Genomic DNA, 115343 nt, shown 5'->3' with positions numbered 1-115343 from the left:
TAACTAGGAAAAGGAGCGGGTGACAACGATGCATGACCTTTCTTGGAAAGTCGGGGGACAGCAAGGAGAGAAGCTGGAAAGCACGGAACTTATTTTCGCGGGCGGTCTATGCCGGCTCGGCTATTATTTATACGGCTATCGCGTATTTTCGTCACGAATTATGGGGGGGCATACGAACAACCAAATTCGTATCAGCACCAAACCGCTGCGTGCTATTGCGGACCATGTGGACATCCTGGTCGCCTTCGATCAAGAGACGATTGATTTAAATGCGCACGAGCTGCGCCCCGGAGGCGTCATTATTGCAGACGCCAAGCTGCGGCCGGTATTGCCTGACGGCTTATCCTGTACGCTGATTCCGGTTCCTTTCACCTCGATCGCGGAGGAACTCGGCAGCGCGTTTATGAAAAATATGGTCGCCGTCGGCGCTTCGGCAGCATTGCTCGGACTGCCGATCGAGACATTTCACGAAGTGGCGGAAAAAGAATGGCTGCGCAAAGGCATCGAGATCGTAGAGAAAAACAAACTGGCGCTGTCCCGCGGAGCGCAGTATATATACGAGCGCTTTGGCGCGCCGAACGAGGAGCTCCGGCTGCACCCGGCCGACGGAGGGCAAAAATGGTTCATGATCGGCAATGATGCGATCGGGCTTGGGGCGATCGCCGCAGGTTGTCGGTTTATGGCAGCTTATCCGATAACGCCCGCCTCGGAAATTATGGAATATTTGATACCGCGGTTGCCTCAGCTCGGCGGCACGGTCATCCAGACCGAAGATGAGATTGCGGCGCTGATGATGGCGATCGGGGCCAATTACGGCGGCGTACGAGCGTTCACCGCTTCTTCGGGGCCTGGATTATCGCTCATGATGGAAGGCATCGGTCTGGCCGGGATGACGGAAACGCCGGTTGTCATCGTCGATACGCAGCGGGGAGGTCCGAGTACGGGACTTCCGACCAAGCACGAGCAGAGCGATTTGAATGCCGTCCTGTATGGGACTCACGGGGAGACGCAGAAGATCGTACTTTGTCCGAGTACGGTGGAGGAATGTTTTTACGATATGGTGCTTGCGTTCAACCTGGCCGAGCAATTTCAATGCCCTGTTATTATATTGACCGACTTGCAGCTGTCTCTTGGGAAGCAGTCGGCCGAACCGCTCCGGTACAGCGAAATCGTCATCGACCGCGGAGCGCTGCAATTCGGCGTACAGCCTTCAGCGAAAGAGGCCATGCCATTTAAACGCTACGCCATTACGGACGACGGGGTATCTCCAAGAGTGCTGCCCGGCACGAAGAACGGCATGCATTCGGTTACCGGCGTAGAGCATAATGAATCGGGATGGGCATCGGAAGACCCGCACAACCGGCAAGCCATGATGGACAAACGGTTGAGAAAGCTGGACCGTTTGAAGATCAACGATCCGTTTCATGCCGCAACGGCCGATCCCGATACCAGTATTGTCCTTATGGGGATGGGCTCGACCGGAGGGGCGATCGCGGAGGTGCGGGAGCTGCTGGCCCGGGAAGGCATCGCAGTCAATCAATTAACGATCCGGTTAATCCAACCGCTGCCCATGGATGTATTAGCTCCTTATCTGGACGGAGCGGGCAAAATCATCGTCTTCGAGCATAACGCAACCGGCCAGCTCGCATCGCTTCTGCAACTGCATTACGGAAAGACGGATCGAATTGTCAGCGAATTGAAATTTGACGGAAGCCCGTTCCGGCCATCCGAAATTTATGAGAGATGCAAAGCCGTGCTTGCGCGCTGAACGGCAAGTCCTCTGCGTATCGATGCTCCCTTGGTTGTGGAAGATTTTGCAAATAACGAAACGGGAGATCCCCGAGCAGATTATGTTGCCTTATGGACCCGCTTGTTTCTTGTTTTTTCGGGGCGCTAGACTTACAGATTCGGCGATTGCCAGCAAAAATACCGTTCTGGAGTCGTTCCTCGCTCGTCTCGACGAGGTGATCAAGACATGAAGCATCATGCCGATACGGAAGAGCGTGAACTCGGAATGCGGCTGCTGGCCGAGCATTACCCGCAGCTTGCCGTCGACAAAGCGGAAGTCATCCAGACCGGAGGCATCAAGTCCGTTTGGAAGGTGCATATGTCCCAAGGAACATGGTGCCTGAAGCGAATTCGCAAATCGACGGCGGTACAAGTTTATCTTCATGGGAAAGGAGCGCTTGTGGCGGATATTGTTCGGACCAAGGATGACCGTCTTTATTTCGTTCACGACGGGTACGCGCTCGTTCTCTATATGTGGATCGAAGGTAGCGATCTGTTCATGGATGAAGCGCCGGATCTTTATACCGGGCTGAAAGGGCTCGCGCAATTCCATAACGCTTCTGTCGGGTTCATGCCTCCCGCTGACGGTCAGATGTATGATCGTATGGGAGAATGGCTCCGCCATTATCGCAAAATGCGTGACGAGCTCACGCAGTGGAGAAACGAGTCGAAGCGGGAGACAAGCGCCTTTCACCGGTCGTATTGGAACACGGCGGGCGGCATGATCTCGATGGCCGACCAGGCCATTCAATGGCTGGAGCAGTCTTGTTATTCCCAGTGGGTCCAGTCCATTGGCCAATACGGTCCCTTATGTCATCAAGATTACGGCAAAGGCAATGCGCTGCTGACGAAGCAGGGCGTATATATACTGGACCTCGACAATCTGGCTTACGACATACCGGTACGTGATGCGCGCAAATTAATCACGAAACGGATGGAACGGTTGGGCCGGTGGGATCAAAGACGAGTTCTTTATATCGATTTGCTTTTTCCGCATCCTATTACGGAGATGTCAAACGGTTTTTCAAGAAAGAAAAGCCCGACGAAGGGAGTCGGTTGATCAAGATCGCCGCAATAGAAATGGAAAAGCGGCATGTGCTTTACGCATTGTTAAATCGTAAATAAATTACGATTGCTAAAACTGAATTCAACAATAGGACCATACCTTATAGTAAGAATTTTCTTGCGAAAGGATGATACTCTTGTGGAGTTCGCCTCATTTGATTACGCGAAAGCTCATACCTGAAAACCAGGAGTTCCCGATGTTATCGTTATCCAGTCGAATTACCCCGGACCATCTGTTTTATATCCGAAATCATTTTCCATATCCGGGTGTGGATGTGCGGACTTGGGAGTTGCAAATAGAAGGTTTGGTGGATAGACCGATTTATTTGCGCTATCAGGATCTTAATCGAATGCATCAGGTTTCGATCCCGGTAACGCTTGAATGCGCGGGAGACAAGCGGGCCTTTTTTCATCCGAAAGTGCGCGGCGAGCAGTGGGAATCAGGTGCGAGCAGCCACGCTATTTGGACAGGAGTACGTCTTGTTGATGTGCTGTCCTTTGCCGGCGTTCAAATGAATGCGATGGAAGTAACTTTTGAAGGGATGGATAAGGGAACAAGAACCGATATGCCCGGGGAGTTTGCCTATATCCGAAGTTTACCGATAAAAGAAGCTTTACATCCTAATATTCTCATCGCTCTTTACATGAATGGCAAGCCGCTGCCCGATCAGCACGGTTTTCCAGCCAGACTCATTGTACCAGGCTGGTACGGGATGGCTTCCGTCAAATGGCTGCACCGTATTAAGGTGATTGACCAGCCGTTCCATGGCCCTTTTCAGACCATAGATTATGTATATGAGCGCAATCACTCGCTTGCCCCGTTTACGGAGCCGGTAACGACAATTCGTCTTAACTCGACGATGGCACGGCCCACTGACCAGGAAGTGTTAGCTAAAGGTGAGCATTGGCTGGTCGGTACGGCAATCTCGGGAACATATCCGGTTGTTCTTGTTGAGATCAGCACGGATCACGGGGTGACATGGCAGCCTGCATCTTGGTTAGACCCTCATGAGCCTTATTCTTGGAGACGTTGGTGCTTAAAATGGACGGTAACGAAATCCGGAACTTACGAGATCCGTGTTCGAGCTGTAGATGCTGCAGGGTATGCACAACCGGAAACGGCCGATTGGAACAAAAAAGGGTACGGTTACAATGCGGTTCAAAAAATACAAGTATATGTGGATTGAAATATCGCGATACCTCCCATTTCACATGGATTGTGGAGTGGGGGGTTTTATTGTTTTTAACCAAGGGGTAAAACCATGCGCGAGTCAAGCAGCAAAACTTTATATTTATATAGGAAGAAAGTGGATTGACGCAAAAATGGCGATCGATTAAGATAGAAATAAGCATAAAATGAAAGTCATAATCAGTTTTCTGATTGAAAAAGTCATAATGACAACGACAATGACAGCGATAGTATGGAAGGTGATGCCTAATCGTAATCTGGTAAATAACGATCCAATGCAAGTGCCGACAAATCAGTCTCGGTGAATTGTTCGATGGGCTATTTCGGATGAAGTGTGACAAACGGGGAAATCAGCCGGCACTATGGGGACCGCGTCGGATTGTTACTAAGTGAGCGCGCTACAGGAAGAATACCATTCCGACGGGGTAATCGTAAGATTCCGGCAATGAACATGCATGCAGCCGTCATATACGGCAACATAATTCAGCTGTAAACATGGAGGGTCAAGATGGGGAAAATTGCGATAATCTCTGTAAGCTGTATGCTTTTGCCGGTGCTTTTAGCAGGATGCGGGAATGATGCAGGGCCTGGCGAAAATGTGAAAGTCCAGCAAAAGCCGCTGGAGCCGGTCACTTTGAAGTTTTACCAGAGCGGGAACTATTTGAGCGATCAAGATTTTAAAGATTTGCTCGCAGACCCCGTGAAGAAGAAGTATCCTCATATCACCGTGGAAAATGTAATCACCAAGAACGATTTGCCGCAGCTCGTTGCGGCCGGAGAGCCCGCAGACTTCTTTATCACCTGGAACGGAGGCTTGTCTTTTTATAAAGATTTGAACGCTTTTGTGGATTTGACGCCGCTTGCGAAGCAGAGTAACTTCGATTTAAACCGTTTCGACGAGGGGGCGCTCAATGCCATCAAGGCCGTCTCCGATAAAGGCGAGCTTTACGCGCTGCCTTATGCGATTAATTTGAATGCGCTTTATTACAACAAGGATATTTTCGATAAATTCGGCGTTCCCTACCCGAAAGACGGGATGACTTGGGAGAATGCGATCGAATTGGCCAAGCTCGTATCGCGCACGGACGGCGGCACGAAGTACCGTGGACTTGAAATCGACAGCTGGCAGCGTATTGCGTTTCCGTTGTCGCTCGTTCCGGTCGACGCCAAGACCAACAAAGCGACGGTCAACAACGATCAATTTAAACGCGCATTCGAAACGGCCAAGCAAATCTTTTCCGTGCCGGGCAACGAATACGTGAACAGCGGGACTGCAGCGTGGAACCGATTTGTTAAAGACAAAAACGTCGCGATGGCTCCGACCGTCAATTTATTTTTGCGGTTTAAAGAGTCACCCGATTTGAATTGGGATGTCGCCCAGTTTCCAAGCTTCAGCGACAAACCGAACATGTACGGCATGTACGATCTGCATGTGATGATTCCGCTCAAATCGAGCAAGTCGCGGGACGATCAGATGCGGGTGATGGAGGTATTGTTCTCCGATGAGGTCCAATCGGTCATGGCCCGGAAAACCGCCAGAGTATCGACGATGAAGGATCCGAAATACACGAAAGACTTTGGAGCGGATGTTCCCGAGCTGAAAGGGAAAAATTTGGCCGGCATCTTCAAAAGCAAACCGGCGCCGGCACCCGAGTTTTCTATTCATTATTCGAAAGCTGCGGGTCTCGTAACACCGGAATATGAAAAATATATTAAGAACGGTCAAGATATAAATACCGCCTTGAGAGTTGCGGAAGAAAAAATTAATCAATACATCGCATCACAGAAATAAACGACCGAGTGTTGCGCTAAGCCTGAGCCATCAGGCTTTTTTATTTTGACTTGTAACGCTTGCGCATTTATGCATTACGCGAAACGCTCAGCATCCGTTAAGCTAATTTTTATCGTCCCTTAAGTTACATTTCATATGGATTTCATCATGACACCCTATCATTGGAGTTGCGGCCAGGCAAGCTTCACGATGGCTGCAGCATTTTCATTTTAGAAGAAGGGTTGATCATCCGATGTCTTATGGAAAATGGTTAGGCGTTGGCGCGTTGATCGCGGTATTGTTGAGCGGATGCGGAACGAATTCGCAAGGGCAGCCGGGGACGGCCAGCGCGAACGCCGCCTCTCCCGCGGCGGCGAACACGCAGGGGCAGACACAGAGCAATGCAACGGAAGGCAAGGCCCCGATGCAAATGAATGAGCAGGAGCGTCAAATGATGATGACGTTCCAGACACTGGTTCGCATGGACAAAGCGAACGGGCTGGCCATCACGAAAGAACAGGCGCAGGCGATGCTCCCGGTCGTTCAAGACAGCATCACGAAGAAAGAACTGTCTTCGGACGCGAAAACCAAGCTGCTCGAGAAGCTGACAGCAGACCAGAAGAAGTTTGTCGACGACGCCGCAGCGAACATGCAGAATCGGCCGGACCGCAGTCAAATGACGGAGGAGCAGAAGAAAAAGATGAGCGAAGCCGGTCAAGGCGCTCAGGCAGGGAACAAGGACGGCCAGGCGGATCAGGGCAATCAAGCCGACCGGGTGGCGCGTCAAGCAAACAAGGGGAATGCGGCGGATCAAGGCAATAAGGGCGAGCAAAAGGGGCAAGGAGGGAATTCAGATCGTCCGGGACGGAACGGCGGCGGTGCGAACATCGGAAAGCAACTGGTGGAGCTGCTGCAATCCAAGATGAAATAATGTTTTAGCGATCTACATAAGGTATTAGGCAGAGGCTCAACCGTGTGAAGGAAAGCGGTAGGGCCTTTTTGCTTACCCTATGATGTTGACATATATTTCAAAACACTCTAGTATGTATAATTATTCATTATATATTATAATTATACAATCGAGGTGACTCCATTGCATTTGTTACATTTGCGCGGACTTTCCAGCGAGCAGCTGCATGCATTGATTTTGAAAGGAATCGAGATGAAGCGGAACCCGCATCATTATTATCATGCTTGCGAGCGAAAAGGCATGCTTCTGCTCTTTCAGAAAAAGTCGACGCGCACGAACGTTTCGTTTCAGTCGGGAATGAAGCAAATGGGCGGCTACACCGTCGTTATGGATTGGGAATCAAGCAACTTCGGCTTGTCTCCGCTTCAGTACGAGGCCCGCTATGTATCCACCGGCAGCGATCTGATTATGGCGAGATTAAAAAAACATGAGGATGTGCTGAGCCTGGCAAACTACTCGTCTGTGCCGGTCATCAACGGCTGCTGCGACAAATACCATCCGTGCCAGGCGCTGGCCGATCTGATGACGGTGTACGAATGTTCGGGGACGTTTGACGGCATCACGTTGACGTATATCGGCATCCATAACAATGTAGCGAATTCACTAATCGAGGCGTGCATGAAGCTGGGTGTCAAGCTGCTGCTCGTTACGCCGATCATAAATGAAGCGTCTTGGGATGAAGAACTGATGCATGCTGCTATGACAAGCGGAGCGATAGAGAAGTTGAGCAGCGCCACGGAAGCCATTTCCCGATCCGACTACGCATATACCGATACGTGGATCGACATGGAATTTTATAACGATCCCGGTTATCAGGAGGAGAAACGGCGTAGAATCGAAGCCATGATGCCGTTCCAATTAAACAAATCGACCCTCAACGGAGCTTCGCCGTACATTATGCACGATATGCCCATCCACCCCGGCTTTGAAATTGCCGAGGAACTGATCGAATCCGAACGTTCCGTCATTTACCGGCAGGCGGAAAACCGGATGCACATCCAAAAGGCGTTAATCCTGCACTTGCTTGGCAAGGAGGCGGCATCATGATTCGAATCGAAAGAGCTGCTGTACCCGATTCCGTGAACATCACCCGATTGTTCGAAGCGTTGATCGCGGAAATCACGGAACGAACGGGAGCGCCGACCCCGTTGTTTTCGCTTTCCGGGACAGCCGAGAAGTGCAAATCGTATTTGGAGACCGGCATTTATACAGTATGGATGGCGACGGATAGGCTGAGCGGCAGGGCGGTCGGCTTTTTGTCCCTATGCGAGAGTCACGCTTTGTACGCCGACGGCGCGTTTGGCATCATTCAAGAATTTTACGTAGAGCCGGAATACCGCTCGCGAGGCGTCGGCGCCCGGCTGCTGGCAGCGGCTCAAGCATACGGAAAGACGTGCGGCTGGAAGCGGCTGGAGGTAGTTACGCCGCCGCTGCCTTTTTTCCAAAGAACGGTTTTGTTTTATGAGCGGAATGGATTCGAAAAAACGGGAGGCGCCAAGCTAAAAGCTGTTTTATTGTAAATGTTTTAGTAGTTTCGCTCAAATCGATAGGACAGGCTCATCCGCTATAGGCGGTGAGCTTTTTTTTACCTTCCTTTTATCCGAGATTAAGGCTCATTTAAGGATAGGAGTCCACAATAGAGTCATTAGCATAAGTTGTTCTATTATATGATTCTACGAAACGATTCTAGAAAACGGAGGACGATGATGATGACTAACGATAATAGAGATCAATGGCTGGAACAGCAGGAACCATCGGATTCTTCTGAAATTGTGGAAATAGAGCCCGTTTCCAAAAAGAAAACATCCAAGCCGAGACAGGCTTCCCGATTCAAGAGCGTGTTCGCCGCTTTCCTCGCCGGAACGCTGGTGACCGGGGGGTTGATGTTCGCTTCGGACAAAATGAACTTGTTCACGGCCTATCAAAGTGTCGCTGCCGGCGGGTCGGGAGGCAGTTCTAGTACGAAGGGCACTACGCTTGGGGACGTCAAAACCGCATCGGTCAATTTGGGCGCGTCGGGCAGCATTTCGCAAATCGTAGAGCAAGCGAGCCCGGCGGTCGTTAAGATCGAAACGAAAGTCAAAGCGAATTCCGGAAGCAGGGCTCAGGCGATGGACCCGTTTTTCCGCCAATTTTTTGGTGATGGCGGCAGCAGCGGTAATTCCGATCGATTGCAGGACGGCGGGATGGGAACGGGGTTCCTGTTCGAGAAATCCGGCTATATATTGACCAATGAACACGTCATCGACGGCGCCGAAGAAATTTGGGTTACGGTGCAAGGGTACGACAAGCCGATTAAAGCGACGTTGCTCGGCAACAGCTACGATCTCGACTTGGCCGTCTTGAAAATCGAAGGCGACAAAGACTTCCCGTATTTGCCGCTCGGCAACCCGGATACGGTAAAACAGGGAGATTGGGTCGTGGCGATCGGCAACCCGTACGACTTCGATCAGACGGTAACCGTCGGTGTCTTAAGCGCGAAGGAACGCCCGATCTCCATTCCAGATGCGCAGGGAACAAGGGAATATAAGCATTTGCTGCAAACCGACGCATCCATTAACCCGGGCAACTCCGGCGGCCCGCTGCTTAACTTGAACGGCGAGGTGATCGGGATCAACACCGCAGTCAACGCCGATGCGCAAGGGATCGGCTTCGCGATTCCGACGACGACGATCTCGTCCGTTCTTGAGAACTTGAAAAATAACGTTGCCATTCCGAAAGAGCCTGTGCCTTATATCGGCGTCGGCCTGGAAGATATCGACGACGGCTGGCGCAGCGATCTCAAGCTCGGCAGCGCCAACGGCGCCGTCGTATCCCAGATTGAACCGGGCAGCCCTGCCTTTGCGGCTGGGATCAGAACGTACGACGTCATATCCGCGGTTAACGGAGAACAGGTCAACAACGCGGGAGAATTGACGACGAAAGTCAAGGCGCTCAAATCCGGCGACAAAGCGGTGATGACCGTTATCCGAAACGGTCAGAAGAGCGATATTACGGTAACCATCGGGGATAAAAAAGCCCAACAGCAAAAATAAACATTTCATTATCGTTCGCGCCGGACGGTAATCCGAAAGACGGCTTCTAAGGGATCGTTCCCAAAGGAGCCGTTTTTTGCGTCATTGTGGCGTATGTTTCCCAGTCGAAACACATCTTATCCAATGGGCCTCGATTGAATCGTGAATTGCACATCCGGCAAACGTCTGTCATATTTTGCATTCAGGAAACTTTCAGCTGTTCGTAATGTTCATTTCAGGTTTAAATGTCATACTGATTAGGCAAGCAAACAACAAGGGAGGGGTTACTTTGTTGAAATTGACCGTTTTTTCTTGGCCATTTTTTTCACTGGCTATTACCACCTTGCTCATTGTTACTTACAATCAAATCGCATAAAGTCCAACTACCGCGATGAGCAAGAAACATCATGTAGGACATGAATATAGCAATCCGATTTGGAACTCTGTCGTATAGCAATCATGGGCGCGCCTCTGACCGCAAATAGCCGACCAGCACCACCGTGTTGGCCGGGTTTGCCTCAGGCAGGTGTTTTTTTGTGTTTTCCGGAAGGTTGGCACGGTTCGATCGCGAATCATTTAGGCAGAGGAAGATTTTGGATTTTATAAAGCATTTGGCGAAAATCGTTGTTCTTGTTAAGCGAGGCTGCGGTTTCGGCATCTATATACATAGGCGTACCGGAAGGGAGGTGCTCAATGGAAACCGATCACGTTAGGAAGGGAGAACCGGGGATCGAACGACAAATGGCGGAAAGGGCGCAGGCGGGAGATACGGAAGCATTCGGCGAACTTCTTCGCAGACATAGGCAGCGGGCGCTCGGGTGGGCGCAGGCGATGGCCGGGAATGAGTCGATGGCGGAAGATATTGTGCAAGAAGCGTACTTGAAAGCGTTTTTGCATGTGGGGAAGCTGATGGACCCGAATCGGTTTGCCGGCTGGCTTAAACAAATCGTGAGGAATGAAGCGAATATGAAACTGCGCCGCGGCGGACCGTATCGGAACGAAAAGCCGCTTTCTTTTTTCGCCGATATGACGGATGCCGATGGTAGCCCGGCCATGAACGAAAACATGCTAGAGCGGTTAACGCTGCGGATACAGCTTGAGGAGGACAAAGCTCGTGACGGGTACGAACCGCTATGGCATTTGATCAAGAAAGAAGCGGCTCAGCTGATCCGTTCCTTGCTGCACTGCTTGAATCAAAGGGAGCGGTCGATATTCGAGGCCTATTTTTTCATGCACTATTCCGCCGCCGAAATTGCCAGACAGTACAAGACGACGTCCGGAAGCGTTCACACGTATTTGAACCGGGCCAAGAAAAAAATCCAGGAAGCGGCGCGCCGGGAGCGGCTCGATTTGCAAAGCGCGATCGCTTGCTGCAAGCCTCGCCAATGCTCGTTATCCATGCCGACGGGCATTCCGGATATACGGGATACGTTCATCGACCGGATCGGCAAGCTGCTGCGGGCTCGCGGCGAAGAAGCGACGGCCACCGAATTGATGGGGAGAAGCGGGCACGCCTTTCGGCTGAAGCTTTCTCAACATACGACGTATGCCGCGGGCGTGTTTGTGTTCGATTGGCAGCAGGAGATGAAAGCGCTGGTCCGGGATTTCGGGTATGACCCGGTGTTCATGACCGGTCAATTGGAAGGTACTCCGGTTCCGCTGCATGCGGGAGCGATGTTATTCCCGGTCGTGCCGATGGAGATCGAGCCGGTCGCTGCGTTTATCCGAACGTTTATTGACAGAGGAAGTCCTGTTCTTTACTTCGACACCTACGTCGATCGGCCGTTTGTGCACGAGTGGAATTTGATTTTTGCGTACGACGATGCGGAGCAGACCGTACAACTGACCGACGTATCGCCGCCGTACCGCAAGACGCTCCGTTACTCCGAGCTGGCCGCCTCGCCGCTCCGTTTTCTGTGCGGCTTGCACAAAACAACCCGGCCGACGAAAGGGTGGGACCCCGCCCGTTCGGTGAAAGCCGCGCTGCAGCATGCGCAAGAAGGGGACGGGTACCGCAATAAATCCGTCTACATGTCGTTTATATCCGGTATACGGGCATATGACATGTGGATCCGACATCTGGAGGCGGGGCCGCGGCTTGCGAACGCCTACGGACACCGCTACATGGCTTACGCCTATTCGAGCGCCAGATCTTTTGCCGGGCCCTACCTGCGCTCCTTAAGCGTGGATAGGTACGCGGAAGGTTTGCTGGCGGAAGCGGCGCTGCTGTACGATCAGGCGGCAGGCAAGCTCCAGGAGATAAGCGAGCTTAGTTCTTTGCTGCTGGAGACTCCCTGGACTACCGATGTGCTGAAGATGTCGATCGAGTTGCTGAAAAAGGTAAAACAATGCGAAGAGCAAGCAATAGCGGTATTAAACGAAACCGTTCATATGATGCATATGAAAAATAATCAGTGGGAGGATGTCTATGAATAACAAAGTGCTTACGCTCATTACGCAATCCAATGGAAAAGGGCTCGAGGCGCTTTTGAAAAAGGTGGAATCGTTTGAAGCCCGAATGCCCAACGTGGAAGTCCGTATCGACCAAGCCAACGGCAACTTCGAAGTGCTTACCAAGATGAAGCGGGGCGAACCGGGAGATTTGATCCATCTGTCGGAAAGCGTGTTTGGGCCGTACCTCCGCCAAGGGCTTATTATCGATTTGATGCCGTTTCTTTCGCAAGATCCCGAGTTGTCTGCGGACGATTTTTATAAAGGCGCATTGGAAGGCCCGACCGATCAAGGGAAACTGGCGGCGCTTCCGATTGATATCGCCGTGCCTCTCGTGTATTACCGCAAAAAGGCGTTCGAGGAGGCGGGTTTGCCGGAACCGGTCAGCGGCTGGACGTTCGAACAGTTTCAGGACACGGCGCTTCGTTTGACCAAAGACAAGCAATACGGCATTCGCCTCGGTGTCGACATCGAATGGTTCGAGCCGTTCGTGAAACGAAGCGGGGGCGCATATATGTCGGCGGATGGCAGCACGGCCAGAGGATATATCGACAGCGCGGCTACCGCTATGGCGCTTCAGCGGATCGTAGACTGGTACCGGGTTCACCGGATTGCACCGTATCCCGGCGAGGGCGGAGACCAAGCGTTCACAAGCGAATACGCGATGGTGTACGATTTCTCCTGGTGGCTGCCTCACGTGATGAATAACCACAATGAGGAGTATGGCGTTGTCGGTTTGCCCGGGGCTGCGACAGGCGACGATACGAATATGGTGTATATGGGCGGATACGGCATTTCCTCCAACTGCACCGATCCCGAGCTGGCATGGCAGCTGTTGAAGGAGCTTTCCGCTCCGCAGACGGGCAGTCCGCTCAGTTTGCTGCCGGCTACGAAATCGGCAGCCCGCAGGCTTGGCAAGGCGGATCATCCTTACTGGAGCTGCGCCCTGGCGGAGCTGGACAAAGCGTCGAAGAGCGCTTTCTACGTAAGCCAGAAATGGAATGCCAACCGGAGCATCATCAAGCAGGATTTAATGCAATGGATTCAAGAGGGCAAGGACATCAAGGCATCGATCGACCGGTGGGCCGAAATGATCGGTTGACGATCGCCATAAGGCTGACCTCGCTGCGAGGCAGCCGGTCGTTCCATTTCAGGTTGGCGGGGAGGGAACTCCCCGCCTTTTTGATTGTCGTAATGCGATCTGCTCAGCGAAGGAGCTTTCCTTATAGGTAGCGATTGATTCGATAAGTTAGTTTGATCATCGGCTTGCGTCCGAACCTCAAGTCAACTATTACCCCATGAGTGTATGTATACCGCTAATTCCATCCCAATCATACGATTTCAACAGCGGTTGGAACCCCATACCCATCCCTCCCCCGCTCAAAGTATGGATCTGCACAAATGATTTTAAAGGTTCCGTCATTGCTTACCTTCGTGTTGATCCTGTTTTAGCCAGAGTATTTTCTGACGAACTCCCTAGCACACAGGCAAATTATGGTATGATGAAGAGGAATATTAGGAATCGGGGGACGACAAATGGAGAACCGAAACGTAAGCTTGCTGTGGCCGTCCGAGGCATCGAAAGAGAAGTACATGGATGAAATCAGGCTTTCCGAGCGCTGCAAAACGGATTTAGGCGTTGATAAAATCGTGCAGAGCCTGTGCATCAAGCAAAAATATGCGGACGGCATCGAACGGCTGCTGCTTCAGCTGTGCGACGATACGGACGTCATTTCTTACCGGCTCGATATACTGGAGAACTTCATCGGTCTCCCCGACATGACCGGCGATTTGGAGGACATGCTGCCGTTCATTCAGAAGCTGGAAAGCCATAACAGCGTTAAGCACGTGTCAGGGGAAGAACCGTTACGTAAAATCGCGTGGCAGCTGGAGATTTTAAGCCTGTACACCGAATGTGTGTTGAAATTACATGCCGTGCTCGTGCAATACAAATCAAGATTAAGCGCAGAAGGACTGCTCCGGCTGCTTCAATATACGGAGGAGCTTACCGCAAGCGATCATTTTCAAGCGATGGCCGCCGAGCTTCCCGAATTCAGGAAAAAGCTGCAGAGCATGTCCAGCGTGACGATCGGAATTAATTTGGATAATGAGCTGAAGCCGACGGAGGCCGTGTTTTTGTCCATCGAGCCGAAGCCGTTCAAAGAACATAAACGATCGCTCGTCTCGAGCATTTTGGGATTAAAATCCGTCGACCAATCGTATCAAGGCATATCCCTATTTCATTCGATATTGCAAAACGGCGGCTCTGCTCTTGAAAGCGCTTTGTTTAAAGATTTGGAAAGCTTGTTCCAGGCGGCGATACTGCCGATAGGGTCCGCGCTCGGGAAATATATTCACGTCAATATACCTGCGATTACGATGCTTGAGCTAGAAATCGGCTTTTTTGCCGGTGCCGCCAAATTCATTCGCAAGCTGAGCGAGCTGGAACTTCCCATGTGCAAACCGCAAGCTGCGCCTCCATCCGAACGCACGTGCCAGATCGACAATATGACGGACTACATTTTATCGTACAGCTTATATCGGAAACACCAGGAAATCAATCTTGGCCGTTCCGTCGTGCCGAACGATATCGCATTTGGCCCGCAGGGACGCGTATTTATTTTGACAGGTCCGAATCAAGGGGGCAAAACGACGTATACCCGCGCGATCGGGGTGGCGCAAATATTATTTCAAGCCGGGTTGTACGTCCCCGGTACGGCGGCACGTATCAGTCCAGTCGATTGGATATTTACCCACTTTTCCGAGGAAGAGAAGCCGAATGTGAACAATGGAAGGCTGGGCGAGGAATCGAAACGGCTGTCGGAAATATTCGCCAAAGCGACCGGTTCCAGTTTGATATTATTGAACGAATCGTTGTCCAGCACAAGTCCGGCGGATAGTTTGTACTTGGCACGGGATGTCGTCAAGGGGATCAAGGTGATCGGATGCCGGGCTGTTTTTGCGACTCACCTGCTGGAACTTGCGGCCGGTGTCGATTCGATTAACGACGAGGTTCCCGGGGACAGCCGGCTTGTCAGTATGGTAGCCGGTATCGAAGGCAACAACGCCGATGCTCGCCGTGCGGATGCGATGACCAAACGGACATATAAAATTACTCCCGGCTCTCCGATGGGGATGAGTCTGGGCAAAGATATCGCTCAGCTGTACGGCATCAGTTTTGAGCAAATTATGGATACGCTGCACAAACGAAGTTTGACCGGTGATGAATGACAAAGCTTGGTTCAATACGATAATCAAAGAAAATGAGGTGTGTCCGTGAGTGAGGAAAACAAGCCGAGTCCGGCCGTGACAGCCAGAGAAATCCGCGATGAGGAGATCGAGCAGGGACTTCGGATCCGCAATGCGATCTTTCCGCCGATTACAAGGCAAGATTGGGAGCGGGGAGCGCCAACCACGGGCTCTATCGCTTATATCGGCGATGAGCCGGCCGGATTTATTCCGCTGTTTTTGCGCCGCATTCGGATCGCTCCGGGAGTTGTCGTTACAGCCGCTTTCGAGAACTCCGTAGGAACAAGAGGCGATGTGCGGGGGCTGGGCATCGGCTCGGCCATGATGGAGGCAGCCTGCGGCTTTTTGAAAGGCAAAGCGGACGTGCTTATGGTATACCGGGGGCATGAGCGGAGTCAGGGCTATCATTTTTATACGAAAACGGGTCATGTCGACTTGTGCTACATGCGCGAATATACGGGCTCGCTTGAACATGCGGCCATGCACCGGGATGTCGTCGTATCGGAAGGTACGGACGGCATAATTGCCGGGAGCAGTCGTCTGCTGGAGCTGTTCGAGGATACATACGGAGCATACGGGGGATTTCCCGACCGCCATCCGGGTTATTGGGCGCAATCGTTTCGTTCGCCGTATTATGCCGCGCGGCCGCAGCGGTTTTTCTGGTTTCAGCTGCGCGAGCAAGGGAAGCTTACCGGATACTTGATTGCCGGCAAAGAAGTGAGCGCAGACGGAAGAGAAACGCCGCTGCGCATTCTCGAAACGGCAGCGGCGGGTGCGGACATCGAACGGACCGGAGCGCTGTTGGAGTCCGCAATGGCTTACGCCGTTCAGAACAACCTGGGCGCGCTCACTTATGTGATCGGCGATGACGACCCGCACCGCGAACTGCTGGACCGCATGGGCTTGAAGTCCGGTCTGAGAAGCTTGCATACGATGGCGCTCGCCTTCGATGCCGAAGCGCTGTTCGCTACATGCTGGCAAGGGCGGCTGAACAGGATCGGCGCTCCAATCAGCGTACGCACGCCGACGCAAGACATCGAATTGATTCCCGCGCAGAGCCCTGGGGAAGACAAGATAACGCTGGAAATGAAAGACGACACATTGACGCGTTGGCTTATGGGAAGAATCGATTTCCGCACGCGCGTGAAAGAAGGAACCATTACGATCCATAACGGGAACAAGTCGTTTGTCGAAGAGCTTCAGCGCGCCGTTCCGTTCGTCCCGTGGGTATATCATCCGCTTGATTACTGTTAAGACGCGGCTGCGACTAAGGATCGAGATTCGATGAACGATTTATTGAAGTTGGTTTTGTCCCTGCCCTTGATCCATATTCTGCGACTGGCCGTGACTTTGACTCTGACCTTGGTCTTGTCCCTGCCCCTGCCCTTGATTTTGACCTTGACCTTGGCTTGAGACGTAGTCTACGGTCCAGTCGATCATGCCGTTCATCATATGTAAAACGAGATTAATAACGTCTTCCTGGGTTAAGGAATTGCTGCCGGATTGTCCCGATTGCTGCGAGACGTAGTCTTTCATCTTTGATTCGATGCTGGAGCTCATATCTTTAAGGATCATAAAGTCGTTGGCTATATTGGAAATGTCCGAGTTCGAATTCGAATGGTTTTGGCTGCCGCTCTGACCGCCCCCACGATTGCCGGAATGGTTCTGACGATTTTGCTGTTGTTGGTTTTTTTGATTATTTTGCTGTTGGCTTTGTTGTTGAAGCAAATCTTTGATCTGCTGAAGCTCTTGGGTTAACGACTGGTTTTGTTCGTTTAACTGCTCGATCTCGTCTTTCAGTTCGCGGTTGCTGATCATTCGTGCTGTGCTCCTTCATCGGATAATGGGTACAGTTTATGTTTTCCTGAATAGTGATTATTTATATCATTCGAACCGATACGAATAAAAATACGGATTTGTATGCAACTTAACCCTATAAATGAATAGGGGAGATATCAAATGAACTTATTCGGTAAGGCGAATCCGGAGACGCCAATGGAAGTAGACTCCGATGTCAATGAGGACCCCGGCAGGGAACGGCAGCTCGATGCTTCTTTTGAAGATTGGTCTCAGAGCGCAGAGTTCGGAGTAGGTGCGAGCGGGAACGCGCGAAAAACGGAGAACGGCTCGTCCAAATCGGCAGCCGGTTCCGCCATGCATACGGAGAAACGTTCGAATGAACAGTGAAAAAGCTGCGGAAGCGCAGCTTTTTAGCGTTGTCCATTTGATTTGAACAGGACATGATATATGGGAAACCCGCTTGTACATGGAAGCGAACGGCTTATACGATTTCGGGAATAAAAAGACGTTTATTCTTCTTCATGCTCCATGGCGTAATAGTTCAACATGACCGAAGTAATAGCCAGCAGCATATAAGCTGCGGTCAAAATAAAGTCCAGCGAGTAGACAATCGGAAACATAATAAACCAAACACTGCAAATGAGGGAGATCCAATGGAATATGGAGCCCCAACCCGACTTGCCGTACGATAGAGCGGACGAAAAAGCCAGAATCAAGCCACCGACTAAGCTGCTTCGCACCGCGGACGGCCCGGGCATTTCGATCCAAAAGGAAGATAAAAGGAACAATACACCAATCAACGCGCTGAGAATTGGAAACGATGTCAGTTTTGACATGAGCACACCTCCAACGCTTTTTATATAGTATATGCAAGCGCTTTCGATTTGCGCACGGCGGATGGAATATATTGTCCGATTCATTTTAATTTCCGCATCGGATCATTAGGGCGCAGCGATGATTTTGTATATAATAGAGACGAGAGGTTTGGAAAGGGAGGATACGATTGTTTACGATTACGGAGTACAGTGTGGAATTGATTAAAGACCCGTTCGGTATTTTGGCAGGAACGCGCTACGAGTTTTTGCTTGATCTGGACGTACCGGAGGATGACGAGCTACATACCGAAAGCGGGGTATATTTAAGGGTCGTGTACAGCGTGGAGGATAACCGGGAACGCATTGTGAAGTACGAGTTTTTGGACAGGCAGACGAATCAATATCTCGATTTTGAGATGGATGAAGAAGAGGAGAAGCAGATCGAAGCTTTTTGCAAAGAGCACGTGCAGGAAGCTGTTCGATAAAGATTGCATATTGGATTCGCAGCTGCTGCCGCGCCAGAGGAATCGATGAACCGTAGCGCAGCGTGCTAAAGAAACAACGGCGGCTGTTCCCCTATCCGGATAGTAGGATGTCAGCCGCTGCATACTCAAGCTTTTTTTCTTCATTTATGAGCCGGAAACTACCGTTTTCCGGTTTCTTTCTTATTTCGCCCATTCTTACGCCAAGTCGTTTTTTTCTTTTTCTCGGATAACGGCAGCGCAGCTACGTACAGCCGAGTTGTATCGGGCGCCAGTTTGCCGCCCTCTTCGGCAAGGTCTGCGATCGGAGCAGCCGAATGCGGCTCAATCTCAATCGGTTTAACGGCGGCTTTACGCTCCGTTTTCATTCCTTCCGCGACCGCCGACTTCATGATGGCAGGCAACGTTTCCAAGAGCTGCTGTATGCGTAACACCCGCTCGTTGAGGTCCTGCACGATGCGAGTCAAATCCGGTATGACCGCTTCCGGAGTAGAGGGCGCCTGTGAGATTTGAGGAGACGCTTCTTTCAACTGCTGTCGGATCGTCTCAACGGTGTCGCCGTTGTCGCACATCTTCTTGATCTTTTGCAACAACTCGATATCGCGGAAAGTGTAGTAACGGACATTGTTCGGTGTTCTTGGGATGTTCAGCATAAAATCTTGTTCCCATTGTCTTACCGTTCCGGGCGGCACCTCCAGCTGTTTGGATACGCTCCCGATGCTGAGAACCCGCGTAATATTTTGATCTTCCGGCATATTCACACCCATTTCCGTATTTGAATGAACAATAGCAGTACTCCTTGCTTTATTGTGTAATATATGATGTACTGGGCAAAATGCCACTTTCCCGAATATATTTACAAAAAAAATATATGAATTACCAGTAATATTTATTATGGCCATTACAGGGATTACTAGTTAATGCAGCAGTTGTGAGCTCAGCGAAATCACGTTAATCTTAATATAGTTACATATCACGAATATGTTATGATTGAATCCCCGAAAAAAAGTAACTTATACTTTACATGTAGCACAATATTTATCGTCATATTATATAAGTAAGGGGTTGTAATATGAAAAAGCTGAACACAGGTGTTGCCGTCGTCTTGTTAGGTTCCCTTATCGCAGGCTGCTCCCAGAAAGATCCCGGCGCCGGTTCGCCCGACGCGAAACCGCAACAGGAGAAGTTTGAGCCCGTAACGCTCAAGATGTACCAGACGCAAGGTTATTGGACCGAAGAAGACTTCAAAGCGTTGATTCTGGACCCGGTGCAAAAAAAATATCCGCACATCACGATCGAATTTTTGCCGAAAGTATCGGTTGGGCAAGCGATTGCGGCAGGTGAAGACATCGACCTCATATCGGTATGGAACGGTCTCATGCCGGAGACGGCCGACCTCGGCTTATTCGAAGATATTGCACCTTTGCTTCAAAAGATGAAGTTCGACCTGTCGCGATTCGATCCGGGAGCGATAGACAGCGTCAAACAGTCAACGAAGACCGGCCTTTTGTACGGGCTGCCCAACTGGGTGCAGCTTTACGCGCTGTATTACAATAAGGACATATTCGATCGTTTCGGAGTGCCTTATCCGAAAGACGGAATGACTTGGGACGAAACGATCGAGCTATCCAAGAAAGTGACGCGACTCGATAACGGTACGCAGTATATCGGACTCGATCCCGATTATTTGACGCGAATGTTGACACCGCTTTCACTGGGGATCGTCGACGGTCGAAACGATAAAACGGATGTGAACAGCGAGCCGTATAAGATGGTTTTCGAAACGGGCAAAAAAATATACGATATCCAGGGCAACACGCCGAAGGAAGGAATCATGTCGGGGAGCGTGACGGATCGGTTCGTAAAAAACAAAAACGTCGCCATGCTGACGACGGTCAATCTGTTCGATAAGCTCATTGTCGACCCGAACCTCAACTGGGACGTCGCCCAGTATCCGAGCTATCCGAGCAAACCGAACTTATACGGAGCCTACGATATTGTTATTACGAATATAGCCAAAACAAGTAAGCACAAAGAAGATGCGGCACGGGTGCTGGAAGTGATGTTCTCCGACGAGGTGCAACTGATGGAGGCGAGGGCCGGCAAGCTTTCGGTATTGAAGGACCCGAAATTCCAGAATGAGTTTTTGAAGGGCAACGACGCATTCAAGGACAAAAAGATTTCCAGCATATTCAAAAGTAAACCGGCTCCTGCGGCCCCACCGTATTCGGCGTATTATACGAAATCGCGCGGTACGCTCGTGAGCAAGTTTAAAGAGTATGCGCAAGGCAAGAAGGACGTCAACACGGCGTTAAGGGAAGCGGAAGAAGCGATCAACCAATATATCAAGAGTGAAAAACCTTAATGGATTCAATATCTTTTAACTAAAAAATACCCGGCGACTCTTACCATCATAAGAGCAGCCGGGTATTTTAATAAAGTAATGAAAAATGCCGTTCAAGCGTTCGGCTCGCAAGAAAAAGTTTCTGCCAAGGCACAAATAATTTCAGCGAAAGCGTATCGATCTGCAGATTCTTCTTAATTGAGTTTTTGCTTCGCCAGCTCGGCCGGCGACAATTGATCCGCGCTGAAAGGCCGGAGCCGAATGGCGTATCGGAACGGTTCCGTCTTGAGCAAATAATGCGGAAGCACGCCCGGGCCGCAGCTCGCGCTGCCGATGCCATTCATTGCGAAGTCGAGATGAACGGTAACGCTGCTGCGTTCTTTCAAGTCGTACGTATGCTTGGCGTTCTCCAAATCTTCGGGCAGGAAACGCAGCGCCTTGAAGTTGATCTCCAATTCGCTTACGGCAAGCAGTCCCGATCCCCGTTCGTCGGTTAAAGCAACCCAGCGGACGTCGGTACGGTTCCCGTTTTCCTGAGGGAACACATAGTTCGTGAACAGCTCGCGCACCGCTGCGCTGTAGACCCCGTAACGTCCGGCCAGCTTCGTATCTGGATACGATTCGCCCGGACCGCGTCCGTACCACTGCACCCGGCCATAGCGTTCCGGCATGTCGAGCTGCAGCCCGATGCGAGGCAGCGTATTCGGATATTTCCCTTGCGGCACGCCCTCGATGTTGACGGCCACATCGCCGCTTGCGTGAATCGTGTACGTATACGTCGCATCAATACCCCAGCTTAACAGCGGAGGGGCGATGCGAACCTCGCATACGACCGTAGCGCTTAGACCGTCCGCTGCGCTTTCCCATGAAAGTCGCTTCAGACGATGCTGCAGCCAGTGCAGGCCCGATTGCTTCCAAATCACCGTCGCGCGGTTTTCCGGATGAATGGAATGGCGCCAATCTCCGAGAGCCCGATTGTCGTTGTCGGTAGGCGCGCGCCACAAATCCAGTCGAGGTCCTTGGCCTTCTTCGATCACCGGCTGTCCGGCGAACGTCCAGGACGTGATCCGTCCGTAGGCGCGGTCGAACACGACTTCAAAGTCCGCTCCGCTGACATATAGATGCAAGGACGATTCCTTGATCGTTAACGGCGTACCCGTCCGATCGCCTGCCGATGGGGAACTGCTGCTCTCCCAAGGAAGCAGGAACTGCGACCAGGCAATTTCATGCCCGGCGGAGGCCCAATCCGTATCTTCCGCCAGCAGGCAGCCCACGTTCAGCCAATAGTCCGTATTCGGCGCGAGCCGGGAAGGCTGTACGAACGGGATGGACAGCGCGCCGCTTTCTCCGGCGGGAATGATCGGAGCCGGCACGGTTCCGGATTGAATGACCCGACCGTCGGCCGTCACATTCCAAACGAACTGGAGATGCGACAAATCGGAGAAGTCGTACCGGTTCGTGATTTGCAGCTTTCCTGTCGCAAGATCGACAGCGCCCGCAACGACCGGTTCGATCACCTTTTTCAATTCGAGCAAGCCCGGGCTTGGTGTTCGGTCAGGGAAGATGAGCCCGTCGATGACGAAATTGCTGTCGTTCGGGTGGTCTCCGAAATCGCCGCCGTAGGCGAAATATTCCCGGCCGTCTTCCGTTTGCGTCCGCAGACCGTGGTCGATCCATTCCCAGACAAAGCCGCCCTGCAGCCTTTTGTAGCGGTAGAACGTGTCCCAGTATTCTTTCAGCCCGCCAGGGCCATTACCCATCGCATGGGCATATTCGCACAAAATATGAGGTTTGCCGAGGTCGTCCCGCTTCCCGAGCTCTTCCATCTTCTCGACGGACGAATACATGGTGCTGAATACGTCGGCGGAAGCCGCTTCCCGGTCGCTTTCATAGTGAACGAGCCTTGTCGGATCAAAGGCCTTGGTCCATTCATACATAGCCGCATGGTTTGAGCCGTAGAACGACTCGTTGCCGAGCGACCACAAGACGATCGAAGGATGATTTTTATCGCGCTCCACCATGCGCTCCATCCGGTCCAAATAAGCGCTGCGCCATTCCGGACTATCGCTGATCCAGTTGACGTTGTCCGTATGTTTGAAGCCATGGCATTCCAGATCGGCTTCGTCGATGACATACAGCCCATATTGATCACATAAATCGTAAAATCTCGGGTCGTTCGGGTAGTGCGAAGTCCGGACGGCATTAATATTGTGCCGTTTCATTAATACAATGTCTTCCACCATTGTTGACAGCGGGACGGCCCGCCCAAAGTCGGGATGGTGATCGTGACGGTTGACCCCTTTGAACATAATAGGGACTCCGTTCACGAGCAGATTGCCTCCGGCCAGCTCCACCTTGCGGAAGCCGACCCGCTGTGCATGAACTTGAAGCAGGCTGCCTTGCTCGTCATAAAGACGGATGACCAGATGATACAGATTCGGACTTTCCGCCGTCCATTTGTCCGGATTCGCCACGGGAAACTCCCATTCGTACGGTTCCCTGCTTCCAGCCGGAACAGCGATATCGCCGGCGAGCGCCGCGTGCTCCACCTTGCGTCCGAAGCGATCCGTCAGTTCCAGCTCCAGCCGGCCTTTAGCCGCTTCCGTACGCGCGTTCCATAATACGGTGCGAACCTTCAGTACGGCATCGCGGTACTGTTCGTCAAGCTCCGTCCGGACGAAATAGTCGTACAGGTTCAGTTCGGGTATCGAGGTTATGTATACGTCCCGGAATATGCCGCTGAGATACCACATGTCCTGGTCTTCCATATAAGAGCCGTCCGACCATTGATATACCTGTACCGCCAGCAAATTTTCGCCCGGCTGAACGTAGTCGGTCACATCAAATTGGGACGGATTGCGGCTGCCCTTGCTGTAGCCGAGCTCCTTGCCGTTCACCCATACATGGAATGCGCTGTCGACGCCTTCGAAATGAAGGATGATTCGCGTGCCGCTCCACGATTCGGGCACTTGAAATGTTCGCCGGTAGCAGCCGGTCGGATTTTCCGTCGGCACATGCGGCGGGTCGATCGGAAACGGATAGACGACGTTGGCGTAGTGCGGCTTACCGTAGCCGTTCAATTGCCAGTGCGACGGCACGGCAAGTTCATCCCAGCCGCTTGGATCATAGTCCGGCGCGTAGAAGCGCTCCGGCACATGCAGGGGCGAGGCGGCGTAATAAAACTGCCATTGGCCGTTCAACAGCCGGAATGCGGAGGAACGGCCTCTTTCGTATGTCAATGCGGACGCTTCGGCTGGATGCGGGATCGAATATGCTCGGGACGGAAGCCGGTTTCGGTGCAGCAGCTCCGGTTGTTCCCAATCGTTCTGTATCGTTTTCATGTTGCTCCTCCAATTCGCATGGTTTCTTTCGTTTTACATCATTTTGCCGGGAATCGGAATCATGACTCGCCGCCGTTCCCGGAAGGTGGCCAGCTCGCGAACGCCGAGGCTGCGCAGCGTGTCGACCGCAGTATCCCAATCGTGCAGCAGTTGGCCGGGGGAATGCGCATCCGACCCGAACGTGAACGTAACGCCTCGCGCGGCCAGCCGTTCGATCAGATCCACCGACGGGAACCACGCTTTGCACGGCTTGAACAGCCCTGAAGTGTTGATTTCAACGGTGACGCCCGATCGGGCGATCCTATCGACCGTTTCGTCCCACAAGCTTGTCAGCGATACGGTCGGCGGTACGTTTAGCCCCTTCATTGCGTCGATATGGCCCAAAATATCGAAGACGCCGCACAACGCCGCTTCCTGAACATGGCGAATATAGTTAATGTACGTTTCGTCGACGTCGACCGTCTCCTGCTGCCAGCGGTTGCGGCTGAATACGTGGAAGCCGTCCGTGTAGTGAACCGAACCGATGACGTAGTCGAGCGGGTACGCTGCATAAATCTCCCTGTAGGCATCGGGCCAATCACGGATATAATCGGACTCCACGCCAAGTCTTACGTCGATGCGGCCTTTGTATTCCTCGCGAAGTGCGATCATCTCGGCGACATAATTCGGAAATTCCGACTTGGCCATCGTCATGCCGGGTACCGGATGATCCTCTTCCCTGAAGTAGAGAGGACTATGGTCCGACAGCCCGATCTGATCCAGCCCGGCTTCGACCGCCGCTTCGATCATTTCTCTTAACGTGCCTTGAGCATGACCGCACCGGTTATGATGCGTATGGTAATCGATTCGCATAGCGTACTCCTTTGCGCCAAATTTCATATTTCATCGGGACAATAGTCATCATAAAAGTATATAGGTCGATTTATGTCAAATCAATCAAAGCATTTTCGGCGTAATATAACTATATTAAGATTAAAAGTGGAAGAACTACGTTGTGTTTTCGGAGAAAAATGCAAACCCGGTTGTCTATTATAACGGTCGCTATAGATCGAATAGCTGTTTTTTGAACTGCGTCGGCGTTTGTCCGGTTTCCGCTTTGAAATGACGGCAAAAATAGTGCAGACTCGTATACCCCGCTTTGCGGGCGGCTTTCTCGACCGTGTCCTCTTCCAGCAGCAGCTTTTTGGCCCGTCTCATGCGGCCTGCGATAATGAACGATTTGGGCGAGGTGCCCGTGGCCGCTTTGAACACCCCGGTAAAATAGTTCGTATTATACCCGCACAGCTCCGCCAAAGCAGCGGTCGACCAGTCCGTTTCGGGCTGCTTCTCGATGGCTTTGAGCGCCGGGGCGATTTTTCTGGCCAGCTCGCCGTGCGACGTATTACCAAGCTGCAGCCGGATCAGGGCGGCCAGCAGACGGCCCAGCAGTCCGCGCAGCACGAAGTCGTAGCCCGGCTCCTTTGCCTCGTATTCCCTCAGCATTTGCAGCAGCATCGGTTCGGCTCCGGGGAAGGCGAAGAAATGCGGGATGTCGACCGCGCCGTACCCGGGAACGCGGACGCTGTAGCTCGTCGCAGGGCCGTTGAGCTCGCTGCCCGTAGTGTAGCGGATGCCCGACAGCAGCTGCGGAAGTGACATGGGCGTCGGTGACGGCGTATTCCATTCGAAATGAAGACTGTAGTATGTAACGGGGTCTTCTTCCGTAGAAACGATTTGCGTCACGCTGTCTACCCCGTAAAAAGCGCAGTGCCCCGGCTGTACAAGCCGTTCTTCCGCACCGATGGTCAGTTTGGCGAGTCCGGATACGACATAGACGAGATGGCAGTCGGGAATGGCGCGCGGGCCCCATATCCGGTTCGGCCGGCCCCGGGTCAAACAGATGTAATGAACCGTAGGCTGAAGCAAAGACAGTTCTCCGAGATCAAAGTGCTGACTGTACAAAGGGAACACCTCTTTTGATGTTAAGGGGATATGAAGAATATATGAGAAAAGTGCAAATACCACTGAGATCCATGTAACGACAAGCTGTGTTTAGGCGATTTATACTGTATTTAAAATGTAAATTAAAGTGCAATAACTTTGCAATCAAAATTTCACGGAAAGGAGGGGATCACGCTTTTCGGAAGTTTCAGATCAGCGTTCTTGGAAAACGGTTTCATTTTATTCAAACGCTTTCATTTTTGAGTACGGAATGACGTGAAAGAAGCATGGAGGGGGCCGTATTTTTTCAAAAAAGATCGCTAAAAAAGCGCATGATCTCATAATTCGGCATGAATACCAAAATTAGCTACGACATCGGCGATTGCAGAAGGAATCGAAACCATCAAGGAGGAATAAGAATGAAAAGACTTTCGATATCGATTTTGGCTACTGTGCTCCTGGGCTCTTTTATTGCCGGTTGCGGCCAGCAAGCCGCTCCCAAGGAGGGAGGTGCCGCCCCTGCCGGGGAAGCGCCGACGCCGATCACGACCGAGCCGATTACGCTTAAAGTGCTGTGGTCCGGCAGACAGGACGAATTCAACGACCGAGTCAACAACGAAATCGTCCGGAAGAAATTACCCAACGTCAACTTCGAGTTTCACAGCCTCAGCGAAAACATGGAGAAATTGATCGTGTCCGGTGTCAAGCTCGACGTCATGAATATTACGACGAAAGTGTACTATGATGCACTCAGGCTGAATCTGAACTACGACATGACCGGATTGCTTGCCAAGCAGCAATTTGACATGAAACGATTCGTTCCGGAGCATGTGGAAGCCATCAAAAAACTGAGCAAAGACGGCAAAATGTATGCGGTTCCCGATAAGGCTAATTTCCCTTATGCCTTGCATGCGCTTGTATACAACAAAGACATTTTCGATCGGCTTGCCGTGCCGTACCCGAAAGACAACATGACCTGGGACGAAGTGCTGGAGCTGGCCAAGCGCGTAAACCGGTCGGATAACGGAACGCAGTATTACGGTTTGAATCTCGGTACGACGCAATACTTGTATGAAGCCAACGAATTGAGCTATACGGACGCTAGCGGCAAGGTAGATCTGTCGAACCCGCTGTTCGAAAAAATATTGCGCGTTTACCAGGAATCGTTCAAAATCTCCGGTAAAGAACTCGGAAACGTCGATCCTTTCATGAAAGAGAAAAACGTCGCTATGTTCGCCGGCAATGTTGACGTGCTTATTACGGAAGCGGAGAGACAGAAAGATACGCTGCCGAACTGGGATATTGTCACGTTCCCGCGCTTTAGCGATAAGCCCATGAAAGTACCGCCGGTCAACGGCGTATACATGGTCGCATCGACGAGTGAGCACAAGGTGGAAGCGCTGGCATTGATCGATGCGCTTTTAAGTCCGGAAAACTCGAAGAAGCAGGAGCAGATATATATGAATCCGGAGTTCGTCAAAAAGAACGTCAACGGCGTCAAAGCGCCGAAACAATCGCTTTATGTGCCCGGTGAATTCGACGCAACCGGCAACGCGGCATTCAACAATATCGTCAGAGCCATGAATAAGAACAACGCGGACATCAATACTTCGCTTCGGGATTTTAAGGAAGTGCTGCAGAAGCAGATCGATGAGAAAAAGCAATAAGTAATGTAGGGATGCGTAGGGTACCGGCGAATCTGGCATGCCTAACGCATCCCTTCACCATTTCATATATTTTGGACAACCGGAAGGAGGAAGTTGTAATGACAGTAACAGGTTCCAGTACCCGCTCGTATAAGGTGGCCGAGGGTTGGGGGCAAATTCCCGGGCATGTTACGCTTGGCCATACGCATGGCGTTGTCGTGGACCGGCAGGATCAAGTATATGTGTTCCATACCGGAACGCCGTCGATGCTCGTCTTCGATGAACACGGTCAATTTTTGCGCGCTTGGGGCGAATCGTTCCAGGGAGGGGCACACGGCTGCTATTTGCACCGCGAAGGCGACCGGGAATTTTTGTATTTGACGGATACGAAGCGGGGCTTGACCGTGAAGACGGATCTGCAAGGGGAAGTGCTGCTGACGATCGGCGTACCGGACTTGCCGCATATTTACGGTCCTGAGCAAAAGTTCAGCCCGACGGATGTCGCAGTCGCTCCGAACGGCGATATTTACGTTGCCGACGGATACGGGCAGTCGTGGATTCATCAATATGATAAGGAAGGACAGCTTATTCGTTCCTGGGGTGGGCGCGGAAGCGAGCCCGGACAATTGAATTGTCCTCATGGCATTTCCGTTAATTTCCGAGGCGGAGAGCCGGAGCTGTATGTGGCGGACCGCGGAAACTTCCGCATCCAAGTATTTACGATGGACGGCAGCCATAAGCGGTTCGTCGATAACGATATGGATATGCCATGCAGCTTTTATTTTGCCGGCGACGAAATGGTGTTCCCCGATCTGCACAGCCGGGTGACGATCTTTGACCGGAACGACCGTCTTATCGCTCACCTGGGCGAGGATCAGCAAGCCTACAAGCAGAAGGGCTGGCCGAATTTGCCGCAGGAGTATTTCCGTTCGGGACGGTTCAGCTCTCCGCATGGCGTATGCGTCGACTCAAAAGGCAGCGTATATGTCGGCGAGTGGATCGCCGTCGGAAGAATAACGAAGCTGCTGCGAACCGACTTGTAATTGTAACGACGATTGGAACATTGGAATGATAAACACAACATACGGATAGGAGTAATAAGTCAAATGAACGTAGAGAGAGCGATCGATTGGAAAGCATACTGGATTTGGGCTGATGGAGAGTCGAGCCCGCGCAACGAATGGCGCTGCTTCCGCAAAACGTTTGATGTGCCGCAAGAAGGATGGAGCGAAGCGAATGTATCGATTACCGCAGACTCCCGCTACGTTTTGTACGTCAACGGCGAGCGGGTCGGCCGGGGACCTGTGCGATGCTGGCCGCACGAGCAGGCATTCGATACATACGACGTACGTCACCTTTTGCGTCCAGGGCAGCCGAATACGATCGCAGTGCTTGTTATGCATTTCGGCGTCAACAATTTCTATTATATCCGCGGACGCGGCGGACTGCTGGCTCAGCTCGACTGGTCGATCGATAGCCGGGAAGAGCGGACCGACGGAACGATCGTGACCGATTCTACATGGCTGACGTCGCGTCATATCGGATACAACTCGCTTTCCCCGCGCATGACGTTTCAACAGACGTTCTCGGAATGGATTGATGCCCGGAAGTGGGATGAACGATGGACGTTGTCGCAATACGATGCGGCGGGGTGGGCGGCTGCGGTTGTGATCGGCGGCGTCGGCATGGAGCCGTGGGTCCGGCTGAAGCCTCGCGACATCCCCCTGCTTACGGAAGAGCGGGTTTATCCGTCCCGAATCGAAACGCTGTCCCGGGTGAAGCCGATCGCCTGGACGACTCATTTGGATGCGAAAACGATGATGGTGCCGGAAAGCTCGAACCATGGCAATGCCAACGTGTATGCCGGTTATATCGGCACGGTCATTCGAACGGCGGCTCCCGTCAAAGCGGTACTCGGGATTGCGTATGCCTCTGCGTATTGGCAGGCGGTTTGCCTGAACGGCGTTCGTTACCCGAAATCGGCATGGAGGGGAGTCGAGCAGGACCGATATTTGGACATCGAGCTGCAAGCCGGAGACAATGTGCTGTTGTTCGAATTGGCCGGGAACGATCACGGCCGCGGTCTCTTTATCGGGATCGACTGCGAGGATCCGTTTGAGGTTGTTTCTCCTTTCGATACGGCCGGCTACAAAGGTGCAGGCGCCGCAGAAGTCGCGGCAGCCTTAGCAGGAGCTCCAGAAGCCCAGAGGGCTTTAAATCCCTCTGGCGAGGAGCGTAGTCCTTTCATCGTGATCGGGCCGTTCGTCAATCATGAATATATCGATCACCAGGTTACGGAAGAACAGAAAGCCAACGATCGGATCATTGCAGCTTGCAGTACCGGCAAGCAGGAGGTCATCGATCGGTTGACACCGGACGGGCTGAAAGCCTACGAAGCGTACTGCCGCATAAGAGAAGCGGCTACAACCGAGCAGCTCGCTGCGCTGGGAGATGCGGTGCGTCCGGCCGATCCGAAGCTCGTCAGCCCCGAGTCGGTCTATGTGCAGACGCTTTGGAAGAAGAGCTCCTCGGCCAAGCCGGTGCCTGCCGATCTGCAGAAAGCGATCATGCCTCATGCCGTGCCGGGAATCGTGCCGCTCTACGACGAGAGCGACACGGAACTCGTCATCGATTTCGGTAACGAATGGTCGGGCTTCCTGTCCTTCGAGGTCGATGCCGGAGAAGGGACCGAGATAGACTTCTTCGGGGTTGAATATATGCTCGATGGCAAAATCCATTACACGCATTATTTGGACAATTCGCTACGTTACGTTTGCCGTAAAGGCCGGCAAAGCTATACTTCGAACGTGCGGCGCGGCTTCCGCTATTTGATCGTTACCGTCCGCAAGGCGCAGCGGCCTGTGAAGCTGTATAGCGTATCCGTCCTGCAAAGCAACTATCCGGTGGCCGAAGTCGGCCGATTCCATTCGTCCGACGCTTTGCTAAACGACATTTGGGAAATGAGCCGACATACGACGAGACTGTGCATGGAAGATACGTATGTCGACTGCCCGGCCTATGAGCAGACGTTCTGGGTCGGCGACAGCCGCAACGAAGCGCTCATTAGTTACTACGTTTACGGCGCGGAACCGCTCGTCAAGCGCTGTCTTGATCTGGTGCCGGGCTCGGCGCATCAGACGCCGCTATACGTCGACCAGGTGCCGAGCGGTTGGAACAGTGTCATTCCGAACTGGACCTTCTTCTGGGCGATCGCCTGCAACGAATACGTACAGCGAACCGGCGATCGCGATTATGCCCGAACGATGTGGCCGCACGTCAAATTTACGCTGGAGCATTACTGGCAGCTGGTGAATGAAGACGGATTGCTTGAAATGGATGCGTGGAATTTCCTCGACTGGGCGCCGATCGATCAACCGCGGCACGGCGTCGTATCGCATCAAAACATGTTTTTGGTGAAGGCGCTGCGCCATGCCTCCGAGCTGTCGGCCGCAGCGGGACTTGCCAGCGAAGGAAGGACATTTGCCGAGCGAGCCGATGCGTTGAAGCAAGCGATCGAAACGCATCTATGGTCGGCGGAGCGTGAAGCTTATCTCGATTGCATTCACACAGGCGGACGCAAGTCGACGATTTTCAGCATGCAGACACAGGTCGTAGCGTACTTATGCGATATTGCCGAAGGCGGGCGCAAGGTGAAGCTGGAGCAATATTTGGACGAGCCGCCGGTGTCATTCGTACAGATCGGCAGTCCGTTTATGTCGTTCTTCTATTACGAGGCACTGGTGAAGATGGGCCATACGCAACGGCTGATCGACGACATCCGCAAACAGTATGGCGAGATGCTCCGCTATGGCGCTACGACATGCTGGGAAATGTATCCGAAGCCGCAAGTGGACCCGGTTCGTCCGCATCCGGGCCATCTGACGCGCAGCCATTGCCACGCGTGGTCGGCCGCGCCGGGATATTTCCTCGGCACAAGCGTGCTTGGCATCAATCCGACCGCTCCGGGCTGGAGCGAAGTCGTGATCGCGCCGCAGCCGTGCGGCCTCGATTGGGCTCGCGGCAGCGTGCCGCTCCCGGAGGAAGGGCGCATCGACGTGTCCTGGCGCATTCGCGAGGACGGCACGATACACATTCAAGCTTGGGTGCCGTCTGGCGTCAAAGCGGAGATTCGCATGCCGGAAGGCTTCCAGGGCGAGGCGGAGCTGCGTACGGTGGGAGAGTAGCTGGTTGCTGTTCTATAATTAAGAAATGAGTTTATGCGAAAGGTGATGGGAAAGTAGCGGACTACTACCGCTTTTCTCCAACGCGTGCGAATCTCAAGCTCGCGTTGTGGCGCGACATGGCTGCCAGTCGAATCCTATTATCTCGCGAATACAGAAGAGAGCAGGCGCTGCGGCAGCCTGCTCTTGTTCGTTGCTCCGATCTCGGTACGGCAGCCGATTAACATAGAATCTGTGCGACCATGCGTCGTATGTCTTTAGGGGGCAAAACCACACGGGCAGGATTATAAGATACGAACTAGCAAAATAAGGCTAACCAACCACCAGACAGACGTATGGGAAAGCATATTGGTAGAAGTACGGGCAATCAAACTAATGGTAGGAGAAATCGATTAAATTTCTACGAGTTTCGGTAATTCGTTCCTTATATTAGCCCTAACCGAACAATTCAGAGGGCTATCGCTCTGAATAATGGGGATATCGCAATAAATCATGCCTTTTCTCAAACATTACCCGCAAAATAGTAGGTTTCAAGCAAGTAGTAGTAGGGGATAGCCGAACTAATGCAAATTCGTCCCATATTTCATATTGATTCCATCCATGTTTTTTGGTACTTTTACGCCATGGAACGATCTGGAATTCATACGAGGAGATGATGGTTATGCAAAGGCCGAATGTAGTCTTGATTATGACCGATCAACAGCGCTGGGATACGCTCGGATGTTATGGCAATGAAGTGATCCAAACGCCGAATCTGGATTGGCTGGCTTCCGAGGGTACCGTGTTTGACAGCGCATACTCGCCTTCGCCTTCGTGCATCCCTGCCCGCGCGTGCTTGTTGACCGGGATGGACCCGTGGAACACCGGCATACTCGGCATGGGCAGAGGCGGAGAAAGGCATATGGGTATCGGGTTCGAGCATACGCTTCCAGGCGAGCTGGCCAAGGCGGGATATCATACGCAGGGCGTCGGCAAAATGCATTTTTATCCTCAACGTTCGCTGAACGGCTTCCATCATACCGTGCTTGACGAATCCGGGAGGGAGGAAGACCCTCGTTTCACCTCGGACTACAAGCAGTGGTTTGAACGTAATAAAACAGGCGAGTACGGGATGACGGACCATGGCATCGGCTGGAACTCCTGGATGGCGAGGCCTTATCATGCACCCGAATTTTTGCATCCGACCAATTGGACCGTGAACGAATCACTCAAATTTTTGAAACAAAGAGACCCGAGCAAGCCTTTTTTCCTCAAAACATCGTTTGCAAGGCCCCATTCTCCGTATGACGCTCTTCCTTATTTTTTTGAATTGTATATGCAGAAAAATTTGCCCAAAGCGCAAGTCGGCGAATGGGCGGCCATGCATGATGTCCCGAAAGACGCATCCAGCACGGACGCCTGGCGAGGCGTTCGCAGCGATGAAGACATCAGGCAGGCGAGAGCCGGCTACTACGGGTCGATCAACCATATCGATCATCAAATCGGTCGACTGCTTTCGTATCTCAAAGGTTCCGGGCTGATGAACAATACGGTCGTCATTTTTACCTCCGATCATGGAGATATGCTGGGCGATCACCATCTATGGCGTAAAACGTATGCCTATGAAGGGTCGGCGCACATTCCGTTGATCGTCAAGCTGCCGAAGTCAATGGGCCGAACGGTGGAGCGGACGGACGCCCCGGTGCTGCTGCAGGATATTATGCCGACCGTTATGGAAGCGGTAGGTCTGGATATTCCGCAGACGGTGGATGGGAAAAGCGTCATCGGCGCAATGAAAGGACGATCGGCGGAAGCGCGCGATTTCATCCATGGGGAACACAGCACCTGCTATTCAGAGGAACAAGAAATGCAATACGTGACCGACGGCCGAGTGAAATACATATGGTTCCCGAGAATCGGAACGGAGCAGCTGTTCGATTTGTCGAGCGACCCGTACGAACTGACGGATCTAGCGCAGCGCCCGGAACACCGAGAGCAGCTCGCCGCTTGGCGGCAGCGCCTGATCTCCGTTCTGGAACCGAGGAGCGCAGGGATGACGGACGGCGATCGGCTCGTATCTCAAGCAGGCAAGCCCTTCGTCAAATCGCCGCACTATGCGGAACGATTGGCGCGGTTTCCGCTTCCTTTTTAGATTATAACCGAGAAATGACCGGTGCTTCGGAATAAAATGATTGAAAAAATCAAATTAATGATTTAATATTGCATTATATTGAATGAAAGGGGTTAATGAATTGAACAATTACGGGCAGTACACTTATCCGGAAATTTCCGCTCAGAGCGATGCTTTGAAAGCGGCTTGGGAACAGCTGGGACAACAGCAGTCCTGGATCGATCAATATTTGGCGAATCCGGCTTACGACGAGGTTATTTTCATCGGCTCGGGTTCTTCCTATTATCAGGCGCTTTCGATGGCCTCCACTTATCGCGTTTGGTTGAACCGACCGGCAACGGCTTATCCGTCATCGGAGCTGTTTTTGTTCCGAGAGCAAACGGCGCCGGCAGGCCGCAATTATTTGGTGATCGGGGTATCCCGTTCCGGCGAATCGACTGAGGTTGTGCTTGCGCTTAATTCGGTTAAAGAACTGCAGGGCTTCACCGTCGCGGGCATTACGTGCTATGAGAACAGCACGATGGCGCAAATCGCGCCGAGTCTCGTATCCCCGCTGGGCAAAGAAACGAGCACCGTCATGACGAAGTCGTTCAGCAGCATGACCTTCATGATGCAAGCGGCGATTGCCAAAGCGGCCGGATCAGCCGAGCTTGTAAGCGAAATGGAAGCGACGCTGCGCCTGGACGGCAATGTCGTGAAAACCGCGGACTCTTACATTGGGCAAGTCGTGAACGGCAATCAGTTCAATAAATTCGTTTACCTCGGCATGGGCTCGCTTTACGGCATTTCGCTCGAAGCGTGCCTGAAAATAAAAGAAATGTCCTATGTATGGACGGAAGCTTACGGCACGCTGGAATTCCGGCATGGCCCCAAATCGATCGTCGAGCCGGGGACGCTTGTATGTTTGCTTCTTTCGGAGAAAGCGCGCGGCTATGAGATTAAAGTTGCAGAAGAGATGAAACAATTCGGCGCATTTGTTATGATAATCACAGCGAAGAAGGGGACGGATCTCGATTTTGCGGACGCTGTCTTCGAAATCGGCGGAGAGAACGTATCGGACGAAGCGCGCGCGGCGCTCTACTTGCCGGCGCTGCAATACCTTGGCTACTACACGGCTTTAGGCCGGGGCGTAGACCCGGATTCTCCGCGCAACCTGACGCAAGTAGTCAAAATTTAACCGAGAAGGGAACGACTTGTATTTATGATGAGCGATCAAGGGATATCGAAAGGCGAACGCCGCCGGGCGGGCATCATGACGCTGCTGAAGCAGCAGGGAAAAGTGAGCATACCGGAAATTATCGAACGTTTCGAATGCTCGGAGGCTACCGCAAGACGAGACCTTGATCTGCTTGAAAAGCAGGGAAATATCATTCGCACGTTGGGCGGCGCGCAACTGGACACGACGCTGACCTCCGGCGAAACTTCCTTTAACGAAAAGCGCAATTTGCTGTGGCTGGAGAAAGAGGCGATTGCCGCCAAAGCGGCCTCCATGGTGGAAAAGGGGGATATCGTCGGTTTGACGGGCGGTACGACGACGTTCCTGATTGCGCGAGCGCTCAAATTTCACAACGATATTACCGTCGTAACGAATGCGGTCAACATCGCCATGGAGCTGGCGGACAGCGACGGCGTGCAGGTCGTGCTGACCGGCGGGGTGATGCGCAATAAGAGCTTTGAGCTGTGCGGTCCTTTGGCGGAAAGCATCGTAAACAACATTCATATCGGCAAAATGTTCATGGGCATCGACGGCATCAGCATCGATCCGGGCGTTACCACGTTTTCGGAGCTGGAGGCCCAGATCGCTCGTTTGATGCTGAGCCGCGCGTCCCAATGCTATGCCGTATTCGATCATACGAAAATCGATAAAATCTCTTTGTTCGCCATTGCGCCGCTCACTGAATTCAAGGGATTCGTAACGAACCGACTGGAAAGTCCGGCAATGCTGGATTATATCGAAAAGCACCGGATGGAGCTTCACCTGACGGAACCGGCAACCGAAGCGGAAAAAGCGCATTAATTCCGTCAGCGGGCTCCCGCGTGCAACGAAGGAAAGGCTGGAGAAGGAATCATGACATTAGTATCTTCTACCCCGTTATTGCAAGCGGCGAGAGCAAACGGCTATGCCGTTGGTGCTTTCAACGTTCATACTTTGGAAATGCTGCAGGCGGTCGTCGAGGCGGCGGAGGAGGCGCAAGCGCCGCTCATTTTGCAATCGACAGTCGGGACCGTAAAGCACTTGGGCGCCGAATACATCGTCAGCGCGGCGGAAACGGCGGCCAAACGGGCTTCCGTGCCGATCGCGCTGCATCTCGACCATTGCACCGATTTTGATCTGATCGTTCAATGCATTCGCGCCGGCTATACTTCGGTGATGATCGACGCTTCGATGTTTCCTTTCCAGGAGAACGCGGCGATGACGAAGCGTGTAGTCGAGATTGCGCGCGCGGCGGGCGTCAACGTGGAAGCGGAGCTTGGGAAAGTCGGAGGCGTCGAGGACGATATCGTCGTTGCCGAGAACGAGGCGCTGATGGCGGACCCGGACGAATGCAAGCTGTTCGTAGAGATGACCGGCGTACCTACGCTGGCCCCTGCGATCGGAACCGCTCATGGGATTTACAAAGGCGAACCGAAGATCGATTTTAACCGGATTCAAGCAATTGCCAGTCAAGTAGCCGTTCCGCTCGTGCTTCACGGGGGATCGGGCATTCCGGAGGAGCAGGTAAAACGCTGCGTTTCGCTTGGTATGGCCAAAATGAATATCGCGACGGAAATCCGGATCGTTTTCTCCGATGCAATCAAAGCCGTATTCGCGCAAAATCCGGACGAGAACGACCCGCGCAAATATATGGCGCCGGCGAAAAAAGCGGTGAAAGCAGCCGCGCTTGAGAAAATTGCTATGCTCGGCAGCGCCGGAAGAGCGCGTGATTTCCGATGAACATGATCACGACGGTCACACTGAATGCCGCGATTGACAAAACGTATTACCTGCCTCGGCTCGAAGTCGGGAAGCTCACAAGAGCGACCCGGCTTTATGCCGATCCGGGCGGTAAAGGCATCAATGTGGCCCGGGTTATTCAACAGCTCGGGTTGCCGGTTACGGCCACCGGCTTCGTAGCGGGAAGCAATGGCGACTATATTACGCGCCATCTCGGGAAACAAGGCATCGCTCATGATTTCGTAAGCGTAGACGGCGAATCCAGGCTTTGCCTGAACATGATCGATGAGACAACCGGGGAATCGACGGAACTGCTCGAACCCGGTCCTATCCTAACCGCGGAAGCGCTTGACCGTTTTAAGCAAAAACTGTTCGAATTGGCCAGGAAGTCGTACATCGTCTGCTTTAGCGGGAGTTTGCCGCAAGGCGTTCCGGCTGCGTATTACGCGGAGCTGATCGCACTGGTTAAGGCTGAAGGCGCGATCGCTTTTCTGGATACGAGCGGGGAACCGCTGCTGCAAGGGGTGCAGGCCGTTCCTTATTTTATTAAGCCGAACGAGCACGAAGTGTATCATTTGTTCAACGAGCGCCCGGCAACGGAAGGGGAGCTGCTGGACAAGCTTCGCCGCTTGCAGCAATCGGGGATTTCCCTCGTCAGCGTGTCGCTAGGAGACAAAGGCTCGCTAAGCTTGTATGACGGACAGCTGTACCGTACGGCTGCCCCGAAGGTGGAAGCGGTCAATACGGTCGGCTGCGGAGACGCTTTTGTCGCCGGGATGGCTGTCGGGCTGGCGCAGCAGCTGCCTGTGGAAGAGATGATGAAGCTGGCGATTGCATCGGGCACCGCCAATGCGCTGTCGGAAAGAGCAGGCAACGTCAGCTTGGAAGATGTCCAAAGGCTGCGCGGTCAAGTGACCGTGGAGAGGGAATAAGCTATATCAATACGTTTCTGTATGAAGGCATCGTTGGAAGTAGAAAAACCTTCTTTCCCGTCGGCACCTAGCCTGTGGAAAAGAAGGTTTTTCTCTTGAAAATACGTTTTGATCAGCAGACCGGAGTCAATGGGGATTGTTCATATCGATCGCTTATTGGTCTTCGTAAATCACGACGGATTGGGTCTCGTCTTCCCATTTTACAGCCGCTTTCAGCGCTTCGCTGACAAAGCGCACGGGAACTACTGTATTGCCCTCCACAATCGACGCCGGCACCTCAAGCGTTACTTCTTTGCCATCAACATAAGCAGTCGTGCTTCCGATCAAGAGTTTAACGGCAATGCCGTCTCTCGTTACGGTTACGGAACGCTCTTCCGCGTTCCAGCTTACCTCGGCTTTGAGTGCCTCGGAGATTGCTCGGAACGGAACCAGTGTACTGCCGTCACGGATGAAAGGAGCGACTTCGATGGAAGGCTCGTCGCCGTTAACATACAGCTTGATGCCGGTTTTTCCGACTTTTTCGTAGAGTTTACCCAGTTTCTTGTAGGAATCGATATTTTTTACGTTCGCCTTCACCGCTTCCTTTTGAACATAGACCGCATCCGTTACGCTGCCCTGCTGGTCCAACAGATCGGCTGCAGCCGAAAGAGCCGCATCCTTTTCGATTAAAGACTCCAGCTCGGCTCTAACTTCCGGTGTCAGCTTTGCATCGTATTTGGTTAAAAGAATGTCGGCCAGGATCGCTCCTGCCGGCTTGTCTTTCACATTTTCAATTGCTTTCAGCAAACCGTTGCTTCCATTCGAGCCGCTGCCGTAGGTGCTCGATGTAACCGTAGCCTGCGAATCTGAGTCCGACTTTACATTTCCCCCTTTTTCCTTCGTTTCGACGGTTGAAGTCAGAGCCGCTTCCGCCTTCTTTTCCGTACTGCTGCCATTATCCTGCTTTGCCATGGCCGTTCCAGCCATAAGACTGGTTGCTACGATACAGGACGCTGTAATCTTCCAGGTTTTGTTCATTTTCATTATCACGATATACCCCTTTGCTTGGCAAAATTTGATCTGGGAAAGTATTCCTCTAAGTAAGTTCGGGTGCTCACTATTTATTTGAGGGTGTCGGCTTCGTTAAAATATTTAAAATGAATTGCCCCCTCAAATGAATATCTATGACCGTATAACTTAGTATTCAGCTGCAGCTGATCCAAACTAAAGGTGGTATTCATGATGAGACGAAACATGAGAACTCGTTCGCAATTGCCCAAACGCCTTACCGGAGGCGCCTTGGCCATATTATTAGCTGTTGGGCTGGGCTCGAGCAGTGCTTATGCATACGAGAATGTAGCGGCGGCAGCACAAGACCAGACGGTCAAAGCTTCCACCCATGCGGAAGGGAATAAGGCAGGACTATTGCCTGGAGATTTGTTGTACTTTATTAAAACGATCTATGAACAGATCCGGCTTGCTTTGTCGTCCGATGATGTGAAGGAGGCCCAATTGCTTGCCGAATTCGCCCAAATCCGACTTTCCGAAGCCAATGCGCTGCTTGTAAAAGGAAAGGTAGCGGAAGCCAAGCAATCGATCCAGAAGTCATTGGAAACGCAGCAAAGCGCGGTCGAGAAAACGGAACAAGCGTCCGGCACCTTTACGGCGGACACCTACGTGACGCCAACTTCCGCATCAGAGAAAGCTTCCGTGGAGCCATCCCAATCTGCAGCGGGGAAGAGGACCTCAGAAAAAAAGGAAGTAACCAACAAGGAGAAAATACTCACAATAAAAACGGATTTGCAGCGTAATATTGCGGCTCTCGCTGATGTGCTGGAAAAGGTCGAAAATCCGAACGCCCAGATCGCAATAATGAAAAATATTGAAAAATCGTTCGCCCATCTGGAGGAGAAGCTGGAAAAGATCGAGCGCAAAAAAGAGACGGAGCCGGTACTTCAAACCGTAAAGCCGGCTTCTTCTCAGGTTGTGAACGTAGCGGAGGCTCCGTCCGACACCCGGGACGTGCAGGAGAACGCAGCTGAACCGGCAGCCAAAGATGGGGTTAAACCGGTCAAAGATAAATCGGCTCATGCGGAAGCACAACGTGAAAAGACGAAGAAGCTTGAAAAGACGGAGAACCGCGATAAGGAAGACAAAAAAGATAAGCAGGAGCGTCCGGCAATCGGACAACGAAATAACGATAATAAAGGGGAGAACGGGGGAGACAACAACAAAGGAAAAAATATCAGTAAACATAACGATAATAACGGGAACCGTAATAAATAAAGTCGTAACCCTATGACAATCGATTTTCTAGCTTCTCATAGGAAACGCAATGTCCTGGACGGCGACTTTATATTGAAAGCATTCCACAGCAACCAGCACCCGGCCGGATGAGTTCCGTGCTCACAATCATTGCCGTAAATGACAGATGCATGAAAGGGGCCGCCTTCCGTCACTTTCAATGACTTTGGGCAGCCCCTTCTTGCATTTTATAGAGTGATTAATTTTATCGTTTATTCGGCTGCAGGAGCCTGAAGTACGACCTTCCACGCTTTTCCGATCGGAGGCAAGCTTTTGGTCAGTACGCCGTTATAAAATCCGATCACTTTGGCGCCTTTGACAAGCGCGCTTTTCTCGATCGTCTCGCCTTCCTTATTGACGAGTGACGTTTTGTCCGTCAATTGCAGCACAACTTCAGACTGCGATTGCTCGGTCAGCCCAGTCCCCTTAATGACAATGCTTGTCATCCCGTCCTCGCTCACGCGTACGTCCTGGATCGTTCCCGACGTACCGATCAAGTCCACAGCATCCGGCCGGTAGGCTACGGAAATTTTGTAAGTCGGCGTTTGCGGCGGCAAGCTCATCGTCATGGCGAGGGAATGTTCCGCTTCGATTTCCGTGCCGATCGTAAGATCGGAGAATACCATGGCCGTGCCGTCAGTCGATTCAATAACTGTATCTTTCCCAACGTTCAGAACGAGTCCGTCCGGTCCCACGCCGTTGATTTGAACGGACTGATGCCCGTCGTTATCGCGTACAGCGGTGATGACGCCTTTGGTCGTTGCCGTTTTCCGCTGCTCCTCTTGCGTAATGGAAATGGTGCTGCCCTCGATCTTGACTGCGGCATGCAGTACTTCGCTTGCAAACGACGCAGGTACGAACAGTTTGCTGTCTACGAGTGCAGGAGCGGTACCGAGCGTTTTATACATTTTGTTGACGGCGTATCGGTCCTCGCCAGTGGTGACCGTCACCAGCAAATTGTCTTTGACCAAGTCCGTGGACATGTTCTCCGCGTTCCACGTTAAAGTGAAGCCGAGCGCTTCCGTTACGTCGCGCAAAGGCAGCATCGGCTCTTTCGCGTCGGCTTGCTTGAAACCGGCTGCCGTCAGGGCCGTACCGTTAACCGTAACTTGAAGCTGCTCAAGCGCGACCGGAGCGGAAATAACGGTTGCTTGAACCGGTTGCGGCGCGCTGTCAGCGGCGTAGGCTGACCCGCCTGTCAATGAAATGGAAAGTGCCACGAGAGCTGCAATGCGTTTGTTCATGCGATAGTTCATCATCAAAATCCCTTTCTGTTGGTAGTCTTGTTGAGCTTTACAAGTCTATTAACGGGCAAGGTTCCATTTATGTTGCAAATCGGTTGAAAATTGATGAAAATCATGGAGCATGGCATGGTCTGGTAGCTAACGCGGCAGGGATACGGCGTTTCATCGCAGATGAACGAGTCAAGAGCCGCTTCCAGACAGGCGTCCTGGGTTCGCTACGGTTGCAACTGAGCAATTATATTGAAGAAAAGCACAAGAATGCGTAAAGAATGCGCATTTTTTTTGTGTTACGGTTAGGGAGCGGGCCAACAGATGCTGACTTATGATACCGTTTTCTTGCTTGCCGGGCGAAACGGAAGCGGAGCGCAAAGCGGAACGATCAATCAAAGGAGACGATGCATACATGCCGAGATGGACGGTGGCAGCCGACGGAAGCGGCGATTATACGAGCATACAGGAAGCGATCGATTCGGTGAGGGTGCACTGGGAAGAGCGGACCGTCATCTTTATTAAAAAAGGCGTGTACCGGGAGCGGGTGACGATCCCGGACAACAAGCCGATGATTAGTCTCGTCGGTGAAAGTATGACCGAGACGATCATTACCTACAATCTCGACGCCAACCTGCGCCCGAATGGGAAGCCGATCGGCACGTTTGAAACGTCCGTGCTGACCGTACACGGGGATGACTTTACCGCCGAGCATTTGACCGTGCACAATACCGCCGGCGTCGGACCGGGCATCGGGCAGGCGCTGGCCGTCTATGTATCCGGCGACCGGGCCGTGTTTACGAACGTGCGGATGTTGAGCTATCAGGACACGTTATATACGAGCAAAGGAAGGCAGTACTTCAAAAGCTGCTTTATTGCCGGTCACGTCGATTATATATTCGGCGGCGCAACCGTGTTGTTCCACGAATGCGAAATCCACAGCCTGCGCGACGGCTACATTACGGCGGCTTCGACAACGGCGCAGACCGAATTCGGATTTGTCTTCCTCGACTGCAAGCTGACGAACGGACCTGAAGCCGACGCGGTTTATCTCGGCCGGCCATGGCGGCCGCATGCCCATGTGGCGTTCATCAACACATGGATGGGGCCGCATATTCGAACGGAAGGCTGGGATAACTGGCGCAATCCGGACAACGAGAAGACGGCCCGTTACATGGAAACGGGGAGTCACGGTCCTGGAGGAGCAACGGATGGGCGTGCTACATGGGCGAAAATGCTGGAGCCGGAGACGGCGGCCGGGTGGACGATTGAACGAGTTTTTGCGGGTGCGGATGGCTGGAACCCGGTCTCATAACGAACGAAGCCGAGCCATAGGAGGATCGCAGGGCAGTTAACGGCTTCAACAAGCTAACGGAGCCAGCTGCCCGTGCGGGCTTTGGTTGTACAGGATTGCTCTGAGGAGGAGCGCAAGCGGACCCATTTGAATAGGTGAGTTTCAGCGCCGGACCGGTATTGCCGTTTCGCACCGGATGTATATGTTGGCTGTTCGGCCAGGTGCCAACCAATTTGTAAGCGCTTGCTATATACTGGGTAAACCCGAGGAGGAATGGTTCATGAACTGGAACAGAACATCGTTAGCAGCTTCGTCTTCGCTGCTCGTCCTGCTTGCCGGATGCAGCGGCGGGGGGCCAGCCGAAAGCACGCCGGACGCGCCGCCAGCGAAAGCCGCCGATACGGCGCCGGTAATGTTAACCTTCTATATCGCAACGGGCATCGCGGATAAAGACGTGAAAAACTTGATTGTCGATCCGGTCAAAAAAAAATATCCGCATATTACGATCGAGCCGATCGTTCCGGGCCAAGGCACGAAGATTGAAGATTTGGTGACGGCGGGCAAGACGCCGGATTTCATCTATACGTGGAACGGCGATCTTGGGAGATTCGGTCAAATGGAGCTGCTCGACGATATAACGCCGCTGGCCAAAAAGCATAACTCCGATTTAGGCCGGTTTGAGCCGGTCGTGCTCGATTCGATCAAGAAGTTGGCACCCAAAGGCGAACTGTATGCGCTGCCGTTCTCACTCAATTTTAACGCGACCTATTACAATAAGGACATCTTCGACAAGTTCGGCATGTCGTATCCGAAAGACGGCATGACATGGGATGAAGCGATCGAGCTCGGCAAAAAAATGACCCGCATCGATAACGGTACGACGTACCGCGGACTCGACAGCGACCAGTTGGGGCGGCTGAGCACGCAGCTTTCTTTGACGATGGTAGACGGCAAGACGGATCGGGCGTCCGTGAACAACGAAGGGTGGAAGAAGCTGTTCGAAACCGCCAAGAAAGTGTGGTCCATCCCGAATAACGCACCGCCGAAAATGATGACCTTTAACGGGGCCAAATGGTTCATGGAAGACAAGAATGTGGCGATGCTGACGACCGCCAATATATTATCGAACCTGGAAAGTGCGGAGCAAAACGGACTGCATTGGGACGTCGTCAAGTTCCCCGTATACACGGAGAATCCGAACGTCTTCCGGTATGCGGAAGCCCATATGATCGCGATCACGAAGACAAGCAAATACCGCGATCAGGCGATGCAGGCGCTCGATGTGATAACGTCCGAACAGAACCAGCGGATCAGTGCACGAACGGCGGCCAAGCCGAGCCCGCTCAAAAATCCGGAGCTGAAAAAAGAGTTCGGGGCCGATATGCCATTCCTTAAAGGAAAAAATTTGCAGTCGGTCATCGGTGACACGCCGGCACCGGCGCCGCTCTTTTCACCATACGAGAATGAGTCCAGAGGCGTCTTTTGGAAAAGCTTCGAGGAGTATTTCAGCGACGCCAAAGACGTGAACACGGCGCTTAGGGAAGCGGAAGAAAAAATCAACCAGCAAATTCAGAGCAAGAAGAAATAAGATAGATGCTAGCGGACTTTTGCCGGGAAGGCAGAAGTCCATTTTTTTGGCAGACGTAGAATTTCCGAAGACGCTTGAACATACATAAAAGAGAGGGGACAAACGGCAGGACAAACCGCGCTCATCCGAACCGATGAAGGAGGGAAGCCCGGCCGGCAGATCCGGAAGGAGGAGGAAGGGCAGTGGAAGGCGAATTGCTCATCGGACTATTAAAGCTCATACTCATCAACATCGTATTAAGCGGAGACAATGCCGTAGTCATCGCGCTCGCTTGCCGAAATTTGCCTGCAGAACATCAGAAAAAGGCCGTTTTCTGGGGAAGCTTCGGCGCCATAGGTCTGCGGATCGGTTTGACCTTTATCGCCGTATGGCTCTTGCAGATCCCGTTTGTTCAGCTGGCTGGAGGACTTTTGCTAATATATATTGCGTTCAAATTGCTAAGGAACGACGGGCATGCAGAGCATGTTCAGGCGGGAGCGAGCCTTATGGAAGCGCTGCGCACGATTATTTTTGCCGATCTGATTATGAGTCTGGATAATGTGCTTGCGATGGCTGGGGCTGCGAACGGGAATTTGCTGCTGATCAGCTTCGGGCTTGTCATCAGCATTCCGTTAATCATCTGGGGCAGCCGGCTGCTGATGCGACTCATGAGCCGTTTCCCGGTGCTGGTACAGCTTGGGGCAGGATTGCTCGGCTATACGGCCGGGGAGATGGCGGTCGGCGACAAAGCGGTCGGAGCGTTTCTGGAGAAGTTATTTCCGCCCAGCCATTATATTGCGCCGATTGTTCTGGGCTTGTTTATTTTCTTGTTCGGCTTCATCGCGGACAAACGAAAACAAATGCAGCAGCAGCTTGCCGCTCAAGGCAAATAGCAGCGACATGACGATAGCAGGTCGGGGACAAGGTCCCCGGCCTTTTGATGTTACACGGAAATCTTTGTAAATGAACAAATATATAGAAAAAATGTGCAAAAAATTAGGCAGAAGAACCGCCATCGCTTATGTTAGTGTTATTACACGAAAGAAAATACCAGATCGGAGCGGGCGGTTATGTTCACGGCGGCATAAAAAGTAAGCGCATACAGTGGGTCCGGTAAACGAACAATAGCGTCCCGAACCGGCAATAAAGGGGAGGTCCAAATGAAAAGCACGCATTGGATTACGACACTATGCGTCATAGCGACAGCATCGCTGCTGACGGCTTGCGGCGGGCAGGGAGCAAGTCCGGGTGCTGTGGACAAGGATATGGAAAAGTCAAATAACGGACCGGTCGAGCTGACAGTGTACTCGGCAGGCGGGGAACCGGAGGAGTCCTGGAATGCGAATTTCGGGAACGCCATCAAGAAGAAATTTCCGAATTACAAGATCAATTACATTAATCCGCGCGGCAATGCCAATCTGAAAATCGACGCGCTGCTTACGTCCGGCACGACGGTAGATATTTACTATGAATCGATCGGCGGATTTTTCAGCAGCATGTCCACGTACCAACTGCAATACGATTTAACCGATTTGATCAAAAAGTACAAGGTCGATTTGAACCGTTTCGAGCCTTCGCTGATCGATGCGATGAAAAACAATGTGAAAGGGCAAATCTGGGGCTTGCCGGTTCAAAATATTAATATGGTGCTGTACTACAACAAAGATGTATTCGATAAATTCGGCATCGCCTATCCGAAGGACGGGATGACTTGGGACGAGGCTCTGACGCTCGCCAAAAAATTTAACCGGACCGAAGGCGGAAAACAGTACACGGGCCTCGTCGTTTCCCCGGCGCATATGATCAAGATGAATCCGTATTCCCTGCCGCTGGTCGATCCGGCGAGCGAACAAGCGACGATCAATAAAGACGCCAAATGGAAAGCGCTCTATCAAACGCTGTTTGCCGACGTGGCTTCCGACGAGACGTACCGGGCCAAAATCGCGTCGCTGAACAACAAGCTGCCGTATATCGATCAGTTTTATAAAAACTACGATTTGGCGATGTTCGCCGGGCTATCCAGCCTGTTTACGTCATTTGCCGAATTTGAGTCGCTGAACTGGGATATCGTATCGCTGCCGACGTTCAAAGACTTGCCGAAGACCGGCTCGCAGAGCTACCCGACCTACTTTTCGGTGACGAGCTCTAGCAAGTACAAGGAAGAGGCGTTTCAAGTCATCAATTACCTTACTTCCGACGAAGTGCAGCTGGACATTTCCAAGAAAGGCTTGATGTCCAGCCTCAAAGGGGAACAGTTCAAAAGCAATTACGCCAAGGACGCCAAATTTAAAAATAAAAATTTCCAAGCGTTATTTTACAACCAGCTGGCTCCGATTCCGGCCAAGACGGTGTACGATACGATTGCCGAAAAAGCGTACCAGAAGCAGCTTGTCGATCTGTCGCTCGGCAAAGTCGATATCAATACGATGTTCCGGGCCGCCGAGGAAGAGACGAATAAAGGCATTGCGTCGCAAAAAGGAAAATAGACGGTTTCGTTAAGAGGAGGGCACCATGCGGTATCACAATGTGGAACTGCATCATGTGGAAGATTTGCTTGCACCCGAATCGGGAGACGGAGTCATTGATGCGGTACATTCACGAATGGAGAAACGGCGGCTTATGAGAAGCTCGGCCGCATGTCGGCGCTTGATCGTCCTGATGATTTTGCTCGTATTAGTGGGATGTCAGGCTAACGGAGGGAAAAAGCCATTGAACGCAAGCAACGAAGCTGCTGCAATCGAACGGTTGAACGTCTATTTGGCGGGAGACTCCACCGTAGCGAACTATCTCCCGAAAGAAGCGCCCCGCGCCGGATGGGGTCAAATGATCGGCACAATGATGGATGATACCGTAACGGTTTATAACGGCGCCGCATCGGGAAGAAGCTCGAAAAGCTTTATCGACGAGGGGAAGCTTGTCCCGCTGCTCGAAAAGCTTGGGAAGGGGGATTATTTGCTCATTCAATTCGGGCATAACGACGAGAAGAAAGAGGACCCGGCCCGTTACACGGAGCCTGGTACGACGTACAAAAGCTACTTGAAGCAGTATATCGAGGGAGCCCGCCTCAAAGGCGCCGCTCCGATTCTGGTCACGCCGGTAGAACGGCTCGGGTTTGCCTCCGGGGGCAAAGCGAAAGATACGCACGGGCAATATCCGGCAGCGATGAAGGCGCTCGGCAAGGAGCGGGACGTACCGGTCATCGACCTGACGGCCCGAAGCAAAGCGCTGTACGAGCGGCTCGGCGAAGAGAAGACGAAGGCGTTGTTTTTATGGCTGAAGCCGGGGGAAAGCCCGAATTATCCGGACGGTTCGAAAGATAACACGCATTTTCAGGAATACGGCGCAACCCAAATCGCCGGATTGGTCGCCGCAGGGCTGAAGGAGCTCAACTTGTCCATAAGCAGCCATATCAAGGAACCGGTACATACGGACAAATAGGAGGGGAACATTGTGCTGAAGAAAGGAATGACGGCTTGGCTTGTCTTGCCGCTTGCAGCGATTTCGCTGGCGGGCTGCGGAAATATGCCAGAGACGAAGGAGCAGCCGGCCGGCGCGGTTCCGGCATCGGGCAATGCGCCTGCGGAGCTTGTCTTTTTCTCCAATAGCGCCGACTCGCAGGAAAGCTTTAACGAGCGGTTCGGCGACGCGATCCGCAACAAATTCTCGAACTACACGATCAAATACATCAAGAAGGAAAAAGGATCGCTGCTGCCCGATCTGATAGCGTCCGGACAGCCGATCGATATTTATTGGGAGTCGATCGGAGGGTTTGCCGACGGCTTGATCGGCTTTGACATGCAGTACGACATGACGGATTTAGCAAAAAAGTATAAAGTCAATCTCGAATCGTTCGAGCCGACGATCATGGATGCATTGAAGCAATTATCCGACGGAAAGCTGTACGGCTTGCCGGTGTTCAACAATTCGATGGTGCTGTACTACAACAAAGACATCTTCGATAAGTTCGGCGTTCCGTATCCGAAGGACGGAATGAATTGGGACGAGGCGCTGGAACTCGGTAAGAAGTTGACGCGAAGCGAAGGCGGCGTGCAATATTTTGGCCTTGGCGTCACGCAGCTGCATATCCTCCGAATGAACCCGTTCTCCCTGCCGCTTGTGGATCCGAAGACGGACAAGGCGACGATCGGCAATGATAACTGGAAGAAGCTGTACTCATCGGTCTTCATCAACCCTGCACAGGATCAAGGCTACAGGGCAAAGATCGAGGAGAACAAAAACAAGCTCCCGTCGGAAACGTACGATCCGTTCACGAAAACGAGAGTGATGGCGATGAGCGGCGCCATTACGAGTCTGCCTTCCATACGCGCGGAAGAACTGTCCGCTTTCCGCTGGGATATGGTGGCGATGCCGACCTTCAAAGAACTGCCTGGCGTCGGGCCGCAAGCATACCCGACCTACTTCTCTGTCACGAAGCAGAGCAAGTACAAGGAGCAGGCGATGGAAGTGATCCGCTTTTTGGCGTCAGAGGCGTACCAGACGGAAGCCGCCAAAAAAGGCGTCTTCATGCCCGTGCTGAAAAGCGATGCGGTCAAAAAAGCGTTCGGTCAGGAAAACGCCCAGTTCAAAGGGAAAAATATCGGCGCCTTGTTCTACAACAAATATGCCCCGATCCCCGAGAAATCGAAATATAACGGCGTCGCCCAGAGCATGTTCGAGAAAGTGATCGGGGACCTCGCGCTCGGCAAAACGGACATGAATACCGCCTTCCGGACCGTGGAGGAAGAAGTGAACAAGGCGGTCGAAGCGGAGAAGAAAAAATAAGCCGGACTAGTGGTTAGCCCGGAATGTATTTTATTCATAGGGAATTTCCCGGCCGATTTCAAGCTGTCTTTTGCGGTATTGAAGCGGGGAAATTCCCGTTATTTTTTTGAACGTCGTATTAAAGTGGGAAATATGGCGAAAGCCGACAAGCTCGGAGATCGACAATATTTTGTGCTGGCTTTCGCGCAGCATGCGCTGCGCTTCCCTCACCCGGATGACGAGAAGATACTCGCGGAAGTGAAAGCCGGTAATTTTTTTGAAGATTCTGCTCAGGTAGGACGGGCTAATATAAAATTGCTTGGACACTTGCTCCAGCGTGAGCTCGTCCTGATAATGGCTGTTCAAAAATGCGGCGATTTCGGAAATTTTCTCATGCATCGGATGCGCATAGTGAGGCGGCTCCTCATCTTCCCGCCGCAGCTGACGGTGAATCAGTACGAGCAGCTTCATAAGGGACGACCGGACATAGGCCTCGTAGCCCTCCCCCCGCTCCGTGCATTCCGCGAGCATGTCCCGAATCAAGCGGTCGACCGCCGGCTGTTCCTTTAACGGAAACCTGACCAGGCGCGAGCCCTGCGCGAACGGAAGCAGCTGCGGATCGCCCGGCCCAAGTCTTGCATGGATGAACTCGTGTTTGAAATTAATCAGGATTCGCTCGAATCCCGGCGCCTCCGAACTCGACGTTTGATGCAGATCGTGAGGATTGACGATCACCAGATCACCTGCCTGCGCCGTATAGACGGTATCGTTAATGAAATAAATGCGCTCGCCCTGCAGCAAATAAAAAATTTCGTAATACGGATGGAAGTGGCCGCTGGCCATCGAGTAATACCCTTTGCGGTGCATGTATTGAATGGAAAAAGAATGCTCCTCCAAACTATACGTTTCACCCAAAATATCCGTCATGGCGCATTCCCCTTCTTAGAGAACAAATAGATACATTTTTTGTGGCGGTAACGGTCAATTCATGATCATTTTATCAAATATTTGCGCAGCGAGGAACAAGGAGGACAAATAAACGAAATCTTCGAGAAAAATGGACATGAATGATAAACTTCTTCTTTTCGTATTACTCTACAATAAAGAAGAGTAAACATATGCTTCCCATGTGCAGCACTCATCATTGCATGCCGCTGCTCCATAACGCTTCGCATTGCAGCCGGTTCATACGAAAGGACAAGGTGAATACTGTTGGTTACGAATTTGAAACAGCCCTGGATTGCGGATCAGGGCGACGGCACGTTCAAAAACCCGATCCTATACGCGGATTATTCCGATCCGGACGTGATTCGCGTCGGATCGGACTTCTACATGACGGCATCGAGCTTCGCTCATTTGCCCGGTCTGCCGATTTTGCACTCCAAAGATTTGGTCAATTGGGAATTGATCGGCCATGCGGTAACCAGTCTCGATTCATTGCCGGGCTATGACAAGCCGCGCCACGGGGACGGCGTATGGGCTCCGTCGATCCGTTATCACGACGGGAAGTTTTGGATTTTTTTCAGCGCGCCGGACGAAGGAATCTTCATGACGACGGCTGACCATCCTGCAGGTCCGTGGGCACCGCTCCATTGCGTGAAGGAAGTGAAAGGCTGGATCGATCCGTGTCCGTTCTGGGACGAAGACGGTCAGGCTTACCTCGTGCACGCCTTTGCCCGCAGCCGCTGCGGCATCAAGCACAGGCTGCAGCTGCTGAGAATGTCGCCGGACGGCAAAGAACTGCTCGGCGAAGGGCATCTTCTGTATGACGGGGAGCAGCACCATCCGACGATGGAAGGACCGAAAGTGTACAAACGAAACGGTTACTATTACGTCTTCGCGCCTGCAGGCGGCGTCGCGACGGGTTGGCAGACGATTCTCCGCTCGAAGGACATTTACGGTCCTTACGAAGATCGGATCGTGCTGCACCAAGGCTCCACGGATGTGAACGGACCGCATCAAGGCGGTTGGGTCGAGCTGGAATCCGGAGAATCGTGGTTTATCCATTTCCAGGACAAGGACGCTTATGGACGCATCGTTCACCTGCAGCCGGTCCGTTGGGTGGACGATTGGCCGCTCATGGGCGTAAATCCGGATGAGAACGGCGTCGGCGAGCCGGTGCTGCGGATGAAAAAGCCCGACGTCGGCGGGGAGTACCCAGTAGCGGTACCTGCGACTTCCGATGATTTTGCGGAGCAGCGGCTAGGTTTGCAATGGCAGTGGCAGGCGAATCCGCAGCAAGCGTGGTATGCGCTCGGCGAGAAGGAAAGCCACCTGCGCTTATACGCCGTGCCGACGCAGGAAAGCGGGAACGGGAACGTGCCGACGCTGTATGCGGCACCGCAGCTGCTAATGCAGAAGCTGCCGGCGCCGGCATTTACGGCAACGGCGAAGCTCAGCTTCGAGCCCGATGCACCGGGCGATCGCTCCGGCCTGATCGTGTTCGGCCTGAAGTACGCGGGACTCGGATTGATCAAGGACGACGGCGGCAGTGTTAAGCTCGCTTACTGGACGGGCGACGAGCAGTCGGAAACCGTCGCATGGCAGGGCGAGGAACTGACCGGAACGGTCTTTTTACGGGTTACGGTGGCAGAGGGGGCACTGTGCTCCTTTAGCTTCAGCACGGACGGCGATCAATTCGAGCCGGTTGGCCAGCCATTCACGGCAAAAGAGGGCCGCTGGGTCGGCGCGAAGGTCGGCGTGTTCGCCGCTAACATGCAGCGAAGCGGCAGCAGGGGCTACGTCGATGTGGATTGGTTTGAAGTGAGCGAGTAACGGATTGGGGGAGATGCGTCACTGACGCGTCTCCCCCAATCGTCTTGTTTTAACCTGAATATGCTCGTTGCAACTTCTTAGCAAATCTGTATCTTTTTATGAAAAAACGGGATATTCAGCCCGCCGGGAAACGGATATAATGAGCACAGATTCATGTAAGCGCTTTATTATACACTTATTCCAGGGAGGTCTATCGAAATGAGAGGTGCTTTGCTGAAGAAGAAAAGAAGGGCAACGGCAATGATCGGTTTGCTTGCCCTATCTATTGTAAGCGCATGCAGCTCGGGGCCGGGAGCCGGCAAACCGGCGGCGGAACCGGGCAAGACTGCTGCACCGGATACGGCAGCCTCTTTGGGGCCGGCCGAACTGACGATCACGTCAAGCAGCGCCTTGAGCGAAGAAGCTTTCGAGAGCAACTTCGGGCAATATTTGAAGAAAAAATTTCCAAATTTCAAATTTACGTATATCAAGAAAGCGACCGGAACGCTCATTACCGACCTGATCACCGCAGGCACGCCGGTGGACCTTATTTTCGAATCGTCGGGCAATATTTATCCGGGATTGATTAACGCCGGACTAGCCATGGACATATCCGACACCTGGTCAAAAAGCACAACATTGACTTGAACCGTTTCGATCAAGGAAGCTTGGGGGTCATGAGGCAGCTGGCCGGCGGGGGACTGTACGGGTTGCCGGTCTACGATCTTGTGATGGTGACTTATTATAATAAGGACATATTCGACCGCTTCGGAGTTTCCTATCCGAAAGACGGCATCACGTGGGAAGAAACAATCGAACTGGCCAAGAAGCTGACCCGCAACGAAGACGGCAAGCAATATCTTGGTCTTGTCGTGTCACCGGCGCACTATATCCGGTTGAATCAGCTGTCCGTCGGGGCGATGGATCCGAAGACGGAGAAGGCTACACTTAACAACGAACAATGGAAAAAGCTTTTTGACAGCGTGTTCAAAGCGCAAGGGAACATGCCGGACTATATGAAATACGTCACCGACAACAAGAATAAAATGCCATATAAAGACGAGTTTCTGAAAACGAAGACGTTGGCGATGTTCGTTTATTTGTCCGACCTGCACACGGCCAATCAGGAAGTGATGGACCAGATGAATTGGAATATGGCGACAGCGCCGGTATTCAAGGACATGCCGAAGACGGGAACGCAGACGTACCCGTTCTTCTGGAATATCGCCTCGAACTCGAAAAACAAAGATGCATCCATGGAAGTGCTTAAATATTTGACATCCGACGAATATCAGCTGATCGTGTCCAAGCGGGGCGAGATGACTTCACTCAAAAATGCAGACATCCGGAAGGAAATGGGCAGAGACATGAATTTCAATAACATTAACTATAACGCGGTTTATGCCAATACACCTGCGGCGAGCGCGCCAAGGCACAAGTTCGAGCAAATCGCGCAGAAGCCGGTCGAGAACATCATCGCCGAGGTCGTCACCGACAAGGTCGACGTCAACTCCGCATTGCGCAGGGTGGACGACGATGCGAACAAAGCGCTCGACGCCGAGAAGAAAAAGTAAACGGTCTGGAGCATATAGATATAAATATCGCATCGTCAGGACAAGAAAACGTAAAGTTTCTTGTCCTCTTTTATGGTACTGTAAAGGCGACGACGAAAAAGGAACGAAGGAGCGGATAAACCATGCTAAAGCTCGATGATTGGGTAAAACAAATGACCCGCCAGACGGTGCAAAAACTGCCGTTTCAAGCCGAAAATGCGCAGCAGTGGGAAGAATGGCGCGATGCGCTGAAGTCGAAGCTCGCAGAACTCGCCGGCACGTTCGAGGAGCATCGTGTTGAGCTCGAACCGGAGACGGTTGAAACTAGCGATCTGGGTGATGTCATCCGCGAGCGTGTCGTGTTGACCACTTCACCTGGACTTCGGATGCCTGTTTACATATTGCGCCCCGCGCAAAAGCAAGGCCGACTTCCCGTAATCGCCGCCCTCCACGGTCATGGTTACGGCAGCAAGGAAATCGTCGGCCTGCACCCGGACGGTTCGGAGATGACGGGCGACCCGGGCATTCACCGCAGCTTTGCGCTGGAGCTGGCGCGACACGGGTATCTCGTGGTCGCGCCCGAGCTGATCGGCTTCGGCGAACGCAGGCTCGAGGAAGACGAGGGCAAGCCGCCGAAAGATAATTCGTGTTACCGGCTGACGGCGGCATTCATGATGGCCGGCGGAACGATCGGCGGCTTTCGCAGCTACGAAGCAAGGCGCGCGATCGATTACGCGCTGCAGCGCGGCGATGCGGACGCGTCTCGCGTCGGCTGCATGGGGCTCTCCGGCGGAGGCATGGTTTGCGCGCTGACGTCGGCGCTCGACGATCGGATCAAAACCGCGGTCATCAGCGGATACACGAACACGTTTGACGACAGCATCCTGGCCATGCGCCACTGCATCGATAACTACATCCCCGGTATTCTCGAGTGGGCGGAGATGCCGGATATGATCGGCCTGATCGCCCCGCGCCCGCTGATGATCGAAGCCGGGGAGAACGATCGGATCTTTCCGCTGCACGGCACGCGTAAAGCCGTATCGGTCCTGCAGAAGGTATATCGTACGGCCGGCGTGCCGGAACGGTTCGAAGCCGATATATTTGAAGGCGGCCACGAAATTCACGGAACCGTATCTTACGCGTGGTTTGATCGATGGCTTGGCGAGAGGGGAGGCGAATAGCGGCGATGTCGATGAGCATCTGGTTCAAGCAGCCGGCCGGCAAATGGGACGAAGCGCTGCCGATCGGCAACGGAAGGCTGGGCGGCATGGTGTTCGGGCACCCGTCAAGGGAGCGCATCCAGCTGAACGAAGATACGGTTTGGTACGGGGGACCGAGAGACCGGAACAATCCGGACGCGCTCGAGAACCTGCCCGAGATTCGGCGGCTGTTGTTTGACGGCAAGCTGAAGGAGGCGCACCGGCTCGCCGAGCTGGCGTTTTCCGGTACGCCAAACAGCCAGCGGCATTACATGACCGCAGGAGATTTGCTGCTGTTCATGGACGGACAGCGGGAGGCGGCCGATTACAGCCGGTCGCTCGATTTGGAGACAGCCGTCGTGTCCACGGCATACGAATGCGGTGGCGTCCGCTACAAGCGGGAAACGTTCGCAAGCTACCCGGACGGAATCATCGCGATGCGTATCGAGGCCGACCGGCCGGGGAACGTTTCGCTGCACGCGAGATTCGAGCGGCAAAAGGGCAAGTATATGGACGGCGCGTCCAAATGCGGCGACGATGCGATCGTGCTGCGCAACAGCTGTTACGGAACCGGGGGCGCCGAATACGTTATCATGGCTCGCGCGCTGCCCGAAGGGGGAGGCACGGTCCGGACGATCGGCGAGCATTTGGTCATCGAAGGCGCGGATGCCGTTACACTGCTTGTTGCCGCAGCCACCACGTTCCGGTACGACGACCCGGAGGAGGCTTGCAGCGAGCTGCTGGACCGCGCGGCGGACAAGACGTATGCGCAGCTCAGGGAAGCCCATATCGCCGATTACCGGTCGCTGTACGGCCGGGTAGCGCTGCGTCTGTCCGCAAGCGAACAGCCAGAAACGGCTTTGCTGTCCACGCCGGAACGGCTGGAACGGGTGAAGCAGGGGGAGGACGATCCCGGGCTCATCGCGCTGTACTTTCAGTTCGGCCGCTATCTGCTTGTCGCCAGCAGCCGCCCCGGCTCGCTTCCCGCGAACCTGCAGGGGATATGGAACGATCAAATGCTTCCTCCGTGGGACAGCAAGTATACGATCAACATCAATACCCAAATGAACTATTGGCCGGCGGAAGTATGCCAATTATCCGAATGTCACGAGCCGCTGTTCGAACTGCTGGAGCGGATGCGGGAGCCCGGCAGGCGTACGGCCGGAACGATGTACGGCTGCCGCGGTTTTGTCGCCCATCACAACACCGACATTTGGGCCGATACCGCGCCGCAGGACATTTATTTGCCGGCGACGTACTGGCCGCTCGGGGCGGCATGGCTAAGCTTGCATTTGTGGGAGCATTACCGGTTTACGCAAGACCGGACGTTTCTTGAGCGGGCTTACGGGACGATGAAGGAAGCGGCGCTGTTCTTCCTTGATTTTCTGACGGAAGCGCCAAACGGGGAGCTGGTCACATCGCCGTCCGTATCGCCGGAAAACACCTACGTGTTGCCAAGCGGCGAATCCGGAACGATCTGCTACGGACCTGCCATGGACAGCCAAATCTTGCGCGAGCTGTTCGGTGCATGTCTTGAGGCAAGCGCGCTTCTCGGCGCGGATGCGGGGCTCCGAACGCAATGGAAGCAGACGATGGAGCGGCTGCCCGCAACGAAAATCGGGAAATACGGCCAAATCCAGGAGTGGCCCCAGGATTATGAGGAAAAGGATCCCGGCCACCGCCACATTTCGCATTTGTTTGCTCTGCATCCCGGCACGGCTATCAGCCCCGACACTACGCCGGAGTTGGCGGCGGCGGCTCGCGTTACGCTCGAGCGGCGGCTCGCGAACGGCGGCGGCCACACCGGCTGGAGCCGGGCGTGGATCATTAACTTCTGGGCGCGGCTGAAGGACGGCGACAACGCCTATTACAACGTAAAAGAGCTGCTTCGCAAGTCGACGCTGCCGAATTTGTTCGACAACCATCCGCCGTTTCAGATCGACGGCAATTTTGGTGCTACCGCAGGCATTGCGGAAATGCTGCTGCAAAGCCATATGGATGAAATCTCCCTTCTGCCGGCGCTGCCGAAAGCTTGGCCTGACGGAAGCGTTACGGGACTGCAAGCCCGGGGAGGCTACGAAATCGCATTAGCTTGGGAAAACGGCGTTTTGCGGCAAGCGGATGTCGTATCCCGCGCAGGAGGCGTTTGCCGCATTCGAATACACGGGGGGATGAGCGTCCGCCTCGAAGACGCGGAAGGGAATGCGATCCAGCCTGCGTCGGCAGCGGAGTTGATCGAGTTGGAAACATCGCCCGGACAGAGGTTCCGGATCACTCTGGAATCGCCAAAACAATAATAATTAGACGTTTCAAAGAGAGTGCGCCTCAACAGGCAATTGCACTCTCTTTTTTCATACTGCGGTTAAAAATTTCAGCAAGTGAAACTTTTCTACCCTCAAACGCGTATTAGAAAGGAGTGCAATCACTAAAATATGGTAACATTGGAGTGTGATGGCGATGCGAAGACATCGGGGAATACGAAGAAGCAAACGGAAACTGTTCTTGTTTTCGATCTTATGTCTGAGCCTGATGCCGATGACGGCTTACGCCGATACTGCGACGACAAGCGTTGGCAGTACGAGCGTCAGCGGTTCGGCTGCAGCGGAACGCCCCGTCGAACGGGTGAGTTCCAGTCCGGCCAGCACGGTGAAAGAGACAGCGAAGCCTGAAGCGAAGATTACGAAGGAAGAAGCGGTGGCCGTTGCCAGAGCCTTGTTCCCGCAGCTCAATAAAGCCGAAGCGAGACAAGTGGAGCTCGGCAACAATCATTCTTTTCCGGCGCCTTATCAGAACGTGTGGAATATTAACTGGGAAATCAAGAACGGCAACAGCAGCTACGGATTCAACAGCCTTGTCGATTCCATTAGCGGTGAGCTGCTTCAAACACACATAAGCGGGCCGTACGATGACGGGGACCAAGCATATTATCCACCCAAAGTGACGGAAGAAGAAGCGTTCAAGCTGGCCAAAGCGTTCCTGTTCAAAGCTTCTCCGAGCTTGACGGAAGCCGACATCCGCACAGCCGAGCAGCCTAAATACGCTGAAGGCTCACTCTTTGGGCCGGTGCAATATTATTTTAGCTTTGCGACCTTGATCAACGGTCTTCCAAGCCCGAATGAGAACATCTCGATTACCGTCAACGGCAACGGAGAAGTGACCGGCTACAACAGAAATAAGACCGTGTCGGAGTATCCTTCCTCGACGCCTGCCGTGTCGCTCGAGGACGCTACAAGCAAATATATGTCGGCGTTCGATTTAAGATTGCAATACATGCCGGTCTATAAGCCATACGGACAAGAAAAAACGTGGTTTCTCGGCTGGGTCCCGTCTACGGTGGGAGATATGATCATCGATGCGCATACGGGCGACTTTCTGAATTTTTCGGGCGAAGTCGTTCGGCCGGGAGAGCTGCAGTACAAGAAGGTGGCCAAGGGAGATAAGTTGTTCGAGCCGGTAAAAGGGCAGGATACGAACGGCCTGTTGACCTCGGACCAGGCTTTCGAGCTTGCCGAAGCGTTATCGCCGGTCGTGCAGTCGCGTACGCGCGCTTCTACGTACCTGAATAACCACTGGTCCGACAGAAATAAGCAAGTCTGGAATTTGAACTGGTCGGAAAAGACGCCGACAGGACCGTACGGCGCACCGCAATCGAGCGCCATCGTCGACGCAACGACGGGGCAAATACTCGAGTTTCGGGAGAACAACTTTTTCCCGCCTTATATGCAGCAAGGGATGGCGAAGGAAGTCACCGGGCAGGAGGCAACCATTACCGAACGGGAGGCTGAAGCCAAAGCGCTCGACTGGGTGAACCGGCTGTACCCTAACGCGTCGGATGAATTGAAGCAAATGACGAGCGACCCGTTTGCATCGAAGCAGGATGGAAACAACAATTTTAGTTTCCGGTTTCAGCGGTATATCGGTGACATCCCGGTAAGCGGCGATTATACGACCATTACGATGGATAAGGGCGGCAAACTGCTTACCTACGGCAGCACGCGTTCCGCGCAGAGCGATACGGCAACCGCATCGCTGCAGGCGAAGGCGACAAAAGCGGAGGCCGAAGCGGCATACCGCGAGGCGTCCGAACTCAAGCTGCAGTATAAAAATTTCGGCGGCTACTATACGGAGAATAACGGATATATCGAACCGAAAGTCAAATTGACTTACGGGTACACGTTCAAGGACGAGAAAAAAGCCGGTTCCATGTTCGACGCTTCGACAGGCCAGTGGCGTTCCGTTATGAACGAGACGGGTCTGGCGCCGGACAAGGCCGCGCCGATGCCTGCCGATGTGAATGGACACCGGGCGCAAAAAGACCTCGAAACGATGGTCCGCTACGGCATTCTTAAGCCGAACGACAGCGGTGAGCTGCGACCGGACGACGCGATTTCCGTCGGCGATTGGCTGAACATGGTGGCGCTGGCCGTGAGCCCCTACTACAGCAGCGGCAAAAGCATCAGCGGGGGCGAAGCAAAGCCGAGCTTTGAAGATATCGACTCGGGAAGTCCGTATTACGCCGCCGCCGAGCTGTTCGTGCAAAGCAAGTGGCTGGACCCGAAAGTCTCGCCGAAGCTGGGAGCCGAGGAAACGCTGACGCGAGAAAAGCTCGCGGTGCTTCTCGTGAACATGGTCAAATACGGTAAGCTGGCGGGGCAGTTCAACGATCGGACGGAGCTGTCCTTTACGGACCGGGAGCAAATCAAGCAGCGGGGTGCGGTATGGATTGCCGTGCAGCTCGGATTTTTCGACGGGACGCAAAAGCAGTTCGAACCGGGGCGCACCGTAACGAAAGCGGAGGCGGCGACGGCGCTGATGCAAGTTGTAAGGCTGCAAGGCAAGTTGGACCAGAGCATAGCGAGATAAAGCAATCATACTCCATACCGGCCATTCCAAAACCTGCGAACGGAACATCCGTCGCAGGTTTTTATTCGGTGAACGCGCAATATTTTCTCATTCTGCAACAACTTAGTCCATTGCTAACTCGTTCTGACCGTTTTATGCTTATGGTACATTTATTGTTCGGGAGGGGAGCAGCGCATGCAGCAGCCTTTTCAGCTTGCATCGATGTTTACGGATCATATGGTTTTGCAGCAAGGGGAGCCGGTGCCGGTATGGGGCAGCGGGCCCGAAGGGGAGATCGTCACGGTTCAGTTTCGCGGAGAGATCGTGAAGGCGGTCGTTCAGGACGGATGCTGGCGGGTGCGGCTTCAGCCGAAGGATGCGGGCGGGCCGTTTGAACTCAATGCCCGGCTCGGCCATGAGGAAATCGTACGGAAAGATGTGCTGGTCGGGGAAGTGTGGCTGGCGGCGGGGCAATCCAACATGGAGCAGCCGCTGCTGTTTACCGAAGGCGGGGTGGCGGAAGCGGAAAGCGCTGCCGCGCCGCACCTCCGATTGTTTACGGCGCCGCGACGCCCATTCCATGATGCTCGGGTGCCGGGGTGGCATTTCAGCGGGACGATGTCCGATGATGCAGGGTGGCATACATGCACGCCGGAGAGCGCGCTTCATTTTTCGGCGATCGGCTACTACTTCGGCGCTTTGCTGCAAAGATCCCGCTCCGTGCCGGTCGGCATCATCAGCTGCAACTGGGGAGGAACGCCGATTCAAGCCTGGATGAGCGAGCGTTATTTGGCCCGTGACCCGGAAATGGGCGCTTCATTGGAGCAATACCGGAATCACGTCGCTGCGCAGGATTCGGAGCAGTATGAACGCGAATACGCCGAATACGTCCGGCAGATGCGGCGTATGATCGACGAGCGGGGCGATATCGAGCAACGGATTCGGTCACTTGGACTGGACGGATACCGCAGCTGGGTATCCGCCAATCCGCTTGCATGGCCGCCTCAGCCGCTCGGCCCGAAAGCGTACTTTCGCCCTTGCGGGCTATACCACACGATGCTCAGAACGGTTGCCCCATACCCGATCCGAGGCGTCCTGTGGTATCAAGGCGAAAGTAACGCCGTTCCCAAGGAAGCATTTCTTTACCGCAAATTGCTGGCTTCCCTCATCGAAAACTGGCGGGAGGACTGGGAGAAGCCGGACCTGCCGTTCCTGATCGTCCAGCTTTCCGCCTATGCTCCGCAGCGAGGGACGAACGGGACGGTATGGGCGACGCTGCGGGAATCCCAGGAAACCGTTGCAAGGACGGTCCCCCGCGCTTCCATGGTCGTTACGATCGATTGCGGGGAGCATGACATCCATCCGGTACGGAAGCGGCCTGTCGCCGAACGCCTATTGCTGGCCGCACAGTCAGACGTATACGGCGAAGAAGCGGACGCGCGAGGACCGCGTTACCGCTCGATGGAAGTGGAAGGGAATAAGGCGATCCTTTCGTTCGATCAACATATCCGCGCGTTGAATGGGACACAGGAAAGGCTGGCAGGGTTTACGATCTGCGGACCTGATCGGCAATTTGTTCCTGCGGAAGCCCGCATGGCCGGGGACCGGGTAGAAATATTTCAGCCGGAAATACAGACGCCGGTAGCGGTACGATACGCATGGCAAAATATGCCCGAATACAGCTTGTACGGCAGAAGCGGACTGCCGGCTGCGCCGTTCCGCACCGACGACTTCGCTCTTGAACAAGAGGGAAACGGCACGAAGTAAACATTCATGTATTTTAGGAAAGGGCTTCGATCAGAAGCTCTTCTTACTTATGTCGCCATTTCCAAAGGCTCATTCCTCGTCATTTTGCTGAACCGGGTGTTTGCCGGCTTGCTTCCGGTAGCGGAGCGGAGTAACGCCCGTTATTTTTTTGAACGTCGTATTGAAATGAGCCACGTGGCCGAACCCGGTTTTCTCCGCGATTGTCAGCACTTTTTCTTTCGTTTCTAGCAGAAGCCGCTGAGCTTCTTTCACCCGGACCACCTGAATGTATTCGCGGAAATGAAAACCCGTAATTTTTTTGAAAATGCGGCTCAAGTACGAAGGGCTGATGTAGAACTGCTCGGCGATTTGCTCCAGCCGAATATCCTCCATAAAATGATCGTTCAAATACGTTGCGATTTCCGTCATTTTTTCATGCATTGGGTGAGCGTATTGAGTCGGCTCCTGCTTTTTGCTTCGATTATGCCGGTATATGCGGATCAGCAGCTTGGCCAGCGTTGCCTGTACATAGGCGCTGTAGCCGCTTTCTTCGTTTTTGCATTCGGCTAGCATGTCTTTGATCAGTTTCTCGATATCCGGCTGCTCCTTCATCGGAAACCGGACCAGTCTCGAGCCGTGGGCAAAAGGGAGAAGCGAAATGTCCGTTCCGGCCAGCTCGGTTTTCACGAAATCGTGGCTGAAATTGATCAGTATTCTTTCGAATTCCGGCACGTTCGAGCTGGTCGTCCGATGTACGTCATGCGGATTAATAATGATCATGTCGCCCCGCTGGACGGTATATACTTGACCGTTTATAAAATAAATGCGCTCCCCCTGGAGCAAATAATAAATTTCGTAAAAAGCGTGAAAGTGCGGGTCCTTCATCGTCGAGAACCCTTTTCGCCGCATGTACTGAATGGAAAAGTCCAAGTCCCCGATCGTGTATTTGGGCCCGAAAATGTCGCGCACGCCGGTTCCTCCTCGCTAAAAGTGAAATCTAGTCCTGATTATACCTTTCTTTGCAACCGCATACATCTATTTTATCTCATTCGGAGTCGTTTTTGGACAAAAAAAGCAAACTTTCTCGCATTCAAGACACGTCGGTATGAAGAATACAGCGGTTTTATGCGCTACAATGAAAGCAATTGCAGCCATTACGATTTGGAGGAACGCAGCATATGAAGCCGATGGCGGATGCAAACACGGGCATCAACATTTTTATCGCCGGCGACTCGACCGCCGCAAATTACGCCGAGACCCGGTCGCCCATGGCAGGGTGGGGGCAAATGCTCGGATCTTTATTTGAACCGTCGGTTTCCGTCCGCAACGAAGCGCGCAACGGCAGAAGCTCGAAAAGCTTCATTGAGGAAGGCCATATTCGACGCATTGAAGAGGCGATCGGCGAGGGAGATTACTTGCTTGTCCAGTTCGGTCATAACGATCAGAAGCCGGATGAGGAGCGGCATACGGAGCCTGACTCCACGTATAAGGACTATCTTCGTCAATACATCGGCCTCGCCCGCAGCAAAGGAGCGCATCCCGTTCTGCTGACATCGGTCGAACGCCGGAAGTTTAACGGCGCGGGAGAGCTCGTTGCAACGCATGGTCGGTACCCGGATGCCGTAAGAGAACTTGCGGCGGAGCAGCACGTTCCGCTGCTTGATGCGCTGAACGGCACGCAGGAAGCATACCGTCGGATGGGACCGGAAGCTAGCAAATCGTGGTTCGTCTGGCTCGCGCCCGGCGAACATCCGAATTACCCGGAAGGCGTGCAGGACAATACGCATTTTAACAGGACCGGCGCCCTTGCGGCCGCCAAGCTCATCGCTGCGCTCATAAAACAGTCCGGCATTCCGCTCGCGGACAAACTTGCGTCCGTATCGGTATCAGAATAAAAAGGAGGCATGACCGATGGCTTCACGGGGAGAGTCCTTGCTGCAAGCGGTGCGCGAATATGCGGATAACGTGCTCCGGCACGGAAAGGACCGGTACGGCAGCGACGCTACGCCGCTATTCGCCGACGGCTTGAATGTGCGTACGGGAGAGCATGTCAGATGGAAGTCGGACGGGCAGGAGTGGATCTTGTCCAATCTGGCCAACCAGCAGCACTTGTTCCGGACGTTGTCCGGCTTAAGCCGGTTGACCGGAGAAGGGCGTTACCGGGAAGCGGCGGATCAAGCGCTGAGCTATGCTTTCCGGGAGCTGCGGTATGGCGGCTTACTATGCTGGGGCGGGCATATGGCTTTTGACCTGGCCGGGAAAAAGCAAGTCTATGCGTCAGATAAAGGGCCGCAGCACGAGCTGAAATGCCATTTTCCTTACTACGAATGGATGTACGAGGTCAATCCGGCAGCGACGCGGAGCTATATCGAAGCGCTGTGGGACAGTCACATTACCGACTGGTCCAATCTGGAGTTCAGCCGGCACGGAAAGCCGAAAACACCTCCGGAGGGCGGCGTATGGAGCCGGGAATATGCAGGCGGCGACGTGTTTTTCGAAGGCCAGGGTCTAACGTTCATTAACGCGGGCAGCGATCTTGTATACGCCGCTTCGCAATTGTACCGTTTTGGCGGGGATGACAAGCCGCTGCAGTGGGCCAAAAGACTGGCGCGCCGGTATGTGGAAACGCGAAATTCGAACACCGGGCTCGGCGGCTACCAGTTCAGCATCTCGATTCTTCCGGGCCCGCGAGGCAGAGGCGACCGGGCGATCGAGCAGTTCGGCGAGCAGCTTCGCCGGGAGCAACCCATCGAAGCCAAGCTCACTTCCGTAGGCCAATTGCGCACCATCCTCGGCCCAGCGGCCCTCTGCAAGCTCACGCTCGCCGAGACGTTAGGCGAAGCCGGGCGGGAATTCGGGCAGTGGGCTGCGGAAGATTTGATCGCGTACGCCGCTCATGCGTATGACATGCACGATAATACGTTCCATCCGATCTTGACAAGCGGTGTCCGTTTGACCGGCATAACGATGGAGAAGGACGGCTATTACGGCCGGCGAGGCGATGTATTCAAGCCGGTTCATGGCGATGCGCTGCTGTTCTGGTCATACGTGCGCGGTTTCCGCTTTACCGCACAACCGCTGCTGTGGAGCGTCGCGCGCAACATCGGCTTGCATCTCGGCCTTGGCGATATCGGCGCCGTGCCCGGAGCCGCACCGGCACTTGAAGCTGTTAGCGGATTGCTTGACCCGCATGCGATATTGGCATTGCTGGAGTTGTACCGGTGGAGCGGCACAGAGCCGTACCTGGATGCGGCGGAACGCTTCGGCATGAACTTGCTGCGCAGCAGCTTCCGGGACGGTTATTTCCACCGTTCTGCCGAGAGCGAAAACGTGAAGCTGGATTGCCCCGAAGCGCTAATCCTGCTGCAACTGGCAGCGGCGTTGTCCGGACGTGCAGAGGAGGTTCCCGCCTACGTTGGGGGACAAAGCTTCTTCGGTGCGGCTTATGACGGACACGGGCATCAAATCGACAACAGTTTGTTGTACCGTTAATTATATATTATAACGACGAACAGGAGTTTGCAGACATGATCAAAAGATATGCGGTTTGCGGGGTCAGCAACCGGGCGATCGGGATGTTCATTCAGCCCATCGCCAAAACATTCTCGGGCAGCGCGGAGGTCGTCGCGCTTCTTGATATCGATCCGAGGCGGCACGAAGTATGCAAAAGCAAGTGCCCGCAGGTGGCGCATGTGAACGAGTACGGGCCGGATGATTTCAACCGCATGGTATCGGAAACGAAGCCCGACGTCATTATCGTTACCGGCCGGGACGATACGCACGCACGTTATATTATTCAGGCATTGGAGCACGATCTGGACGTCATCACGGAGAAGCCGATGGCGACGACAGGCGCCGACTGCCGACGGATTATGGATGCGGAGGCAAGAAGCAAGGGCAGCGTGACGGTTTCGTTCAACTACCGTTACGCTCCGATTCATACCCGGATCAAAGAAATGGTGCTCGAGGGGAAAGTCGGGCGCATCACTTCCGTCGATCTGAATTGGTACATCGACACGTATCACGGCTCGAGCTATTTTCAGCGTTGGAACCGGGTTCGCGATATTTCCGGCGGGTTATCGATTCACAAAAGCTCGCACCACTTCGATCTGGTCAATTGGTGGATCGGGCAAACGCCTGTCGAAGCATTCGCTTACGGCGCACTGAACTATTACGGACCGGAAGGCGAGCTGAATCCGGAGAAGCGGGACGGGAGGTACTGCGGTACGTGCGACGTGCGGCAAAGCTGCGCATACCATATGCGCTGGAACAGTCGGAGCGCGAGCCTTACGGTGAAGGACGACCATCTGGGCACGTTGCAGACGGACAAACCGGCCTACACCAGCTACCGTCCGGATGCCTGTATTTACGATTCGGAGATCGACATTGAAGATACGTATACGGCAACGGTCAAATACGACGGCGGGGCGCTGCTCAGCTATTCCGTCAATTTCTCGCTCCCGTACGAAGGGTACCGTCTCGCGATAAACGGAACGAAAGGCCGCCTCGAGACGATGGAATTCCATGCCCCGAGCCGCGTCCCTTTCCCGACACCGGTGCAGACGATCGATTATTTCCCGCTGTTCGGGTCGAAGGAAACGATTCACGTAGTGATGCGGCAGGGCGGTCACGGCGGAGGCGATCCGGTGCTGCTCGAGGACCTGTTCCTTGGCCCGGACCCGAACCGTTCGTACAGCATCTTGTCCGGAAGCCGGGATGGGGCTTACTCGATCGGGACGGGGGAAGCGGTATGGAAATCGGTGAAGGAGAACCGGCCGGTCCGCATCGCGGAAGTGCTGCAGCATTAATATAAAGAAGGGGGACGGGTTTGCAGAGGCGTTGCTGCGAAGCCCGTCTCTATTTGTTTTGCGGAACGTTAAAAATAACTAGAGGGCGGCAGGCGCGTATGGTAGTATTATACATACAATTTAATAGAAGTTGGTGAAGAAATATGTTTAATTACACGATCGAGGGCTTACTGTTAAACGTATTTTTCGTCACATCCCCCCTTATTTTTTACCAATTTCTGCTGAATAAGAAGCTGGAAGAAAAGCCCGCCCTCAGCAATGCGCTGCATTACTCGTTGTTCGGCGTCTCGATAATGCTTTGCATGTTTTTTCCGATCACTATTCAGTCCGGTCTGCAGTTTGATTTTCGCATCCTTCCATTTATTATGGCTTCTTTTTATAGCAACAGAACCGTTTCCGTCGCGCTTGTCGCTACGCTGGTGGGCGTGCGGTTTGCGCTGGGCGGAGAGGGTGCATATCTGAATTTGATCTCCAGTTCCCTCGCTTTGCTTTGCATTGCAATTGCCGAAAAAAAGTACCGTACGCTCACGCTTGGCTATAAAATGGCCGTCTCAGCGGCGATATCGTTTTTTTGCAAGCTTGTGGGCATTGCCTGCAATTATTTGTTCGATCCGGAATATGTGTTCGTACATGCTATTATGTTCTATGTCGTGCAAGCAGTATTTATGGCGCTTATGGTCTATATTATCGAGTCGATACGCAAAAGCGTTCAACTGCGTGACGAATTGATCGAATCGGAGAAGATGAAAGTGGTGAGCGTCATCTCGGCCTCCGTTGCGCATGAAATTAGAAATCCGCTCACGACGGTGCGGGGCTTCATTCAACTGCTGACGCAAACCCAGGTCGACCAGGAAAAGAAGCGGCAGTATGGCAAGCTATGTCTGGACGAGCTTGATCGCGCCCAGCAGATCATTAACGACTATTTGTCGCTAGCCAAGCCACACCCCGAGCTGAACGAGAAACTGAACATCGGCGATGAAATTTATTATGTAAGCAAGGTGCTGACCTCTTACGCGAATTTGAGCGGCGTTGAAATCGTCGTGGAATTCGACGTCGATCTGTACGTCACGGGCGACCGATCCAAATTCAGGCAGAGCATCATCAACATCGCCAAAAACGGCATCGAAGCGATGGAAGCCAAAGGCGGAGTACTGACGATTACCGCCAAACGGAATAAACGGTTCGTCGTGCTGCGCATCAGCGATATCGGCAACGGAATGACGGATGCGCAGATCAATCGTCTGGGGTCTCCGTATTTCTCCAATAAGGAGAAAGGAACCGGACTCGGTACGATGGTTTCGTTCAATATCATTAAAGGAATGATGGGGCGAATTAACGTACAGAGCGAAGTCGGACGAGGGACAGTATTTCAAATTGTGTTTCCGGCCGTCTCATAGTATGTCTGACGGGAGGCTGTTGTCTAAAAGACCGATGCGCTGCCTATACTGGGTAGTAGTTATTGCAATAAAGAGGCAAGGCAAGGGGGTCAATGTATGCTTTCCGTCCATTGGAGACTTGCGGAGCTGTGGACGCTTCAGCAGCAAAGAGAATTGACGGATATCGAACGGTCCGAAATGTCGGCGTGCTTGCATTACAACGCAGAGTATGCCAGAAAGCTGGCTTCGCTGTACAATTGGTCGATGGTGGCTTCCATGACGGGGGATACCGAGTGGCAGCATGAAATATGCAGACAGATCGACAAGCTGGAGGAGCAGGGGAAATACATAGCGGAGTAATCGATGTAGACGGCTGGGCGGACAGCCGTTTTTTTATACGGTCTGGCTGCTCAGAAGGACTCCGATAGGAGTTTTTTTCTTATTATGCAGAGAACGCCAGTGCACGGAAAAATATTATATTTATTTATCGTAAACATATTGAAGAAGCTGGCAATTTATCGTATTATAATAATTAATCAAATTGATTTATTAACTTAATGTTAATGTTTCGCAACGCACCTACTTCAACTACGAATTTCTGCTCTTGAAAGGAAGAATCGCATTTATTTATGGAACTGTTATGGACCGTGCTTATCATCTTGGTACTCGCCGCGGCGGCCGTGCCGCTCACTTATTTTGTATGGATGCATACCGCCAGGCTGCAGCGCCGCGATGCGGATGCGCTAATCGTTCTCGGTTACCGGTGCGACAATGACCAGGTACATCCGATATTGAAAGAACGGCTCGACGCCGCCTTGCAGCTGTTTCGGGAGCGCCGTTACCGGTATGTCATTTTATCGGGAGGCGCCGTCCGTTCGAAGTTCACGGAAGCGGAAATTATGAGAGATTACATGATCGCTCAAGGGATGCCTCCGGAACGCATTATTATGGAGACGCGCTCGCGCAACACGGTGCATAATGTCGTCAATTGCAAACTTCTGATGGAGGAATTCGGGCTATCTTCCTGTCTTCTCGTATCAAATTCCTTCCATATTCGCCGAATGCATTATATTATGAAGAGGTTGGATATTCCTGCTTCCTTTTACGCCGCCCGCACTTTGTCGAGCATCGTAGGGCTGCAGAGAAAACTGACCTTCCAGGAAATCAAGGCTTACCGGTTGACGCTGCCCTGGATAGAAAAAGCGCTCAACATGCCCTCCCGTCAAATGATGGGGAAATGAGAAAGGTGCTGTTTGCCGTTGAAGTCTGAAAGAACAACCAGCAACAAACTGCTTAAATCGATCAATCAACAAAGAGTGCTGCGCCTGATTTATACGGACGGACCGATATCGCGGGTCGAGCTCGCCGATAAGACAGGTCTGACCCAGCAGACGATTACCAATATCGTCAACCGTTTTCTGGAAGAAGACTACGTTCTGGAAACCGAGCCGGTCTCCGGCAGCAGCGGGCGCAAACCGATCCCGCTTATCGTAAAGACGAACGAGATGTTCGCGATCGGGATCGAAATCGCGGTCAAATATGTCCGCGGTGCGCTCATAGATTTCCAGCATCGCGTGATCAAGGAAATCAAAATTGATGTACCTGTCTATGAGGGGAAGGACCACCCGCTCGAATTTATTCGCCAAACGATCAACGAGCTGCTGCTGCATGTGCCGAACGCAAGCCAATTGAAGGGAATCGGCTGCAGTATTCAAGGACTCGTCGACGCCCGACAAGGCTTGGTCATTTATTCTCCAGGCCTTCGCTGGCGCGGGTACCCTTTGCGCGAGAAGCTGGAAAGCTTGTACGATTTGCCGGTTTATTTGGAGAACGACGCCAACTTGCTTGCGCTGGTGGAAAATTTAAAAGGACGGCTTGCTGGTTCCGTCAACAATATTACGATCAAGTTTGACTACGGGATCGGCGGTGCGATTGTTCTTAATAACCAATTATGTACGGGAGCGACGCATGTTGCGGGCGAATTCGGCCATTACAAAGCTTTTAGCGGCGAGCATTTGCACAAATGCCACTGCGGCGCTGCCGGATGCTTGACTACCCTCGCTTCAGTAAGCGGTTTGAAGCGCAACGGGGGCTATGTGCTCGAGAACTTTAACCAACTGCTCGATACCGGAGATCCGGAAGCGGCGGCCTTATTCGCGGCCATCGAAGAAGCGGCGGGCCTGGCGATCAGCAATCTGGTTACCATCTTTAATCCGGATCATGTCCTGTTCACCGGGAAACTGGTCGATGTGCTCGGACACAGGCTGCTGCCGCTGCTTCGCAATCGCATTTTCGCAACGATACCTGACTCCTGCAAAGGGGTTGTGCTTGAGCATTTGCCGATAACCCCCGATGAATCGACGCTTGCCGGCGGCCTCGTCGTAAACCAATTTTTCGATGTGCCGATCGAAAGTTTCTCGATGTAAATAAATGTTACGACCCCTTGAGGGACGGAGGAGGATCTACTTCATGAAGCCGCAATATCGCTTATTGGCGCTCGACCTGGACGGGACGACGCTGACGGAAGAAAAACAGATCACAGAAGAAACAAGCACTTGGATCAAGCGCGCGGAAAACGCGGGCGTCACGGTCGTATTTGCGACAGGCCGCGGGACGCAGACGACCCAAGCCTACTGGGAGCAGCTCGCGCTCCAGTCCCCGATGGTGCTTGTGAACGGCGCGGAAATTTGGGAGCGGCCGAATGTGCTGAAGGAACGGCAGACGATCAGCCGCGAGCACATCCGTAGGCTGAAGGCATTGGCCGATGAGTGGGAGGCGCATTTCTGGGGCTACAGCGTCGAAAGCCTGACTAGCAAGCGTCATTGGACGGAGGAAATGTTCGAGCGGGATTGGATGAAGTTCGGCATACGCCACTACGATTTGCCTAAGATGGAGCGGATTCGCGAGATTGTTTCAGGGTGGGGCGAGCTGGAGATTACAAGATCGAATATCGCCAATATGGAAATTTCGCCGAAGGGCGTGACGAAAGAGAGCGGGATCCGTAAGGTATGCGAGCATCTCGGGATCGGGATGGATCAAGTCATGGCCGTAGGCGACAATTTGAACGATCTGCATCTGATTCGCGCGGCCGGCTTGGGCGTGGCGATGGGCAATGCGGATGACGAATTGAAGCTGGAAGCGGACGTTATGACCGACACGAACGAACGCGCCGGCGTAGCGAAAGCGATTCAGCGCTACGTGTTCGGGCTGGATGTCGAGATCCCGGCTGCCGCTGTGTAGATGCGCAGCGCGCAGGCCAAAGCGCTTCACCCGCGAATACATGACTCGGGCGAGGAGGTAGCAGATGTCACACAAATCGGTTGCAACCGAACGCGATAGCGATTGGAACATTGTCAAAGAGTGCGCTACGGACGTGGCGCCGGGCGTCCATTACGTCAGCCGTACGCTGGAACGGGACGGCTTGACGGAATCGGTTCACTTGATCGAGATCGATCCGTTGAACGGTTATGCTGCCCTGGAGCCCGTATCGTCGCTCGGTAAAGTGGTCCGGCTGGAAACGGTCGGCCGCCTGCTGCAAGAGACGGAAAGCCGCGGCAGACGCGTCGTGGCCGGGGTAAACGGCGACTTCTTCAGCTATATCGGCGTTCCGTCCGGGCTGCAGATCGTGGACGGCGAGATCATCACGTCGCCTGCGAAGACCAAAGTGCTTATGGCCGTCATGGCGGACGGTACGGTGCGTCTGGAAGAACAAGTGGCGATGCAAGCCAGATTGTACGATGCGGACGGCTACATCCTTAACGTCGACATGGTGAACCGGACGCGTACGCGGAACCATACGGATCACGCTTTCGCGTATACGTGGCGGTTCGGCGACTCGACCCGGACGCCGGATGGAGGCGTGGAAGCGGTGATCGCTTCCGCGCAGCCGGCGCAGGCGGTTAAGCTCGTCCCGGGGGAGCCTTGGGAGGGCGTTGTCGCCTCGGTCGCGGAAGGAGCGAACACGGCAATCGACGGCTCCTCTCTCGTCCTATCGGCGGTCGGCGCGAAGGCGGATGAGCTGAAGAAGCGGCTGGCGCCGGGAAAAGCCGTGCGGCTCGACATTGAGTACGATAAAGGCATTCATGCGGCGAAGCAAGTCATATCCGGCAGCTCGACTTTGGGATTCGTGCTGCTCCGGGCAGGCGAGGTGCCGGATGCCTTGTTCGACCGGGCCATTCGGCTGAACAGCGACCGCCATCCCCGGACGATGCTTGCGACGAGAGCCGGAAAGCTGTACATGCTGCTTGTCGACGGACGGCAGCCCGGATTCTCGAACGGAATGACGCTTGCGGAAGGCGCGCAGCTGCTGCAGCAGCTCGGCATGGAGCATGCGATCAATCTGGACGGGGGCGGTTCCACGACATGCTACGTTCGCCTGCCGGGAGAAGAGCGGGCGGGCCTCATGAATCGCCCTTCGGACGGGTACGAACGCGAGGTCGGCAATGCGCTGGCCATCGTTTCCACCGCGCCTTTATCGGAGCTGGAAGCGCTCGTGATTCGGCCGGGGATGCCTCAGCGGGTGCTGGCGGGAAGCAGCGTTTCGTTTACCGCGAAAGGACATGACCGGTATTACAATGCCGTTCCGATTACCTCGGGAGAGCTCGTGTGGTCGCTTATCGGCAAGATCGGAACGATCGGACCATCGGGCGAATTTATGGCCGGAGCCGAACCGGCGGAAGGAACGGTTACTGTGCGAAGCGGCGGCAGCGAGCAATCCAAAAAGATACAGGTCACAGACCGGATACATCATCTTTCAATAGAGCCTGCAACTGCCGTTGTGGAGCCGGGAGGCACCTTCGCTTTTCAAGCGAAAGCATACGATGAAGATGGAGAAGAAATCGCCTTGTCGCAGGACCGTCTTGCGTGGACGACAACGGCAGGCAGCTGCTCCGCAAACGGTGTGCTCCACGCGCTCTCCGAAGTAGCGCAAGGCGTTGTGACGGCCGCGTGGGGCGACGTTCGGGCGGAAGCCGCCGTCCATGTAGGCAAGCCGCATCTCATGATCGCCGATTTCGAATCGCTCGATACGCTCACCGTTTCTTTTGTGAACGCCGTTCCGCATTCCGTAACACTGGTTCGTGCGGCAAGACCGTCGCCGGTACGTTTCGGTACGTTTTCCGGGAAGTTGTCTTACGATTTCACGAATACGTCGGGCGGCTCCAGAGCTGTCGTAGAAATTTTGAACGCCCAAGGAGAACAAGGGCGCGAAATCGAGGGAGAGCCGTACCGTTTCGGCTTATGGGTGTACGGTGACGGAGCAGGCCACTGGCTGCGCGTAAGAATCAGGGATGCAACCGGGCATGAGCGGTATTTGAATTTTACCGAAGCGGGCGGACTTGACTGGATCGGTTGGAAGTACGTGCATGCCGATATTCCGAAAAATACGTTGTTTCCGATCCGCGTTCATCATATTTCGCTCTCGGAGCCTGACGACGCGAACAAATCTGCCGGAACCCTGTACCTGGACGATTTTCGTGCGGAATACGTGAATTTGAATGAAGACGTCGAAGGGCCCGTATTTTCCAGGATGAGGCCCGAGCCGGATTCGAACATTGGCGAACGCCTTCCGCTCATTTCCGTCGTCGTGCAAGATGCGGGCAGCGGCGTTGAACCGTCCACAATCCGGTTATGGATTGACGGCGAGGCCAAGCAACATCAATTTGATTATGTAACGGGGGTGATCGTCTACCAAGCGGAACACGATCTGGAAGAGGGGGAGCATCGGGTCGTCGTCGAGGCGGCGGACCGGCAAGGAAACTCGGCCGTACCGACGGCCGCATGGAGCTTTGCGGTAAAACATCAAACAACATCCTGAGGCTCCGTCACTGCAGTGGTTTCATGAAATCATTCATCATTAAACGTAAAGGGTGAGGAAAGGTATGAAAAGCAAGAAACGTTTAAGCGTCACGTTGGTATCCGCATTGGCCGTTGCAATGGCAGTGTCCGGATGCGGAAAGACGGAGCCCCCGAAGGCCGCCGATACCGGAACAAGCAAACCGGAAGATCTTGTTATAACCGAACCGGTCACGGTCAGGCTTTACTCCCACAATGCGGCGATCAATACGCCGGCTGACGTAGAAGCGCTGTTCGGCACCGTAAAGAAGAAGCACCCGAACATTACGATCGAGCTCATCAAAGGCACGACGCTCAACCAGATGATCGCAGCCGGCGAAGTGCCGGATTTGATCGCAACGACGCACTTTTATATGGGCGGCTTGCTTCCGCTAGAAGTCGGCAGCGATATGAATGATTTTGTGAAAAAGTACGGAGTCGACCTGAACCGATTCGAACCGCAGGCGATCAATGCATTGAAAACGTATGGAAAAAAAGGCGAGCTGTACGGTATTCCGTATACGCTTAACTACGGAGTACTTGTATACAACAAAGACATCTTTGACCGGTTCGGCGTTCCTTATCCGAAGGACGGCATGACGTGGGAACAAACGATCGATCTTGCGCAAAAGGTAACCCGTCTGGATAACGGCAATCAGTACATTGGACTGGACCCGGGTTCGGAACGAACCTTTGCCCGTGGTTACTCGCTGGGTACGATCGACAAGAACGGGAAGCCGGCTTTCGATTCGGACGGTTACCGCAAAGCATTCGGACTGCTGCAGAAGATGTATGCCATCCCGGGCTATATCAGCGCAGCCAACAAGTGGCAGTACGGCATCGATTACTTCCTTAAAGATCAGAAGCTTGCGATGATGCAAACGTGGCTCGCCGCTCTTACAAGCCGTCTGCCGCAGTTGAACGAACAGGGCAAAGGGTTTAACTGGGACGTTGCCGGCCACCCGGTGTTTGACGACAAGCCGGGCCTCGGCAGGGAAATCGAGTTCCAATCGTTCATGGTGCCGCCTACTTCCAAAAACAAAGAAGCCGCCTATCGCGTCATTTTGACGATGATCAGCGACGAGTCGCAAGCCGAGATGAACAAAGGCACTAATTTGACCATACTGAACAATGAGGAAATGAAGAAGCAGTTTGCATCCAAGACGGACATTTACAAAGGCAAAAATCTCGATGGCGTATTTAAAGTAAAGCCGGCGCAAGCGCCGATTCCATCGCCGGAATATGACAACGAGAATTATAAATATTTGCGGGAATCGCTGCTCGATATGATATTAAACAAGAAAGACGTGAACACCGTACTTCGCACGGCGCAGGAAAAAGCGGAGAAATATATTCAATCGGAACAGGCGAGGAATAAGTAATTCGTTGTTCGGTCATAATAGAGCACCCTCTCTTTGGGATTCAAGGAAGGGTGCTTTGTTTATTTGGTATCCGGATCTTATGGTGGAAAAGGGTTTACAATTCGCCCTTCTCCAATATCGCAATCAAAGTGGTTGTTATTGTAATATTGGCAGCAGAGAATACACGGTCTGAAGTCGGTGTGTTCTGAAAAAATCCATAATGTCGGACACCCTTATCATCATGAACTTGTTTGCTGACAACGAAACAGGGCTTCGAACATTGCTTTACCTTTCTTCTCCAGCCATATGTCGAAACTCATAAGACCAGGATGAAGCTTGCGCAATGTCGGAAAATCTACTTCGTAACCTTCTTCGTTTAACCATTCATACAGCTGGGCCAAGGTCTCGTTATTTTGACGCACGGTTTCTATAGGAATCTGGACGTAGTTAATCGGGTGATTAGTCGCATGAGTAATGGCTGCGGCAATGCTAGTCGGTGTCAGTGCATCACCGGCGATTTCGATCGTCTTATCCAGAAATATGTCGGGATGTTTAAAGGCAAGCATGACAAACATTCCGATGTCATCTACAGCTATGCATTTTACAGGTACGTCCGGTTTTGTGGCTTCTGCTAACGTTCCATTTTTAATACCATAAAACGGATTAACGTAACTTTCCATAAATCCAGACGGGCGCAATATCGTTGCCTGAAGACCAAGCGTCTTAATATATTGTTCAATCTCCCACTTGGCAAGGTAACGAAAGCGGGATTGTTTGTCTGCACCGCTAACCGATGAATAGACGATATGCTGAACCCCGGCATCTCTCGCTGCATCAGCCACGTTTTTACCCAATCGTATCTCTTCGGTGGTAGAGACATCGCTAGGATTCCATTCAGGGGGTTGAACGCTGAAGACCCCGTACACTCCTTGCATAGCAGTATCTAGCGATGTGCGATCCCCCATGTCCCCTGAGACAAGTTGTACGCCAGCCTGTTCAAGGGTCTGAGCTGTCTTACTTGAAGTATCACGGGTGAATGCACGCACTTGCCAACCATCAGCGAGCAGATGTGCCGTTGCCGCGCCACCTTGTTGGCCGGTAGCTCCCAATACTAAAACTGTCTTATTAAAAGAAGTCATATGCTTCCTCCTTCATGGATTTGTTTGGGCTTTTCTATACCTCTCCAAGTCGCCTGGGTTATTGTGCATGCCCTATTGAAATATTAAATCAAATGATATATTTTTGTAAGGAGACACTTTATTTAGATCTACTTAATAATAATAATTAACCATATATATGTTAGGAGGTGATTGGTTGAACCGACATGATGAACAAGTATGCCTTGTCGCTGTTAACGAAGCGTTACAAGTTATAGGCAGCAAATGGTCGTTCTTCGTTATTTCTCAATTGTATTATGGTTCTCAACGTTTCAATCAGTTACGTAGAAATTTGGGCGACATTAGCATAAAATCTTTAACAGATATCCTGCGTCATTTGGAGCATCATAAAATCGTAAATCGTCAAGTGTTTCCGACAATTCCTATAAGCGTAGAATACTCTTTAACGGAAAAAGGTAAGGAATATAGGACAATACTCCTTCAAATGCGCGAGTGGGGAGAAAAATGGATTACGACTCCAAATGAATAAAGCCAGTCATTCTCATAAAGAATTGGCTGGCTTTATTATTTTTACTTTTCTAAAAATGTCTTCAGTTATATGGTTAATAAACCTAACAACCACATTCCATTCACTACCGATGTGACACCATTAATTCCGATTTAGGTTATTATGACGAAGGTGACGATTCCACCCTCAAAATCCTATCCGTTTATTTATGATGCAGTTTCATGCATGCGTACGAATCGGAGTGAGCAAGTACTGCGAATCGGGACAACCTGCCGGCTGCAGCAAAATCGGGCTGCTCTTCCCCGAAAACCGGACGGCCAGATGAGTGCTATCAATAGCGCGCACGATATCGGTCATATACTTTCCGTTAAAACATACCGACACTGCCTCGCCGGACAAGTCGCGAACCGGCACTTCTTCGAAAACTTCGCCGATTTCCGCCGTGCGGGAAGCGAATTGAACCGTCTTCGCGCAGGTGCTATCGAGCTTCACCGGGTTCCCTTCACCGCTCATCAGCGTAACGCGTTCGATCGCTTCCAGAAATCCCGATGTGCTGACAACCATCTCCGTAGCAAACTCGGATGGAATGATACGGTCCACCGAAGGATACGTACCGAGAAGCAGCATCAGGTGAGCTTCCAGCTGCTCGGTTTGCAGCCTAATTTGCTGCGAACAGACGACGATTCGGGTCATCTCCTTCGTGTCCGGAATCATTTTGGAAAAGTCGTACAGCACTTTGCCCGGGACGATGAATGGCGGAACTTCCGCATCGGTCTCGCTCTCTCTTTGTATTGGTGCTTGCCCGATTGCTAGCCGTATGCTGTCCGATGCCGACAGGCGCAGCGCAGTGTTGCTTACCTGACAATGAACGCCCGTTAGTACAGGTCTTGACTCCGAAGTCGATACGGCGAACGCCACTTGCTGAATCGCTCGCTTTAGCGCTTCGTTCGAGATGCGGAAAGCCGGGTATACGGCGGTTTTCTCCGGAGTTGACGGATAGTCTTCAGGGTTCATGCCGCCGATGCGGCACACGGCCGCTCCCGAGCGAACCGTAACGAGAAACGCGCTGCTGACTTCGAATGTTACGACGCCGGGCGGAAGCTTGCGAACCCACTCCAGCAAATACTTTGCCGGAACCACGACACTTCCGGGTTGAACGATCTCGCAGCCGTTTCGCTCCACCGGTATCCGGTATTGAATTCTCGAGACGGCGTTGCCGGCAATGAGCATAAGCTGCTGCAATTCGGCGGAAACATAAATGCCGGAAAGGATCGGGACGGGGTTGTTTGCTACAACGGTTCTGGACACAAGCTGAAGCGCTCTCAGCAATTCGCTTTGAACGATATGAAAGATCACTTTATTCACCCGCATCCGGCGCTGGATTCGCGAACAGTGCAGGCTCGATGAGCGATCGGAGCAGCTCCGATTTGCTGACGCCGGCAGCGTCGCACCGACGCTCAAGCTCCACCCAAGCTTCCCTGGTCATCGTTAACGATATTTTTCGCGTTTCGCCGGTGCTTTTGCGTCCTGCGCCTCGGCGCGGTCCGCCTCGGGTAAACAGCATTTGAAGCTGCCCCTCGTCGTAGGGGATGCCCAGTTTCATATCATTATGGTGCTCTTTATTCAATGAAGAAATCACTTCCATTCGAATTTTGTTTTTGAATTAAGTTACTAAAATCAAAATAAAACACATCTTTACTATAGCATACCGTCAATGATTTCGGCAATATTTGGGTGAACCATCAAATAATAACCCAAGCGCTGTGCCACATCGGTATCGCAGACAGCGGAATATGGCGCGTACCGGCGTGTATCGGCAAACCTAAAGCGCCATACTGTTAAAAACAGCAGGCGCCGGGGTTGGTTATAAACGTTAGGCGGACCGAGTGTCCTCGTCAGAACGCTTTTCCTCTTGCTCGATAATGAGCTCTACTTTTTTGATACGATGCTTGCCGGCTTCGCGGATAATGAACGTCGCATTGTCGCGGATGAACGACTTTCCCACTTTCGCGTCGGTTATTTGACTGTACAGCCAACCGCCGACCGTTTCGGCTTCTTCGTTGGTCAGGTCGATGCCTGTCAGTGCGCCAACGTCATCAAGCGATACTTTTCCGTCTAGCAAGTAGCAGTTGTCGTCCAGCTTTTCAACATCTTTGCGCTCGTCGGCGTCGAATTCGTCGCGAATTTCGCCCACGATTTCTTCCAGGATATCCTCGATCGTAATGAGACCCGAGGTTCCGCCGTATTCATCGACTAGGATGGCGATATGCACGCGCTCCTGCTGCATGCGCTTCAGCAGCGATTTGACCGGCAGTGCGTCAGGTACGGTCAATACGGGATGGATGAGCTTGCTAAAGTCGAAATCGCTGTTGTCCTGGTATTCCAAAAACAACTGTTTCGTATTGATCATGCCTACGACATGGTCTTTATTGTCTTTAACGACAGGGAAACGCGTATATTGTTCCTTACGGATAATGGCCATATTTTCGGCCAGCGATTTTTCGGTGTATAAGCAGATCATATCGGTACGCGGCACCATTATTTCTCTGGCTACCATTTCGTCAAAAGCAAAGATGCGGCTCACGTACCCGTACTCGGTATTGTTGATCTTCCCGCTCTGCAGGCTTTCACTCAAAATAATTTGAATTTCTTCCTCCGAATGGGCTTCCTCGTGTTCTTTGGCCGGTTTCAGGCCGAACAAACGAATCAATTTGTTGGCGGAACCGTTCAACAACCAAATAAAAGGATACATTACTTTATGAAATATAATGATCGGTCTGGCGACGAGAAATGTAATAAACTCGGCTTTTTGGATGGCCCACGTTTTCGGTGCCAGTTCCCCAATCACTACGTGAATATAAGTCACGGATAGAAAGGCGATGAAGAAAGACAATACATGGCTCAGTTCGCTGTTAAAATGCCAATGTTCGAACAGGGGAAGCAGCATTTTCTCGACCGTAGGCTCGCCAAGCCAGCCAAGTCCGAGAGCTGTTATGGTAATACCAAGCTGACACGCCGATAAGTATCCGTCCAAATTGCTTATAACCCGCTGAACGGCAAGCGCATCTTTCCTACCTTCGAGCACTAGCTGGTCGACGCGGCTTGAACGAATGCGGATAATGGCAAACTCTGTTGCTACAAAAAACGCCGTTAATACGATAAGCACAACGATCAAAAAAAGATTTAGGCCTATGCCCATGTTGGTTACCACAATCCTTTGTAATAAATTTTAAGTTCTTATGAACTAATAATACGAACTCTACCTGAAACTAGCAATGCCGCATTTGTGCTCCGTTTGGTGCTAAGCGCCGATTTGAACCGAATAGGATGGGCACACCGCGCGTTATTAGCCATTATTGCGTGTTTACAACGATTCTTAATAGTCGTATGATAAGTTCAATTGAACTTGAAAAGAAGGAGGATGGACGATGGAGGCTTTTACGCTGACCCGAAAAGAAATGGCTACATTGCTGCTCGCACTCGATGGACGTCACAGCTTGACTCCGCTTCAAGTGCTTCAGGAAGCGTGGAAAAAGGCGCATCGCGACGCACTGGAGGCGGGCAAATCGCTGCCGGTGTTTTTAACGACCGAGCTGCCGCCGATCATCGAAAGAATGATTAAGGGTGGCGGCGTCAAAGGATTTTCACTGCAAGAAATTGCTACGCTCGGCAAGCTTATCGAATATTCCCATCTGTCCATTACATCGATGCAAAATTGGGTGAAGCGGGATTTCAAACCGTATTTCGAATGTCCCAAGATGGGAAGAAAGTACTCATTGAACCAGGCGGCGCTGCTGTTCATTATAGATGACCTGAAATCCAACCTGGATTTCGCTTCGATTCTTCAATTGTTCGAACTGCTCTTCAATAAACCGCAAACCGACGAGGACGACGTCATCGGACCGCTCGATCTATATGTTTCGTATTCCGGCATGTTCGAGGAGCTGGACGCGAATAACGACCAACTGATGGATACGGACGGCCATGTAAAAGAAAGCCGCAATCAGGACGCCTTGACGGAAATTGCGGTTCGTTCCGCCGCGGATCGCTACGCGAAACGGCTTCCGCATTTGACCAAACATCAGTCGGAAGCACTGCGGAACGTATTGTTTATCGCAGCCATTTCGATTCAAACGTCATATTTTCACTCGCTTGCCAGACGGTATTTGAATGCTACGTTGTTTCTCACGGACAGTATGAACGATCGGTAGGAGGACCCTGCGCTGCGAACGTTAATACGGAGGTACCGGAAGATCCCGGTTCTGGATAACGGCGATGTAGTGATGGTCCGGGATCGTGAGAAACAAGTGCTGACGACGATCGGAGGAAGGGTGGATTGGAACGAATCGCTATCGTGTGCAGGGCTGGCATATTGTCTGGCACTGCTTAAGGAAGACGCACGCTAGTACGATCATCAAAAGATAAGGAAACACCGCCGCGATCACATCATGTCCTGATCGTAACAACCGGGAATCATGCGTCAAATATAAGCATTCGGGCCAATGCGCGCAGTTGTCCGCGATTTTGAGCTATCCCGAGCAATTGGCCGCAGGGATGCTGGCGCTGGAATGCGGGCACTATGCCGAAGCCGCCGACTGGTTGCCGCGGCGAGCCAAGAGAGGCCATCAGTGAGCGCTAATCGTAGAAACGACAAAAAAGCCATTACGGCCTGCCGAGACGGCAAGACGTAATGGCTTTGCGGTTTCGATCAGCTTGCGCCTAGCGCATGCTTACCTTGCGAGTGGCGGTACAGCTGCTCGTAGTAGCCTTCTTTGGCAAGCAGCTGCGAATGCGTGCCTTCCTCAACGATGCGTCCCTGACGCATAACGATGATGCGGTCCGCCTGCATAATGGTCGACAAGCGGTGAGCGATCACTAGCGTCGTTCTTCCTTGGGAGACGACTTGCAGCGCTGACTGGACGAGCTGCTCCGTGTGGGAGTCCAGATTGGCGGTAGCTTCGTCGAGTATGAGTATTTTCGGTTCGAACACGACGATTCGCGCGAACGAAATCATTTGCCGTTCGCCGGCGGACAGTCCGCTGCCGCGTTCCGACAGCCGGGTGTCGTATCCGTCCTTCAGCCGCGAAATGAGCGCATCGGCACCGACAAAGCGGCAAGCCTCGATGACCGCTTCCCGAGAAATGCTCTCGTCGAACAGCCTTACATTATCGACGATGCTGCCGGAGTACAAGTACGGTTCCTGCTGCACGAGGCCGATCATCCGGTGCAGCGTATGCTGCGGAATGTCCCGGATATCCGTACCGTCGATCTGGATACTGCCTTTCTGCACCTCGTAGAACCGGCACAGCAGACTCATCAGCGAGCTTTTGCCGGCGCCCGTCGTACCGACAATGCCGATCATTTCGCCCGGGCGAATGTGAAGATCGAGATCGTGAATGACCGGCGCATCCTCCGAATAGCCGAACTTGATATGGTTGTAATCGATGCGCCCTTTGACGGAGCGCAGGTCGACGGCTTTCGGCTGCTCGGCGTCCTTGATTTGCGGATCCATCGAGAAAATGCGCCATAACCGGTCCATCGACACCATGGTGGATTGAAGCGTATTCCACTGCTGCGTAATGTTGTTGATCGGTTGGAAAAACTGGCGAATATACGTGATGAATGCATACAACACCCCGAATTCGATGCTTTTGGCGAATACGGCCATGCCGCCGATCCATACGATAAACGCGATGGACAAGTTGCCCAGCAGATCAAACGAGCGGTTGAACAAAACATTCGTCGTTACTTCCCGAATATTGGCGCGATAATACTTTTTATTCCGGTCGGTGAACTTATTCGTCTGTTCGCTCTCCTGATGAAACGCCTGGATCAGATTCATCCCCGCCAAGTTTTCGGCTACGAAAGCGACGAGCCTGGACAACTGCGTCCTTGCAAGCTGATACGTCTTGCGGATATACGAGCGGAAACCGATCGCAATGGCGGCGATAATCGGAATGAGCAGCATGCTGTAGGCTGCAAGCGTCGGATCAAGATGAAACATCAGCAAAATGATGAAAATTAACGTCATGCCGTCGCGGATCAAGCTCAGAAACACTTGCGTGAAAAACTGGCTGATCGTTTCGGTGTCGCTCGATACGTGCGTCACCAGGCTGCCGCTTTGAAACCGGTCGAAGAAGGACATCGAAAGCTTCGATATATGCTCAAACAAATCTTTGCGAATACGACCGACGATGCTTTGACCGGTAAATTGGAGCAAATTGTTTTGCAAGTAAGTGAAGGTCAGCCCGATCACGGATAGCGCCAAGTAAACGCCGCTGATGATGAGGAGCATCCCGAAATCATTTTTGCCGATCAACAAATTGTTGTCGATGGCGATCTTCACCAAATAAGGCTGCAGCAAATCGGCTGCGATGGCGAGAAACGTACAGAAGAAGATGATCACAAACTTCTTCCGGTGCGGACCCGCGTAGCTCATCATAGCCCGGAATGCGGCCCGGCGGTTCTCCGGGCTGATCTGATAGGAGGCGCTGATTTCCTCCTCCTGCTGGATCGGACTATTTTCCTTCGGCATAGCGTGTCCCCTCCTCCTGGATCGAGTAGAGGGAAGCGTAAAGGCCATCCTCCGCAAGCAGCTGCGCGTGGGTGCCGCGCTGTACGATGGTTCCCTCATCCAGCACGATAATTTCATCGGCGTGCTTCAGCGCACTGATCCGGTGCGCGATAATAATCGTCGTTTTGCCCTTACGGCCCAAACGAATATTTTCGATGATTTTCGTTTCCGTTACGGCATCGACGGCGCTTACGCTGTCGTCGAGGATCAGAACGGGAGCGTTCTTAATGAAGCCGCGCGCCAGCGACGTTCGCTGCCGCTGTCCGCCGGACAGCGTAATGCCTCGTTCGCCTAGCCGCGTCTCGAATTTTTCCGGAAATTCGACGATGTTGTCATGAATTTGCGCCTGCTTCGACGCTTTTTCCACGTTGGCGAATTCCGTTTGTCTGTCATAGAAAGCGATATTGTCGCGTATGGTCGTGCTGAACAGGAAGCCGTCCTGCGACACGTATGCAATTTGATTGCGCAAGCTCGCAAGCGTAGCCTCTCGAATATCGACGTCGCCGATCTTGACCGTTCCTGCCGGAGGATCATAGATGCGGAGCAGCAGTTTGACGAGCGTCGTTTTGCCGCTGCCGGTTTTGCCGATAATGCCCAACGTTTTGCCCGGCGGAATATACAGGTCGATATCGTGCAGCGCTTCCTCCTTTGCGTCCGGATACGCAAACGTCAAACCGGAGATTCGAATGCCGGCGCCTTTTGCTTCGAGAGGCAGAGCATGCTCGGCTTCCTGAATTTCCGGTGGGATCGCAAGCAGTTTGTTAATGCGCTCCAGCGAAGCGCGCGACCGCTGCATCGTATTGATAACGTTGCCAATCTGCTGCAGCGGGTTCACGATCATTCGCAGGTACAAGGTGAGCGATACGAAATTGCCGAGCGTAATTTGTTTTTGAATCGTTAAATATCCGCCGAGCGCAATCGAGATGATGAGCGATAACGCACCCAAAAACGGGAGCAAAGCCTGAAATAGGGAGGACATCCGGACAAGCTTTACTTGGTTTTCTACAATGCGGTCGACGGTCTCGCCGAAGCGGCCGCGCATGATGCTCTCCACGGCGAATTTCTTTGTTACGCGGATGCCCCCGAACTGCTCCTCTGCCGATTCCGTCATCGTGGCCAGCGATTCCTGCACTTTCTTGGATCGTTCGCGGATTTTCGGCCCGAAGTAAATGACCGTCCAAGGGATCGCCAGCATCGGAAGAACGCAGATGACGATCAAGTACAAAGGAATCGAGCTGAGCAGCATCATGACGATAACGGATATGATCATGATGACCGAGTTGGTCGTGTGGTTGATGCCTTGGGAGATGGCATCCCGCACGTTCTTGACATCGTTCATGACGTAGCTGAGCAGCTTGCCGACACCGTTTTTCGAGTAGTAGCTTTCTCCCAGCGTGGTGAAGTGCTCGAACAATTTTTTTCTCGTAAAAAATTCAAACAACCGCCCCATACGCATAATCATATACTGTCCGAATCCGCCTAGCACGCCGTATCCAATCCCGATCGCAAGTAAAATCATGGCGTAGTTCTGAATGACGGGCGGTGAAATGCCCGCCTTCTGAAGATCGTCGGTAAAATTACCGAGCACCCTCGGATAATAGGATTGCGTAATGTTGGCGAGCGCGATACAGGCAACGGCCAGCAAGTAAAAATACCAATGCGCTTTTACATAATCTGTCAGCAATCGCGGGTCTTTCAATAGCATCCCCATCCCGTTTTTATATGATGAATCATGGTCTCAAAAACATATTATACTTCGGCAACCTAAATATTTCATCCGTTCACGTCAACGGTAGCGTTGATATTCAGGTTTAAATCGCGGTATTTATTCAGAATATAAGCCAGACCCAAACTTTTCTTCCGATGTCTCCATATTCCAACATATATGAAGCGTTAGCACGATTAGGCGAATATCGGACAATGGAAAAGTTTCCCGTTAGGGGAGGAGGCCCCATAGAAGGGAACCGGCGAAGGCGCACCCACACGGTTATTGCTTATGCTGCTGCCGGTATCGAAAAGGCGATATGCCGGTGTGCTTGCGAAACAGGCGGAAAAAATAGTTGTAATCGTGAATGCCGACCTTTTCGCTGATTTCCTGCAGCGTTAGGTTCGATCGCTCGAGCAGCTGCTTCGCTTGCTCCATGCGCAGCCGATTCAAATATTGCACAGGGGTGAGGCCGGTATGCTTCTTCAAGCATTTGGACAAGTAGTCGATATGGTAATTGAGCCGGCTTGCCAGCGCTTCGAGCCGAAACGGTTCCTCCATGCGGGCTCTCAAGTCTTCGACGACCAGCCGGCTGATCTCATGGGACCGCGTGCCGGACTGGGAACGGACCGCTTTTTGCAGCAGCATGAAAAATTGGGCGGACAATGCTTGCAGCGGCAGCTGGTTTTCAAGCGTAAATCTCCGCTTGCGCCTCACGATTTCTTCGAGAAGCGGAACGGTCGCGTCGGGATCGAGTACGGCCATTTTCGGGATATACATGAATTGCTCGGCAGGCTCGTGATCCCAATGGTTTTGCGAAGGAAGCATCGAATTCCACTGTATCTCTTCGCCGGGGACCGTTCGAACCGGAGCGGGATGCTTGAAATGCAAATAATAAAGCTTCGTTCCGGGAGGGCATGCCCGGTGCCCCCAATGCCGCTTGAACGGCTCCAATACCAGAAGGTGATTCGCCTCGAGATTGTACTCTTTCCCATCCTCGGTCATGTGAAACGAGCCTTGCGTAACATATAGGATATCGTACAGTGGAAAGCTTCGTTCAAAATGAGTAAACCCCCGTTCGTACTGCAGACGGTTTGCTGTAATGAACTGAGGAAGCGGCGGGATCGACAGCTCCAAATTGTCCATAAAAAATCACCTCATCTTATTTTTCGCAAACGTTTGCATTTAATGCAATCCCCTATTTATCAACAACCTGATTTTGTACTATAAGTAGTCGGTATATTACATAGGTTACGTTGGTTGAATATGTTTTAATGAATACATTGGTCGTTGTGAAAGCGCTTCAAAACATAGTAGAGGGTGGTCTTATGAAAAGAAATCATTGGAAACTCGCAATATCGGGATGCGTAGCACTGTCGGTCATCTCGGGCTGCGGCGGCGCCGAGCCCGGAACGACGAAACCGGTCGCGTCGAATCCGGCGGACGGGCCGGTCAAGACGGAGCCTGCGACGATTCGCTTTGCCGTAAGCAACAATATGTTCACCGAAGAAGACTTCGCCAAGTATGTGGCGGAGCCCGTCAAGAAAAAGTATCCGCATATTACAGTAGAACGCATCAATACATCCGACAAAGGCAACAGCTTGACCGATCTGGTGGCGGCGGGCACTGTTCCCGACATCGTCGGTCTGTATCCGGGCAACCTGTCGCAAATTAACGATTTGAACATGACGTTCAACATTGAGGATTTGATCAAGAAGCACAAATTCGATACGGGCCGAATCGTTCCGGAAGCGTTGGAAACGGTCAAAATCGCCAGCAACCAGAAGTATCTGGTCGGGTTTGCCGCTTATCATAATCCGTTCGGCTTGTTTTACAACAAGGATTTGTTCGACCGAATGGGTGTACCGTATCCGAAGGACGGCATGACGTGGGAAGATGTGAGAGACTTGGCCTCGAAACTGACCCGGCTTGATAACGGGACACAATACCGCGGCGTCTACGCCGACTTCTTATACCGCGGAGCCCGTCAGCTGAGCTTGCCGTATGCCGATTTCAAAACGAACAAATCGCTATTGAATACGGACCAGTGGAAAGAACTGTTCCAGCTGTGGAACAGCCTGTATGACATTCGCGGTTTGACCGAGGGAGACTTCAAGACGCTCAATTACGGCAAAAACGAGCAGGCGTTCATCAAAGGCGAGCTGGGGATGCTGGCAGGTTACAGCAATACGCTCAGCGCGTTGAAGAAAGCGCCCGACTTGAAGTGGGAGGTCGTCACGTATCCTTCCAATAAGAAAGCTCCGGGCGTTGGGCACCGCGTCGACAGCCCGGTATTGTCCATCACGACGCAAAGCAAGGCGAAGGACGCGGCCTTCCAGGTACTGGAGACGATCCTGTCGGATGAAGTACAGACGGAAATGGTGAGGAACGGCAGAATGACGATTTTGAATTCGCAGAAGGTAAAGGACGAGTTCGGAAAAGGAATCACCGAATTTAACGGGAAAAATTTGATCGCGCTGACCAAACCGAAAATGGCCGTGATTACCCCGATTCAGTTCCTGAACGAGGGCGAAGTCGACAAAATTACGAGCAAGGCGTTCCAATCGGTCGTGAGCAAGGAAAAGGACATCAATACCGCGCTGAGAGATGCAGACGAAGAATTGAACAAGCATATCGAAAGCCAGCTTAAAAAATAGATGAAGCCTCATCTCCCCGGATCAAGTAACAAGCGGGCGGTTTAACCAAATCCGCAGCGATCCTGGAAAAGGCTGCATGTTCCAACCGCGCGCCAATCGTTGGCGCGCGGTTTGCGTTATCAGTCGATCGGGTGAGAGCAAAAATGCATATGTCTCCGTAAAAAACGACATTGTCATTGTCCGGTTCCGGTTGGTACACTGATACAATGAATCGGTGAAGGTGAGCGGAGGAATTCACACCATGCAGTCGGAAAAAAAATTAACGCTTTGGGCGCTCGCGTGGCCGATCTTCATTGAAATGTTTTTGCAGTTTTTGCTCGGCACGGCCGATACGCTGATGGTCAGCCATATTTCGGACGATGCGGTGGCGGTCGTCGGCATATCGAATCAATTGTTCCAGGCGGCAACGATATTGTTTATGACCGTCGCTGCCGGAGCGGGCGTGCTGATCGCGCAAAATCTTGGTGCAGGCAAACGGGAGGAGGCGCGGATCGCAGCGATCATTGCCGTAAAGGTCTCGCTGTATATTAGCGCCGGGTTGAGCGTGCTGTTGTTCGTGTTCGCGGAGTTCGTGGCCAAGCTGCTGCAAATTCCCGACCCGCTGCTGCCGTTGGCGCAATCGTATATTTCGATCGTCGGCGGCGGAACGATCTTTACCGCAGCGATGGCTGCGCTCGGTTCGGTCATCCGCAATACGGGGAATACCCGTGGACCGATGTTTATCGCCATTGGCATGAATGTCGTGCATGTGCTGCTGGGCTATGTGTTCATATACGGGGCGTTCGGATTTCCGCAGCTCGGATTGACCGGAGCGGCGGTATCGACGCTTGTTAGCCGGCTTGCCGCTTCTATCGTGCTGCTGCGGCTGTTTTTGTACGCGTTCGAGCGAAAGGTAGAATGGCGCGATTTTCAGCTGTTCGACCGGTCGTTGTTCAAAGATATATTGCGGCTCGGATGGCCGATGGGAGTCAACTCGGCTTCCTGGTTCGTGACGCAGCTCGTCATATTCTCGTTTGTCGCGATGCTGGGAGCGAAAGAGCTTGCCGCGCGGACGTACATGAATACGATGGAATCGTTTTGTTTTTTGCTCGGGTATTCCGTCGCGATGGCGGCGCAAATCCAGATTGCGTATTTGTTCGGCGCCGGGGACAACAAGGAGGCTTACCGGAGCGCTTTTCGAGCTTTGGGGCTCGGACTGCTGATCGTCATTCCAGGCACGCTGCTGCTGTATGCGGCAGGTGGCAACGTGCTGCACCTGTTCACTGCCGATGCGGAAATCGTAGCGCTCGGCGTATCGCTGCTGGCAGTGAACATTATTCTTCAGCCGGGCAAAATGTTGAACATGGCGATCAACGGAGCATTGACGGCTGTAGGCGATACCCGCTTCATTATGATCAACGGCTTGCTCTCCATGTGGCTAATTGCGACAGGCCTTTCGTACTTGTTCGGCATTCGGCTGGAGTGGGGACTCATTGGCATTTATATCGGGATGATCATTGATGAGTATACGCGTGGCGTTATCGTTCTGATTCGCTGGATCAAACGGGCGCAGCTAACTCGGCGGAAGCGGGTTGCGTCCGAGTCGTCGGATATGTCTGCATCACAGTAACAAGAAATAGGTAGGAAGCCACCGACAAACGCCGTCTTGGACGGCATTTGTTTCGTGCTGATACATTGGCAAGATCGGGTAATCGCTTTACAATGGTAGTGTAGACTCGGTCGTGACCGATGACGAAATGAAGGAGGACATACTGCTATGACCCGCTCTCATGGAGGCGTAGATCCGACGAAGTTGGATGCAAACATGCGGCTTACTGCTGCAAGCGATACCACGCTGGCGTGGAGGTCGCCGCTGGAGGAACCGTTCCGATTGTGCGGATTCCCGTGGCTGGAGAAAGACCGTGTGTACCGCAGACTGCCCGTTTCCCCATCCCACAGCCTCAGGCCTGCCGTCGATTCACTTGCGAACTGTACGGCGGGAGGACAGATCCGGTTCCGGACCGATGCCGCATCCGTCGTATTGAAAGCGGAACTGGCCGGCCCGGCAAACATGTACCATATGCCGTCCACGGGACAATGCGGCTTTGACTGTTACATCGGTTCGTTTGGGGAGCAAGCTTTCGTTGGCACGACGAGAATGAAGCTGACGGAAACGACGGTGGAGTACCCGCTGTACGAGTTGAAGGGCGTTCCACGAATCATGCGGACCGTGACGATCCATTTCCCGCTGTACCAAGGGGTAAAAAGCGTCTGGATCGGCCTCGATGCCGATGCGGCCGTTGAGGCGCCGGAACCGTTTATTGACGATCGCCGAATCATCTTTTACGGGACGTCGATTACGCAGGGCGGCTGTGCTTCGCGCCCAGGCATGGCGTTTACAAATATATTAAGCCACCGCTTTCATCGCGAGTTCATCAATCTCGGTTTTTCCGGCAACGGCAAAGGCGAGCCCGAGCTGGCGCATTTGATCGCTCAAATCGAACGTCCGGCGCTGCTGGCTCTCGATTACGCTGCCAACGTAACGGCGGAACAATATATCGCCACGCTGCCCGAATTTATTCGCATCTACCGTTCCGTTCATCCGGATACGCCGATTTTGGTCATTTCGAAAAACCCGTATGCGCAGGAACAAATCAACACGGCTATGCGGGAAAGACGAATCGTATGCCGCGATTTCGGACGTGAGCTTGTCGAAAAGCTGCAGGAGGGCGGGGACCGGAACATCGCGTTTCAGGACGGCGACGTTCTGCTCGGCGAAGATTTCGAGGAATGCACGGTGGACGGGTCGCACCCTAACGACCTCGGTTTTAGAAGGATGGCGGACGGATTGACCCCGATCCTGCACGCACTTTTGCCTTAATAATCGCTGAGTGTCTATGATGAAATAGCTTTAGCCGCTTGTCTCAGGTGAAAACTGGGATAGGCGGCTTTTTTTGCGAACTAAATGTCACTATGAACAAAACTTATAATTCCTATATGAATATGGACATTAAATATTGCCATTTATTAGGCTATAAATAAACATGTGACGATTCATAAAGGAAATTGATAGGTTCATTGTAGAATAGTTTATTCCATTTCGAAATAAAGTGCGTTATACTGGAAGTAGTACAAGAGGAAAGGGCGGGATACTTTATGAAGCTCACCAAGCTGAAACAACTATGGAGCATCTTTACGGTGTTTCTCAAAATATCACCGGCCACTTTCGGCGGCGGCTATGCGATGATTCCTATCATTGAAAGAGAAGTGGTTCATAAGAAACAGTGGCTCGCCGCCGATGAAATGTGCGACGTATTGTCCATTTCCGGTTCGGCGCCGGGGGGGATTGGCGTGAATGCGGCGGCGTTTGTCGGCTATCGCCTTGCGGGCGTCGGAGGCGCAGCTGTTGCCGTCCTCGGGATCACGTTTCCAACCTTCGTGATTGCGTTCCTACTGAGCCTCGTCTTCTCGATGTTCCAGCATCATCCTAAGGTTGCCGCGGCACTGGACGGCATCCATGCGGCCGTTGTGGCGCTGATTCTCATAGCGGCTTACCGGATGGCCAAAACGGCCGTATTCGATAAAACGACGTTTGCCACGATGATCTGCACGCTTGTTCTGCTGCTAAGCGTTCCGGTTCATCCGCTTTCCGTCATTTTGTTCGGGCTCGTGGTAGGCATCGTTTTCATTTACGTCAAAGAAAAACTCGGCATGGCCGTCAGGCTCGATAAGAACGACGGCGAGGTTGCTACGGTATCCGGTTATGTATATCCCGATTATTTCATTGCCGACGGAATTTAAGAGAGAATGGGGGTGCAATGATGCTGTGGGATTTGTTTCTTTCCTTTTTCAAAATCGGGTTCATGTCATTCGGCGGCGGCTATGCCATGGTGCCGGTCATCGAGCACGAAGTCGAAGCTCATGCGTGGTTAGCGACAGATGTTTTTGCCGATACGGTATCACTCGCGGGAATGGCGCCTGGGCCGCTGGCGACGAATATGGCGACGTTGGTCGGGTTCAAGATTGCAGGTCTAGCCGGAGCCGTCATTGCCACGATCGGCATGGTGCTTCCTTCGCTACTTGTTATGATAGCCATCGCGGCTTTTTTTTATAAGATTCATCGCAACAAATGGATTCGTGCTTCGTTTTATGGCTTGCGGCCGATCGTAACCGGTCTGATCTTATTCGCCGCGATCCGTTTCGGACAGTTAGGTATGGACGAGGGCATCATTACATGGCATACTTTGATTAGCGTTCTCATTACAGGCGGCGTCCTCGTGGCGGTGCTGAAATATAACGTTCCGCCGATCGCCGCGATATTATTGTCCGGCCTACTCGGCATCGCTCTTTTTTAATAAATCATCGAGCAAAGCGAGGCGCATCCTATGTCACATTCCAACAATGACAAACCGTCCTGCTGCTCTACAAGCAGAGGCAGCGTTACGGCATCGATTGCAGGGTTTACCGGTACAAGCGCCTTCGAACGGGAGCAGGTCAAAAAGCCTTCGAAAGAAGATATGATCCTTTTGCCGGGAGGCTCGTTTCTGATGGGTACGAATGACCGGGAAGGGTTTCCCGCCGATGGAGAAGGGCCGGTTCGTACCGTAACGCTGCGGCCCTTTTACATCGATCCGTGTACGGTAACGAACGAAGAGTTCGCGCAGTTTGTTCAAGCTACGGGATTTGTAACGGAAGCGGAGCGATTCGGCTGGTCGTTCGTATTTCATTTGTTCGTGTCGGAGGAAACCAAGAGCACAACTTCGAATGCTGCCATGCAGACGCCATGGTGGTACGTTGTGAACGGCGCGGACTGGCGGCATCCCGAAGGACCGGATTCCGGGATAGAAGATCGCTTGGATCATCCGGTCATCCATGTCTCCTGGAACGATGCGGCTGCTTACTGCGCATGGGCGGGCAAACGACTGCCTACGGAAGCGGAGTGGGAGTTCGCCGCGCGGGGCGGCCTTGTACAAAAGCGCTATCCGTGGGGGGACGAGCTGAAGCAGGGCGGAGAACATCACTGCAATATATGGCAGGGCAAGTTTCCGGACAAAAACAATCAGAGCGACGGCTACGCCGGAACGGCACCCGTGCGCACCTATGGCCCGAACGGGTACGGATTGTACCAGACGGCAGGCAACGTATGGGAGTGGTGTTCGGACTGGTTCCATCCTTCTTATCATGTACACGCGACGAAAGAAAACCCGGCAGGGCCTCCTTCGGGGGATTCGCGCGTACTTCGCGGCGGCTCGTACTTATGCCATAAATCGTACTGTAATCGTTACAGAGTGGCTGCGCGAAGTAAAAATACGCCGGACAGCTCAACGGGCAATATCGGTTTCCGCTGTGCCGCCGATGCGTAATAATGCATATTCCAAAAGCTTGACCCGATATGGAGGGTCAAGCTTTTTTTTGCAGCCGATCCGGCATTCGTAGCTGAAATGTAACAAGCTTCATCGTATATGCCCGCGATCCCGGATAGCTTCGACTTATATAGTCTGCCGGCTCCGTCCAGATCCTGTTTTGCTCACTCCCACGATTACTTGTGAAATGATGCATGAAATGACGTTTTTTGGAAACAGTAAGGGTACATCTTATCGCAAATAAGGGGAGCGTATGGGAATTTTCAGAAGGTGGCTGCAAAACCGTGCTCCATTTAAGCGAAAAAATGACGCTATGCAGCATGATGGCGGCGGAACGGTCGAAGCTGGGCCGCTTTCTGCGAGCTTGGAGGCCAACCTTCAAACGGTCCATTCGCGGTTGGGAGCAAGTCCGGATGTTATTATCCGGAAGATGGTTCTTAAGCAAGCAGGCGGTATGCAGATTGCCATGATGTATATTGACGGTCTGGTAGAAACCCTTTCCATAAACCATATGATTGCAGAAATATCCAAATTAGCCGAATTGGAATTTCCGGAGCCCCGGAGTCCTGTCGGCTTTTACCGCTTCCTCAAAAATTACGCGTTAGCGGCGGGGGCGCTGGAGGAAGCGCGTTCGTTGAACGATGTAATGAGCGCTATGTTTAACGGGGAAACGGTTATTTTATTGGATGGCTGCAGCACCGCGCTTACTGCCGCAACGGCAGGCGGGGAGAAGAGGAGCGTAGAAGAGCCGAGCTCCCAAACGGTCATTCGCGGACCGAAGGAAGGCTTCATCGAAAGCTTAAGGACGAACACAGCGCTGATCCGGCGCAAAATCAAATCGCCTGATCTGCGGATAGACGCCAAGATTATCGGAAGGAAAAGCCGGACCAATGTTGCCGTCGTCTATTTGAAAGGAACCGCCAACGATAAAGTGGTTGAAGAGATCCATAAACGTCTGGACTCTATTGATACGGATAGCATTCTCGAGAGCGGATATATCGAAGAATTCATTCAGGACGCAACGTACACGCCATTTCCTACCGTCATGAACACCGAACGTCCGGATGCCGCTGCCGCAGGCATTTTGGAAGGCCAGGTCGTCATTATAGTCGACGGAACGCCGTTTGTCCTGATTGCTCCCGTCACCTTTTTTAAATTTTTCCAGTCGAGCGAGGATTATTATCAGCGCTTTGACATCGCCTCGTTCTTGAGGCTGATCCGTTTCGGGTCCTTTATCGTATCCATGCTGCTTCCGTCGTTGTATATTGCCATCACGACTTTTCATCAAGAAATGCTTCCGAGCACATTACTGATCGGCCTCGCTGCCCAACGGGAGGGCGTGCCTTTTCCTGCTCTCGTCGAAGCCATGCTGATGGAGCTTACGTTCGAGGTGCTGCGCGAGGCCGGCGTTCGAATGCCGAGAGTGATCGGGCCGGCGATATCGATCGTAGGCGCTCTCGTTCTGGGGCAAGCCGCCGTGCAGGCGGGTTTGGTCTCGGGGGCCATGGTCATCGTTGTCTCGTTCACCGCGATTGCGAATTTTGTTATTCCGGCGCTCAATATGGCTACGGCGGCCCGTCTGATCCGCTTCTCGCTCATGATTCTCGGGGCAACGCTGGGATTGTTCGGCGTCGTGTCCGGTTTGATGGTGATGCTCATTCATATGGCAGGCTTACGTTCCTTCGGGATTTCATACTTGCAGCCGGTGGCACCGCTTGTGCCGGGCAATCTGAAGGATATTTTTGTACGCGTCCCTTGGTGGAGGATGAATACCCGGCCCCGTTTGTTCTCTCCAAATGTGGTAAGGGAAGGAAAGCATCAGAAACCGTCGCCGCCATCGCCGCCGCAAAACAACGAAACGGACTCATAGGGAGCGGGGAAGTACGCATGGAACAAAAAATATCGGCGTTTCAGGGCATATTGCTAATCATTAGTACGATCACGCCTACAGCCGTTTTGACGGTCCCGAACATCGTCGTGCGTTTTTCCGGCCAAGATGCGTGGATCTCCATCATGATCGCCGCGATCGCTGGAATCGGTTTTGCCGCGTTCATCGGGGCCATTTGCCGGCAAAACCGCTATGAAACTTTTCCGGTGTGGTTAAAAAGGCGATTAGGCGCCAAGCTCGGTACGGTTATCGGCATCCTGCTGACGTACTATTATTTTGTTACCCTAATTGTAATCGTTCGCGAGTTCGTTAACTTTTTGGCGGAAAATGTGCTGACAAGAACCCCTGTCTACATCCTCATTATTATGACGGTAGCCGTGGTCTTGTACGCCGTAGGCGAGGGGATTGAAGTCATCGCGCGAATCAATCTGATTGTCGTGCTGCTTTCTTTGCTCATCCTGGCCGGCACCGTCACCCTGTTGGTCAGAGATATCCACCCCCGGTATTTACTCCCGGTCTGGGATCATCCCGCAGCCCGAATCATACAAGGCAGCATCGTTCCGGCGAGCTGGTTTTCGGAAGTAGCCTTTTTATTGCTGCTTGCACCGTTCATGAATCGCCCGGGCGAAGCGGGCAAGGCGGGGGTGTGGGGGATAGCCCTCGCCGTGACTGAGCTTTGCATGATCGTAGCCACCGTGATCACGGTATTCGGTCCGCGGCTGGTGATGCATATGTCTTATCCGACCTTTACCTTGATGGGGATTATCCAGATCACCCGATTTCTGGAACGTATCGACATCTTGTTCATATCGATCTGGATTTGCTTGATGTATTTGAAAATGGCCATCTTCATGTTCGGGGCGTTTCACTGCTTCGTCCAAACGTGCCGTATTCGAAGTGAGAAGCCCTTTCTGTTAGCGCTCGGCCTTCTTACCGTGATGAGTTCAATATACACGTGGCCGAGAACGTCGGATTTGGCCCATTTTACCGCTTATCCGTTAAGTCCGTATTTGTTCGCGTTTAATGTACTGCTTCCTCTCGTCATTTGGTTGTGTCTTTGTTGGAGAAAGCCCGTTAGCGTTAGGAGCGACGAAATAATATGAGAAAAACGGCTGCATTCGTTTGGCTTCTCCTTACATGCGCGGTTATGTCCGGCTGCTGGAACCGGATCGAGCTGAACGAGATTTCGATTGTCGCCGCAACGGCTTTCGACCTGGAAGGAGACGATTGGGTGATATCGTACCAGACGATTATACCGTCCACGATTTCGTCCGGTATGGGGATGACCGGTGGGGGAAGCAACCAATCGCCCGTCACCGTCTTTACAACGCGGGGACGCACGATCCGGGAAGCCGTCAACAAAAGCTCCAGTGAAAGTCCGCGCTGGCTCTTTTTCGCCCATACGAACATCCTGATTGTCAGCGATAGGGTGGCGCGCGGGGGGATGAGCCAAATTCTCGATCTATATTTTCGCAACCCTGACGCCAGAGAAACGGTAAACGTGCTCATCACGAAAGGAAGCGCAAGGGCAATCCTCGAGCAGCTGATGAGCATCGAGAAAATTCCGGGCCAAGGAATTCGCGAAATTATTTACAACGAATCGCGAAATTCTTCCAGGCTGCCGAGCGTCATGATGTACGAGCTAGCCATGGCGATGACGGGCGATGCGAGGAGCGCTATGATCCCGGAAATACTCATCTCCGGAGAGCCGGAGGGCGCATCGCTGGATGCGCTGAAAAAAACGAGTCAAACGTCGAAGCTCAGACTGGGGAAGCTCGCCGTACTGCGGGGAGACCGGTTGGCAGGCTGGTTGACGAAGGAGGAAGGGTTGGGCGTGTCGTTTATAACGGATAAAGTGAAGTCCAGCATCTTGCCGTTCTCGTGCAATTCATCGGATGGAAAAACGTACAATTCTTCCTTCAGGTTGCTAACCTCCTCGACGAAGCTATCCCCCGTCAAGGAACGCGAACATTTCGTCATGAATGTAGACATTAAAGCCGGGGGGTACTTATTGGAGAGCGACTGCGTTTTGGATCTTTCCGAACCGGAAACGATCGATCGGCTGGAGCGGCAACTGCAAGGCGAGATTGCGCAGATCTTGGAAAAGTCTTGGCGGGCAGCCAGGCGTTTGAACGTCGACGTATTCGGGTTTGCGGATGCCGTACATCGAAAATACCCGAAGGAATGGAAAAAAATAAAAGACGACTGGGAAGCCGTATTTCCCCATATTGAAATGAAGCCCCGCGTTACCGTCTCAATGGACCGGGTAGGTTTGAGCAACAAATCGTTTAAAACGTTAAAAAAGGATGATGGAGGATGACGCCGAAAGCGGCTTTATGGATCGCGTTCTATGCTGTTATTCTTTACTGGGGTATCCGATCCATGGCCGGAAAGCGGCATTGGCGGGAAATCGTATGGTACGTCTGCATTGCGGGATGGTGCGCTTATATAAGCTTAGGGAAGCTTTACGATTGGCCCCGGTTGTCGATCGTTTCTCCCGTCAATGCTTTGTTTCTGCCTATCGGCAAATGGATGGAACGATGGATGGGAGGTCCTCCGGGCGAATGACTGAACAAAGAGAGCGAATCTCGGACAACCAAACCGCCTTCATGATGGTGCTCTTTGAAATCGGCAGTACGCCGCTGTTCTTCCTTGGAAGCAAAGCCAAGCAGGATGCATGGCTCGCCATGCTGTTTGCCGCGGCGTTCGGGCTGCTGCTCGTATATTTGTACATAGCGATCCAGCGAAAAGAGCCGGACCGTAATCTGATCGGCATGTTGAGAACGTATTTCGGCCGCCTGCTCGGGTCGGTCCTAGGGGCGGCATATATATTGTATTTCGGCTATGAATCCATGCGCAATGTGAGAGACTTCGGGGAATTGATGTCGCAAACGCTGCTGACGGAGACGCCGATGTCGGTAACGATGCTGGTCGTCGTCCTCATTGCCGCTTACGGCGTATTTAAAGGAGTGGAAGTCGTTTTCCGACTTTCCGAGTTTCTTTTGCCGGTCCTCATGATCAGTTACGGAATTTTGATCCTTCTTTTGTTCGTAACGAATATTGTTCATTTCCGGCAGCTTTTGCCTGTGATGGAGAACGGGGCCGGTCCCGTGCTCAAAGCCGCTTTTCCGGATATCGTCTCGTTTCCGTTCGGCCAAACCGTTATCTTTCTGATGTTCTGGCACTTGAGCGGCGAAAACGGCATATCGGTCAAGGCTACTGCATGCGCCTATTTATCGGTTGCACTGTTTTTGATCTTTATGAATGCGCTCAATATTGCCGTTCTCGGTCCGACCCTGGCTGGGATCAGCACACTTCCTTTTTTGCAGTCCGTTCAGCTCATCTCGGTTGCAAACGTGTTTGAGCGGTTGGACGTGTTCGTGACGTTGCTCATCTATATCGGGCTGTTTATGAAAATGATCGTGTTCTATTTATGCGCCGTCATCGGACTGTCCCAATGGACCGCAAAGGCTCGCAACCGATTTGTGCTGCCTGTCGGCATCGTCATTTTCGCAGCTTCATTTCTTGAACCGAATTACACGTATCATATTTCGCTTGGGTTTAATGTGAGCCTGAAATTATTTACGTTATTTCAAATTGTCATCCCGGTCGCATTATGGCTTGTCATGCTGCTGAGCAAATATAGGACCGCGGTTCGAATGTGATGATTCATCGCACGAGAAAAAGAGAAGAGAGCCCATAAACGTTATGGACTCTCTCATGCGCGGTAAGGCGATTATGCCCGTACAGAAACGGGTGCCTCACCATTAATCTACGGTTACGTATATATAAGTTCGTTTATCTCCGTAGTTGACGGTTATCGTCGCTTTCCCTTTGCTAATCGCTTTGATGACGCCGTCCTTGACGTCGGCCACCCGAATGCTGGAGGAGGACCACATCGCCGGAATCGTAACGTCTTCTTCACTAAGGTCGCTGTATGTCGCCGTCGCTTTCGCTTCAACCGAAGCGCCTTGTTTGATGTTGATCAGTATGATATTGGTTTTCAAATATTTCAACGTATCGACTTCGACCGGGATCGTCACGCTTTTGCCACCGAACGTACCGGTGATGGTTGCCTTGCCGGACCCGATGGCGGTGACGACACCCCCTGAAATTTCTGCTACTTTGTAGTTGCTCGATTTCCACTGCGCATCGGCCGATACGTCCTTCTTGCTTCCGTCCGACTGGGTCGCCGTCAGTACGATTGCCGCGTTTTGACCCCGTTTAACGGATAAAAATTTCTTGTCGGTGTCCAGTGCTTGCGCAACGCCGATTTCAATAGAGATGGATACCGATTTCCCGCCGTATTTGGCTGTGACGGTCGCTTTGCCGCGGGATACGGGGGTAACGACGCCGGCGGATACTTGCGCGATTTGGGCGTTGCTTGTTGACCATTCCGCATCCGCGGTCACGTTCTTCGCTTCGCCGCTTTTGTTTTTGGCGGTCAAGGCGATCGACCTGCTTTCTCCGAGGTCAAATGAAAGAAATGCAGGCGCAGCGGTCAAAGTGTCAGCCATATCGACCGAAACGTTAAGCGTCACCGTTTTGTTTTCAAAGGAGGCGGTAATGTCCGCTTCTCCGGAAGCGATGGCCTTCAGCACGCCGGCATCGACCGTAACGACGCTTGCGTTGGAGCTTGTCCACATAGCTTCACTTGCGACTTGGTTTGCCGTACCGTCGGTATAAGTGGCCGTCAAGTCGATGGTTTTCGTGCTGCCTTTGGCCATGGAAAACTGGGTGTCGCTCGTTGTCGTCAAGCTTTTCAGAACGCCGACGGAAACTTGCACGACCGCCGTGCGGGTGCCGTATTTCGCCGTCACGGTCGCTACGCCCGTACCGACGCCGGTAATCAACCCGTTCCGCACTTCGGCTACGTTCGTCGCGCTGCTCGTCCAGTCCGCTTTGTTCGTCACATCGACTTCGCGTCCGTCCGTGTACAGAGCCTTTAAGACCATTTGCTCGTAACTGCCCATTTGAAAACTAACCGTTTTCTTGTTGGGAACGAGAAGGTTCGGAATATCGACGGATACTTTGATGGTAACGCTCTTGTCGCCGTATTCGGCTTTGATCGTCGCTTCCCCTGCTTTGCGGGGAGTCACGTTCCCTTTGGACACCGTGGCAACGTCTTCGTTATCGGAAGTCCACTTCGCATCGTTTGTCACTTCGCTGGTCGAATTGTCGGCATACACGGCCGTCAGCTTAAGCTGATGATCTTGTCCCGACTGGACATACAAGCTGTCCTCGCTCAAGAGCAGCCTTCTTGGAACGTCCACGTCGACCACGACCGTCACGCTTTTGCCGCCGTATTTGGCCGTGACGGTCGCTTCGCCCGCCGCATTGGCGAACAGTTTTCCTTTGACGACGCTCAGCACATCTTCATTGCTCGAGGTCCACTCGGCGCGCGATGTAATATCGTCCGTGCTTCCGTCCGGGTACGTAGCGGTTAACGTAAGCGGCTCGGTCGTGTTTTTCTTCATCATAACCGTCTGCTTGTTGAGTCCGAGCTTAACGGCGTTGTCCACATCGACCTTGATCGTCGTCGATTTGGTGCCGTAGGTGGCGACGACTCTCGTCTGCCCCGGGCCGTAACCCGTAATTTTACCTTTTATGACGTCGGCAACATCCGGATCTTCCGAATCCCAGTCGGCTTGATCGGTCACGTCTTTCGTACTGCCGTCCGGGTATGTAGCCGTCAACGTAATCGTAATATCATCCTTGAGCAGCAAGGAGACTTCGGAAACATTCGGATCCACCCGTTTGGCGATCTCGATGTTGACCGGAACGGATACCGTCTGATTGTTGAACTTGGCCGTGACCGTGGCGGTACCTGAGCTTTGGCCGGTAACCAGGCCGTTCACGACGGTGGCGACCGATCCGTTGTCGATATTCCATTCGGCTTTGTTCGTCACGATTTCGTTCGTGCCATCGTCGTAATAGGCGGTAAGCCCGATCTGCTTCGTTGCGCCTTTTCTCAAATCAATCGTCTGCACATCTTTAATGAGAGAACGTACGCGCTTGGATACTTTCACATTCACAACAACCGTCTTATCCATATAAGTCGCCGTAATGACGGCGGTGCCTTCCTTTTTCGCGGAAATGCTGCCGGCGTACACCGAAGCGATATCGGAAGCGCCTGAATTCCAATCCGTTTTCACCGTTACGTTCTCCGTCGATCCGCTTGTATAGATAGCCGTCGCCGTTAACAGAAACGTCTCGCCGACTTCCAGCGAAACTTCGTTTTTGTTCAACACCAAATTGGATATTTCGGTTTGCGCGAAAGCGGCCGTCCCGCTAAAGCTGCAAAGGCAAATGGCAAAAACCATGAAGAATGCGATCAGCCTTTTGCTTTTTTGAAACCGCATGTTTCCATCTCCTTCTCTCTGAACTTCTGGGTTAGTCTTCATCTAACTATATATCGGCAGAGAGGGGCGGAAAATTTAGGTTGTTCACAATAAAGTTGCATTTTTTGTCGACGTCCATTACTCGGAAACGGCGAACCAATCGAAGCTTTGCTTCGCGAGCAGCTTGCGCTGCCCTTTGAATTCGTCGTCGTAAAGTTACGTCATCGTCGTTCGCCAGCGGAAAGTTCGCGGAGTGCTGTCTGATGAAATACAAGCATCGCTCGAATTGAACGGATTGCCGATGAATAAATTCGGTTGTTATGAAAGAAAATGACAAGGTAAAACGGATTGGCAATTGACGGAGGAGCGGATTCGGTCGGTGAAGCGGATGATCGAGGGGGCAAGCACGAAGCAAACCAGCGATGCGAAAGTTATCAAGATTGCGATGGCGAAATTTGAATCGTGTAGGAGCGGCAAAAAGTCGCCGAAGACATGCGTGAGGGACCTAGCCATACAATTATATCCATTGCTTAGAACTCTGTTTTTCCGTAAACTATTATAGGTTTGTAAGTATAGGTCACCGAAACCGCCGTTTTCGTTGGCCTCTTTATTTTCTCTAGCAGAGAAAGGAATTATCTGGATGAACAACAAGATGGAAACAGCGTCGCCTCAGCAACTAAAGCGTGGGCTGAAAGCGCGACACATGATGATGATTTCCTTGGGAGGATCGATCGGCACCGGTTTGTTCCTTGCGAGCGGAGGCGCGATTCATTCCGCCGGACCCGGCGGAGCGCTCGTAGCATACGCCGCAATCGGTATCATGGTTTATTTTCTGATGACAAGCCTTGGCGAGATGGCTGCTTATATGCCGGTAGCCGGCTCTTTCAGCACGTATGCAGGGCGTTTCGTCGATCCTGCGCTCGGTTTCGCGCTTGGCTGGAATTATTGGTTCAACTGGGCCGTGACGATCGCCGCCGAACTGTCGGCCGCAGGGCTGATCATGAAATTTTGGTTTCCGGACAGCCCTTCGCTGCTCTGGTGCGTTCTTTATTTGGCGCTTATGATCCTGATCAATTATTTATCGGTACGGGGATACGGGGAATCGGAATATTGGTTCGCCTTTATTAAAGTGGCAACCGTCATCATTTTCATTGTCGTAGGCCTCATGATGATCGTCGGCATTATCGGCGGTCAAGCCGTCGGATTCAAGCATTTCACGGAAGGGGATGCGCCGTTTCACGGCGGATTCATGGCGATGCTGGGCGTCTTTATGGCCGCGGGCTTCTCGTTCCAGGGAACCGAGCTGATCGGGATTACGGCCGGAGAAAGCGAAAACCCGCGAGTCAACGTGCCGAAAGCGGTTCGTCAGGTGTTTTGGCGTATTTTGCTGTTTTATATATTGGCCATACTCGTTATCGGTCTGTTGATTTCGTATACCGATCCGGTGCTGATCAATGCCGATGTGGATAACATAGCGGTAAGTCCGTTTACGATCGTATTCGAAAATGCGGGCTTTGCCTTTGCCGCTTCGGTTATGAACGCGATTATCCTGACCTCCGTTTTGTCGGCAGGCAGCTCCGGCATGTACGCTTCAACGCGAATTCTTTGGGTACTCGCCAAGGAAGGCAAGGCGCCTCGCTGGCTCTCCGGCTTGAACCGCCGCGGCGTGCCGGTTGCCTCGCTGGTGGCTACGGCGGCTATCGGCATGCTGGCCTTTTTTACCTCGCTCTTCGGCGACGGGGTCGTGTATATATGGCTGCTGAATTTGTCGGGGATGTGCGGCTTTCTTGCCTGGCTCGGCATCGCGATCAGCCACTACCGCTTTCGCAAAGCGTATGTGCTGCAAGGGCGGAGGATCGAAGAGCTGCCGTTTCGAGCCCGCTGGTTTCCGTTTGGGCCGATCTTTGCCTTAATCCTTTGTCTCATTGTAATGATCGGACAAGGCTTTTCGGCATTGTCCGGAGAGGCGGTCGATTGGTATGCGCTGCTGTCCTCTTATATCGGGCTGCCGTTGTTTTTCGCGATGTGGGTGTGGTACAAGCTCAAGCACAGCACGAAGATGATTCCGCTCAAGGACTGCCGGTTTGATGAAAATTGATCGATGCCATCATTTTCATAGGCTTTGACCGGCGAGTTTGCGCCTAAAAAGTATTGACGGAATGAAAATTATTTTATACACTAACCGAGTGTCGAATTAACCAGTGGTTAGCAATGGAATAATCGAATAACGGAAACTTCTTATTAAGAGAGGCGGAGGGACAAGGCCCTATGAAGCCCGGCAACCGTTCCAACCGGTAGGAACCGCAGCGTTTCTCACCGTGGAAGTCTGGTGCCAATTCCTCCAGAACCGTCCTGGTTCTGGGAGATGAGAGGGACAAGAGTTAGCATATAACCCCTGGACCTCTGTGTCCAGGGGTATTGTTTTTTAAGATCAGAATTTATAAGTTTTCAGCGAAGCTGAACAATTCTGATCTTTCAAGAAAAGCTTCCGTTAAAACACGAATGTATCTTCATCGAAAGGCTTCGATTAGAAGCTTTTCTTATCGGGAGGAGGTGTCGCACAATGATCGAATTGCAGCATATCGTTAAGGACTACCAGTCCGGCAATCACAAGGTGACGGCGCTGAACGATATTAACCTGAGCGTGAACAAAGGGGAAGTGTTCGGCATTATCGGCCACTCGGGTGCTGGGAAAAGCACGCTGATCCGGACCATCAATTTGCTCGAACGCCCAAGCTCGGGGCGGGTATTCATCGATGGCGTCAATATGACGGAGCTTGCGAGCCGCAAACTGCAAGAGGAACGGCGTACGATCGGCATGATTTTTCAGCATTTCAATTTGCTCAGCTCGGCGACGGTGGCTGATAATATCGCTTTTCCGCTTCGCCTGGCGAAACGTTCGAAAGAGACGGTGGAGCGAAGAGTCGCGGAACTGATCGGGCTTGTCGGACTTGACGGCCATGAGAACAAATATCCCGCCCAGCTGTCTGGTGGGCAAAAGCAACGGGTCGGCATTGCCAGAGCGCTCGCTACGAATCCAAAGGTTCTTCTCTGCGACGAGGCGACTTCCGCCTTGGACCCGCAAACGACAAACGCGATCCTTGCTTTGCTTTTGCGGATTAACCGGGAGCTCAACATTACGATCGTCCTGATTACGCATGAGATGCAGGTGATCCGTTCGATTTGCGACCGCGTTGCCGTCATCGACGGCGGAAAGATTGTGGAGACGGGGCCGGTATCGCAAGTTTTCCTGAAGCCGCAGCACCCGACCACCCGGGAATTCGTTGAACAGGTGTCGGGCGCGGTGGACAAAGGGCTGCCGCTTATGGAAGAAGCCGGCGAGCCGCAGACACTCATACGTATTACATTTATCGGGGAGCAGACGTATGAACCGGCGCTGTACGAGACGATGCGGGACACGAACGTTCCTTTCGTCATATTGCAAGGAACTGTCTCCCGGCTGAAAAATACACCGTACGGACAGCTTGTATTGGAGCTGCACGGCGCGCAAAGGGACACGGAACAAGCAATCGAAAGGCTGCGTAGCCGCGGCCTCGATGTGGAGGTGATTCGACATGGATCTGACCGCGCTTAAGGAGCTGGATTGGGCGGAGATCGGACAAGCCAGCTATGATACGCTGACGATGCTGGGGGTGTCCACGTTATTTACCGTGCTGATCGGGCTGCCGCTCGGGGTAATCTTGTTTGTGACGGCCCGCGGACAGCTGCTGCAGCAGCCGGTAGTGTATTCGGTGTTATCCGTGATCGTTAACGTGCTGCGGTCCGTACCGTTCATCATTTTAATGATCCTGGTCATTCCGTTCACGAAGCTGCTGGTCGGCACCTCCATCGGCGTTCCGGGTACGATTCCACCGCTCGTTATTGCGGCCGCGCCTTTCTTTGCCAGACTGGTGGAGACGTCGCTGCGCGAAGTGGACCGCGGCGTCATTGAGGCTGCGCAATCGATGGGGGCGACGTATTGGCAAATCATATGGCGCGTGCTGCTGCCTGAAGCGCGTCCGGGACTGATTGCGGGAATTACGATTACGGCGGTCACGCTGGTTTCGTACACGGCGATGTCCGGAGCGATCGGCGGCGGAGGGCTCGGGGATTTAGCGATCCGCTACGGCTACTTACGCTTCCAAATGACCGTTACGATTGTGACCGTACTCATTTTGCTTGTGTTAGTTCAAATCCTGCAATCGCTAGGCGACCGGATCGTCCGGAGATATCAGCGGAAGTAAGGATTTTCATATATAAATAATATTATGTTACAACGATAGGGAGGAACCAACCGTGAAAAAAATCGCAATGACCGCATTATCGATCGTTCTAGCCTTTTCGCTTTCCGCTTGCGGCAAGAAAGAAGCTGCTGCTCCCGGGAATGCTGCCGGTGGCGCGCCTGCCGCGGCGAAAGAAGTGACCTTGAAAGTCGGCGCTTCCAGCGTACCGCATGCCGAAATCCTGAAGTCGATCAAACCAGCGCTGAAGGAGCAAGGCGTTAACCTAGAAATCAAGGAATTTACCGATTACGTTCAACCGAATGTGCAGCTGTTCGAGAAGCAGCTGGATGCCAACTATTTTCAACACGCACCGTATTTGGACCAGTTCAATCAGGATAAAAGCATGAATCTTGTGAAGGTGGCCGGCGTTCATCTTGAGCCGTTCGGCGCTTACTCGCAAAAAATCAAAAAGGCCGATGAGCTGAAAGACGGGGCAACCGTCGCCATTCCGAACGATCCTTCCAACGGCGGCCGCGCTTTGGCGCTGATGGAAAAAAACAATCTGATCAAGCTCAAAGACGGCGTTGGCGTCAAAGGCACGGTGAAAGACATCGTCGAGAACAAGAAAAATTTGAAATTCAAAGAGCTGGAAGCGGCGATGCTGCCGCGTGCACTGTCGGAAGTAGACATGGCGCTAATCAATACGAACTATGCTTTGGAAGCGAAGCTTTCCCCGACGAAGGATGCGATCTTTATCGAAGATAAAAACTCGCCTTATGTTAACATATTGGTCGCTCGTCCGGACAATAAAGATTCGGAAGCAATGAAGAAGCTTGTGAAGGCATTAACTTCGCCGGAAGTGAAGAAGTTTATTGAGGACAAATACCAAGGTGCGATCGTACCGGCATTTTAATCGCATATCATAAAATAAGGGACCATTCGCATGATGCGAATGGTCCCTTATTTGCGAGACGATGGAACAAGACTATGCCGTAATGGCCATCAACCGGGTTCCAGCGTACGTATCGGCGGTATCGCCGGATGGGAAGGAATAATAATGAATTGCGGTATGAATCAGAGGGCATATATTTCCGGGGAAATGGTATTAATTGCGGATAAATTCTTGCACCCATTCTCCGTTATAGTAGGCAACGCCGATTTTGGTATAGTTTGCGTTCAAGATGTTTTGCCGGTGACCCGGGCTGTTCATCCACGCATTCATAACTTCCTGCGGAGTACGTTGTCCTTTTGCAATATTTTCCCCTGCATACGTATATTTGATTCCGTACGCGTTCATCATGTCGAACGGGGAACCGTAGGTCGGCGACGTATGATCGAAGTAGCCGTTGTTGTACATATCTTTGGCTTTATCCAAAGCCATTGCCGTCAGAGGTCCGTCGCTCGTGAGCGGCTTCAGTCCCGCTTTGGCGCGCTCCTGATTTACCAGCGTCACGACTTGATTTGCATAGGAGGAAGACGACGTCGTCGGGGTCGAAACATTCGATCCCGATTGCGGTACGTTCAGCACCATGCCCGGCCAGATGATGTTCGGATTGGCAACCTGCGGATTGGCCGCGATCAGGGCGTTCAAGCTGACTCCTTGCTTTTGGGAAATTAACCACATCGTATCGTTTCCGCTAACGGTATACGAAGCGGCGGACACGGCTCCTGCACCCAGAATCGGTCCAAGCGCAAGCACGCCGGTCATGACGATTTTTTTAATACGGTTCAACGAAAATCCTCTCCTTCTTATGGCCTGCGAGGTTAGCTGACGGATTCGGGTCAAAGAGCAATCACCCGGCCACCTGGCAGTGGCTTCACCCCAGAAGATGAGGGTCCCCCGCGCTTCCATAAGGAAGCCTCGGCCTTCCATAAATTTAACCCCAAGAAAGTTGTCCTTGAGGTCTTCCCATTGTAGCACGGGAGCAGCCGGCATTCATTCGATAAAGTTTTCCAGTAACCCCATTTATACGATGCAAGTGAAGTTTTGCCGCCGCTGGGAAGTTCTTTTTCTAACAAGAAGGAGTTTAAGATAAAACGTTTCAATTTTCATTTCGTTTTCATATGAAAACGTGTGCATTCTTCCAAAAGTTATGTTAGTATCATACTGTATTTACTTTATCCAATGGGGTGATGGGGATGAGATTGGCGGCACAGCTTTATACGCTTCGGGATTATCTGAAAACGCCGGAAGATATTGCAACGACATTGAAAAAGGTAAAACAAATCGGTTACAATGCGGTTCAGGTTTCGGGCGTCGGTCCGATCGATAACCAAGCATTGAAAGAATTGGCCGATCAGGAAGGCTTGACGATCTGCGCGACCCATATCGGGTACGGTGATTTGACGGACAAACTGGATGAGGTCATCGCCAAGCATAAATTATGGGGCTGTCAGTACGTAGGACTGGGCGGTCTGCCGGGCGAATACCGGAAAAGCGCGGAAGGATATTCCGATTTCGCGAAGATCGCGTCGGATATCGGCCGCAAGCTGAAGGCGGAAGGACTTACGTTTATTTATCATAATCACAGCTTTGAATTTGCCAAATTCGGCGACAGAACCGGGATGGATATTTTGTTCGAGGAAACCGATCCGGCCGCGGTTGATTTCGAACTGGACGTATACTGGGTGCAAGCCGGCGGTGCCGACCCGGCGGAATGGATCCGTAAGGTGAATGGGCGCATGAAGGTGGTCCATCTGAAAGATATGGCGGTAACGGGCGACCGCGAGCAGCGCTTTGCCGAAGTCGGGGAAGGCAATATGAACTTCGCCCGCATCCTGGACGCTTGCCGCGAAATCGGAGTAGAGTGGGGAGCCGTCGAGCAGGATCAAACGTACGGCCGCGATCCGTTTGAAAGCTTGGCCATTTCGTTTAACAATTTGCGCCGCATGGGCGTGGAAGCGTAAACGCACGCAAAGAAAAAGAGATTCCCGCTTGTAAAGCGAACGGAATCTCTTTTTTTCGTCTATCGGACATATCGGGTTCGGTGCGCATAGATCCAATTTTTTTTCATATCGCGAACGAGGCCGCTCTCCTTTGCAAGCACTCGTTCCGCATATAGATCGAAGGTGGCGAAAGTGTGCGGCTCCGGTTCGACTAGCCGTATTTTACCTTGCGATTCGTATTCAAGCAGCTGCCCATGATTGGAAGCGAGCCGATGCGTTATATGCATAAGCAAAAAATCTTCCCATGTCGTCGCATCCGCCTCGCGCCAAAACCGCCATCCGCTTGCTTCCTCTTCAATGTGAATGCCGTGAATCCGCATCATATATTCCGGCAGGAACCAATGTCCTTCCGGAACGTGCCGGCACTCGGCATTCCATTCCTCGGCAAGCTGACGCAGCTCTTCTGCCATATTCAATTGCTTCGTACCCAAAAATATTGTGGACATCGTCTGAGTAATCCCCGCTTCCGTTGAACCGTTCATCGCATCGCAAATCCATGATCGATCGAGCTGTCAGCCTGACCGATCGCGTAATGAGGAGGCCGCGGTCATTACCGCTCTTTCGGAATCGTTTTCAATAACCGGACTAACCGCTCGGGTTCGTTCGTAATAACACTGTCCACCCCGAGAGAAACCATTCTCTGCATCGACTTCTTTTCGTTGACCGTCCAAGCATAAACTTTTTTATGGTGTTCACGCGCGTCGCGCATGAATTGTTCGTCAATGAGCGGATAAGCGGCGCTAATTACTTCATAATCACTCGACGCGTATAAGCTCTCAGTTACGTCGGATTTTTCGCCGATAATGCGTCCGGTCTTAATGCCTGGCCGCAGCTTCTTCACCTTTCGCAGCAATTCCGGATCGAATGAAGTAATGGTACAATCATTATCGAAATCGTGCTTTTGCAGCAGGGCGACCGTTTTTTCCGCAAGCTGTTTCTGATGGCCGTTATTTTTCAGTTCGATGTTAAGTCTGACGCGGCCTTTGGACGTTTGAATGGCTTCATCCAGCGTAGGTACGCGCTCGTCTTCGAACTGCTTGCCGAACCATGCGCCTGCGCTCGCTTTCCGTAGCTCGCCCGAATCGATTTCCCATACCGGCTTATCGATGCCCGCCGTCCTGCGCGCCGTATTGTCGTGCATCAGAATGACAACGCCGTCGGCGGTTTCCTGAACGTCAATTTCGGCGTAGCCGGCTCCGTCGCGGATCGCTTTGCGAATCGAGCTTAACGTATTCTCGGGAGCGGCTGCGGAGCTGCCTCGATGGGCGGTAACGATGTTTTTATTTTCTGCAAGCGTCTTCGGCGCAGAACCGGTAGAGGCTATATTGGCAGCGACTAAGAGGGTGAATACCATCAGAACTTTTTGCATGGGGCGCGTCTCCTGCTCGTGGTGTGTGGTGTGTTTACTATGAATATATCATACTATCATTTGAATTAGTGATAGATTGTTTTTCCGAAAAATCAAGGCGCGCCGCTGTTGATTTTATCAGGCGATTCCGTTCGGGCAATGGCCGTACCGGGGGAGGCGGCAATCGGCTCCATCTGTTTGTTGAAAGCTACGATGCGCCATGGCTTCGATGCGTCCGCCGCCGGGATATCGACATCGATTTCCCACGGCATTTCATAGCTGATGCCAAGCCTTCGGTCGCCTTGATACAGCGCTACCGCGAACGGCGTGCTTACATCTTTCATCCGGGCGTACATCATCACTTTCTGTTTGCCTGCGGGCAGCTGCGAACCGGAAAGCGGCACATATTGGTGCGGAGCGGCGTTCACGCCTTGCTCCACATAGTCCAAAAACATGTCGCTGCGGGTGATCCGCTTGTACATGCCGTCCATCAGCGCGCTTTCTCCGAGATCGTATACATACTCCATATTCGAGCGAAGCGCCTGCGCGCGGCCGAAGTTAAAATACGTCATCGCCTTGACCATCGGGAACATCCGCGGCAGGAAAGCGTACATGTAGCCTAGCTGTCCTTCTCCCCAGACATGATATGATTGATTCGTTTTCAGTACCGTGTGCGCCACGGCGCCTTCGGCAATCATTATCGGCTTGTGGCTGTAATTGGCGTACAGCGGAGCGAAATATTCGATGACGGTATGCTCCAAATCTTCCTCGCCGCCGGTAAGCGGAGTGGCATAGAGGGAAAAGCCGACCCAGTCGACATACGCATCGCCCGGATAATATTCATCAATGTTATTCGCGGGCACGAAATTCGGGGACCAGACCATCGCTACATTCGGCGCTTCCTCAGCCATAATGCTGTGAATGAGACGAAACTTTTCGACATACTTTTGCGGATCGCCATACCAAGGCACCCAGTTGCCGTTCATCTCCGAAGCATAGCGAAGGAAAATCGGAATGCCCGAAGCTTTGGCCTCGCGGGCGAAGGTGCGCACATATTCGTCGTCCTTCACGTCGTCCAGTCCGTACCGGGGTTCCCAGCCGATTTGGAGCGCTCCGCCGAGCGCCTTCACTCTGTCCGCCGTCCGTTTCGGGAAATATGTGCTCGTATCGGTCTGGAATTTGCGCCAGCCGACATAGGCTAAGTACATGGCATGTTTCTTCTCGTAGACGCCTTCGATTTTGGAAAAATCGTAGCCGACTCGCCTGTCTGCGCCGAGCATGCCCAAATAAACGCCCGACGCAGGCTCATGCTTGGCGAGCTTTTGCGGTGCGCTGCGGGGCGTTCGCACGTACAGAGCCGCTTCCGCAAGCGGCGGCACTGCAGCGGCAAGAGCACTCTTGCCATTAGCGGCGGTTTGCGATTGAAGGCTGTTCGCGTAAGCGGTCGCGCGGGCACGGTATTCATGCGCCGCATCGGGCTGGCCATTTTGATCGGCTGCATCGGCTTGACCGCTCCACCAAGCGTCGGGGCCTGGCTCTCGGGGCGCGACTGCGGGAACGGCCGCTTCGCCGCCGGTTTCCGCGCGAAACGAGGGACATGCCGCGAACGCGGCAGTAACAGCGACGAGCAATCCGTAGGTGAGTGGGATCAATAGTTTTCGTTTGTTTCTCATGGAAGGGATCATCGCTCCAAAGGGGAAAATGATTACGCTTACATCATACGGATATGCACGCTTAAAGTTTCAAATGAATATAAAAGATTCTTGGGCCTTAAGACAGTAGCGATGCGATCATATGTTTGGTATAATATGCGTGCGCTTTTCGATTGTCTGCACCTATGAAACCGGAGGACCAAAACGATGCTTCAAAAAACGCATAGCTTTGCAGGACTGCTCGCCGCCGAAGGCGTGGTGCTGTACATGCAAGACTCGCCATTCTCATGGGAATCCGCGGCGGCCCTGCTGATCGGCTGCTTGGCCGGTCCGCTCGCCGACATTGATAAACAGGGCTCGACCATGGCCAAAATTTTTTTCCCGCTGTCGGCTATCTTACGTTTGGCAAAGGTTCGCCACCGGACGATGACACACTCCATTCTGTTTCTTTTGGCGCTCGGGTTGATGTTTTCATCTCTTCCGCCGCTATTGTATTGGAGCTTCCTGCTTGCTTATGCGTCACACCCGCTGATCGACTTGTTCAACGAGCAGGGGGTCGAGCTGTGCTGGCCCGTCAAATTCAAATTTCGGCTGCTGCCGAAATTCGCTGCCATTGATACGGGAGCCGTATCCGAAACCTTGTTCCGGTATGTTTTGGCGCTGCTGACTTTGCTGCTGCCTGCGCATTATGTATGGTACAACATGATTAGTACCACATAACGATGCATCAACCTTGCGCGAGTCAAGTCGGACGCCTCGCCCACCCGCCTCAGGTACGATCGCCTCTTATTGAACGGCGAGCTGCTCCCTTACCCGTTTCGGAAGATTGGCGATGACCAGTTGATACGATTCGTCTACAAAATCGCGCAGCTCCTCCCATGGCACCGAACCGTTCAGCAAAACCGTGTTCCAATGGCGCTTGTTCATATGATAGCCGCCGAACACGACGTTCGGGTATTGCTCTCGCGTAAGCCATGCGCTGTCCGGATCGCATTTCAGGTTGACGCTAGGATAGCCCTGATAGGAGCCGAGAAGCGCAAATATTTTATCTCCGACATAAAGCACCGGCATTGCCGGGTCGAACGGATAGCGCACGGATGTGCCGGGCTTGCGGAGTCCATACGCCATAATTTGTTCGTGATTCATAGCGTTCACCTCGATTTTGCTGCTTTTCATCATCTGCGGAATATGCATAGCGACGCGATTATTCCTTGCGGAAAGCGTCGTTAGTCCGTTTCCCCGTTTGAAGCAAGCCGCGGATTTCTTCCGCTAATTGTCCGCCGCGAACAAGTGCCGCCTCGAGCGGCAGAGCTTGCGATTTATTCGGATTCGTATGGCCGACGTGCTCTTTCCAGGCGCTGCTGAGCAGACGGTGGCGCTGCAGCGTCAGAGAGAACCATGCCGGCGGATCCGCATCCTCCATGTAGTCCGGCATCGCTTCCGGATCCGCATCGAACAGGCTGTTCAGCAGCGTCTTCGCAATGATCCAATGCCCCCTGGCGTTAGGGTGAATGCCGTCGCCCGTTAGCCCTGGTTCGCCATGTTGTTCAGCTGCGCATATTTCGGTCCACAGCGGCTCGTAAATATTGACTACGGCTTCCGTTTCGCTCGTTAACGTCATGATCCAATCCGCATACCGTCCCAGCACCTCGTTATATTTAGCATAAGGCGTTTTCCAGCTATATGATGATACCGGTTCGGACCCTTGGGGCTTCGACTTTGCGTCAAAAGGCGGCGGTGTAAGCACGATCGCTTTCGCCCCCGCTTGTTTTACCGCTTGAATCGCGCGGCTCATGCCGTCTTTATAGGCTTGAAACCGTTCATTCGCGAAGGGGTGATAGATCCCGTCATTCATCCCGTAACATAACACGACCCGGTCGGGCCGGCTTTCTTCCAGTGCCCGCGCCAGCCGGTCATGAACGCAAGGCCGGGGGAAAGGATGCTCCGGCTCGCTTAGCCCCGAAGCCGTCTCGCTGCTGACGCCGAGATTGATGAAAGTGATGCCTGTCGCCGGATGATGATACCGGAAATAAGCATCCAAATACGCAATATAAAGTCCATTGTCCGTAATACTGTCGCCCAAAAATGAAATTCGCAGCGAATCCGGCAACACCGCTTCCTTCCGAATCCGTGTAACCATCCGTAACGCCTCCATATTAACGTGCTCAACAAATTATACCATTTCACGGCAATCCTGGAACGGAAAAAATGGACGAACAAGGAAAAAACTCGCGTCATCGCGGCAAGCAGGGCGAATTTCCTTTGAATTTGCGCCTCAAGCAAACTCGCTAACCAAGGTCGTACCCATTGCCTCTTTCCCGCTTCCCCATTCCGCGAATATCCCCCTAGTACAAGAGAGCAAACTATAACCATTGAAAATTCAGCCGATGACGTGAGGATGAGTATGAACAAGATGATCATAAGTCTAAGGGGCCTTATGCTTTTATTAACATTAACGCTCCTCCTGGCTTTTCCGACGTATGCAGGCGCGCTGGCGCCGAGCGCCAGACTTCCGACCGTCCCGACCGGATTGGAAGAAGAAGGCGTATATCTTGTGATCAATAAAACATCGAACCGGCTGACCGTTTTTGTGAACGGACGCCCGATGTACTATTTTGCCGTCGCGACCGGCCGAACCAAGGCCTTGACGCCGACGGGACAATTCAATATCGTGACCAAAATCGTGAAGCCGTGGTACGTGCGCAAACAAGTGCCAGGCGGACATCCGCGCAATCCGCTCGGCTCGCGCTGGATGGGGCTCAATGTACCGGGAACGGGTGGGTATACGTACGGTATACACGGGACCAACCGCCCCTATTCCATCGGCAGCAGCGCTTCTTCCGGCTGCATTCGCATGCATAACCGGGATATCGAATGGCTGTACCGCCACATTCCGCTCGGAACGGTCGTCATCATTCGGGAATAAATAAAAATTAATGTGTATAAAAGATCGGGTCCCTGCGCAACATACTATCAACGGTGAAAAAAGAGAGGTGTGGTTCCGTTGAGCGAATCAACGAGAAATACCGGGGAAGTTGTTACTGAATCGAGATAGAAGCGGAGGGATGTGCCAAAGACACGTTAGCGTAGTACCCGTACTGCGAGTAGTGTGGTGAGGTAAGACCCGAGCTTTTCGCAAGGTTCAAGTGCAAAAGTACCATAAAATCGAATTCACCGTTGAGAAGGATCCCGCATGGGGTCCTTTTTCTTTTCCGCTTATCCTTTATTGGAGCTGTCTTTTCCCCGTAAAAGGTGGTTATTTTGAAGATTTTCACACTTTTTTCACATTTACATCACAATTTGATCATGAATGTAAGCTAATTTGAACTTAGGACAGTGCGCCCATAGGGGAAGAGCGGCTGAAATTTTTAATGTTCAATATCCGTTTATGGGACCGGAAAGCGTTTACTTTACCGCAAGTAGAGCACATGGAGGAATGGTCATGATCAGGTGGATGCAAAACGTATCGAAAAAATGGTTGATGGTAACGATCGCGGTCATTGCCGTCGTTGCCGTTGCCGGCGTTACTTTTCTGAACGGAGGGGTGGGGAAGCCAAAGCAAGGCGCGGCGGGACAGCCTAATCAGCAGCAGCAGCGTTCCGGCCCTCGCCAATTTGCGGTTGAAACACAAACGGTAAAGATGCAGGACGTGGGAGGCGGACAGGTATTTACCGGCTCTATCACGCCTCAGTATACGACTAACGTTTCCTCCCGGGTTACGGGCCGTGTTACCGATGTCATGGTGAAGGTGGGCGACTATGTCAAAAAGGGCCAGCCGCTCGCCCAGATCGATACGACCCAGCTGCAGCAGCAAATATCGCAATCGCAAGCCAGTTTGGCTGTCACGGCCGCCCAATACGAGAAGGCACAGAGCGATCAAGTCAACAGTATAGCAACGACGGAGAAACAGCTGGAAGTGCAGAAAGCGAACTTGGCCAAGGCGATCCAAGATCAGCAAAACTCGGTCGCCGCCGCACAGCAGCAAGTCGCCGTTTCGCAAGCAAGCTATAATAAAGCGGTCAGCGACCAGATGAACACGATCGCAACGGCAAAGCAGACGGTCGCTCTGGCGCAGCAAACGTTGAATACGCAAATCAATACATATAATCAAAACCTCGCTACCGCTCAAAATACGTTGAGCCAGCAGCAGGACAGCCTGCAAGGGCAAACGACCACTTCATCCAACTCGCTGCAAAGCCGTCAGTTGGAAGTGCAACAAGCAGCAATCGCCTACCAGAACGCGCTGGCCAAAGGCGACAAAGCGGGCATCGACAGCGCGATCGCCAAGTTACAATCGGCACAGCTTGCGTACGACCAGTCGCAGCAGGCGCCGACCACGGCCCTTGTCAACGCGCAATCCGCGCTGACCAAAGCAGAGGCGGACCTGGCGGCCGCACAGAGCTCCCAAATCGTACAAACGGCGCAGGAAC

At 52.7% G+C, this 115343-nt stretch carries 93 protein-coding genes and 2 riboswitches (1 of these 95 only partly in view); of the genes, 69 read left to right on the top strand and 24 right to left on the bottom strand.

The window, feature by feature from the left end:
* The first annotated feature begins 28 nt into the window (after positions 1-28).
* The 12 genes from ACFQI7_RS06845 to ACFQI7_RS06790 all read left to right on the top strand — a co-directional run bounded on the left by ACFQI7_RS06845 (position 29) and on the right by ACFQI7_RS06790 (position 16751).
* Entirely contained in the window at positions 29-1768 is a 1740-nt protein-coding gene (locus ACFQI7_RS06845) for a 2-oxoacid:acceptor oxidoreductase subunit alpha (protein WP_218098520.1), read from the top strand.
* Between the two features lie 207 nt (positions 1769-1975).
* Positions 1976-2848 (top strand): CotS family spore coat protein, encoded by an 873-nt coding sequence (locus ACFQI7_RS06840; RefSeq protein ID WP_218098519.1) that lies wholly within the window; start codon positions 1976-1978, stop codon positions 2846-2848.
* Positions 2849-3050: 202 nt separating this feature from the next.
* Positions 3051-4040, top strand: a complete 990-nt coding sequence (locus ACFQI7_RS06835; protein WP_218098518.1) for a sulfite oxidase — start codon at positions 3051-3053, stop codon at positions 4038-4040.
* Positions 4041-4640: 600 nt separating this feature from the next.
* Positions 4641-5834, top strand: a complete 1194-nt coding sequence (locus ACFQI7_RS06830) for an ABC transporter substrate-binding protein (RefSeq protein WP_218098517.1) — start codon at positions 4641-4643, stop codon at positions 5832-5834.
* Positions 5835-6066: 232 nt separating this feature from the next.
* Positions 6067-6744, top strand: a complete 678-nt coding sequence (locus tag ACFQI7_RS06825) for a hypothetical protein (protein WP_218098516.1) — start codon at positions 6067-6069, stop codon at positions 6742-6744.
* A gap of 162 nt (positions 6745-6906) precedes the next feature.
* A complete protein-coding gene (locus ACFQI7_RS06820; protein WP_230414850.1) occupies positions 6907-7830 on the top strand; it encodes a Rossmann-fold NAD(P)-binding domain-containing protein in 924 nt (307 codons plus the stop codon).
* Entirely contained in the window at positions 7827-8303 is a 477-nt protein-coding gene (locus ACFQI7_RS06815) for a GNAT family N-acetyltransferase (RefSeq protein WP_218098515.1), read from the top strand. The genes ACFQI7_RS06820 and ACFQI7_RS06815 overlap by 4 nt, the downstream gene beginning before the upstream one ends.
* A gap of 189 nt (positions 8304-8492) precedes the next feature.
* Positions 8493-9818 (top strand): S1C family serine protease, encoded by a 1326-nt coding sequence (locus tag ACFQI7_RS06810; protein WP_230414848.1) that lies wholly within the window; start codon positions 8493-8495, stop codon positions 9816-9818.
* A gap of 672 nt (positions 9819-10490) precedes the next feature.
* Complete coding sequence (locus tag ACFQI7_RS06805) at positions 10491-12233, top strand: RNA polymerase sigma factor (protein ID WP_218098513.1); 1743 nt, start codon at positions 10491-10493, stop codon at positions 12231-12233.
* Positions 12226-13350 (top strand): extracellular solute-binding protein, encoded by a 1125-nt coding sequence (locus ACFQI7_RS06800; RefSeq protein ID WP_218098512.1) that lies wholly within the window; start codon positions 12226-12228, stop codon positions 13348-13350. The genes ACFQI7_RS06805 and ACFQI7_RS06800 overlap by 8 nt, the downstream gene beginning before the upstream one ends.
* 434 nt (positions 13351-13784) lie before the next feature.
* The gene (locus tag ACFQI7_RS06795) at positions 13785-15479 is read left to right on the top strand and encodes a MutS-related protein (RefSeq protein ID WP_218098511.1); all 1695 of its coding nucleotides are present in this window, start codon (positions 13785-13787) and stop codon (positions 15477-15479) included.
* Between the two features lie 45 nt (positions 15480-15524).
* Entirely contained in the window at positions 15525-16751 is a 1227-nt protein-coding gene (locus tag ACFQI7_RS06790) for a GNAT family N-acetyltransferase (protein ID WP_218098510.1), read from the top strand.
* A 39-nt stretch (positions 16752-16790) separates the two neighbouring features.
* Here the strand turns inward: ACFQI7_RS06790 and ACFQI7_RS06785 are convergent, their stop codons facing one another.
* Positions 16791-17315, bottom strand: a complete 525-nt coding sequence (locus tag ACFQI7_RS06785) for a hypothetical protein (RefSeq protein WP_218098722.1) — start codon at positions 17313-17315, stop codon at positions 16791-16793.
* Between the two features lie 141 nt (positions 17316-17456).
* On the opposite strand from ACFQI7_RS06785, the gene ACFQI7_RS06780 reads away from it, so the two are divergent.
* Positions 17457-17684 carry a hypothetical protein gene (locus ACFQI7_RS06780; protein ID WP_218098509.1) on the top strand — a complete coding sequence of 76 codons (228 nt, stop codon included), beginning with the start codon at positions 17457-17459 and terminating at the stop codon, positions 17682-17684.
* 122 nt (positions 17685-17806) lie between these two features.
* Here the strand turns inward: ACFQI7_RS06780 and ACFQI7_RS06775 are convergent, their stop codons facing one another.
* Positions 17807-18133 carry a hypothetical protein gene (locus ACFQI7_RS06775; protein ID WP_218098508.1) on the bottom strand — a complete coding sequence of 109 codons (327 nt, stop codon included), beginning with the start codon at positions 18131-18133 and terminating at the stop codon, positions 17807-17809.
* Between the two features lie 167 nt (positions 18134-18300).
* Between ACFQI7_RS06775 and ACFQI7_RS06770 the strand changes: the two genes are divergently transcribed.
* Positions 18301-18597, top strand: a complete 297-nt coding sequence (locus ACFQI7_RS06770; protein WP_218098507.1) for a DUF6509 family protein — start codon at positions 18301-18303, stop codon at positions 18595-18597.
* A gap of 158 nt (positions 18598-18755) precedes the next feature.
* Here the strand turns inward: ACFQI7_RS06770 and ACFQI7_RS06765 are convergent, their stop codons facing one another.
* The gene (locus ACFQI7_RS06765) at positions 18756-19349 is read right to left on the bottom strand and encodes a MerR family transcriptional regulator (RefSeq protein ID WP_218098506.1); all 594 of its coding nucleotides are present in this window, start codon (positions 19347-19349) and stop codon (positions 18756-18758) included.
* Positions 19350-19666: 317 nt separating this feature from the next.
* On the opposite strand from ACFQI7_RS06765, the gene ACFQI7_RS06760 reads away from it, so the two are divergent.
* A complete protein-coding gene (locus tag ACFQI7_RS06760) occupies positions 19667-20959 on the top strand; it encodes an ABC transporter substrate-binding protein (protein WP_218098505.1) in 1293 nt (430 codons plus the stop codon).
* A 173-nt stretch (positions 20960-21132) separates the two neighbouring features.
* Here ACFQI7_RS06760 and ACFQI7_RS06755 read toward each other — a convergent pair whose 3' ends face one another.
* From ACFQI7_RS06755 to ACFQI7_RS06745, 3 genes are all read right to left on the bottom strand, one after another.
* Positions 21133-24279 (bottom strand): glycoside hydrolase family 2 TIM barrel-domain containing protein, encoded by a 3147-nt coding sequence (locus tag ACFQI7_RS06755; RefSeq protein WP_218098504.1) that lies wholly within the window; start codon positions 24277-24279, stop codon positions 21133-21135.
* 33 nt (positions 24280-24312) lie between these two features.
* Complete coding sequence (locus ACFQI7_RS06750; RefSeq protein WP_218098503.1) at positions 24313-25131, bottom strand: histidinol-phosphatase; 819 nt, start codon at positions 25129-25131, stop codon at positions 24313-24315.
* 189 nt (positions 25132-25320) lie between these two features.
* Positions 25321-26220: an AraC family transcriptional regulator gene (locus ACFQI7_RS06745; protein ID WP_218098502.1), complete on the bottom strand. Its 900-nt coding sequence runs from the start codon at positions 26218-26220 to the stop codon at positions 25321-25323.
* 398 nt (positions 26221-26618) lie between these two features.
* On the opposite strand from ACFQI7_RS06745, the gene ACFQI7_RS06740 reads away from it, so the two are divergent.
* The 8 genes from ACFQI7_RS06740 to pfkB all read left to right on the top strand — a co-directional run bounded on the left by ACFQI7_RS06740 (position 26619) and on the right by pfkB (position 38003).
* Positions 26619-27866: an ABC transporter substrate-binding protein gene (locus ACFQI7_RS06740; protein WP_218098501.1), complete on the top strand. Its 1248-nt coding sequence runs from the start codon at positions 26619-26621 to the stop codon at positions 27864-27866.
* A gap of 98 nt (positions 27867-27964) precedes the next feature.
* Positions 27965-28888 (top strand): NHL repeat-containing protein, encoded by a 924-nt coding sequence (locus ACFQI7_RS06735; protein ID WP_218098500.1) that lies wholly within the window; start codon positions 27965-27967, stop codon positions 28886-28888.
* A 63-nt stretch (positions 28889-28951) separates the two neighbouring features.
* Positions 28952-32029, top strand: a complete 3078-nt coding sequence (locus ACFQI7_RS06730) for a family 78 glycoside hydrolase catalytic domain (RefSeq protein ID WP_218098499.1) — start codon at positions 28952-28954, stop codon at positions 32027-32029.
* A 658-nt stretch (positions 32030-32687) separates the two neighbouring features.
* Positions 32688-34157: an arylsulfatase gene (locus tag ACFQI7_RS06725; RefSeq protein WP_218098498.1), complete on the top strand. Its 1470-nt coding sequence runs from the start codon at positions 32688-32690 to the stop codon at positions 34155-34157.
* A gap of 100 nt (positions 34158-34257) precedes the next feature.
* Positions 34258-35313 carry an SIS domain-containing protein gene (locus tag ACFQI7_RS06720; protein ID WP_218098497.1) on the top strand — a complete coding sequence of 352 codons (1056 nt, stop codon included), beginning with the start codon at positions 34258-34260 and terminating at the stop codon, positions 35311-35313.
* A 27-nt stretch (positions 35314-35340) separates the two neighbouring features.
* Positions 35341-36153, top strand: a complete 813-nt coding sequence (locus ACFQI7_RS06715; protein ID WP_218098708.1) for a DeoR/GlpR family DNA-binding transcription regulator — start codon at positions 35341-35343, stop codon at positions 36151-36153.
* A 51-nt stretch (positions 36154-36204) separates the two neighbouring features.
* Positions 36205-37071: a class II fructose-1,6-bisphosphate aldolase gene (fba, locus tag ACFQI7_RS06710; RefSeq protein ID WP_218098496.1), complete on the top strand. Its 867-nt coding sequence runs from the start codon at positions 36205-36207 to the stop codon at positions 37069-37071.
* On the top strand, positions 37068-38003 hold the full coding sequence (gene pfkB / locus ACFQI7_RS06705) for a 1-phosphofructokinase (protein WP_230414846.1): 936 nt from the start codon (positions 37068-37070) through the stop codon (positions 38001-38003). Before fba ends, pfkB begins: the two co-directional genes overlap by 4 nt.
* 153 nt (positions 38004-38156) lie before the next feature.
* Here pfkB and ACFQI7_RS06700 read toward each other — a convergent pair whose 3' ends face one another.
* Complete coding sequence (locus ACFQI7_RS06700) at positions 38157-39020, bottom strand: copper amine oxidase N-terminal domain-containing protein (protein ID WP_377516753.1); 864 nt, start codon at positions 39018-39020, stop codon at positions 38157-38159.
* 201 nt (positions 39021-39221) lie between these two features.
* On the opposite strand from ACFQI7_RS06700, the gene ACFQI7_RS06695 reads away from it, so the two are divergent.
* Positions 39222-40268, top strand: coding sequence for a DUF5667 domain-containing protein (locus ACFQI7_RS06695; protein WP_218098494.1), 1047 nt, complete (start codon positions 39222-39224; stop codon positions 40266-40268).
* 230 nt (positions 40269-40498) lie between these two features.
* Here ACFQI7_RS06695 and ACFQI7_RS06690 read toward each other — a convergent pair whose 3' ends face one another.
* Positions 40499-41530, bottom strand: coding sequence for a copper amine oxidase N-terminal domain-containing protein (locus ACFQI7_RS06690; protein WP_230414845.1), 1032 nt, complete (start codon positions 41528-41530; stop codon positions 40499-40501).
* Positions 41531-41933: 403 nt separating this feature from the next.
* Here ACFQI7_RS06690 and ACFQI7_RS06685 point away from each other — a divergent pair, with 403 nt between their 5' ends.
* The 6 genes from ACFQI7_RS06685 (at position 41934) to ACFQI7_RS06660 (ending at position 49161) form a co-directional block, all read left to right on the top strand.
* The gene (locus ACFQI7_RS06685) at positions 41934-42833 is read left to right on the top strand and encodes a pectinesterase family protein (protein WP_218098493.1); all 900 of its coding nucleotides are present in this window, start codon (positions 41934-41936) and stop codon (positions 42831-42833) included.
* A 259-nt stretch (positions 42834-43092) separates the two neighbouring features.
* A complete protein-coding gene (locus tag ACFQI7_RS06680) occupies positions 43093-44400 on the top strand; it encodes an ABC transporter substrate-binding protein (RefSeq protein ID WP_218098492.1) in 1308 nt (435 codons plus the stop codon).
* 182 nt (positions 44401-44582) lie between these two features.
* Positions 44583-45272 (top strand): TerC family protein, encoded by a 690-nt coding sequence (locus tag ACFQI7_RS06675; RefSeq protein WP_218098491.1) that lies wholly within the window; start codon positions 44583-44585, stop codon positions 45270-45272.
* 267 nt (positions 45273-45539) lie between these two features.
* Positions 45540-46865, top strand: a complete 1326-nt coding sequence (locus ACFQI7_RS06670; RefSeq protein ID WP_218098490.1) for an ABC transporter substrate-binding protein — start codon at positions 45540-45542, stop codon at positions 46863-46865.
* A gap of 25 nt (positions 46866-46890) precedes the next feature.
* Complete coding sequence (locus ACFQI7_RS06665) at positions 46891-47817, top strand: rhamnogalacturonan acetylesterase (RefSeq protein WP_329958221.1); 927 nt, start codon at positions 46891-46893, stop codon at positions 47815-47817.
* A gap of 12 nt (positions 47818-47829) precedes the next feature.
* The gene (locus tag ACFQI7_RS06660; RefSeq protein ID WP_218098489.1) at positions 47830-49161 is read left to right on the top strand and encodes an ABC transporter substrate-binding protein; all 1332 of its coding nucleotides are present in this window, start codon (positions 47830-47832) and stop codon (positions 49159-49161) included.
* A gap of 30 nt (positions 49162-49191) precedes the next feature.
* On the opposite strand, the gene ACFQI7_RS06655 is transcribed toward ACFQI7_RS06660, so the two are convergent.
* The gene (locus ACFQI7_RS06655; RefSeq protein WP_218098488.1) at positions 49192-50067 is read right to left on the bottom strand and encodes a helix-turn-helix transcriptional regulator; all 876 of its coding nucleotides are present in this window, start codon (positions 50065-50067) and stop codon (positions 49192-49194) included.
* Positions 50068-50349: 282 nt separating this feature from the next.
* Here ACFQI7_RS06655 and ACFQI7_RS06650 point away from each other — a divergent pair, with 282 nt between their 5' ends.
* The 7 genes from ACFQI7_RS06650 (at position 50350) to ACFQI7_RS06620 (ending at position 61255) form a co-directional block, all read left to right on the top strand.
* Complete coding sequence (locus ACFQI7_RS06650) at positions 50350-51915, top strand: glycoside hydrolase family 43 protein (protein WP_218098704.1); 1566 nt, start codon at positions 50350-50352, stop codon at positions 51913-51915.
* Positions 51916-52113: 198 nt separating this feature from the next.
* The gene (locus tag ACFQI7_RS06645) at positions 52114-52542 is read left to right on the top strand and encodes a hypothetical protein (RefSeq protein ID WP_218098487.1); all 429 of its coding nucleotides are present in this window, start codon (positions 52114-52116) and stop codon (positions 52540-52542) included.
* Positions 52539-53468 (top strand): extracellular solute-binding protein, encoded by a 930-nt coding sequence (locus ACFQI7_RS06640; protein ID WP_329958219.1) that lies wholly within the window; start codon positions 52539-52541, stop codon positions 53466-53468. Before ACFQI7_RS06645 ends, ACFQI7_RS06640 begins: the two co-directional genes overlap by 4 nt.
* Positions 53469-53590: 122 nt before the next feature.
* Positions 53591-54628, top strand: a complete 1038-nt coding sequence (locus ACFQI7_RS06635) for an alpha/beta hydrolase family protein (RefSeq protein ID WP_218098485.1) — start codon at positions 53591-53593, stop codon at positions 54626-54628.
* A gap of 5 nt (positions 54629-54633) precedes the next feature.
* Positions 54634-56943: a glycoside hydrolase family 95 protein gene (locus ACFQI7_RS06630; protein ID WP_218098484.1), complete on the top strand. Its 2310-nt coding sequence runs from the start codon at positions 54634-54636 to the stop codon at positions 56941-56943.
* 160 nt (positions 56944-57103) lie between these two features.
* A complete protein-coding gene (locus tag ACFQI7_RS06625; RefSeq protein ID WP_218098483.1) occupies positions 57104-59509 on the top strand; it encodes a YcdB/YcdC domain-containing protein in 2406 nt (801 codons plus the stop codon).
* Positions 59510-59683: 174 nt separating this feature from the next.
* Positions 59684-61255, top strand: a complete 1572-nt coding sequence (locus ACFQI7_RS06620; RefSeq protein ID WP_218098482.1) for a sialate O-acetylesterase — start codon at positions 59684-59686, stop codon at positions 61253-61255.
* A 69-nt stretch (positions 61256-61324) separates the two neighbouring features.
* Here the strand turns inward: ACFQI7_RS06620 and ACFQI7_RS06615 are convergent, their stop codons facing one another.
* On the bottom strand, positions 61325-62203 hold the full coding sequence (locus tag ACFQI7_RS06615; protein WP_377516722.1) for an AraC family transcriptional regulator: 879 nt from the start codon (positions 62201-62203) through the stop codon (positions 61325-61327).
* Between the two features lie 218 nt (positions 62204-62421).
* On the opposite strand from ACFQI7_RS06615, the gene ACFQI7_RS06610 reads away from it, so the two are divergent.
* From ACFQI7_RS06610 to ACFQI7_RS06565, 10 genes are all read left to right on the top strand, one after another.
* Positions 62422-63129, top strand: a complete 708-nt coding sequence (locus ACFQI7_RS06610; RefSeq protein ID WP_218098702.1) for a rhamnogalacturonan acetylesterase — start codon at positions 62422-62424, stop codon at positions 63127-63129.
* 16 nt (positions 63130-63145) lie between these two features.
* Positions 63146-64726, top strand: a complete 1581-nt coding sequence (locus tag ACFQI7_RS06605; protein WP_218098481.1) for a hypothetical protein — start codon at positions 63146-63148, stop codon at positions 64724-64726.
* A gap of 35 nt (positions 64727-64761) precedes the next feature.
* Positions 64762-66042, top strand: coding sequence for a Gfo/Idh/MocA family protein (locus tag ACFQI7_RS06600; protein ID WP_218098480.1), 1281 nt, complete (start codon positions 64762-64764; stop codon positions 66040-66042).
* 143 nt (positions 66043-66185) lie between these two features.
* On the top strand, positions 66186-67439 hold the full coding sequence (locus ACFQI7_RS06595; protein WP_218098479.1) for an ATP-binding protein: 1254 nt from the start codon (positions 66186-66188) through the stop codon (positions 67437-67439).
* Positions 67440-67535: 96 nt separating this feature from the next.
* Positions 67536-67778, top strand: a complete 243-nt coding sequence (locus ACFQI7_RS06590; protein ID WP_218098478.1) for a DUF7667 family protein — start codon at positions 67536-67538, stop codon at positions 67776-67778.
* A 269-nt stretch (positions 67779-68047) separates the two neighbouring features.
* Positions 68048-68659 carry a YdcF family protein gene (locus ACFQI7_RS06585; protein WP_218098477.1) on the top strand — a complete coding sequence of 204 codons (612 nt, stop codon included), beginning with the start codon at positions 68048-68050 and terminating at the stop codon, positions 68657-68659.
* A gap of 18 nt (positions 68660-68677) precedes the next feature.
* The gene (locus ACFQI7_RS06580; protein WP_218098476.1) at positions 68678-69844 is read left to right on the top strand and encodes an ROK family transcriptional regulator; all 1167 of its coding nucleotides are present in this window, start codon (positions 68678-68680) and stop codon (positions 69842-69844) included.
* A gap of 43 nt (positions 69845-69887) precedes the next feature.
* Positions 69888-70658, top strand: coding sequence for a Cof-type HAD-IIB family hydrolase (locus ACFQI7_RS06575; protein WP_218098475.1), 771 nt, complete (start codon positions 69888-69890; stop codon positions 70656-70658).
* A gap of 64 nt (positions 70659-70722) precedes the next feature.
* Positions 70723-73233 carry a phosphodiester glycosidase family protein gene (locus tag ACFQI7_RS06570; protein ID WP_218098474.1) on the top strand — a complete coding sequence of 837 codons (2511 nt, stop codon included), beginning with the start codon at positions 70723-70725 and terminating at the stop codon, positions 73231-73233.
* 64 nt (positions 73234-73297) lie between these two features.
* Positions 73298-74632, top strand: coding sequence for an ABC transporter substrate-binding protein (locus tag ACFQI7_RS06565; protein ID WP_218098473.1), 1335 nt, complete (start codon positions 73298-73300; stop codon positions 74630-74632).
* A 218-nt stretch (positions 74633-74850) separates the two neighbouring features.
* Here ACFQI7_RS06565 and ACFQI7_RS06560 read toward each other — a convergent pair whose 3' ends face one another.
* A complete protein-coding gene (locus ACFQI7_RS06560; protein WP_218098472.1) occupies positions 74851-75750 on the bottom strand; it encodes an NmrA/HSCARG family protein in 900 nt (299 codons plus the stop codon).
* Between the two features lie 175 nt (positions 75751-75925).
* Here ACFQI7_RS06560 and ACFQI7_RS06555 point away from each other — a divergent pair, with 175 nt between their 5' ends.
* A complete protein-coding gene (locus ACFQI7_RS06555) occupies positions 75926-76258 on the top strand; it encodes a winged helix-turn-helix transcriptional regulator (protein ID WP_230414842.1) in 333 nt (110 codons plus the stop codon).
* 198 nt (positions 76259-76456) lie between these two features.
* On the opposite strand, the gene dnaN is transcribed toward ACFQI7_RS06555, so the two are convergent.
* From dnaN to ACFQI7_RS06540, 3 genes are all read right to left on the bottom strand, one after another.
* Complete coding sequence (dnaN, locus tag ACFQI7_RS06550; RefSeq protein ID WP_218098470.1) at positions 76457-77602, bottom strand: DNA polymerase III subunit beta; 1146 nt, start codon at positions 77600-77602, stop codon at positions 76457-76459.
* Positions 77595-77840, bottom strand: a complete 246-nt coding sequence (locus tag ACFQI7_RS06545) for a hypothetical protein (protein WP_218098469.1) — start codon at positions 77838-77840, stop codon at positions 77595-77597. Before ACFQI7_RS06545 ends, dnaN begins: the two co-directional genes overlap by 8 nt.
* Positions 77841-78110: 270 nt before the next feature.
* Complete coding sequence (locus ACFQI7_RS06540; RefSeq protein WP_218098468.1) at positions 78111-79436, bottom strand: hemolysin family protein; 1326 nt, start codon at positions 79434-79436, stop codon at positions 78111-78113.
* 229 nt (positions 79437-79665) lie between these two features.
* Here ACFQI7_RS06540 and ACFQI7_RS06535 point away from each other — a divergent pair, with 229 nt between their 5' ends.
* Both ACFQI7_RS06535 and ACFQI7_RS06530 read left to right on the top strand, forming a co-directional pair.
* Entirely contained in the window at positions 79666-80448 is a 783-nt protein-coding gene (locus ACFQI7_RS06535) for a DUF1836 domain-containing protein (RefSeq protein WP_218098467.1), read from the top strand.
* A gap of 72 nt (positions 80449-80520) precedes the next feature.
* On the top strand, positions 80521-80643 hold the full coding sequence (locus ACFQI7_RS06530; protein ID WP_268966818.1) for a hypothetical protein: 123 nt from the start codon (positions 80521-80523) through the stop codon (positions 80641-80643).
* Positions 80644-80945: 302 nt separating this feature from the next.
* Here ACFQI7_RS06530 and ACFQI7_RS06525 read toward each other — a convergent pair whose 3' ends face one another.
* The 3 genes from ACFQI7_RS06525 to ACFQI7_RS06515 form a co-directional block, all read right to left on the bottom strand.
* A complete protein-coding gene (locus tag ACFQI7_RS06525) occupies positions 80946-82772 on the bottom strand; it encodes an ABC transporter ATP-binding protein (protein ID WP_218098466.1) in 1827 nt (608 codons plus the stop codon).
* Entirely contained in the window at positions 82756-84510 is a 1755-nt protein-coding gene (locus ACFQI7_RS06520) for an ABC transporter ATP-binding protein (protein ID WP_218098465.1), read from the bottom strand. Before ACFQI7_RS06520 ends, ACFQI7_RS06525 begins: the two co-directional genes overlap by 17 nt.
* Before the next feature lie 288 nt (positions 84511-84798).
* Positions 84799-85662, bottom strand: a complete 864-nt coding sequence (locus ACFQI7_RS06515; protein WP_218098464.1) for a helix-turn-helix transcriptional regulator — start codon at positions 85660-85662, stop codon at positions 84799-84801.
* A 182-nt stretch (positions 85663-85844) separates the two neighbouring features.
* Between ACFQI7_RS06515 and ACFQI7_RS06510 the strand changes: the two genes are divergently transcribed.
* The 11 genes from ACFQI7_RS06510 to ACFQI7_RS06460 all read left to right on the top strand — a co-directional run bounded on the left by ACFQI7_RS06510 (position 85845) and on the right by ACFQI7_RS06460 (position 98068).
* Positions 85845-87173, top strand: coding sequence for an ABC transporter substrate-binding protein (locus tag ACFQI7_RS06510; RefSeq protein WP_218098463.1), 1329 nt, complete (start codon positions 85845-85847; stop codon positions 87171-87173).
* Positions 87174-87414: 241 nt separating this feature from the next.
* Positions 87415-88782: an MATE family efflux transporter gene (locus tag ACFQI7_RS06505; protein ID WP_218098462.1), complete on the top strand. Its 1368-nt coding sequence runs from the start codon at positions 87415-87417 to the stop codon at positions 88780-88782.
* A 147-nt stretch (positions 88783-88929) separates the two neighbouring features.
* Positions 88930-90033 carry an SGNH/GDSL hydrolase family protein gene (locus tag ACFQI7_RS06500; protein ID WP_218098461.1) on the top strand — a complete coding sequence of 368 codons (1104 nt, stop codon included), beginning with the start codon at positions 88930-88932 and terminating at the stop codon, positions 90031-90033.
* A 275-nt stretch (positions 90034-90308) separates the two neighbouring features.
* The gene (locus tag ACFQI7_RS06495) at positions 90309-90953 is read left to right on the top strand and encodes a chromate transporter (protein WP_218098460.1); all 645 of its coding nucleotides are present in this window, start codon (positions 90309-90311) and stop codon (positions 90951-90953) included.
* Between the two features lie 17 nt (positions 90954-90970).
* The gene (locus ACFQI7_RS06490) at positions 90971-91507 is read left to right on the top strand and encodes a chromate transporter (protein WP_329958217.1); all 537 of its coding nucleotides are present in this window, start codon (positions 90971-90973) and stop codon (positions 91505-91507) included.
* A gap of 30 nt (positions 91508-91537) precedes the next feature.
* The gene (locus tag ACFQI7_RS06485; protein WP_218098459.1) at positions 91538-92515 is read left to right on the top strand and encodes a formylglycine-generating enzyme family protein; all 978 of its coding nucleotides are present in this window, start codon (positions 91538-91540) and stop codon (positions 92513-92515) included.
* Between the two features lie 313 nt (positions 92516-92828).
* On the top strand, positions 92829-94385 hold the full coding sequence (locus ACFQI7_RS06480) for a spore germination protein (RefSeq protein ID WP_218098700.1): 1557 nt from the start codon (positions 92829-92831) through the stop codon (positions 94383-94385).
* 17 nt (positions 94386-94402) lie between these two features.
* The gene (locus ACFQI7_RS06475; protein ID WP_218098458.1) at positions 94403-95506 is read left to right on the top strand and encodes a GerAB/ArcD/ProY family transporter; all 1104 of its coding nucleotides are present in this window, start codon (positions 94403-94405) and stop codon (positions 95504-95506) included.
* A complete protein-coding gene (locus ACFQI7_RS06470; protein WP_218098457.1) occupies positions 95503-96723 on the top strand; it encodes a Ger(x)C family spore germination protein in 1221 nt (406 codons plus the stop codon). Before ACFQI7_RS06475 ends, ACFQI7_RS06470 begins: the two co-directional genes overlap by 4 nt.
* Positions 96720-96971 carry a hypothetical protein gene (locus ACFQI7_RS06465; protein ID WP_218098456.1) on the top strand — a complete coding sequence of 84 codons (252 nt, stop codon included), beginning with the start codon at positions 96720-96722 and terminating at the stop codon, positions 96969-96971. Before ACFQI7_RS06470 ends, ACFQI7_RS06465 begins: the two co-directional genes overlap by 4 nt.
* Entirely contained in the window at positions 96968-98068 is a 1101-nt protein-coding gene (locus ACFQI7_RS06460) for a GerAB/ArcD/ProY family transporter (protein WP_218098455.1), read from the top strand. The genes ACFQI7_RS06465 and ACFQI7_RS06460 overlap by 4 nt, the downstream gene beginning before the upstream one ends.
* 102 nt (positions 98069-98170) lie before the next feature.
* On the opposite strand, the gene ACFQI7_RS06455 is transcribed toward ACFQI7_RS06460, so the two are convergent.
* A complete protein-coding gene (locus tag ACFQI7_RS06455) occupies positions 98171-100765 on the bottom strand; it encodes an Ig-like domain-containing protein (RefSeq protein WP_218098454.1) in 2595 nt (864 codons plus the stop codon).
* A gap of 619 nt (positions 100766-101384) precedes the next feature.
* Between ACFQI7_RS06455 and ACFQI7_RS06450 the strand changes: the two genes are divergently transcribed.
* The 4 genes from ACFQI7_RS06450 (at position 101385) to ACFQI7_RS06435 (ending at position 105880) form a co-directional block, all read left to right on the top strand.
* Positions 101385-102842 (top strand): amino acid permease, encoded by a 1458-nt coding sequence (locus tag ACFQI7_RS06450; protein ID WP_218098453.1) that lies wholly within the window; start codon positions 101385-101387, stop codon positions 102840-102842.
* 137 nt (positions 102843-102979) lie between these two features.
* Positions 102980-103116, top strand: a riboswitch (SAM riboswitch).
* A 191-nt stretch (positions 103117-103307) separates the two neighbouring features.
* Positions 103308-104339 carry a methionine ABC transporter ATP-binding protein gene (locus ACFQI7_RS06445; protein ID WP_218098452.1) on the top strand — a complete coding sequence of 344 codons (1032 nt, stop codon included), beginning with the start codon at positions 103308-103310 and terminating at the stop codon, positions 104337-104339.
* Positions 104320-104988 carry a methionine ABC transporter permease gene (locus tag ACFQI7_RS06440; protein WP_218098451.1) on the top strand — a complete coding sequence of 223 codons (669 nt, stop codon included), beginning with the start codon at positions 104320-104322 and terminating at the stop codon, positions 104986-104988. The genes ACFQI7_RS06445 and ACFQI7_RS06440 overlap by 20 nt, the downstream gene beginning before the upstream one ends.
* Positions 104989-105040: 52 nt before the next feature.
* Positions 105041-105880 (top strand): MetQ/NlpA family ABC transporter substrate-binding protein, encoded by an 840-nt coding sequence (locus ACFQI7_RS06435; protein ID WP_218098450.1) that lies wholly within the window; start codon positions 105041-105043, stop codon positions 105878-105880.
* Positions 105881-106072: 192 nt separating this feature from the next.
* Here the strand turns inward: ACFQI7_RS06435 and ACFQI7_RS06430 are convergent, their stop codons facing one another.
* Entirely contained in the window at positions 106073-106699 is a 627-nt protein-coding gene (locus tag ACFQI7_RS06430; RefSeq protein ID WP_230414840.1) for a CAP domain-containing protein, read from the bottom strand.
* A 6-nt stretch (positions 106700-106705) separates the two neighbouring features.
* Positions 106706-106844: riboswitch (cyclic di-AMP (ydaO/yuaA leader) on the bottom strand.
* A 262-nt stretch (positions 106845-107106) separates the two neighbouring features.
* Between ACFQI7_RS06430 and ACFQI7_RS06425 the strand changes: the two genes are divergently transcribed.
* The gene (locus tag ACFQI7_RS06425; RefSeq protein WP_230414838.1) at positions 107107-107874 is read left to right on the top strand and encodes a sugar phosphate isomerase/epimerase family protein; all 768 of its coding nucleotides are present in this window, start codon (positions 107107-107109) and stop codon (positions 107872-107874) included.
* A 59-nt stretch (positions 107875-107933) separates the two neighbouring features.
* Here the strand turns inward: ACFQI7_RS06425 and ACFQI7_RS06420 are convergent, their stop codons facing one another.
* From ACFQI7_RS06420 to ACFQI7_RS06410, 3 genes are all read right to left on the bottom strand, one after another.
* A complete protein-coding gene (locus ACFQI7_RS06420) occupies positions 107934-108395 on the bottom strand; it encodes a hypothetical protein (protein WP_218098448.1) in 462 nt (153 codons plus the stop codon).
* Between the two features lie 68 nt (positions 108396-108463).
* Positions 108464-109282: a glycerophosphodiester phosphodiesterase gene (locus ACFQI7_RS06415; protein ID WP_218098447.1), complete on the bottom strand. Its 819-nt coding sequence runs from the start codon at positions 109280-109282 to the stop codon at positions 108464-108466.
* Positions 109283-109374: 92 nt separating this feature from the next.
* Complete coding sequence (locus ACFQI7_RS06410; protein ID WP_218098446.1) at positions 109375-110934, bottom strand: glycoside hydrolase family 26 protein; 1560 nt, start codon at positions 110932-110934, stop codon at positions 109375-109377.
* Positions 110935-111120: 186 nt separating this feature from the next.
* Here ACFQI7_RS06410 and ACFQI7_RS06405 point away from each other — a divergent pair, with 186 nt between their 5' ends.
* Complete coding sequence (locus ACFQI7_RS06405; protein ID WP_218098445.1) at positions 111121-111633, top strand: metal-dependent hydrolase; 513 nt, start codon at positions 111121-111123, stop codon at positions 111631-111633.
* A 66-nt stretch (positions 111634-111699) separates the two neighbouring features.
* On the opposite strand, the gene ACFQI7_RS06400 is transcribed toward ACFQI7_RS06405, so the two are convergent.
* The gene (locus ACFQI7_RS06400) at positions 111700-112059 is read right to left on the bottom strand and encodes an MmcQ/YjbR family DNA-binding protein (protein WP_218098444.1); all 360 of its coding nucleotides are present in this window, start codon (positions 112057-112059) and stop codon (positions 111700-111702) included.
* A 58-nt stretch (positions 112060-112117) separates the two neighbouring features.
* Entirely contained in the window at positions 112118-113053 is a 936-nt protein-coding gene (locus ACFQI7_RS06395) for an SGNH/GDSL hydrolase family protein (RefSeq protein ID WP_218098443.1), read from the bottom strand.
* A 297-nt stretch (positions 113054-113350) separates the two neighbouring features.
* On the opposite strand from ACFQI7_RS06395, the gene ACFQI7_RS06390 reads away from it, so the two are divergent.
* A complete protein-coding gene (locus tag ACFQI7_RS06390; RefSeq protein ID WP_218098442.1) occupies positions 113351-113839 on the top strand; it encodes a L,D-transpeptidase in 489 nt (162 codons plus the stop codon).
* Positions 113840-114355: 516 nt separating this feature from the next.
* Positions 114356-115343 carry the 5' end (the start) of an efflux RND transporter periplasmic adaptor subunit gene (locus ACFQI7_RS06385; protein ID WP_218098441.1) on the top strand. 1091 nt of this gene lie beyond the right edge of the window, so only the first 988 of its 2079 coding nucleotides appear in the window; its start codon is at positions 114356-114358; its stop codon lies beyond the right edge, outside the window.

Origin of the sequence: Paenibacillus allorhizosphaerae, from assembly GCF_042659105.1 — a bacterium.
GTDB classification, from domain to species: Bacteria; Bacillota; Bacilli; order Paenibacillales; family NBRC-103111; genus Paenibacillus_G; species Paenibacillus_G allorhizosphaerae.
The sequence above is the reverse complement of the archived record's forward strand: the minus strand, read 5'-3'. Positions and strand labels throughout refer to the sequence as shown.

Bases quoted from the DNA above. Each gene is read 5' to 3' on its own strand.
- ACFQI7_RS06845 (WP_218098520.1), top strand. From the start codon at position 29: ATGCATGACCTTTCTTGGAAAGTCGGGGGACAGCAAGGAGAGAAGCTG.
- ACFQI7_RS06840 (WP_218098519.1), top strand. From the start codon at position 1,976: ATGAAGCATCATGCCGATACGGAAGAGCGTGAACTCGGAATGCGGCTG.
- ACFQI7_RS06835 (WP_218098518.1), top strand. From the start codon at position 3,051: ATGTTATCGTTATCCAGTCGAATTACCCCGGACCATCTGTTTTATATC.
- ACFQI7_RS06825 (WP_218098516.1), top strand. From the start codon at position 6,067: ATGTCTTATGGAAAATGGTTAGGCGTTGGCGCGTTGATCGCGGTATTG.
- ACFQI7_RS06815 (WP_218098515.1), top strand. From the start codon at position 7,827: ATGATTCGAATCGAAAGAGCTGCTGTACCCGATTCCGTGAACATCACC.
- ACFQI7_RS06810 (WP_230414848.1), top strand. From the start codon at position 8,493: ATGACTAACGATAATAGAGATCAATGGCTGGAACAGCAGGAACCATCG.
- ACFQI7_RS06805 (WP_218098513.1), top strand. From the start codon at position 10,491: ATGGAAACCGATCACGTTAGGAAGGGAGAACCGGGGATCGAACGACAA.
- ACFQI7_RS06800 (WP_218098512.1), top strand. From the start codon at position 12,226: ATGAATAACAAAGTGCTTACGCTCATTACGCAATCCAATGGAAAAGGG.
- ACFQI7_RS06795 (WP_218098511.1), top strand. From the start codon at position 13,785: ATGGAGAACCGAAACGTAAGCTTGCTGTGGCCGTCCGAGGCATCGAAA.
- ACFQI7_RS06785 (WP_218098722.1), bottom strand. From the start codon at position 17,315: ATGATCAGCAACCGCGAACTGAAAGACGAGATCGAGCAGTTAAACGAA.
- ACFQI7_RS06780 (WP_218098509.1), top strand. From the start codon at position 17,457: ATGAACTTATTCGGTAAGGCGAATCCGGAGACGCCAATGGAAGTAGAC.
- ACFQI7_RS06775 (WP_218098508.1), bottom strand. From the start codon at position 18,133: ATGTCAAAACTGACATCGTTTCCAATTCTCAGCGCGTTGATTGGTGTA.
- ACFQI7_RS06765 (WP_218098506.1), bottom strand. From the start codon at position 19,349: ATGCCGGAAGATCAAAATATTACGCGGGTTCTCAGCATCGGGAGCGTA.
- ACFQI7_RS06760 (WP_218098505.1), top strand. From the start codon at position 19,667: ATGAAAAAGCTGAACACAGGTGTTGCCGTCGTCTTGTTAGGTTCCCTT.
- ACFQI7_RS06755 (WP_218098504.1), bottom strand. From the start codon at position 24,279: ATGAAAACGATACAGAACGATTGGGAACAACCGGAGCTGCTGCACCGA.
- ACFQI7_RS06750 (WP_218098503.1), bottom strand. From the start codon at position 25,131: ATGCGAATCGATTACCATACGCATCATAACCGGTGCGGTCATGCTCAA.
- ACFQI7_RS06740 (WP_218098501.1), top strand. From the start codon at position 26,619: ATGAAAAGACTTTCGATATCGATTTTGGCTACTGTGCTCCTGGGCTCT.
- ACFQI7_RS06735 (WP_218098500.1), top strand. From the start codon at position 27,965: ATGACAGTAACAGGTTCCAGTACCCGCTCGTATAAGGTGGCCGAGGGT.
- ACFQI7_RS06730 (WP_218098499.1), top strand. From the start codon at position 28,952: ATGAACGTAGAGAGAGCGATCGATTGGAAAGCATACTGGATTTGGGCT.
- ACFQI7_RS06725 (WP_218098498.1), top strand. From the start codon at position 32,688: ATGCAAAGGCCGAATGTAGTCTTGATTATGACCGATCAACAGCGCTGG.
- ACFQI7_RS06715 (WP_218098708.1), top strand. From the start codon at position 35,341: ATGAGCGATCAAGGGATATCGAAAGGCGAACGCCGCCGGGCGGGCATC.
- fba (WP_218098496.1), top strand. From the start codon at position 36,205: ATGACATTAGTATCTTCTACCCCGTTATTGCAAGCGGCGAGAGCAAAC.
- pfkB (WP_230414846.1), top strand. From the start codon at position 37,068: ATGAACATGATCACGACGGTCACACTGAATGCCGCGATTGACAAAACG.
- ACFQI7_RS06700 (WP_377516753.1), bottom strand. From the start codon at position 39,020: ATGAACAAAACCTGGAAGATTACAGCGTCCTGTATCGTAGCAACCAGT.
- ACFQI7_RS06695 (WP_218098494.1), top strand. From the start codon at position 39,222: ATGATGAGACGAAACATGAGAACTCGTTCGCAATTGCCCAAACGCCTT.
- ACFQI7_RS06690 (WP_230414845.1), bottom strand. From the start codon at position 41,530: ATGAACAAACGCATTGCAGCTCTCGTGGCACTTTCCATTTCATTGACA.
- ACFQI7_RS06685 (WP_218098493.1), top strand. From the start codon at position 41,934: ATGCCGAGATGGACGGTGGCAGCCGACGGAAGCGGCGATTATACGAGC.
- ACFQI7_RS06680 (WP_218098492.1), top strand. From the start codon at position 43,093: ATGAACTGGAACAGAACATCGTTAGCAGCTTCGTCTTCGCTGCTCGTC.
- ACFQI7_RS06670 (WP_218098490.1), top strand. From the start codon at position 45,540: ATGAAAAGCACGCATTGGATTACGACACTATGCGTCATAGCGACAGCA.
- ACFQI7_RS06665 (WP_329958221.1), top strand. From the start codon at position 46,891: ATGCGGTATCACAATGTGGAACTGCATCATGTGGAAGATTTGCTTGCA.
- ACFQI7_RS06655 (WP_218098488.1), bottom strand. From the start codon at position 50,067: ATGACGGATATTTTGGGTGAAACGTATAGTTTGGAGGAGCATTCTTTT.
- ACFQI7_RS06645 (WP_218098487.1), top strand. From the start codon at position 52,114: ATGAGAGGTGCTTTGCTGAAGAAGAAAAGAAGGGCAACGGCAATGATC.
- ACFQI7_RS06635 (WP_218098485.1), top strand. From the start codon at position 53,591: ATGCTAAAGCTCGATGATTGGGTAAAACAAATGACCCGCCAGACGGTG.
- ACFQI7_RS06630 (WP_218098484.1), top strand. From the start codon at position 54,634: ATGTCGATGAGCATCTGGTTCAAGCAGCCGGCCGGCAAATGGGACGAA.
- ACFQI7_RS06625 (WP_218098483.1), top strand. From the start codon at position 57,104: ATGCGAAGACATCGGGGAATACGAAGAAGCAAACGGAAACTGTTCTTG.
- ACFQI7_RS06620 (WP_218098482.1), top strand. From the start codon at position 59,684: ATGCAGCAGCCTTTTCAGCTTGCATCGATGTTTACGGATCATATGGTT.
- ACFQI7_RS06610 (WP_218098702.1), top strand. From the start codon at position 62,422: ATGGCGGATGCAAACACGGGCATCAACATTTTTATCGCCGGCGACTCG.
- ACFQI7_RS06605 (WP_218098481.1), top strand. From the start codon at position 63,146: ATGGCTTCACGGGGAGAGTCCTTGCTGCAAGCGGTGCGCGAATATGCG.
- ACFQI7_RS06600 (WP_218098480.1), top strand. From the start codon at position 64,762: ATGATCAAAAGATATGCGGTTTGCGGGGTCAGCAACCGGGCGATCGGG.
- ACFQI7_RS06595 (WP_218098479.1), top strand. From the start codon at position 66,186: ATGTTTAATTACACGATCGAGGGCTTACTGTTAAACGTATTTTTCGTC.
- ACFQI7_RS06590 (WP_218098478.1), top strand. From the start codon at position 67,536: ATGCTTTCCGTCCATTGGAGACTTGCGGAGCTGTGGACGCTTCAGCAG.
- ACFQI7_RS06585 (WP_218098477.1), top strand. From the start codon at position 68,048: ATGGAACTGTTATGGACCGTGCTTATCATCTTGGTACTCGCCGCGGCG.
- ACFQI7_RS06575 (WP_218098475.1), top strand. From the start codon at position 69,888: ATGAAGCCGCAATATCGCTTATTGGCGCTCGACCTGGACGGGACGACG.
- ACFQI7_RS06570 (WP_218098474.1), top strand. From the start codon at position 70,723: ATGTCACACAAATCGGTTGCAACCGAACGCGATAGCGATTGGAACATT.
- ACFQI7_RS06565 (WP_218098473.1), top strand. From the start codon at position 73,298: ATGAAAAGCAAGAAACGTTTAAGCGTCACGTTGGTATCCGCATTGGCC.
- ACFQI7_RS06560 (WP_218098472.1), bottom strand. From the start codon at position 75,750: ATGACTTCTTTTAATAAGACAGTTTTAGTATTGGGAGCTACCGGCCAA.
- ACFQI7_RS06545 (WP_218098469.1), bottom strand. From the start codon at position 77,840: ATGAAACTGGGCATCCCCTACGACGAGGGGCAGCTTCAAATGCTGTTT.
- ACFQI7_RS06540 (WP_218098468.1), bottom strand. From the start codon at position 79,436: ATGGGCATAGGCCTAAATCTTTTTTTGATCGTTGTGCTTATCGTATTA.
- ACFQI7_RS06535 (WP_218098467.1), top strand. From the start codon at position 79,666: ATGGAGGCTTTTACGCTGACCCGAAAAGAAATGGCTACATTGCTGCTC.
- ACFQI7_RS06530 (WP_268966818.1), top strand. From the start codon at position 80,521: ATGGTCCGGGATCGTGAGAAACAAGTGCTGACGACGATCGGAGGAAGG.
- ACFQI7_RS06525 (WP_218098466.1), bottom strand. From the start codon at position 82,772: ATGCCGAAGGAAAATAGTCCGATCCAGCAGGAGGAGGAAATCAGCGCC.
- ACFQI7_RS06515 (WP_218098464.1), bottom strand. From the start codon at position 85,662: ATGGACAATTTGGAGCTGTCGATCCCGCCGCTTCCTCAGTTCATTACA.
- ACFQI7_RS06510 (WP_218098463.1), top strand. From the start codon at position 85,845: ATGAAAAGAAATCATTGGAAACTCGCAATATCGGGATGCGTAGCACTG.
- ACFQI7_RS06505 (WP_218098462.1), top strand. From the start codon at position 87,415: ATGCAGTCGGAAAAAAAATTAACGCTTTGGGCGCTCGCGTGGCCGATC.
- ACFQI7_RS06500 (WP_218098461.1), top strand. From the start codon at position 88,930: ATGACCCGCTCTCATGGAGGCGTAGATCCGACGAAGTTGGATGCAAAC.
- ACFQI7_RS06495 (WP_218098460.1), top strand. From the start codon at position 90,309: ATGAAGCTCACCAAGCTGAAACAACTATGGAGCATCTTTACGGTGTTT.
- ACFQI7_RS06490 (WP_329958217.1), top strand. From the start codon at position 90,971: ATGATGCTGTGGGATTTGTTTCTTTCCTTTTTCAAAATCGGGTTCATG.
- ACFQI7_RS06485 (WP_218098459.1), top strand. From the start codon at position 91,538: ATGTCACATTCCAACAATGACAAACCGTCCTGCTGCTCTACAAGCAGA.
- ACFQI7_RS06480 (WP_218098700.1), top strand. From the start codon at position 92,829: ATGCAGCATGATGGCGGCGGAACGGTCGAAGCTGGGCCGCTTTCTGCG.
- ACFQI7_RS06475 (WP_218098458.1), top strand. From the start codon at position 94,403: ATGGAACAAAAAATATCGGCGTTTCAGGGCATATTGCTAATCATTAGT.
- ACFQI7_RS06470 (WP_218098457.1), top strand. From the start codon at position 95,503: ATGAGAAAAACGGCTGCATTCGTTTGGCTTCTCCTTACATGCGCGGTT.
- ACFQI7_RS06465 (WP_218098456.1), top strand. From the start codon at position 96,720: ATGACGCCGAAAGCGGCTTTATGGATCGCGTTCTATGCTGTTATTCTT.
- ACFQI7_RS06460 (WP_218098455.1), top strand. From the start codon at position 96,968: ATGACTGAACAAAGAGAGCGAATCTCGGACAACCAAACCGCCTTCATG.
- ACFQI7_RS06455 (WP_218098454.1), bottom strand. From the start codon at position 100,765: ATGCGGTTTCAAAAAAGCAAAAGGCTGATCGCATTCTTCATGGTTTTT.
- ACFQI7_RS06450 (WP_218098453.1), top strand. From the start codon at position 101,385: ATGAACAACAAGATGGAAACAGCGTCGCCTCAGCAACTAAAGCGTGGG.
- ACFQI7_RS06445 (WP_218098452.1), top strand. From the start codon at position 103,308: ATGATCGAATTGCAGCATATCGTTAAGGACTACCAGTCCGGCAATCAC.
- ACFQI7_RS06440 (WP_218098451.1), top strand. From the start codon at position 104,320: ATGGATCTGACCGCGCTTAAGGAGCTGGATTGGGCGGAGATCGGACAA.
- ACFQI7_RS06425 (WP_230414838.1), top strand. From the start codon at position 107,107: ATGAGATTGGCGGCACAGCTTTATACGCTTCGGGATTATCTGAAAACG.
- ACFQI7_RS06420 (WP_218098448.1), bottom strand. From the start codon at position 108,395: ATGAACGGTTCAACGGAAGCGGGGATTACTCAGACGATGTCCACAATA.
- ACFQI7_RS06415 (WP_218098447.1), bottom strand. From the start codon at position 109,282: ATGCAAAAAGTTCTGATGGTATTCACCCTCTTAGTCGCTGCCAATATA.
- ACFQI7_RS06410 (WP_218098446.1), bottom strand. From the start codon at position 110,934: ATGAGAAACAAACGAAAACTATTGATCCCACTCACCTACGGATTGCTC.
- ACFQI7_RS06405 (WP_218098445.1), top strand. From the start codon at position 111,121: ATGCTTCAAAAAACGCATAGCTTTGCAGGACTGCTCGCCGCCGAAGGC.
- ACFQI7_RS06400 (WP_218098444.1), bottom strand. From the start codon at position 112,059: ATGAATCACGAACAAATTATGGCGTATGGACTCCGCAAGCCCGGCACA.
- ACFQI7_RS06395 (WP_218098443.1), bottom strand. From the start codon at position 113,053: ATGGTTACACGGATTCGGAAGGAAGCGGTGTTGCCGGATTCGCTGCGA.
- ACFQI7_RS06390 (WP_218098442.1), top strand. From the start codon at position 113,351: ATGCTTTTATTAACATTAACGCTCCTCCTGGCTTTTCCGACGTATGCA.